This is a genomic window from Marinobacterium mangrovicola (assembly GCF_004339595.1).
Classification (GTDB): Bacteria; Pseudomonadota; Gammaproteobacteria; order Pseudomonadales; family Balneatricaceae; genus Marinobacterium_D; species Marinobacterium_D mangrovicola.
The window spans coordinates 568,066-679,945 of the sequence record NZ_SMFU01000007.1; the positions used below are offsets into that span (position 1 = coordinate 568,066).

A 111,880-nucleotide genomic window follows, 5' to 3' on the forward strand; every position below is an offset into this window, starting at 1 on the left:
TATATAGCTCCGACAAGCCGGAATCGACCGGTGAAGTAGAGTGAGATGAGTAGGAAAAAGGCGCCAGTTCAGCTACCTCTGGGCATCGGTCTGCGTGATGACGCGCGGTTCGAGAACTTCGTGTCGGGTGACAACGGGCTTGCCCGTGCCGAGCTCGAACGTGCCGCTCAGGGGCGAGGCGAGCAGTATATCTACCTGTGGGGGCACGCTGGCGTCGGTTGTTCGCATCTGCTGCAGTCCTGCTGCCATGCCGCTGATCCGGTGCGACGCACCGCCGTCTATATTCCGCTGGCTGAACTGAGCCACGCCGGTCCCGAACTCCTGGAAGATCTCGATCAGCTGCAACTGGTCTGCATCGACAACGTTGAGCGTGTCGCAGGGCAGCCGGAGTGGGAAGAAGCACTGTTCCACCTGTTCAACCGTATGCGCGCCATCGGTCATGTGCTGATTCTCGCGGCCGATCGCTCTCCGCGTTCGCTGGGGCTCAAACTGCCGGACCTGGAGTCCCGTCTGAACTGGGGGCTGGTGTTCCAGGTGCGCCCTCTGGATGACGAAACCAAAGAGTTTGCCCTCAAGGCGCGAGCAGAAGCCCGCGGGCTGAAGTTAAGCGATGAGGTGGTGCGTTATCTCATGCACCACGGCAGCCGCGATATGGCCAACCTGTTGGTCACCCTGGATAAACTCGATCACGAATCCCTCAGCGCCCAGCGCCGTATTACCGTACCCTTCGTTAAACAGGTGATGGGCTGGTAACAGGTCGGCCGGAGCGCGTTGCTCCGGGCCTTGCTGAGCGCCTTCACTCGCTGTCATCAACAAGTCACCCCAGATTCACATTCTGAACCTGCGAAAGTTTTATGCTTGGGTAAACTCCGAACAGCTTTGCATCTCTGCGAGAGCCTGTTCGGCAACACTTTGCCTCATAAGGCATTGGCCCTGAAAACTCTGCCTTAACCTCAGCGTTTTGGGAGGACAGCATGTTTGATACTTCGGTGGTTCAACCTCAGCGCGTTCCCTCCATGGAAAGCTCCGCTCTGGATACACCGGCCATGGACGAGAGTGTCTATTGGCTGGAAGTCCCTGATGTGCGAATGACTCTGGCGCATCGCATATTACCGCTGCGCGGTACGCGTGCCGTGATGGCGCGGCACTGGTTTCATGGTGGCGTGGCCGTGGCTCCGTCACGGCTGATCGCATCCAGTGCCGGACTGATTGTGCTCGACGTGATCCGGCCTCGTCAGCCGAAAGGGCTGCTTGAACTCGAGCTGCCCACGCCGGGCTGCCTTGAGCTGCACGTGGATGCGGAACGTTGCACCGATCATCTGCACGGTTACTGGGAATTGCGTATTTTCAGCGGCAGGGCGGGGGAGATCGCAGACCTTTTATCCGCGTCGGCTTGATCCTTGGCGGGCTTTTCCGGAGAATCGCGTCTCCCTCCCGCGCCCCGGAACAGCCGATGTACAGAATCCATGCCGAGACCGAACACTTTCTGGTGATTGATAAAGCGCCGGGCGTCAGTGTGCATCGCGACCAGGCCGAATCGGGTCTGGTGATGCAGGTGGAGCAGGATTGTGGTGAAAAACTCTGGCTGGTCCACCGCCTGGATCGAATCACCTCCGGTCTGCTTTTGCTGGCACGATCCGCCGATGCCTGTAACCGGCTCGCTGAGCTGTTTCGAGAGCAGCGGGTGGAAAAGTTTTATCTCGCGCTTAGCGATAAAAAACCGACCAAAAAGCAGGGCCAGGTGGTGGGCGATATGGAGCGGGGCCGTCGCGGCAGCTGGAAACTGCTACGTAGCCGCGAGAATCCGGCAATCACCGAGTTTTACAGCTACTCAGCCTCGCCCGGTCTGCGCCTGTTTCTCTGCAAGCCCGGCACTGGTCGAACCCACCAGATTCGTGTGGCGCTGAAAAGTGTTGGCTCACCCATCATCGGCGATCCCATCTACCACGAGGCGGTGACTGAAACGCCGGATCGCGGTTACCTTCACGCCTGGCAGCTAGGCTTCATGCTGGATGGACAGGCATACCGCTTCCGCGCCGATCCGCAGCAGGGCGAATTGTTTCAGCAACCAGAGGTGATCGATGCCATCACCGCGATCGGCGATCCTGGTGTGCTGAAATGGCGCTCCGCTGGAAAGCCAAGGCCCCCGGCGGTATGATGCGCCGGTTTTAGCGGAGGCGAAGCGATGAGCGAAACAGCTATTCCCCGAGACTTCTATGCTCGCGATGCCGAAGAGCAGGCACTGTTCCTGCAGGAAACCTGGTGCGACAACTGCCAGGAACTGAATCTCGGTATGAGTGACCCGAAAGAGTATGAACTCTTCGGCATCATCTTTATCGAAGGGCGCTGCAACAAGTGTGGCGAGCCAGTTCTCACTGAGCTGACCGACGACGATTTCTAACCATCATCTAGACTTTTATCCCTATTCTATCCCTATTAAAGAGCATCGAGGCGGATTGTGGCAGCAGAGCAGGACCAGCGTTTTGGCGGCACCGAAAGGCTTTACGGGCAGGAAGCGGTGGAGCTTTACCGCAACGCCCATATCGCGGTGATCGGCATCGGCGGCGTGGGTTCCTGGGCGGCGGAAGCGCTGGCGCGCTCTGCAATCGGCGAGGTGACACTGATCGATCTGGATGATGTCTGTGTAACCAACACCAACCGCCAGATCCATGCGCTTAGCTCAACCGTGGGACAGTCCAAGGTGGCGGTCATGGCGGATCGTATGCGGGATATCAACCCGGATTGTCTGGTGCATGAAGAGGAATGCTTCGTCAGCCAGGACAACGTGCGTGAGCTGCTCGATGACCGTTTTGACTATGTGATCGATGCCATCGATTCCGTGGGCGTGAAGGCGGCGATTATCGCCCACTGCAAGCGCAACAAGATCCCGGTCATCACCGTGGGCGGCGCCGGCGGTCAGATCGATCCCACCCGAATCACCATCGCGGATCTGAGCCGTACCGAGCACGACCCGCTGGCCGCCAAGCTACGCAACCTGCTGCGTCGTCACTTCGGTTTCAGCAAGAGTGGCCGCCGCTTCGCCGTGGATTGTGTTTACTCGACAGAGCAGCTGCGCTATCCCCAGCCGGATGGCTCTGTATGCCAGCAGAAAACCCTGCACGATGGCCAGACCCGCCTCGACTGCTCCGGCGGCTTTGGCGCCTCCACCTGTGTTACCGCCACTTTCGGTTTTGTGGCTGTATCGCGAGTGTTACAGAAGCTGTACGAGCGTCATCAGCGCGCCAACGCTGGCTGAGCACTCAGAGCTTTCAATTTGGGTGAGTTAAATTCATCTATTAGTGTAAATCTAAGCGTTAGTCATCCCGGGTCTAAGACGTTAGTCTAATGCCTGTCGAGAGCGATAAACCTCTGCAACCACCTATAAAACGGGTTGGAACGAGGACGAAGTCTCTCAAATAGGTATGAATCAGATACTAAGGTGACCCGCATGAAATATCCGTATGCTTACTACAACTCACACATGAGATCTGCATACAACCTGGGCGGGGAGCGCTATCGTCAGGATATCGACGAGAGCTTCAAGGTTGCGCTCGAGCTCAGCCAACTGAGCGAAGATGAGCTGCGAACCCTTGCGATGAAAGAGTTCAAAGACCAGGTTGCAAACCAGATCAAGCACCTTTTCGCATCCCTGTCCTCCATGACCGGACGCGTGTTCAGCCATTAATCCGGCCGAACCCTTAGCGAAGCCAGGGTCCCCGAGTTTTATCGGGGGCTATCTGGTTTAAGCCCTTTCAATCAGTACGTTGCGCCATTCGGCTAACCTGTGCTCTAATCGAAAACTCCTTCGAGCGGGTGTAGTTCAATGGTAGAACGGGAGCTTCCCAAGCTCTTAACGTGGGTTCGATTCCCATCACCCGCTCCACGCTTTCTCCTTCATTTCTGCGACTTCTCAAGCTTCTATCCTTCGCTCACACCTGAATTATTGATTGCGCTTCGTTGCAAAGAGTTAAGTGTCCGATCTCGTCCATAACCCTTTCTTATACCGCTAACCGCAGCTTTTTTACGGTCACCGAAACGTCACGCTCCGACTGTTCGCCTTGGCTTAGAGTGCTAGCCCAGACCAACAGGAACGGGACAACTGCATGCGTGATGATCCAGCCACCGATAAACCGGCCAGACTGCTGACGCCGGGCCCCATAACCACCACCGCCAGCGTGAAGCAGGCGATGCTGAAAGACTGGGGCTCCTGGGATAGCGATTTTAGCGAGCTTACGGCGTCGCTCTGTCGTCAACTCGTCGATCTGGCCCACGCGGGCTCCAGCCATGTCTGTGTGCCGGTACAGGGCAGTGGCACCTTTGCGGTCGAAGCGACGCTGGGCACCTTGGTTGGCCCTGAGGACAAGGTGCTGGTGCTGGCGAACGGTGCATACGGCCAGCGTATCGCCGCTATTCTTTCCCGTTTACGCCGGTCGTTTGTACTGCTCGATAAGGGCGATTACGAGCCGCCCCGCGCCGAGGATGTTCGCCAGGCGCTGGCGGCAGACCCGGAAATTAGCCAGGTTGCGCTGGTTCATTGTGAAACCAGCTCCGGAATATTAAACCCGTTGCAAGAAATTGCGGAGCTGGTCGAGCGTGAGGGACGCTCACTGATTATCGATGCAATGAGCAGTTTTGGCGCTATCCCTGTCGATGCCCAGCGTATCCGCTTCGACGCGATGATCTCATCCATGAACAAGTGCCTGGAAGGTGTGCCCGGCTTTGGGTTTGCACTGATTCGGGAGTCTGTTCTGGCAAAGACCGAGGGGCACGCGCACTCCCTGAGCCTGGATCTTTACGACCAGTGGCACTATCTGCAACGTAGCGGGCAGTGGCGCTACACGCCGCCGACCCATGTGGTGGCGGCCGCGCTGCAGGCGCTGAAAGAGCATGCGCAAGAGGGTGGCGTGGCAGGCAGGCTTGGCCGATACAGCCGCAACCGTGATCTGATGGTGAGCGGAATGCGAGGCCTTGGCTTTGAAACCCTGCTGGATGACAACTGGCTCTCGCCGGTGATCATCACTTTTCTCTCACCGGCCGACGAAAATTTTGTTTTTGCTCGCTTCTATGCGGCGATGAAAAAACGCGGATTTATTATCTACCCCGGTAAGTTGACCCAGGCGGAAACCTTCCGGCTTGGCGTGATCGGCCAGCTCTATCCTGAGGATATTAAGGAGTTGCTGGATGCCGTCAGGGCCGCGCTTTCTGAAATGAATATCACCCTGAGCGACGCGGTAAATGCCGTCGACCCAGCCTGAGGAGCCTTTAATGTACGCTTATACCCGACGCTATACCGGCCCTGTTCAGGCCGTGATTCTGGATTGGGCGGGCACTACCGTGGACTTCGGTTCGCTGGCGCCTATCCATGCATTTACCCGCCTGTTCACTGCAGAAGGGGTTCCTATCACCGAAGCAGAGGCGCGCAAGCCCATGGGTAGTGAGAAGCGCGAACATGTGCGCCTGATCTGCGAGATGCCGCGCGTGGCCGAAAGCTGGAAAGCCCGATTTGGGTCTATTCCGGGTAGCGCCGATGTGGATCGTCTTTACGAGAAGCTGATCCCGCTGCAGGTGGAATCGATCCGCGAGCGCGCAACGCTGATTCCCGGTATGGCGGAGTTCGCCGCCTGGGCCGGCAAACGAGGCATCGGCCTGGGCGGTAATACCGGTTACGCCACGGAAATGGTACCTGAACTGCTGCAACTTGCCGCCAAACAGGGTTATGCGCCCGGTTCCAATGTCTGTGCCACCGAAGTCCCCAAGGCGCGACCCTGGCCGCATATGAGTCTGCGTAACGCCATGGAACTGGGTGTCAGCAATCTGGCCGCCTGCATCAAGGTGGACGATACGCCCACGGGAATAGAGGAAGGGCTTAACGCCGGTATGTGGACCATCGGTGTTGCCATTAGCGGCAACCAGGTAGGGCTGGATCTGCCGCAGTGGCAGGCCCTCAGCATCAATGAACAGGCGGAAAAAAGAGCCGCGGCGACGGATATTATGGCCAGATCCGGTGCCCATTACGTCATCGATTCGGTGGCCGATATCATTCCGGTGATTGAAGAGATCGAGCGCCGTCTGGCTAAGGGAGAGCACCCTGCGGGTTAGCGTTTAATCGCACTAAAGTATTCAGCCCCGTTGTAACTTCCCCAGAAGAGGGCAGTGGCAGCGGGGCTTTGTGCTGGCCAGGAAAAAAGTGATGACGGTTTGAAGTCATTACATAAAAAATCCTTGGGTCTCTAAGCAAATACATAAGCTGGTCATCAATATATCTTTAAGCCGTCACGAATCGGCAATCTCTTGTTTTTAACCTGTTGGGCACACTAACCCGTGATTCAGGTATTTATGAGAGACAAGGTAATACTGGTCGTGCTGGACGGCCTCGCATATGAAACCGCCCGCAGCTGCATGGGCTTTATGCATGCCCTGACGGAGCAGGGGATCGCCCGGCTCTATAAGCTGGAGTGTGAATTACCCTCTCTATCACGGCCGCTCTACGAAACCATTCTCACCGGTGTGACACCCGCGCTCAGCGGCATCAGCCACAACAACATCACCCGAAACTCCAACCAGCGCAGCATATTTCACCGTGCCCGCGATGCCGGCATGGTGACCGCCGCCGCGGCCTATCACTGGATCTCCGAGCTGTATAACCGCACCCCCTACGACGCGGTGCGTGACCGCTTTACCGATGACCCGGAACTGCCGATCCAGCACGGCTGCTTTTACCACCTGGACCACTACCCGGACGATCACCTCATCCTGGATGGCGAGTGGCTGCGCCGCAAGCACGATCCGGATTTCCTGCTGATCCACCCAATGAATATCGACGATGCCGGCCACAAGGCGGGCCTCGACAGCAGCCGCTACCGCAATGCTGCGCGCATGGCCGATGTGGCGCTGTCGCACCATCTTCCGGAATGGATCCGTGCCGGCTACCAGATCCTGATCACCGCCGACCACGGCATGAATAACGACTGCTCCCACGGCGGCACTCTGGCGGAGGAGCGCGAAGTACCGCTGTTCACCATCGGCGGGCGCTTCAGTCAGGTGGAACACACCGCACTGCGTCAGACCGAACTCTGCCCGCTGGCGCTGGAGCTGCTAGGCATCCAGCGCAGCGAGAATCCGGAGATCCGCGCATTGTTGAAGGAGACGCTCTGATGACCCTTGAGACACTGGCGATTTTCGATCTGGATGAAACCCTGGTTCGCGGCGATACCGCCTCGCTGTTCTGCCGCTTTATGGTCGATACCGGGCTGGCGGACGGCACCTTTGTCGATCAGGAACAGGAGCTGATGCAGCGCTACGCCGACGAAACCCTGTCGATGCCGGAATACGTGGCGTTCATGCTCAAGCCGCTGCGCCATATCCCGGCGGCAGAGGTGCAGGCGCTGATGCCGGCGTTTATCGATGGTTATGTGCGTCATCGTATCTACCCGCAGGCTCGTGCGCTGATCCAGCATCAGCGTGAGAAAGGGCGCTTCCCACTGATTATCTCGGCAACCCCGGCGTTTCTGGTGCAGGCGGTGGCCGGGGAACTGGGCGTGGCCGATGTGCTGGCCATCGATCTGGAGCTGTCCGAGCGCGGCCGCTATACCGGCGCGATTGAGGGGATTGCGACCTACCGCGAAGGCAAGGTCTCCCGCCTGCACGCCTGGCTTGAACAGCAGCAGAAGACGCTGGATGGCGCCCGCTTTTATACCGATTCGATCAATGACCTGGCGCTGCTGGAACAGGTCGATTCCCCCTTTGCCACCAACCCGGATGAGCGGCTGACGAAGATCGCCGAGCGCCGGGGCTGGCCGATTCTGCGCTGGGATGACCCGGAAAATATCTGCTTTGTGCAGGGCACGGCACCCCGCGATTCCGTGACACCGCGATCCAACATTCCCGAAACCGCTAATACAGGAAGATAAGCATGACCAAGCAGTTCCTAGCGAAAAGTATCGCAGCCGGTATTGCAACGCTGGTGACAGGCAGCGCGCTGGCCGCCTGCCCGACCGTGGCAGGTCCGGAGCAGGGCGGCAAGTACCCGCATCTGTTCGAAAAGGATGAGTTCGAGGCGAGCCACGATTGTGTGATGAACTTCAGCACCAACCCGGAAATCGCCGAGCTGAACGCACGCATCGCCGGAAACCCGGAACTGCCCGCACTGGCTAACCGCATCCCGCAGGAGCCGCTGGTGGTTGTGCCTTACAGCGAAGTGGGCCGCTATGGCGGCGTGCTGGATGGTATCTCCAAGGCCACCGAGTCCGGTACCTCCGATCTGCTCTCTGTGCGTCATGTAAACCTGCTGCGTTTCAGCGATGATCTGAGCACCGTGGTGCCGAACGTGGCCAAGTCCTGGGATTGGAACGATGACTACACCGAACTGACGCTGAAGCTGCGCGAAGGTCACAAGTGGTCCGATGGCGCTCCGTTCACCGCCGAGGATATCGTGTTCTGGTACAACAACCTGATTCTCGACAAGAACGTAATCGCCGAGCCGAACGCGCGCTTCCTCTCCGATGGCAAGCCGATGAAGGTCGAAGCGGTGGATGACACCACTGTTCGCTTTACGCTGAATGCGCCGAAGCCGGGGATGACCGCCATGTTCGCCTCCGATTACGCTCAGCCGTTCCAGCCCAAGCACCTCATCGGCAAGTTCCACCCGGAGATTAACTCGGATGCCGACAAGCTGGCGCAGTCGCTCGGTTTCGAGAACGGCTATGAAGCGGTCAAGTTTTACTACGGTCAGTCCGACTGGAAAGATGTACCGACACCGCTGCTGAAAGATGCCGAGAAAGCCCAGGCATTGGTCGACGCGGGCTTCACCGCCACCGCACCGACGCTGGAATCCCATATCGTGGTTGAAGATACCCTGGAAGGCCGTCGTCTGGTGGCCAACCCGTACTTCTTCCAGGTCGATACCGCCGGTAACCAGCTGCCGTACATCAACGAGATCAGCGAGGTCTACATTGGCGACGAGGATATCCAGAGCGCCAAGATGATCGCCGGCGAGATCGACTACAAAACCCAGGCGGTCAACCTGACCTCCGCGCCGGTGCTGTTGGAAAACAAGGAGCAGGGCGGCTACCAGGTGGCGCTGCGTCCGACCATCGGCATGACCACCTTCGCGTTTAACCTCACCGACAAGGATGCGGAGAAGCGTGAAGTGTTTAACAACGTTAACTTCCGCCGCGCCATGTCCGTGGCGATCAACCGCGACCAGATCAACGAGGTAGCGTACTTTGGCCTGGGTAAACCGGCTCAGTACACAGCGTTCGATGCCGATACCGCGCCGTTTATCACTGACGAAGTGAAAGAAGCCTGGACCGAGTACGACACCGCCAAGGCTGCCGAACTGCTGGATGAGGCCGGCGTGGTCGACAAGGATGGCGATGGCCTGCGTGATCTGCCCTCCGGCGGTAAATTCGAGCTGGATATCCAGTATTCCACTCAGGGTGTAGCCACCAAGGTGGTAGAGATGGTCGCCGCCAACTGGACCGATGTGGGCGTGAAAACCAGCATCAAGGAAGTGACCAGCGACGAGTACCGTAACTCCCAGACCGCCAACGATCTGGAAGTGACCGTCTGGAACATGGGGCGTCCGCAGTTCACTCTGGCTACCGATCCGGCCTGGCTGCTGCCGCCATATGGCACCTTCTTCGATCTGCGTACCGGCATGGAGTGGTCTCAGTACCTGAGCTCCGACGGTGCCGAAGGCTCCAAGCCGCCGCAGACCGTTTACGAGATGCAGAAGCTGGCCGAGCAGTTCGGCTCACTGATGCTGGGTAGCGAAGAGTCTCAGAAAGTGGGCCTCGAGATAGCCAAGCGCACCGTGGATGACCTGTTCATCATCGGCACCGTGAAAGCGGTGAAGCCGATCTACCACAACAACAAACTGAATAACTACAACGTTCAGAAGACCTCTTCATCTGACTACTACTGGGCCTACCCCTACCAGCCCAAGCAGTGGTTCCTGACCGAGTAAGACCCGCTGACTAAGCGCTTTTTGCGAGGTTAAGTGTCGGTGCCGCAGTCGCGGTGCCGGCCTCTTTCTGGAAGTGCCGTACGCAACCGCGGCGACCTTTCGCAGAAGGACAAACCTTCTTCCGATCTATCCGATAGTTTACTGGAACGCAGCATGATCGACTTTTTGGCCAACACCTGGCTGCTCTGGATTCTGCTCATCACCGGCGCCGTGCTCTGGCTGGCGGCGCGCAACAGCGATTACTTTCATTACGTACTGCACCGCTACCTGATGGCGCTGGGTACGCTGCTGCTGGTCAGTTTTGTCGTCTTTGGCCTGATGGAAGTGCTGCCCGGCGACTGTGCCGAGAAGTACATCGCCTATAAAAACACCCAGGGCGAAATGATCAGCCAGGCCACCATCGATGCCGAGCGCGCCCGCATGGGGCTGGACCAGCCGATGCTGCAGCGCTGGGCCAGCTGGGTCACCGATCTTACCCTGCGCGGTGATCTGGGCTTCAGCTGCGCCAAGCGCCAGTCCGTGAACCTTGCGGTAGGTGATCGTTTCTGGATGAGCCTGGGGTTCTGTCTGGCGGGGCTGCTGCTGGCGTATCTGATCGCGGTGCCGTTTGGCATCCTCTCCGCCTATGTGCTGAACAAGCCCTGGATGGATTGCGATCCGCAGAGCTCTCCGCGTGAGCGCTTCACCAATACGCTGCTGCTTGGCTTTAACAAACTGATCGACCTGCAGCTGCGCATCATCAGCTACCTGGGGTTGGCCCTGCCCAACTTCCTGCTCGCACTCTCGATCATCCTGCTTTACGTCTTTGCCGGCGAACCCACACCCACGGGGTTGTTCTCCGATGAGTGGCGCAACGTGCCCTGGTTTTCCGACAGCGGTTTCCAGTTTGGCAAGCTGAGCGACTTTCTGGGTCATATCTGGCTGCCGATCTTCGTTATCGGCTGGGCCGCCACTGCGCTGCAGCTACAGACTGTACGCGCGCTGGTGGTGGATGAGTCCAACAAACTCTATGTGGAAGCGGCTCGGGCGCGCGGCGTCGAGGGTTTCTCGCTCTGGGCGCGTTACCCGGTGCGCCACTCCATCAGCCCGCTGTTCAACTCCGTCGGTTTCGACTTTCAGCGCGTGTTCAATGACCTGCCGATCGTGGCCGTGGTGATCGGTCTGACCGATGCCGCGGGTCTGCTGATCGAGGCGCTGGCGATGACCAACGATCAGGAGCTGGCTGCAGCCATCCTGTTCCTGGTGGCGCTGGTGGTGATCGGCATGAACCTGCTCACCGATGTGGTTCTGGCCGCCGTGGACCCCCGCGTGCGCCGCAGTGTGATTTCAGGAGGCCAGTGATGTTTGCCATACCCGCCAAGTGGCGCCGCAAGGGAGCCGCCTCCGAGGAGGAGGCCTATTACACCGCCGGACAGTTCGCGCTGATCCGCGCCCGTTTCATGAAAAAAACCAGCGGCCTGATCGCCGGGACTATTCTGCTGGCGCTGGTGTTGATGGGACTGTTTGCGCCGTTCTTCTCGCCGGTGGACCCGACCATCCGCGGTGCCGATGCCGAGTATCGTCGCGGCGCGCCCCAGGCGCTGAACTTCTGCGATGAGAACGGCTGTTCACTGCGCCCATTCAGTTACACCTATTCGAAAGAGAAACCGAAGTTCGATCTCAGCGCGCTGGCCGGTGGCGACCTCAATGCGCTGGACCAGCTCACCTCCAGCGGTGCGTTGAGTGCGTCTTCACAGAACAAATTTATCGAAGACAGGGAGCAGCGCCGCTACCTGCAGTTCTTTGTGCGCGGCTGGGAATACAGCCTGCTGGAGATCGGCTGGCTGGGCATCGATATCCGATCTGACTTGCATCTGTTTGGCGTGGAGCAGGGCAAGCTGCACCTGATGGGCACCGATGAAGATGGCAAGGATGTGTTCAGCCGCACCCTGCACGCGGTCTGGGTCACCATCAGTATCGCCATCGTCGCGCTGATAGTGAAGCTGTTCACCTCGCTGCTGGTGGGCGGTGTCAGCGGCTACTTTGGTGGCCGGGTGGACGCGGTGCTGATGAGCTTTACCGAGGCGGTGCGGGTGATTCCGCCGATCCCGATCTACCTGGCCTGCGCCGTGGCGCTGTCGCAGATCGATCTGACCCCGGTGCAGCGTTATTTTGCCATTGCCCTGGTAATCGGCGCGCTGGACTTCGCCACCCTGGGTCGGCGCCTGCGCACCCATATCCTGGTAGAGCGTAACCAGGACTACGTACTGGCGGCGCAGCTCTCTGGCGCCTCCACCGGGCGTATTATCTGGCGCCACCTGGTGCCGAGTTTTTCCAGCTACATCATTGTCGATACGCTGATCAACTTCCCCTACGTGATCCTGGCCGAGACCAGCCTGAGCTTCCTTGGATTAGGTCTCACCGAGCCGGTGAACAGCCTGGGTGTGCTGCTGCAGAAAGCCCAGGACCCGGATATCCAGCAGAACATGGTGTGGCAGTTCTTCCCGGTGGTGGTGTTCGTTGCCCTGATCATGGCGTTTGTTTTCGTGGGTGATGCCCTGCGAGATGCCGCCGATCCATATTCGGAGCGCAACCAATGAGACTGGAGCAGAAGCCCCGTATGCCATTACTCGAAATCAACGATCTGACCGTGGACTTCAACACACCGGAAGGCCAGATACGCGCCGTCGATCATCTCAACCTGCATATCGAACCGGGCGAGGTGATGGGGCTGGTGGGCGAGAGCGGTTCCGGCAAGTCGATCACCGCGAAAACGATCATGCGGCTAAATCCCGGCAATGCCATGATCCAGCGCCAGAGCCGTATCCAGCTGCATCGCGATCCCAGCGTGGATGTACTGAAGCTGCGCGGAAAGGATCTACGTGTCGTTCGCGGTGGCGAGGTATCGATGATCTTCCAGGAGCCGATGGCCAGTTTCGCCCCGGCGATCCGCATCGGTGACCAGATCGTGGAAACCATCCGTCTGCATCTGGGCCACGACAAGCAGACCGCCCGTAAGATTGGCATCGAACTCTTCGAGCGAGTCGGTATCCGCGAGCCGGAGAAGCGCTTCGATCAGTATGTTTTCGAACTCTCCGGCGGTATGCGCCAGCGCGCCATGATCGCCATGGCGCTGGCCACCAAACCGAAACTGCTGATCGCCGATGAACCCACCACCGCGCTGGATGTGACCATACAGGCCCAGGTGCTGGATCTGATGATGGAGCTGCGCGAACAGCTCGGCATGGCGATCCTGTTTATCACCCATGACCTGGGCGTGATCTCCAAGGTGGCTGATCGGCTCACGGTGATGAAGCGCGGCCGCATGGTGGAGGAGGGCCACGCCCAGGCGGTGCTGCACGCGCCGATGCATGACTACACCCGCAAGCTGCTGGATGCGCTGCCGCACCTGAATAACCTGCCGCAGCCGCCGGCACATAAACCCGAACCTTTGCTGTCGGTGCGTAATCTTTCGATCAGCTACCCGCAATCCGGGCGGCGCAAGGCGGAAGCATTTAACGCGGTGCCGGATGTGAGCCTTGATCTGCCCAAGGGTCAGATTATCGGCCTGGTGGGCGAGAGTGGTTCCGGCAAAACCTCCTTGGGCAAGGCGCTGCTCGGTGCCGCGCCGATCAGCGCTGGCGAGGTGGTTTACCATGTAGATTCGCCGATCCGTCTGGATGGCAAGAGCCGCATCAACCGGCGCAAGTTTGCCCGGGTGGCGCAACTGGTATTCCAGGATCCCTACAGCTCGCTGAACCCGCGTATGACCGTGCGCGATATCATCGCCGAGCCGCTGGAGGCGATGAAGATCTGCTCCTCCCGCGAAGAGGTGGATCAACGTGTAATAGAAGTGGCCAAACGCTGCCATCTGGAGGTCAGTCATCTGCGTCGCTTCCCCCATGCGTTCTCCGGCGGTCAGCGTCAGCGCATCAGTATCGCCCGTGCCCTGGTGTCTGATCCCCAGTTTCTGGTGGCGGATGAGGCGGTGGCCGCACTGGATGTATCGATTCAGGCAGAGATTCTGACCCTGCTGCGTGAATTACGGGATGAGCTGGGCCTGACGATTCTGTTCATCTCCCACGATCTCAGTGTGGTGGCGAACCTCTGCGACCATATCTGTGTTATGCAGCACGGCAAGCTGGTGGAACAGGGCAGTGTGCGACAGATCTTCCTGGACGCGCAGGAGGAGTACACGCGACGGCTGATCTCGGCGATTCCGGTGATTGAAGCGCCCAGGCGTGAGCCGGTTATCGCCTGATGCTGAAGAAAGAGTCGGTATCGGACCTGACCCTGACCGAGATTCGCGCCTTTAACGCCACCATTCAGCAGGGCAACTTTACCCGCGCCGCTGATCTGCTCGGCGTCAGTCAGCCGGCGGTCACGGCGCAGATCCGCAAGATCGAGGGCCGCTTCGATGTGCCGCTGCTGGAGCGTACCAGCAAGGGCGTCCGTGCCACCGACCTGGGCCAGCGCCTGTACAAGATTACCCGACAGTATGTGGACCTGGATGCCTCGGTGCAGTCGCTGATCAACCCTGCCGGTGACGAGCGCTCGCTGGAGATCCATATCGCCACCGCGTCGCCGCTGGTCTTTATGCCGCTGATGGCCGCGTTTCGCCAGCAATACCCTGAGGCGACGCTGAAGATTACCTCGGGCACTACCGACGAGTGTCGAGAGCATGTGCTGGCGCGGGATGTGGATATAGGTCTGTTCCCGCTGCCCAAGCCCGGTGCGGGACTGTCCCATCTGACCTTTCACGCCCATCAGCTGGTGGCGATTCTGCATCCTGAACATCCTCTCGCGGCTGATGAGAATGTCAGCGTTCATGATCTGATCCATGAGTCACTGATCTTCTCGCGCAGAGCATCCTTCACTCAGCAGATGGTGGATGCGGCATTTGCAGGCGAGGGGCTGGCGCCCAGCTCGAATATCCTGATGAACGTGCGCTCCGATATCTGCGAAGCGGTGGCTCAGGGGTTGGGCGTGGGGTTTGCGCTAAGCCACGATATCCGCCTTGACCCGAGCTATAGCGCGGTGCCGATCAAAGAGGCGGGGCAGGAGGTACTGGAACATCTGGTATGGCTGAAGTCTCGCACCCATCTGCCGGAGATCCAGCTGTTTGTGTCGATGGCGCTGGAGATGCGCTCGCGACAGTTTGGTCAATCCTCTGAAAGATGAACCTCGGCCTGGTCAGCCTGATCCGACCAGGTCACATAGCAGACGCTAACATCCATACCCCGCGCCAGACAGAAATCGAGCCAGCGACGCTGGTGATCCTGCAGGCGGTCGCCGGGGCCTTTTACCTCGATCAGGCGATAGCGGCGCTGTGCCGGGAAAAACTGCACCAGATCCGGAAGGCCAGAGCGGTGGGCGGGAATATCCTCCAGCAGTCGGCGGAAGCAGGCTTCGAGATCCGTTGCGGGAATGCACGCCAGGGCAAGTTCAACAACGTCTGCTGTCAGCAGCCCCCAGTGCACAAAGCGGTTGGTGATACCCCATTTGTCGGCCAGGTTCTGGCGGATCACGGCCTTGTATTCTTCGCTGTCCAGGCTTGCCAGCCGCTCTTCAAACAGCGCCCGGCGGCGTTCGACAAAGTCGGGTCGGTTAAGGTCGGCGGGAGCCGCATGGAAGGGGTGAAAGAAAGCGCCGGGCAGCGGTGCGTAGAGCGCATCCCAGCAGAGCAGGGCGAACAGGCCGTTGATCAGGCTGTTCTCCACATGCAGACAGGGGGCTGATTCACCGCCGAGATGTTCGGCCACGGCGCCTTCGACGTAGCCGGATGCGGGCAGGCTGAGATCCATACGGGGCAGGTTATCGGTCTTTCGAGCGGCGGCTTTTTTCTCACCGAGCTTGCGGGCGAGGCGGTGTTCTATTCGCCCCAGCGCTTCCTGAACTTCGGGGCGCAGTTGGCCTGTCATCTGTTCGCGCAGGTCTGCCAGCGTCTTCTCGGTCGGAGTCAGTTTTTCCAGCACGCGAAAGCGCCGGATCAAAGCCTCACGATGCTGGCTTTGCGCATAGAGCTCTGCGGCGAATTCGGTATCACCTGCACGTTCGGCTTCACGGGCGATCTGAAATAACAGGCGGCTGTAACGACTTTTCAGCCAGCTGTTTTCGGGTCGTGCCGGCAGAGCATGGTAGATATCCGCGGGGTTTTCGGCGCACTCCAACAGGTCTCTCAACGCGTGCATCTGCAGGTAATGATCCACCTCGTCGCGACTGGCGAAGGCACGGGATTCCGGTGAGAAAGCCACGTTTTCGTAACGATGATGGCCCAGCTCGGTCAGCACAAAGGTGCTCCAGTCCTGGCTCAGGTTGCCAAAGAACATCAGCCGCAGACGGCTGAGCAGATCATTGTCAGTGAGTCCCGCCAGCAAATCCTGGCTGTCGGGCCACCACTGGCTGAACGGTTTGAGTTCGTCACCGTAAAGATCAGCCAACAGGGCGATCTGATTTGCCTTTTTTGTCGAAGCGGGAAGGGAAGCCAGTTCATCTTTAAAGGCTTCGGCTAGCTCCGGCCGGGTTACCAGGGCGCAGAACTGAACAACATCCAGTTCCGGGTCCAGCTGCACCCAGCCCTGCTGCTCCAGTAACTGAAGGGGCGCAGTGATATCACCGATCTCCGCGTAGTTCAGCTTGCTCTGCCGAAACAGCTCACCGGAGCGCATCACCATCCGCACCAGCAGACAGCGCGCTTCTTCCGGTAGCTCGCGCAGCGCCGCTAACCGCTCCCGCTCACTATCCAGCAGCAGGTCGCCGTGATAAGTCTCCACCCAGTCGATCAGGGTATGGAAATTGCGCAGGTAATAGCGGGGATCTTCGAGGTCAGCGCCTTTGGGCCTGTCTAACTGGAAAGTTTCGGTGTTGCTTGCGGGCATCGGGTCTCAGGCTTTTGCTATGCGAGTGGGCCGGAAAACCCGTGATTATAACCCCGTGGTGCCGAAGCTGCCCGCCAGAAACAGACTGAGCGCTGCCAATCCCGTAAGCCATTCCCGCAGGCGCATAAATTCGCGTGAGTAGGTATCGCCGAGGAAAATACGCTCATACAGCCAGAGCAGTACAAAGGTGATCGATCCGGGCAGATACCAGCTGAACTGCGGCAGTAGCAGCCAGACCCAGGCCCAGATCATCACGCCTACCGAAACAAACAGCACATGGGTGGGCACCTGTCTGTTCAGGCTGCCCGCCCAGAGCAGCCCGCCGAGAAAGCTGAGGATTAACGCGGAATAGCTGAGCAGCCAGTAGGACGCGCCCGGGAAGGACTGGAGTACCAGCGCAGTTAATCCGATAAAAGGGATCAGGCCGGCGTAGCCGAGCCGGGAATGCCAGGGCGTCATTGTGGTATCTCCTTATTGCCAAGCGGATGAATAGTCAGCCTGTTGGCACTCATCAGCGCCTCATCCATGAGAAACCGCAACAGTATGCGGTAGCTGTCCAGATCGAAGGCTGGCCGTTTATCGGCTATCAGCCTTTCGAGGGCCATATCCTGACCGCGGACCTTGCCGTAGTAAACCCACTGATCGACCAGATGAAGATCCTTTGCGTTATCGCAGGCCTCCTCGATCAGTACGGGGCCGTGCCAGGACCAGGTCTGGTTGCGCAGCTTCTCCATTGCGGCCAGCAGCCTTGCGTTGAACTCCTCCGGGCTTTCCTTGCCGCAACAGGCACCCTGACAGCGATGTAGCTGAAAGCCGAAGCAGGGCGTGCCTTTGCTGCCTTTTTCCAACCCTGCGGTTTTGCGGCAAATCCCCTGTTCATCAATGAGGCGGGTGATCCGCTGCTGCGCCTGGGTACGGTTACGGAACAGGCCATAACGCTGGATAATCAGATCCGGCTGATCCAACCCCGCGGAAACAAAACTGACCTCAAGGTAGCCGCGTTCGTTAGGCTTGAGAGTCACCTGCCAGAGTGTCTGCATGCGTCTCAGACGCCGGTTGTAGGCGGGGCTCAGGGTTTTGATCTGTTCACTTTCCAACAACTGGGCGCTGAAATCGGAGAGGCAAAGCTCGTGTTCGATGCGCCTGACCGTCTCTGCCAGTCGCATTTCGCGGTGATCGCTGTGGTCCTGATTAAAGTGGCTGAGAATTCGGCTGCGCAGGGTCACCGATTTTCCGACGTAAAGCAGGCGGTCGTTGTCGCCGTAAAAACGGTACACACCGGGTTGATCGGGTATGGCATCAAGGTCCTGCTTGCTGATCGCGGCGGGGAGTGCCCGGTGGCGCTGCTGAGAAGCGTAGGCGGCAGCCAGCTGCTCTTTGGGGATTTCGCGCTCGATAGCGATGAGCAACTCGGCCAGCCTGTCACGATTATGGGTCGCGCTGCTATTTTGCAAAACAGCAATGCCGAACGCTGAGCAGAGCCGATTCAGGCTATAGTCCTGCTGGTTCGGCAACAGCTGCCGCATCAGTTTAAGCGTGCAGATCGGGCGCGCGTTAAAGCTGATACCAGCGCGGCGAAACTCCTGCTTAAGAAAGGCGTATTGAAGCCGTGCGTGATGCGCGAGCAAAACCCGGCCTGTCAGCATGGTCTCCAGTAACGGGGCGATACTGGCAAAATCGGGAGCGGCGTCGAGATCGCCGTTCGCAATCCCCAGCGGTGCGATGGTCCGGTCAGCTACCCGCTGTTGCGGATTGATCAACGTATGCCACTGGTTTCGCACCTGGCCGTCTTCGATGAGCGTCAGCGCCAGATCGATTATCCGATCTCGGGATGGACGTGCGCCCGTGCTTTGAATATCCAGTACCAGGTACTGGTCGGGGATTGCTCTGGTGGTGAGTGTTCTGGTCATGCTGCTGTTTACGCGGCAGGAAGGAAACTGGATTAAGCGGGCATCCGCGCTCGGTTTTTTTGCGTACTTACGTCAGCAAAGTAGTAATGATTATCAGGGAGTAGAGATGTCCAACGACAAGCCGCAACGCCGCTCAGCCGCAGTACCCCAGGGGCGGTTTTCGCGTATGGCCCGGTTGGGAGGGCTGGCCGGCCGTATTGCCGGCAACGTGCTGGCCGACGGCAGCCGCCACCTGGCACAGGGCAAACGCCCGGCGATGAACGATCTGCTGCTGACGCCGCGAAATCTTACCCAGGTGGCCGACAAACTGGCGACCATGCGCGGCGCGGCGATGAAAGTGGGGCAGTTGATCTCTATGGATGCAGGCACGGTGTTACCGCGGGAGCTCGCGTCCATCCTCGATCGACTACGACAGGATGCGGTGATTATGCCCTCTGCACAGTTGGTGTCGGTGCTTGAAAGCAACTGGGGCGAAGAGTGGGATCGCAAGCTGGCGCGGTTTTCGTTCGAGCCGGTAGCCGCCGCTTCCATTGGCCAGGTGCACGAAGCGCTCAGTCACGAGGGTGAGCGGCTGGCGATCAAGATCCAGTATCCCGGTGTGCGTGAGAGTATCGACAGCGATATCGCCAACGTCTGCTCTCTGCTGCGTATGGCCGGTCTGTTGCCGCGCAGTCAGGATATCGAACCGCTGATCGATGAAGCCCGTCAGCAGCTCAAGCAGGAGGCCGATTACCTGCACGAGGGAGCTCAGCTCCAGCATTACCGCAGTCTACTGACCGACTTTGAGCGCCGGGATGAACTGGCGATCCCGGGCTTTCACCAGGCACTCTCTACCGACCGTATTCTGGCCATGGATTATCTGGAAGGAGAGCCGCTCGAGCAGCTGCTTACGGCTCGCCCAGACCTGGTCAACCGCGTGTTGGCACTGTTGATGGAGCTGTTCTTCGCAGAGCTGTTCCATTTCAATGCAGTACAGACCGATCCCAACCCTGCCAACTATCTCTACAACACTGCCGAAGACCGGCTGGTGTTACTGGACTTCGGCGCCGTGCGTCACTTTTCTGCCGATTTCGTCGGCCGCTACGGTGCTGCGCTCAAGGCTGCGGCTGACGCTGATCGTCAGCAACTGGACCATGCGCTGGAGGTGCTGGGCTTTTTCAGTGGTGGTGCGGATGTGGCCAACCGTGATGTGGTGCTGGATATCTTCCTGATGGCGGCAGAGCCGCTGCGTCAGAGCGGACCCTATGATTTTGGCGCTTCGGATCTGGCTCGCAGGATCCATAGCCGTGGTATGTCGGTGAGTAAGGATCCAGAGGCCTGGCATACACCGCCGCCGGATGTGCTATTCCTGCATCGCAAGATGGCCGGACTCTATCTGATGGCCGCGCGCTTTGGCGCTAATATCGATGTCGCGACGGCTTTTCGGGCGTCACTTTAAGCGAGCCAACCGAAAAATGGCTTAAAGATGATTCTTTTGACTTAGATAGTAGACGAAATGCTGTGATCCCAGTAATGCTGGGGCTACACTCTAAGTGCAGGCCTCTCCATAAGGCCCGTCCTCTCAGGCTTTCTATTCAGGAAAAGAGATGCGGCGTTTCGCTTATCTGCTGGTGCCTGTCGTATTCGCCGTAATGACCTATGGGCATTTACGTGAAGTCAGAGATACGACGGTCAGGCAGTACCTTGCTCAGACCACAGAACTGAGCGAACTGGCATTAACCTATAGCCGTGGGCGTTTCGACACGGCGATGTCGGTATTCCTTAATGAAGCCGCCAACAACGCCAATATCAAATATCTCCTGGATGCCGGTATTAACTCCCAGGGCGCCAAGCGGGATCTGTTGCGCGCCCAGCTGCATGCGGACCTGACCCCCAGTTACGAGCGCCTGCAGGCGGAGGGGTTCACCGACCTGCAGTTTCATACTCCCGATGGTTACAGCTTCCTGCGTTTTCATGCGCCCGACCAGTACGGCGATTTTCTGCTGCCTTACCGCGCGTCTCTCAGGCAGCTCGCTGACGGCCAGCAGCCGATGGACGTGTTTGAGGTGGGGCGCCTGTTTATCGGTTTTCGTCATATCCAGCCGCTGGTGATAGAAGACCGGATGATCGGTTCGGTGGAGATGGCGGTCTCGTTTCAAAAGGTGCGCGAACAGCTCACCGAGATCAACCCAAAGAGCTCCTACCAGTTTCTGCTCAGGTCCAATCCCGTTGAAACGGTGACGCTTAACCGGTATCGGGATAATCACCCGCTGCTTCAGTCCAATCTGTTACCTGGCTATCTGGTCATCGATCAGACCGCCAGCGATGCCAGCAACGGCGGCTCGGTGCCTCGCGCCAGACTGGAAGCGCTGTTTGCCGAGGCTGAAGGGCTGACAGCAGGAGTAGAGAGTGGCAAGGCGTTCAGTCTGTCAGCCGGTTTGGATGGTCAGGTTTACAGGGCCGCTTTTGTGCCGGTGCTGGATGTGGATCGGCAGGTGGCCGCTTACCTGGTGTCCTATGCCGAAGCGCCACTGCTTGAAGGGGTGGAAAATAACTACCGTCACGACCTGACCATAGGCCTGCTGGTGATCTCCGTAATCAGCATTCTGTTGACGGTGCTGGCGGTGCAACACAGTCGTTTGCGCCGCAACAACCGCAGCATGGATGCGATCAGCGCGGCGGTGGGTGAGGGGATCTTCGTGATCGGACGCAGGGGCGAGTCTATCTATGTCAATCGCAGCGCCTGCCAGCTCACCGGTTATCGCGCTGAAGAACTGCTCAGCAGCAATATCCATTCATTGATCCACCGTCATGACACCCAGGAAAAGGGTGCCAGCTGTCCGATACTGAAAACCCTGGAAACCGGTGTGCCCTATGAGGGCGATGAATGGTTTACACGCAGCGACGGTAGCTGCTTTCCCGTTGTCGTCACCAGCCGGCCGATGCTGGAAAATAGCCGTATTGCCGGGGTAGTGACCGTATTCCGTGATATCACCGAACGCAAAAAAATGGAAAAACGCCTCTCTCATCTGGCCACCGTGGATGAATTGACCGGCTTGCTGAACCGACGTGCGCTGCTGTCCGCGATCTCCGCCGAGATTGCACGTCAGCACCGTAGCGGGGTGCAGAGCGCGGTGATGATGATCGACTTCGATCACTTCAAACAGATCAACGATAGCTACGGGCATGATGCCGGTGACCGCGTGCTGCAGCATGTCTCGGATATCGCCCGCCAGAGTCTGCGTGAGACCGACCTGCTGGGCCGGATCGGCGGTGAAGAGTTTGCTGTGCTGCTGCCGGATACCGATCTGGAGGGTGCGCGCATCCTCGCCGAACGTCTGCGTGAACGCGTGGAAAGATCGGCAACCCGCTCAGAAGCTGGCGACGAAATTACCCTGACCCTGTCGGTGGGCGTCTGTGAACTCAAGCAGAACGAGCGCGATGCCAGTGACGTACTGCGTCGCGCCGATGGAGCGCTCTACAAAGCCAAACAGGGCGGGCGTAACCGGGTCGAATGTGCGTAAATAGAGTCCCCCGTGACTATCAGGAGACTCTGCCATGCCTGTCAGAAAGCTAGCCATAAAGCCCACCAAGCGTCCGGGAAGCCCGCATCAGCTGCTGTTGGTGGGTGCCGGTTACGCTCAGCTTTATGCGCTTGCTGCCCTGATCGAGAGTGATAAAGAGTGTCCGGATGCGGCCTGGGTGTCGCCCTCGCGCTGGCTCTATCCGCCGGGGCTGATCGCCGGAGTAATTTCTGGGCAATACAGCAAGGAGCAGTGCCGCATCGACCTGCGCACGTTGGCGCAGCGCGCCGGCATCCGTTTTATCGAACAGACGCCGGTGCTGCTGGACGCTGAAAAGCAGTCTCTGGTACTCGATGACGATACTGAAGTCGGTTACGAGTGCCTCTCCCTGGATCTCGGCGAAGATCTAACCGATATCGATCTGGACGATGGTGACAACCTGTTGCGCTATGAGACCGGCGAACAGTTTCTGCGCGGCTGGAAAAACCTGAGCGAATCGCTCGCTCAAAAGCAAGACGCGGAATTGGCACTGATCGGTGCCGGCCCAAGAGCGGTTGAGCTGGCGCTGGCGATCCGCGAGGCTCAAAACCGTTCTGCTTTGAATATCAGCCTGTACACGGGCCAGTCCCCCCTGCTGGAGCAAGTCCCATCCGGTATCCGCAAGCGTGCAGTGCGTGAACTGGAAAAGGCCGGCGTCAAACTGCAGCAGGGTTCTGTGCAGCGGGAAAACAATCAGCTGCGCGTGGGTGGTGGTCAAACACTCAGTCCTGACGGGCTGATTATCGTAGATAACCAGGCGTTACCGCCCTGGCTGGAAAGTTCGGGCCTTGCGTTGAATGCGTCGGGTGTCATCAACGTGGATGCCAGCCAGCGCAGCCGCTCTCACCCTAACGTGATAGCGCTGGGGGCGATCTCATCCCGACCAGGTACTTCATCCATGCATCCTGACAAGGCCCTGGCCGCCAACGGAAAAATCCTGGCGAATAATCTGCTGGCGGCTATCGCCGGAAGGGGGCTGAAGTCGATGCGTGAGTGCTCCGCCAAGGCGGTGCCGATCGCCAGCAGCGGTGGCAGGGCGGTCGGTCGTTTTGGTCCGTTCACTACGTGCAGCCAAGGTAATCGGCGTAAACAAGAGCTGATCGAACGTCGGTTTATCGAAGGTTTGATACAGGTTTCACAGCCGCTGACCGACTAGGTTTACCGATTCCAGCAGCGATGTAACATCAATCCCTGCCTGAATCGGCTAAGCTAAAGGGCCGGTAACGGAAAAAAATGGTTAAAAACGCCATTTTTACCGCCCGGGGAATAGCCCCCGCAGGGTCGCTTAACTACAATGCACGCTTTTTAAAATTCAGCCCGGATCGAGATGCTTAAGACACCTTACTACCTGATCGACAAGGCCAGCCTCAAAGCCAACATGGAGAAGATCGCCTACGTGCGAGAGCGCTCCGGAGCCAAGGCCCTGCTGGCGCTCAAATGCTTTGCGACCTGGTCAGTGTTCGACCTGATGCAGGAGTACATGGACGGCACCACTTCGTCTTCCCTGTTCGAGGTAAAGCTGGGCCGCGAGAAGTTCGCCGGCGAGACCCACGCCTACAGCGTGGCGTACTCCGATGAAGAGATTGAAGAGGTGGTCGCCAACTGCGACAAGATCATCTTCAACTCCATCGGTCAGCTGGAGCGCTTCAGCGAGCAATCAGAAAACGTGATCCGTGGTCTGCGCGTTAACCCGAAGGTGAGCACCTCCGACTTTATCATCGCTGATCCGGCGCGTCCGTTCAGCCGCCTGGGCGAATGGGACCCGGAGAAGATCGAAGCAGTGATCGATAAGGTCTCCGGCTTTATGTTCCACAACAACTGTGAGAACGACAGCTTTGAGCGTTTTGACGAGATGCTCTGCCAGATCGAAGAGCGCTTCGGTCATCTGATCCACAAAGTGGACTGGGTCAGCCTCGGTGGTGGCATCCACTTTACCGGCGAAGGCTACCCGGTTGATCAGTTCTGCGACCGTCTGCGTAGCTTCTCTGAAACCTACGGCGTGCAGGTTTACCTGGAACCGGGCGAGGCGGCTATCACCAAGACCACCTCCCTGGAAGTCACTGTGCTGGACACCCTGTTCAACGGCAAGAACCTGGCGGTGGTCGATGCATCGATCGAAGCGCATATGCTGGATCTGCTGATCTACCGCGAAACCGCCAAGATGGAACCGAACGAAGGTCAGCATACCTATGAGGTTTGCGGCAAGTCCTGCCTGGCAGGCGATATTTTCGGCGAATTTAACTTCCCGAATGAACTCAAGATCGGGGACAGGCTCTCTTTTAAAGATGCCGCCGGTTACACGATGGTAAAGAAAAACTGGTTTAACGGAGTCAAGATGCCGGCCATCGCCGTGCGTGAGCTCGATGGCAGCGAACGCCTGGTGCGGGATTTTGACTATCAGGATTTTGTAAAAAACCTCTCTTGAGGATTCACCCAGCGATAAAAGAAGTTGAGGAACGCGATGAGCAAAAACGTGTTGATTATCGGGGCAGGGGGCGTCGCACAGGTTGTGGCGCACAAGTGTGCCCAGAACAACGACGTACTGGGTAATATCGCAATCGCATCGCGCACACTTTCCAAGTGCGAAGAGATTGTGGCCAGTGTCAAAGAAAAGGGCGCCATGAAAGTGGATGGTCAGCTGACCGCTCACGAACTGAATGCCCTGGATGTGAACGCCACGGTCGAGTTGATCCGCGAAACCGGTTCCGAGATTGTTATCAACGTGGGAACCGCGTTCCTTAACATGTCCGTGATGAGCGCCTGTCTCGAAGCGGAAGTGACCTACCTGGATACCGCGATCCACGAAGAGCCGGACAAGATCTGCGAGCAGCCGCCCTGGTACGCCAACTACGAGTGGAAGCGTCGCGACGAATTCAAGGCCAAGGGCCTGACCGCCATTCTCGGCGTCGGTTTCGACCCGGGTGTGGTGAACGCCTATGCGCGCCTCGGCTGCGATATGCTGGATACCGTTGAGTCCGTCGATATCGTCGATGTGAACGCCGGTAGCCATGGCAAGTACTTCGCCACCAACTTCGACCCGGAGATCAACTTCCGCGAGTTCACCGGCACTGTGTACTCCTGGCAGAACAACGCCTGGCAGTCCAACAAGATGTTCGAAGTGAGCCGTACCGATGACCTGCCGGTGGTGGGTTCGCAGACCACCTACATGAGCGGTCACGATGAAGTGCACTCCCTGTCCCAGAACCTGGGTGTGGCCAACGTGCGCTTCTGGATGGGCTTCGGCGAGCACTACATCAACGTCTTCACCGTTCTGCAGAGTCTGGGCCTGCTCTCCGAGCAGCCGGTCATGACCGCAGAAGGTCAGGAAGTGGTACCGCTGAAAGTGGTCAAGGCCGTACTGCCGGATCCGTCTTCACTGGCGCCGAACTACACCGGCAAAACCTGCATCGGTGACTTCGTGAAAGGCACCAAAGACGGCAAGGAGAAAGAGGTCTTCATCTACAACGTTGCAGACCATAAGGAAGCCTACAATGAAGTGGGTAGCCAGGGTATCTCCTACACCGCAGGCGTACCGCCGGTCGCAGCCGCCATGCTCGTCGCCACCGGCGAGTGGGATGCCAAGACCATGGTCAACGTTGAAGAACTGGACCCGCGTCCGTTCATCAACATCCTGAACAAAATCGGCCTGCCGACCCGCATCAAGGACGAAGAGGGCGACCGTCCGGTCTCTTTTTAAGCCCTTTCTAGTCAGTCTTAGCTGATGCTGAACGCCGCGCCACGATAGTGGGGCGGCGTTTTACTATCTCCACCCGTATTCACTTCAGTCCACTCAGTGGACTCCGCACACCCTGAGCGCCTTGCTTTAATACATGGGTGTATATTTCTGTAGTCTTTACATCCGCATGCCCTAGCTGCTGTTGGACCGTTCGGATATCTACTCCCGACTGCAGCAGGTGAGTCGCAAACGAATGTCTTAGGGTATGACAGGAGACATTCTTCCTGATGCCGGATTCTCTGGCCGCTTTCTTCACAATTTTATTAAGGTTATGCTCGTCAAAGTGATGTCGCCGTAAACAGCCGCTTTCAGGATCGATACTCAAGCGAGAGGCAGGGAAGAGATAGTGCCAACCAAGCTCAAAAGGTGCGCTTGGATATTTCCGGGCCAGTGCATCTGGCAACCATACGCCGGAATACCCATCGACAGCTTTATCAATCCCCAGGAAGGCTTCAACTTTCTTTACCTGGCTATTGAGAGGTTCAAGGAGTTCATCAGCCAAGGTTACAAGTCGGCGCTTGCCGCCTTTGCCGTAGTTCACTCGAATCTGCCGATAGTCAAAATCGATATCTTTCACTCTAAGGCGAATAAGTTCGATACGCCGCAACCCAGAGCCGTACAGCAAAGCGGCCATAAGGTAGTGGTGTCCGCTAAGCGTCGAGAGCAAGCCACTCACTTCGCTATGTGTCAAAACGACTGGCAGTTTAGGTTGCCGCTGAGACCTGCTGAAGCCAGAGATGTCGCCTACCGCTTGTTTCAGAAATTTGGTTTTCAGGAATACGATCGCATTCAACGCCAATGCTTGGGTGCCCGCCGAGACGTTTCGCTCCGTCGCGAGAAAGGTAAGAAAACCCTCAATCTCAGTATCACCAAGCTCGGACGGATGCCGTTTGTTACAGAACAGAATGAAAAACTTGATCCAGTACAGGTAGGAGTCAATGGTCCGCCGGCTGTAACGGTGTACACGCATAAAATTTTCGACGGATTGAAGAAAAGGAGATCTTGCCATGTGTAACACCTCATCCATGAAATGTTTGAAAACGTTATACCCCCTGGAGCAGGCATCCGTCGAGCATGATGCCCCTTTAATAAGGAAGCATTCTTCAGAATGAGGGAAAAATCCTTTTTTGATCAACGGGTTGCTTTGGGAAGGTTCAACTTCTTTGAGACTTATAAGGCATACCCTCTAATAATTATTATGGGGCCAACGGCCCCATTAACAGGCTGTTACACGCACAAGGAGACATCGTGATTAAAACAGACCATATATCAATTCAATGCCCTCAGTGTGGACATACTGAATTCGAGCAGCCAGAAAATGTGAAGGATGACGATTTTGTAAAATGCAATAGTTGCCACTTTGAAATCATGTTAGCTGATTTGAAAGAGGTAGGGATTGAGCAAGCTAGAGAGGTTGTTATTCCCGAAGCAAAAGCAGAAATTGAGAAAATGCTAAAGAAAGCATTCAAAGGCCGCCTCAAGTGAGTAAGTTTGAGATTCTGAGCCTAATTATTTCTACTTTAGCTGCTGTGATTTCATGTGTTTCGTTGGTGCGTACAAGAAAGCTAGCTAAAGAACAGCTCGAGCTTGAAAGAGTAACCGCTGAGTTATCTAGACTTCAAATTGAAAGCATCGCTGAAGAAAAGTCTGATAAAACCAAGCCAAAGTTTAATGTAAATCTCACGAAGTTTGGTAAGTCCTACAATTTTTATATATCAAATACTGGCCAAGGCAGCGCTTACAATGTTGATTTTGAGCTAATTGATTGTAATGACAGTCCGCTATCAACTCATGAGTTACAGGATATGTTTCCTCATCAAGAGATGAAACCAAACTCAAGAATAAAACTTATGGCCGCAATTCATATGGGTAGTCCCAGGAAATATCAGGTTAAGTTAACTTGGGAGAATGCAGACGGGGAAAAATATGATGAGACATTTTGGCCTACGCTGTAGCACGTGTAACAAGGCGCTGTTGTCGGACTGTTTTTCCGCTGCGCTCCAAAACAGCCGCAAAGCGTGGCGTTAGCACAAAAGAATGAATCAGATCGAAGCAACTAAGATTGTGGTTGAGAAAGTCATGGCTCATAAGCCAGGATTCTCTCTAATGCTTGATTCCACGGAGGAATTTGGAAAGTGTTTTGCTTTCTACTGCCAGAATGACTCTTATGTCGACATCCGGAGATGTTTCTGATATGAGCGTAGGTCAAGGTCCTATAATTGTGTGTAAAACCACAGGTGAATGTTTTGAAACTGGTTCCACATTTTCAACTCATGAATACGTCCATGCGTTTGAGGCATGTGGTGATCCGTATGGGAGGCCCACCGCCAGAGTTCGCATTATGGGCTGGATCGAGGGAGCGAATGCGGTCAAAGCAGTTCAATGCGTAAAAGCAGCATCTAATCTAAATCTTGCACAGGCAAAATCACATATAGATACTGTATTGAGTGGTGGGAATACAGTTGTTTGTCTAGATTCCATAGATGAAGTTGCAGGGGTAATTCAAACTTTAAGTAAGAATGGATTTGAATCAAGACAACTTTGGAGCAACCAGTGCTAACAAAGGGGTGCATGGGAAGCCATTATGTTGCGCAATTTTTTGCATTTGCTTCGCAAATTATCGCAAAAAATGGCTCCACTCCATGTCTCCCATGACCCAGGCGTTAAATTTCAAGGAAGCATCGAGCATTGAAAAGAAAAGACTCAGATGAGGAGCAAGAAAAAGGGCGGTTAGCCTTTTGGCGCGATCCTACGGATATTGAGTTTCTTGCAAGCGAATGGAGAAAAATTCCAGAAGATGTCCCCGAACAGGTAAAAGAAACATGGGCGCGCATTGCTTTTCGAGCATCATCAGCTTTGCATAAGGCAGGAATAAAGATAGAACCCAAGTTCCCCGAAGATCATGAGAAATACAAAATTTAACAAAGCCAAGCACGATCGCACCAGCAAGCTGGTGCTGGACCTCGCTACGCTCGGCCCGTGTTGGCGGCGTTACATGCCTTAGGAGATATTGTGCCAAGCCAAAAGGAAGTATGTAAAAAAATCGACGCAATACCGTTTCCCTCCAAAGAGAGTGAAAAACTAGGTATAGCTGTCGAAACTATTGGCAAATTGCCAATTAATGGCTTGCGGCTCAATCCCGAGGACGGAACATGTGGCTGGTATATTTGGTGCGGCGAAGAAATGTCCGAAGACGCAGATTTTTTCAAGCCATTGCATGTCAGCCATATCTCGGAGTACCTACCTGAAGTAGAGCAATATTTATCATTGCCACCAGGTTATAGATTTTTAGTAGCTGGCGAGTACGAGGATGTGTGGCATGATCCACAGCTCACCAGCATGTAACAAGTTTAGGCAATCGGACGCAGCACAGCTGCGCCGTTGCTAAAGGCGTTAAGTGAATGTTCGGATGTCGCGAAATTTGAAGATTGAGAAAAGAGTTGCGGCCTTCCTTGGTATTGCACTCGGTTTTTTGCTGCCAGTCACCCCAGAGCTGGGCTTAGTTATCTTGGCGGCCTTTACGGACCCGTTATCCATATTCAATTGGAGCCCATGGTTCTACCCTCTAGGTTTAGTGAGCGTGGCTGGTATGCTCTCGCTTGCGATCATGAGCCCCAAGTTTAATGAAGCAACAGCATTTTTTATTTGGGCTGGCCAAGCTGTCTTCTGCGGGGGTTGGATAGTTGGAAAGGTCTTTGTCCTTGGTCAATCATGGCTCTTTTCTGCGTGGTATTTATTATGTAGCGCAGCTTCAATATATGTAGCTTTCAAGATTCAGTACGGCCGCAGAGAAAGTCGTGAGGCAACCACTTAACAAGTTGTTGTAGTTTGTTCCGGCCTAAGGCCTCCACTGGACGCCCCTCTCGGGGCGCCGCTAAACAAAAGCGTTATGAATCCCTCAGATTCGAGAGAGAAAATGTATCCGGATGATGTGAATGGCGATGTGTTCAGAAGATTGGAGGAAGATAATTTCGATTTCTCTATCGAGCATCCAGTCGATTTCTATGCTATCTATGCCACCGAAGAAGAAGCTGACCTCGTTGCAAGGCAATACGCAACCGATTGGAAGAACGGACAAAAATTTAAAAATATAGAAACAAGGCCGAGTGATGATGGTGGTATGGAGTTAGAGTTAGTCCCAATTATGATGGTTACATTTGACAATGTCGTCGCCTTTGAAAATAAACTGGCCGAGCGTACATCAAAGGTGAACGGATATTTGGATGGCTGGGGCGTTTTAAATGGCTAAATTCATAACAAAGCCAAGCACATTCTTGCAATGCAAAAAGCGCATTGCACTGGACCTCGCTACGCTCGGCCTGTGTTGGCGGCGTTATGTTACCGAGTTACCCACGAAGAGTAGACACCTTCTATAGTTAGGTTTACGCCTGACGGGGAGGTGTAAGATGGCCAGGAAAAAGTATCAGCACTATACCGAGGAGTTCCGACGCGAAGCGGTAAAGCGCGCGGGTCAACCTGGGAATACAGCAGCCTCGGTTGCGAAAGAATTGGGGATTCATCCGGGTCAGATCTATAACTGGAAGCGCCAGTTCAACCGCTTGTCGGAGAAGCAATTCAACAGCCTGAATGGTGTCGACTACTCCAAGTCTGAAAGCGAAGAAGTTCGCCAGTTAAAGCGTGAGCGGGATGCGCTGAAGAAGGAGCTCGAGTTTCTAAAAAAAGCTGCTGCGTACTTTGCGAGCCAGCACGAGTAAAGTACGCTCTGATACAGGAGTATCGAGGACAGTTTTCGATACGTCTGATGTGTCGAGTGTTAAAGGTATCGGCATCAGGATATTACCGCTGGTTCAACCGGGATATCAGTTCTCGTGAGCTCAAGCGGCAGATCATGGAAGAGCAGGTCATGGATACCTTCGCCACTTACAAAGCCCGCTATGGGGCACCGAGAATCGCCAAGGAGCTCAATGCTCTAGGCATCCCTTGTTCGGTCAATTACGTGGCTGAGATCCTCCAACGTCACGGTGCCAGGGCTCGTAACGGCAAGGCCTTCAAGTATTCGCCGAACACCGAAGCGATGACCGGCGTGGCCGACAACCTTCTCAAACGTCATTTCAACGCGGATGGTCCAAACCAAAAGTGGACCACCGATATCACCTATATCTGGGTCAAGGATCGCTGGTTGTACCTGGCCACGGTGATGGATCTGTATTCGCGCAGCATCGTCGGTTGGGCGCTTGATACCAGCATGACCGAACAGTTGATCACTGATGCGCTGCAAATGGCATTTAAACGTCGTGATATCGAGCCTGGTTTAATAATCCATTCGGATCGTGGCGTCCAGTATCGTTCGAACCGCTATCAGGCCTTGATGGAGCGTCACGGCTGCCAACCCAGCATGAGTCGAAAAGGGAACTGTTGGGACAATGCAGTGATGGAGTCGTTTTTCAGTCGGCTGAAAGTGGAGCTGATCTATGCTGAACAATATCGAACAGTAGACGAAGCTAAATCAGGGATATTCGAGTACATCGAAGTATTTTATAACCGCATACGTAGACACTCAGCTTTGGACTATGTCAGCCCAGCAGAGTATGAGCGCAAATGCGCATAATCTAGTGTCTACTTTTTGTGGGTAGGACCAGGAGAAGTGAGGCTAGTCAATGGATAGTAAATCAATAGATTCCCTTTTTAGAATTGTAAAACAAATAAATGATAGAGAGCGAGCGAATAGAAAAAACAAATCTAAGACTCCAAATAATAGACAGGTAAACAGACTTTTTATTGAGCTCGTAATTTTCCCCTTTTGCTTGGCAATCACAATTGCGCTAGCTAGGAAACTCTTTGAACTAGGTGACTGGCTTATTAATCCAGCATTAGCAATGCTTGCGCTCTCTTATATCGGGATTGTCCTACATCCGATCATTTCTATAATTATCAACCGTAAAGCTTTTGTTCCGGGGATATTGAACCCGTTTTATTTACTTGTTGATAACGCCAAGTCATGTTCTGAAGTGGATGCAAAGCTTGTTCGCTATTTAGAGTCAAAACCTATAGAACACCTCAAGTTTTTATTGTTGGAAATCAATTCAGAAAAATCTGCATTTCAAAAGCGAATATCATTAACCATAGGCGCAATTGAGAAAATAGGACTTCTTCCTGGATTTCTTGCAATGGCTGTAACATTATCAAAGCTAGGTAGTGGGCAACCTGAATGGGTGTATGCACTAGCTTATGCAACCCCAGCGCTTCACGTATTTGGTGTAGCTATGCACTATCTGAGATCTAGGCTTGAGAGAATGTCAAGCTTGCTAGAGTATGTAATTGAGACTAAAGAAAGCTCCCTAACAAATCAATCAACCACCCGCCTAGCGGCGCCGGACAGCCTACGCGTTGCTTCGGTTGCCGGTTATTGAAGCGTTAAGTTAAAGGATGACCTTATGAGCAAGGAAGATAAACCAATTCAGGTTGTAATTCTTGGGACGATATCATCTCTCGCTCTTATCTGTGTAGCTACATATATTGCAATTGCAGGCTTTAATATAGCCTCAACTGTAATTTTAGTTTCAGCTCTTAGTGGACTAGCTGTTCCAGCTGTCGTTTATGCAGATGGTGCTATTGAGTGTGTAACCGGCGTATTCGAAATGTTTATAGAAGGTCTGGTTGCAATATTTGAAGGAATTGTAGAGATAGTAGGTTCAATATTTGGATGATTTAATAATTATATGTATGAAACAATTCATAAAAAGTTGCTAAAGTTTACTCCGGGACTTGGTCCTCCGTAGGACCGATGCCGCTTAGGCCCTTGAGCAAAATATTATGCTATTAGGTGAACTATGTCAGCGCATTATAATCTATTGTTATCGCTTCCGTTGAATATATCTTCAGCTGTTGAACATTCCTCTGTCCTGGAGTTCGTCCTCAATAAAAATAGTTCTCAGCCAGCGAATTTTCCTAATCATCCGTTCTTTGAAAAATTTAACCCAATATATCGTTTTCATAATTCTTATAAGGGGATCGTTTCAGGCGCATGGAAATCAGAGGCTTGGCTGGAAAAGGCGCCAAACGGTAATGTTTGTAACGCTGGCGTCAATCTTTGCTTACCCGGAAATAAGCTAGAGGGAGTTTGGCAAGATACCCTTCCTCTTATTCATTGGTTGGCTTCAATGTCATCGGCGCAAGGAGCTGTCGGTATTGTCGTTGCGGAAGATCTTAGCGAGGATGAACCAATGGTTTTATTTGTTCGCCGCTCAAAGCTCTTTATTTCTACATCGAAGCATGAAGAACTTTATAATTTTGACGATGCTCTATCTTAACCATGATAAGGCCTAACAAATACACAAAGTTCGCCCACTTCGTGGACTGGGGCCTCCAGGCCCCTTGCGTGGTGCGCTAGGAAGTCTCGAATGAAGCCCACATTCCGGCATGCGAAAGATAAGAATTTTGTTGAGCAACTGACTCTTCGAAACATGAAGCCGTACTACAAAGAACTCGGAATTCGCTGGGACCATGAGTTATTCGAGGCGAACTGGAAGGAATTCGAGAACTACGAGATAGCTATCGATAAGTGTGCGATAGGAGCCTTGCGATTGAGTCATGATAGTTGCGCTTATTAACTTCGCGACCTTCAAATCGACCCGGATTGGCAAGATAAGGGAGTGGGGTCGCAGGCAATCAATTTTGCTATTGCTGTCGCCCAGAAAGAAGGCTTTCAATTGCTTCGACTTCGTGTTTTTTGTGCAAACCCCGCAGTCGCTCTCTATAGGCGCTTAGGGTTCCGGATTTGCAAAACTGAAGTCGGGGTTCACTCTATGGAGCGGGAGCTGTCTTAACAAGTGTATCAAATACGTTCCGGCCCAAAGGGCCTCCCACCGGACGGCCCTTAAGGGTCGCCGTTTATCCAATGCATTAGGGGAAGGAAGGTTCCGTGCAGAATGACTACGAAATAGCTCCAGGAAAAATACTCAAGGTGTTTTCAGCGGAAGAGACATCAGAGATTGAAAAGTCTTGGATGAACATATTCTGCAAAAATAAACAGGGATCTAATACAAAGGCATACAAGTGGCATATTTTCAGTGGTGGTGGGTATCCATCTGTTGATGGAGAAGCCGCAAAAGAAGAATATAAAATCCAATCGGCGGCAAAGTTCGTGGTGTTACCGAACGATGGTGAAAACGCCGTTTTGACGGATTGTTTGCCCCGAGCCTGTTGTTTGAGTGATTACTATGTATTTCCTCTCAATATGGCGTGGGTAATGGCATTTACACACGAAGATGGGTGGCTTGGTCCATATTTTGCGAAACATCAAAACTATAATGCCTTAAATAAAGATAATTTTATGCAAATAAAAAAAGATCAACAAAAGTCTGAGGCAAAGAAGAAAGGGTGGCTTTAATATTGTTTAATTCAGAGCCAAGCAAGGTGCTGCAGGAGAATCGTAGTACGCTACGAAAATTTTATGGTATCGCTACGCTCTTTTTGCCATAGAACTTACTCCACTACATTGCTCTACTGACCACGACGTTAAAAGTCTTAGGTACTGAGAAATGATCGGAATTGAATTTGAAGAACCAAAGCAAGAAGTTTGTGAATGTTGTGGAAATACCACAACACGGTTGACTAGGTTTGTGTATCGAGATGGGGATGCATTTGCCGTCTACTATGTGCTGTTTACAAACGGCCATGAAGATAAGTTTGCATACTCACTGATAGGTCTGGGTGATTGGGGGGAAGGGGCTGAGCCAGAAATGCGCACAGCTTTCGCAGTTAACATCTGGGATGACAATGATAATTGGGCAGTGACCGTCACGGATAAAGCAGAATCGCCCTGGAGTCACGTTGAGTTCATGGGCAAGATCCTAGATCGTGAAGCAGCCTTAGATCACCCTTGGATCAAATATGTATATCAGATCACCGATCACATAGTTGCGGAGGACAAGCCAGTAATGGAGTTCTTCGCGTGATCCAACTTGTAACAAGTCAAAGCAGCAAGGGCCTGCGGTTGGGACAGACTAAAGCACCGAGGCATTACACATTGCAGGAGCAGTTGTGATAGTTATCTATGGAATCAAAGAACACCTTAATCCGATCAAGGCTCAGCTCTCTGAGGTCATTCACGGATGTATGCAGTCTGTACTTGGTATGCCTGAAGACAAGCGGGCTCACCGTTTTATCCCTATGGAATCTGAGGATTTTTATTACCCCGTTGGCAGGACGCCCGCCTACACTGTCATCGAGATCAATATGATGCAGGGTAGAGCTCCCGAGACCCAAAAAGCTCTGATCAAGGAGCTATTCAACAAGATTGAGTCCGAGGTTGGCATCTCACCCGTGGATGTTGAAGTCACGATCAAGGAACAACCACCTCACTGTTGGGGCTTTCGAGGCATTACCGGAGATGAGGCGCGTGACCTCAAGTATTCGGTCAATGTGTAACAATGTGGTCAACGGGCTGGAAACTGTGCTGAGCTCTGTGGGTGGCACCCATTACTGCTGGCGTTATACCGTTAATGGAAAGGAAGCTTTAGATGATTTCTATAGAGTTTTTACTCACCTCGCTAGTGGTGGTTCTAATTCCGGGAACAGGGGTTATATATACCGTCGCAACAGGGATCTTCGTAGGTAAACGTGCGAGCATATTTGCTGCATTCGGATGCACCCTCGGTATAGTCCCTGCACTTTTAGCCAGTGCTTTTGGTCTTGCCGCTATCTTTCATGCCAGTGCGCTCGCATTTCAGGTGGTAAAATATACTGGTGCTTTATACTTGATTTATCTTGCATGGCAAATGTGGCGGTTTTCTTCTCCACTCTGTTTGAAAGATAATAAAGCAGGAGGGAGATACACTGACATTGTTGTCAAAGGATGTTTGATCAATATCCTAAACCCTAAACTTTCTATATTCTTTTTGGCTTTCCTGCCACAGTTTATATCTAGCAAAACCGATAGCGCTCTAGTTGGTATGATGGTCCTTGGGCTTGTTTTTATGGTTATGACCTTTGCTGTGTTTATTGTGTACGGTGTTCTTTCAGGAATTTTTAGCCATTTTATTGTTAAGTCAAAAATAGCCAGCAGTGTCATGCATAGAATTTTCGCTACAAGTTTTGCTGCGCTCGGACTTAAGTTGGCTTTTAGTGATCGGGTATAACAGGATCAGGCGTAGCGACAGCTTTTTCGTTGCGGCCACGCCTCCACTACAACGCTACGCCTGTTGGCAGCGTTATAAGGCTTAGGTGTATGGAAACTAAAAAGGCAAATATGATACTAGGGGTTGTAGTCTCTGTTCCGATAGCAGTATTTATATTGATTTATATCGTCAATCTAAGTGATTCTCGATATACATGGGATGACATGGATCTAAACGGTGATGGTATGGTTACTTTTACTGAAGCAGAGTATGTAGGATCATCTGGTGTTAGAGAAATCGTTGTAGATGGAAAGAAGTGCTTCGAATATTTCGCATACAAAGATGGTTTGCCAATTAAAACAGTATGCGAAGAATGATCCTTATAATAAATTGCTCAAGTTTACTCCAGGCCTTTGGCCCTCCTTGAGACCTACGCAGCTTCGCTGCTCAGGCCCCTTAGCAAAGCGTTATATACTATGAGATATTTACTGATACTTCTCGCGTTGATTTCATCCCAAGCTAATGCAGGTGTTGATCTAGTACGGGTCGATAAGTCCGAGAGGAAAATGTATCTGTTGTCTGGCGGGGAAATAGTAAAGGAGTACCATGTTGCACTTGGCGCTAATCCTAAGGGGCCCAAGCAACAAGAGGGTGATGAGCGGACGCCGGAGGGTGACTACACCTTAGATTACAAGAAGGAAGATTCATCATTCTATAGAGCAATGCATATAAGCTACCCAAATCAAGAAGATATGGCGAATGCTGAGGAATTAGATGTTCCTCCAGGTGGGTTTATCATGGTCCATGGTCAGCGTAACTGGCTAGGATGGCTTTCTCCAGTTTCGCAGCGCTTCAATTGGACAAATGGGTGTATTGCACTGACGAACGATGAAATGGATGAGTTCATGGATCTGGTTAATGTCGGTACAAAAATTGAAATTAAGTGGTAATCCATATAAAAATCGATGAAAATTATTCAGCTACTCTGACAGGGACGTCAAAAGCTATGCAAGAAAAGTTTGTTTACGTATTCTCGGGGGAGTTTGAAGATATTGACGCAGCCTGCCTCTACTCTCAGCCTCAATGGGAGCCAGAGCCAGATGAATCAGTTTCTGATGAAGAGTACGCAGCTTGGGAAGATCGGAATCCATCCCATCAACTACGAAAGAATATCGACTCATATTTGGATGAAGATTTCATTGAAACTGTCGATTTAGATTTTCAATACCTTTCCAGCATAGGAGTTGCGGCCTCCGATATAGCTCATATCAAAGAGAATATTGTTGGGGCGAACGTACTTGTGTTGGTTTATGAGCAGGCTTTAGGTGGCTTTTCTTTAAAAGAAAAACCCGTTTCCAATTCGTCGTTAACTTATTGTGGCCAGTTCAACTTCAAACTTTAACGCATAATAATCAATTGTAGTCACCCGCAAGCAGGCTGGGACCTCTACTGCTATGTAGCTCCAACCCCTTAATTGAGCGTTAATTTCAAACGAGTATCGATCAATATATGAGCGATTTGGGCGATCTTAGTTTTAGAAACTCGGATCAGAGTCCTATTTCCTCTACTCCATTACGATGGATCCTTGGACTTAGCTGCTGAACTAATGGGTTCTAAAGCTGCGCGGGCGTATCAACCTGATGGGGTCGCTAAGAAGATCGCCACTGAATCTGACTGGCTTACTAAGCCAGTGCAACTCCGCCGTAAAACTGAGCCAGTCGCGGCTCGCTGCGGCCAGCGAGCTCATTCCCATCACTCTGTCATCTGTTGCCCCCTGGCGATCTATAATCTGGGAGCGTGATGGAAATCTTGCTCCCGAGAACAGGCGATCTATACGGGCGCCGTTACACGGCTACCTTGCTAGCCTCCGCTGAGCTCGATTGAGCTATAGAACCCTCAACGCAAGGTTATAAGGACAGGATTATCGAAACTCAGCTGATGCCAAACTGCGGTGAATTGCATTCGGGCTAGCGGATAACCACAAGGAAAGTGTCTGAGTAGGGGCCTGGGGTGAATAGCAAAGCAAACCCAATATTTGACAAGGTCTGCGTGATTTTCGTCAGCGTGCTTGTGGGCCTGGCAACCTATTACACCAGCTACACCCTGTTAAAAGGGGACTTCCAGTTGCTGCTTCAACACCAGGCTAGCGCGAGTCTGAATCAGATAGAAGTGGTCGCCGACGATGTATTGTCGACACTCGATACGCTCAATGCGCGCAAAGCCGACAGCAACCAGGATTGCGATGCCGATACCCTGCTTGAGATGCGACAGGCGATGTTTGTGTCTGCCAATATCAAGGGCGTCAGTTTTGTAAAAGATGGCTATTTGATCTGCAGCGCCGCTTTAGGACGGCTGGAGCAAGCCGTACAGATTGAAGAGCCGGATTTTACTACCGAAAGTGGCGCTGCTGTCTGGATCGATGTGCCGATCCGGCTGACTGATCAAGAGCTTCAGGCGATGGTTATCCAGTCCGGTAGTTTCAGCGGGGTTATCCATCGTGATTTTCTGGAGCACCTGGTTGGTCTTAATACAGCCTGGCGCCTTGATGTAGCGGAGGGGTTCACCAGTCGTCTGGAAGACGGCCTCGTTGCCGCAGGGCCTGCGCGCACACCGAGTAAAGCATTCAAAGTACACGACTGCATAGAGACCCTGCCGTTCTGTATCACAATCTCCGCGACTAACCTGTTTTTCCACCAGCAGTATTACCAGGCCCTGGTTGGCTGGGTCGCCGTTTCTTTTTTATTGGCACTGTTCAGTGCGTTGGGCGTTTCCAGCTTTATCCGTCGTTACCGTTCCATAGAGGCGCGGGTAATACGCGGGCTTTCGGCTGGTGCCTTTCGTTGCCTTTATCAACCTATCGTTGAGCTTGCAAGCGGCAAGATTATCGGCTGTGAAGCTCTCGCGCGTTTTGGAGACGCGAGGGGAGATATTGCCCCCGACCTGTTCATTCCGGTGATTCATTCCAGAAAAAAAACCTGGCCTTTTACGCAGTTGATCATCAACCAGATGCGGGATGACCTGGAGTCAATCTCTGCGCTGCCGAAACCGTTTAAGATCAACATCAACTTCTTTGCCCAGGATATCGAGAATGCCCACGTACTGGAGCTGCTATCCAGCGGTGAGCTGCAACGGGAGGGCATTCAGTATGTGCTTGAGGTGACTGAGAATGAGCGCCTTTCCACGCTGGAGAGCTCAGAGGTACTGGTAACCATGGCTGATCATGGTTACCAGATCGCTGTCGATGACTTCGGTACAGGGTATTCCAACCTGAGTCAGATCAGGGATTTTCAATGTAATACCCTGAAGATTGATCGCAGCTTTATCAGCGCAATGGGTGGTGATTCGGTGCGTTCTACGTTAATCCCGCATATTGTCGATATCGCCGCGAAAATCGGTGCCGAAGTGGTAGCAGAGGGGATCGAAAACAGCAGGCAGCACCAGGCGCTGGTCGATGTGGGCGTGCATTATGGTCAGGGCTACCTGTTCGGGAAGCCAATGAGTTTTGAGGAGCTGGTATCGCTTATCGAGGCGCAGAACGAAAGTTGAGGTGCCGATAGGGGCCCGCTCTCGCTGTAGGGCCTTTTATGAGAATCGGGCTCCACACTCGCTGAGCTGCTTGCTTCAATAGATGGGTGTCAATCACCGTTGTATGCATATCGCCAAGGCTCATCTGCCGTCAGGACTACAGGGAGATGGAGCAAGCAGATAGCGTGGCTTCTACCGTCGTGAGGCGCTGTTGCAGAGGCTCGGTCGCGCTGTTCAAAAAGCTCCGCACTCTGGGTGAAACCAGCCGGTTGTGCGGCATCACGAATTGAACCGGCAATGGCGCCGGGCCTAAGTCGGGGAACAGGGGGACCAGGGTGCCCCGTTCAAAATCCCGTTGCGCTTGATACGACAATACCCGGATTATTCCAAGACCATCGCGGCAGGCCTGCAACAGTGTATCGATCTGATTACAGGTGAATACCGGATTAACTGGCACACTGAGATCGCGGCCATGTTCGTTAAATTGCCACTGGTTACCAGCGGCCGCAAAGCCAAGCGTTGGTAGCTGGCTTAACTGATCGGGCTGTTCAATCGGCCCATATTTCAGCTGCAGGGATTCAAGCAGCGTGGGGCTCGCGCACAGAACCCACTTCACGGCCCCGACAGGCTTGGCAACCAGTGATGAGTCGGCCAACCGTCCTATGCGCAAAGCCAGATCAAAGCCTTCCTCAATCAGATCGACGGTACGATCGAGCAAGGTCAGCTCGGCACTCATGGAAGGGTGTTGTTGCAGCCATTGGGTCAGCACCGGGGCAATATGCAAGCGACCGAACATGATCGGTGCGGTGATCGCTAACTTGCCTGCCGGGTTGGCCCGCCGGCTGTCGAGCTGGAATTCGGCCGCGTCGATGTCTGCCAGAATCTGCCTGCAGTGTTGCAGGTAGTCACGTCCCTCATCGGTCAGCGCCAGCCTGCGGGTACTGCGATTTAGCAAGCGCACACCGAGCTGCTTTTCCAGTTCGGCCAGGCTTCGCACCACCGCAGCGGGGGAGCGAGATAGCTGCTCTGCTGCTGCACTCATGCTGCCGTGATCCACAATCGCCACAAAGGTTGTCATGGCCTTGAGCTTATCCATCGCCGTCTGCCCACCGTAAAAATGTATTTGTGCAAAAAACTCAATAAACGTTACAGCTCCGCGACATTTATTGCATTGTCCGAAAGGCGTTTACTGGGGGCGTCTTCTCGTACTTTGGAGCCCGTTGTGAACCCACAAGCTATTCGTGCCTTCGACCATGTCGGAATTCGTGTCAGCGACCGTCAGACTGCGGTGGCGTTTTACCAGCAGTTGGGCTTTGAAGAGGTGCGCTGCTTTGGCGCCTATGAAGCCAATGAAATGGAATCGCCGGACGGCGTGCGCATTAATCTTATTTTCAATGCGAGCAAGGCGCGGTGCGGGCGTAATGCGTTGCTCGACGAGCCGGTCAAATTGCCCGGCGTTACTCACGCCGCGTTTGTAGTGGATGACCTCCACGCCATGAAAGATTGGCTTGATCAGCAGGGCATCGCCATTACCGAAGGCATTCATCCAATTGGCCCGCGACGCATCACTCTGTTTATCCGCGACCCTGACCGTAACGTGCTGGAATTCAATCAGCTGTTGGCTGTGCCTGAGTCGTGACTGTTAATTTCCCGAGCCGGTGCGATTTAACCACCGTTAGATAACAATAAAACCCCAAAGGTATTGAAATGAAACTCTACGATCTTGAACTCTCCGGTAACTGCTACAAGGTGCGCCTGCTGGCGGCGCTGATTGGTGTGGAGCTCGACATCAAGCCGGTCGACTTCCTTGACGGTGCTCACAAACGCTCACCGGTGATCGACCTCAACCCGTTTGGCGAATTGCCGGTGCTAGTGGATGGTGAGGTGGTATTGCGCGATTCGCAAGCCATTCTGGTGTACCTGGCGCGCCAATACGGTGGACACCAGTGGTGGCCGGACGGCGCTGCCCAGCAAGGCGAGGTGATGCAGTGGTTATCGACCGCCGCCAACGAAATATTCAACGGCCCCAATGCCGCGCGACTGGTCGACAAATTCGGCTCTGCCCTGGACAAGGAGCGCGCTCTGGCCGTCAGTGCTCACATTTTGCCGTTGCTTGAGCAGCATCTGCAGCGCAATGAATGGTTGGCTCTGGATCGTCCGACGATTGCCGATCTGGCGGTATTCCCTTATGTGGCGCTGGGTTGGGAAGGCGGCTTAACGCTGGAGAACTATCCGGCCATTCAGGACTGGATTGGGCGTATCAAGCAGCTGCCGGGCTACATTGATATGCCGGGAATTTAGTAAAGGCTGGCCTGTTGCTATATCGGCTGTGCAATGCAGCCGGTATAGCCAATAACAACTCTGGTTATTTCAATCGCTTACTGCTTTTTCGTCCCACGCTCGCTACGATGGTTTTACAAATAGATAGGGTAAAGCCCTCAAATGAACCAAGGATGACCCCTGGTTAACCCTGAACCTGGCGCAGCACCTAGCCCATCAAAACTCGGTATAAGGCCGGCTTCGCACCCATCAGGGCATTGCCAATCTAGCTCTGTAGATCGAGGTTGCCATCAGCTTTCCCGCTGGCACGACAGATTGGGTGGTTATTGGCGTAGAAGTGACAGGCAATCAGGGTGTTAGCAGGAAAAGGAACCCATGAATCAAAGCCTCGCAGATGAACTCATCAGGATGATGAGCAAAGACCAGCAGGTGTTACAGCAGCTTTTCGACTCCGGCGAGTTGCCCTCCGATGCTTATCATCCCCGGATAAAAGCCCTGCACCAGGCCAATACCTCCCGACTAAAAGAGATGATCAGCGCGCACGGCTGGCCCGGTATTTCGTTAGTGGGCGAAGAGGGCGCCAAAGCGGCATGGCTGGTGGTTCAGCATTCTGTTTCAGACCCTGAATTTATGGCGGAGTGTATCGGCCTGCTGGAAGCGGCTGTTGGGCGGTCCGATGTCGCGGGCTGGCAACTGGCGTTCCTCCAGGACCGGGTATGTACGCTAGCTGGCAAGCCGCAGTATTACGGCACCCAGTTTGATATTGATGAGAACGGGTGGCCGACGCCGTTTCCTATCGATGATGCCGCCGGCGTTAATGAGCGCCGTGCACGGCTTGGGCTGAACTCACTTGAGGAGCGCCTGGAAGAGATGACAGAACGGGAGCGGCAACGCCGGGCCAATGCTGGATAAGCCAGTTAGCTAAGCTCTTGAGACATTCTTATATCCGTATCGCTGTAACCAGGTGGCCAGCACCCTACGTCTTTGAAATATTGAGAAACCGTATGTCCAAAGTGATCCTCGAGGGCTATATCGTCGTTCCAGATGATGACCTCGAAGCCGTATCCGCCGAGCTCCAAACCCATATAGCGTTAACCCAGGAAGAAGAAGGCTGCCTTCTGTTTCAGGTGACACAGAAGCCCGGCGCCCCGAACGTTTTCAACGTTTATGAGGAGTTTGTCGACCAGTCTGCATTTGAATTGCATCAGCAGCGTGTAAGGCAATCGGCCTGGGGAGAGATCACCACCAACGTAGAGCGGAATTACACGGTCAGAGAGCAGGATTAGCTCGGATCAGGTCGAAGCCTCTGCCCCCGCATTGCTCTCATACGCATCAAGACGCCTCTGCAGGCGGTCAAATGCACCGGCCATTGCCTCCAGCTCTTCATCGCTCAGGTCGATTAGCAGGGTTTCCTCAAAGCGGCTGAGCTCGGTGCGGATGCAGTCAACGCGGCTTTGCCCGGCCGGTGTCAGAAAGATCTGTTTGGCGCGACCATCGGCGGCATCGCGTTTGCGCTCTATCAGTCCATCACGCTCCAGTGAGTCGATGATACGAACCAGGCTGGAACCGCCCACCCCCACCCGTAACGCCAGCGCTTTCAGCGTGATGCCATCTTCGCATTCGCTTAGGTGTACCAGAGGAACCCAGGTGGTATCGGTCAGGCCGATGGACGCCAGGTGTGTTTGCATCACGCGGCGCCATTGGCGGGCGATCAGCGAGAATTGAAGGCCAAAACGGGCACGGGGAGTCGTCATAGTGGTGATCGCGTAGTCATTCTGTTGTTGCCGTAAGGGACAGGTTGTCGTTCGCTTTTTCATCTGATGAGTTCTTTGAGGCGGAACAAAGCACGCATTGGGTCGGGTCGGCACTGGCGGGCGCTTCGATCACTCGCAGGCCTTCGTCGATCAGATGCTGACTATCTGCGGGCCGATGCTGCGCAGCGCCGATAACCAGGTGGGTCTGACGCCAGTTACCCCAGAGGTAATAGGCCATGGCCATCAGCATGGTGGCGATAAACGCGGCCGGAAAACTCCACCAGATCGCATCGCTGCCCAGCGTGGGTTGCAGCAGGTGAATCGCACCGAGCCGGACCGGATAGAGTGCAACGGCCAGAATCACCATGGGCCAGATCACCTGGCCGGCTGCGCGTACGGTGCCAAACAGCACATGGCTGATGCCAAAGGCGATAAAGCCCCAGGTGGCCACCTGAAATATATGGATGGCGATCTCCATGGCGTCGCCGGAATCGGTCAGGAAGATGCCCAGTGCCCAGCGGTCGAGCCAGGACAGCAGCAGTATCAGGCCGCCAGTGAGGAGAAAGTTATAGCCGATGCCAACGCGGGTAATCCGTTTAACCCGGTCCAGCCGCCCGGCGCCGATATTCTGCGCGGCCATGGCAGATACCGCACCGGCCAGTGCCATGGCGGGCATCTGTACGTAAGTCCAGAGCTGTTGGGTGGCGCCGAAGGCGGCGATGGTATTCACGCCTTCGCCGTTGATGATCCGCAGCACCGTCAGGGCAGCCGTGGTGACGATAATCATCTGCAGGCCGATCGGCACACCCTTGGTCACCATCACTTTCAGCAGTTGTGGATCCGGGCGTAGCCAGCGCAGTTCTTCACCGCGCAGCCTCAGCGGCAGATCCTTGCGATAGATGTAGACCACCATGGCCGCCAGGCTGATGTAGTTTGACGCCGCCAATGCGAGGGCCGATCCACCGATACCGAAAGCCGGTAGCGGGCCGAGGCCGAGAATGAACACCGGGTTGAGCAGGGTGGCCAGAATCACCGCCAGCAACATGAATCTCAGCGGCGTGTTGGCATCGCCGGAGCCACGCAGCGCCATCATCAGGATTGTCTGCAGCAGAACGGCGGGCAGGCCGACAAAGGTGAGCTTGAGGTAATCGCGCGCCAGTTCGATGATCTCTGGCGCGGTGCCAAGCAGCTGCAACAGGTAGGGCGCGGTGAAGTAACCGACGACAGCCAGTGCCAGCACAGCCGGTACAAAGCTGCCGGCGGTGGTGCCCACTACGCGACGTGCCTGGGCGAGATTACCCGCACCAATCGACTGGCCAATGAGGATGGTCGCCGCCATGCCAAAGCCGAAAACAAAGCTGGTCATGATAAACATCACCAGATTGCCGTTGGTGGTGGCCGCCAGTGAAGCTTCGCCCAGCAGATTACCGACCCAGGCGCTGTCGATGGAGCCGCCTGCCGACTGCAGCATGGAGCTGGCCAGTGTCGGGATGGCAAAGAGGATCAGCTGGCGCGGAATCGATCCGGCGGTGAGGCGGTTGGTGTTAGTCTCAGGCATAGTTGCTCCGTTACGCCTGTTTCTCTGCGGCGGACTGGCGCAGTTTGTCGAGATAACGCCGGTCATCCATGGTGGAGAGAACCACTGCCACTAGCATGCCGATACCGGCGCCGATCACCGTATCCAGCACCCGTTCCGGCACCAGGGTTTCGCTCGGGATCCAGGGCGCAGCTAAGTGGGTCACCAGCAGCGCGGTAGGTGCTACGAACATCTGTCCAAGCGCGTAATTTTTGCCGATCACCATCTCGGTAACCGTTTGGAACACGCCGATAACGGCGATCAGTCCCCAGATATTGGGTTCAAACTGCAACACTCCCCAGGCCATCATGGCGCCGATAGTGGTGCCGGCCATACGCTGCATGGCGCGGTTCATGCTGACGTGCAGATAGGCTCCCTGAGTGACCGCCAGTGCGCCCATTCCTGCCCAGGCAGGGTAGTGGGCATCGAAGCCGTAGCGAACAATAAACATGGCGACCGCGGTGCTGATAAAGGTGCGTGTCGATGCGATCAGTCGATGGCTCACCGGTGGGGCTGGCGGTACCTTGGGAAAATTCCGCTCGGCGCTGGGCGGATGGCGCAGAAAGGCTGTGGAGATGCAGATAAACCAGCCCAGCAGAGCAGCGCCACCTGTGACCAGGGTGCGTTCGAGAATGACCTGCTGAGTCACGTCACCACCAATGCAGGAGCCGGCGGCGAACACAAAAATCAGTGGGCCCGGCGCGCCGTAACGGCCGGTGACACAGATAAACAGGTAGATGCCGCACAGCAAAGCCAGAAGTAGCAGCAGGCCAGCTTCGGGAAGTCCGGCGAACTTGGCAGAGGAGACGAGCAGTACGGAAAAAGTCTGGATCGCCGCAGCTTGCAGCAGCATACGGTTACGGCCAGAGCGTGACTCGAAGCGGCCAAACAGCGCGATCAGAGAGCCGATACCGGCAAAACCCACCATATCCGACCAGGGCGACAGGTACACAGCGATCAACGCAAGCACCGCGGTCAGACCGGTTTGAGCCCCAGCCAGACACTCATTGCGGAAAGAGGGCAGCTTGCCAACATGCACACAGCTTTTGACCTGCTGGCCATGCAGCAGATGCATGACAGTGCGCAGGAGTCCTATCTCTGCAGTATCGGGTGTTGTGGTCTGTTTTTGGTTGGGCTGGCTCATTGGTTCTGGCTTGTCTCGACGAAATCTTTGCCCGCATGAGTGCGGTAGGTGACAGGTGTGGCGATCTTTCTCGTCCGGGAGTGGCAAAGCTCTTGTGGAGTGCTTATCCGGATGAGTTAATTATCGATCAAATAGTTTGAGTTTCAAATCAAATTATTGTTCCGTTACTGGAACCTTGTATTTCATAGTTCGGCAGTCAGGTATTTGTAGAACAAAGGTGCTGGCAGTCGGGGGAACGCTAAGTTTTTGTATTAGCGAGTAATTTTGGATGTTGTGCGGTGTTTGGATAACGTCGGCGAGCGTGCGGGGCGTTGCAGAGAGTGGCGTCGGGGTGAATGTATAGATTCAACCAGGTCGAGCAGAAAGGCTTTTCAGGCAGGTCTGGCCTGGCTGCAGGCAGACAGATTAATCGGCTGAGCAGGGGATGCGTTACCACAGCTCAGTGCTGAGCTGCGGTTAGATAAAGCCAAGGCCCGGGTTTACCAGGCCTTGGCGTTCAGAGCGATCACTCTTTGATTTGGCAGGCGAGCATATCCCGTTCGATCTGTTCCCAGTCCAACTCCCGTGGGCTGATGATCTCGATACGGCTGTCGCGGCGGTAGGCGACTTTATCGAAATCGTGTTCGTCCTGAACCCGGTTGTAGAACACCCAGGCGGTGCCGATGCGGATTACGCCCTTGATGCGGTTAACGCCTTCCAACCCGTTCAGAATCTCTTCAAGCGCCCAGTAATCGAAGCAGTCATCGCGGTGGAAGATCCAGCCGCAGCTGAAACGCCCACTGCCGTTACCAATCTTGCGGATCGGCTGGCCAGGCTCGGGCAGGGCTTCCGGTACATGCGGTGAGTCAGCCTCATGCGCGTGATCATGATCGTGGTTGTGTCCATGGTCGTGCTCGTGCTGATGCGCATTGGGGAACTGTGCCTTGAACTGGCCATTACGCACCAGGTCCAGCAGGGCGGGTTCGATCACGCCGCGGGTAATCCGACCGATATGCTGCTTGGGCGGGAACATATTGCCCAGACTCGTTTCAGCGGTCTCGACCTGGGCAGCTGCTGCCAGGTCGCATTTGTTGATCAACACCACGTCCGCCAGGTTCAGCTGGTCATGGAAGGTTTCATCGTTGATCACCTCTTCCTGCTCCAGCAGGCGCGGGTCCAGCAAGCAGATGGTCGCGCGCAGGTCGAGCTTATCGGCGAACGCTCGGCTCATCAGAGTATCGATAATGCCCTCGGGATGACCGATGCCGGTGGGTTCGATAATCAGGCGGTCGGGATTGGCTTGCTCAATCAGATTCTTCACCGTCATATGCAGCGAAGGGCCCAGGGCGCAGCAGATGCAGCCGCCGGCCAGTTCCTGAACGTGCAGCCCTTCCTGGTCGGGCATCATCTCCTGGTCGATACCGACCTGACCGAATTCATTTACCAGTACCGCCCAGGATTCGCCCTCCGGCTTGTTGGCCAGCAGCGAATTGATCGATGTGGTTTTGCCGACACCAAGGAAGCCGGTAATGATGTTGGTCGGGATGGCTCTGGGTTGTTCGTTCATAGTGACTCTTCGGTTCTGGAAACAGCTGTGGTGAAACTGTTCGATAAAGCTGGTGCGTAACAGTTGAGAGGTTACGCGCTCGATTCGGCCGGGATGTTACTTTATAACTATTTTCGTTGCGAGCACTGCGAGGATTGATGTGCGAACTCTGGAGAGGTTCGCACCCTTCACGCGGAATAGAATAAAACACTTCGGATCACTGGGCCTGTGCCTCTGCGTCTCGTTCAGAGTTGGCAGCGGCCTGTGGGTCCCGTATTCGCGAAATCGCTAATGTGGCGAGCTTTTTCGCCCTGAAGTCGCTATCTTTGGATCAGGCTTAGACTAAACGGTTGTTTCAGATACTTGTTTGCCCGCGATCGGTTATCGGGTGTGGGTTTAACAGGTAACGGCTAGATGGATTGTCTCAAGGAGGGTGGAAACATGATTCAGGCTAGAAGTTGGTTGCTGGGTGTTTGTGCTGTGTTTCTGGCAGCGTGCAGCAGTATGGAGGGATCGATGACGGAACAAACTCAGAAAGCTGACAACTCGCTGATGCGGGTGATCACCGGTGAGGTCTGGTATCGCGAGCGCATCGCCTTACCGCCGGGCGCCGAAGTTCACGTAACGCTCGAAGATCAGTCTCGTATGGACGCGCCTGCCAAGGTCATCACTGACTATACCCATATCGTTGATGGTGCAGGGCCTTTGACGTTCAGGCTGGTGTATGACCCTTCAGCCATCGATGAGCGTATGCGCTACGGGCTGAGAGCAAAAATCGAATACAACGGTAAGCTGCTGTTCACCAGCACCGAGCATATCGATCCGTTTGCCGGCGAGCCTGGCGAGCCGGTACGTATTATGGTGGTGAAGCAGTAATCCGCTACAAAGCTCCAGAGGCGATGATGCCGAGCTTGGACGCCGTCCCAACTTCTTAGGGGCGGCGTTTTTGTTTTCATCCAACTTTTACCCCATACCTGTAGTATCTTTCACCTGCCCAGCCGGGCGGGAGCCAGTATCCCGTCCGGTAATTCAAGGATGTCAGACAAGGTAGCCAGAATGAAAACCCTCACAAAGCTTATCCCCGTTGCTTTGCTTGCGCTCAGCAGTTCTATTCACGCTCAGGAACCGGTAGTGGGTGTTGCCAACCCTGAATCGCTGTTTGTCGATGAGGATCCGCTGCTGCACAAGAACAAGCAGGCAACGCTGCATATCATGCGCGAGCTGCTGCAGTGCAATCAGTGGGATCGGGCGCGGGAATGGATGACCGAACAGTATATCCAGCACAACCCTAATGCTGCCTCAGGTGTGGAAGGGGTGGTTTATTACTTCACCCAGGTGTTAAAACGCGAGCCCACGGAAAACTGCGGCGAGCTGAAGACTCCGGTTGTAGCAGTGATGGCGGAGGACGATCTGGTCACTGTGATGATGCCGCGTACTTACCCGCACCCGAACAAGGAAGGTGAGACCTACACCACCACCTGGTATGACACCTTCCGCTTTGTGGATGGCAAGGCCGACGAGCACTGGGATCCGGCGACGATTCCTGCGCCCTGATTTTTGCTCTCACATCCATTCGGTGAAAGCCTGATCCAGTCATCGGGGCAACCTTGAGTAGAGCAGTCTTTGCAAATGTTCTGCTCTGCCAAGGTCGCCTGCATTCTTACTTTAGCGGAACAGGTAAAATAGAGTCGCTGAGATAATCAGCGCTACAACTACACCCGTACTCAACAGCGCTATACCCGACACCAGGGGTCTTGCAGGCTCAGTGGGGGCGTCACTTTTTTCCGTCGTCTCGTCGGCAGGCAAAGATTCCGTGAGGCCAATGGCGCGTACATAGGCTTTGATGAACGCATCCATCTCATGCTTTACCTGCTGATCGAATAGCTCGATGTTCTCCAGCGTGAATGCGCCCAATTCCATCTTCCGTCGCGGATAGCCTTCGTATCGGATATCGAGACCAAAAGTGCCTTTGTAGAGGTAGAGTCCCAGTTTGCAATCGGGCAGATTGATCCAGACCCACTCAAGCGCGACGGAGTCGTGATCGGTGATATCACCGTACAGCTTTTTGAATTTATCGCCGATGCCGTAGAGGCGCTCGATGAATCGTACCAGCCCAGGGCCTTTTGAAATGGTCTTATGGGCGTTGGAGAGCGAGAGTGTGTAGCCATCATCACTGATCGAAAACTTAAAAAAACCATCGTCCAGCGAGCAACATATCTCAACATAGTCACTACCGATTTTGACCTGGCCCTTCGTTCGCAACGCGAAGCCTGTCTCGAGACGCTGACCGCTGTGGCTGGAATGACGATAGTGTTTTTTAAATAGATCCAGATGATTGATATCCATGCCGCTATTCGATGCTTTTTCCTGTAATGGGTAATCAGTTTTTGACAGGCCCAATGATCTGCTTCTTCTGGAGGATCTGCAATCTAAGCTTCCAGTGAATTCGGTTCAGGACCGGCTCAGAGTGATCCCGCAGAGGTGATTAGCTTTTATCTTTGAGCCTTGAGCTTCTGCTTGCAACAGAGAGGCAGAGAACCTGTGTCGATGCTGATACGAGGACGACCGCCTCTTGTTGATCATTGTGCTGCGGCTACCTCTGCTATTTTTAAGGCTCAACCGGATTTTAAGGCTCAACCGGAGAGTAGGCTGGTTTCTGAATATGATCTACGGGGTTGATTAAGCGTAGAAGTGGATAGTGAAGAAGTATCGCAATCCGGATGTGGAATTCGGGCTGCCGTTAAGTTCAACATCCGCGCTGGAGGCGAAAGGGCCTCAGGATCTGTTAGGGTGAAGGATAAGGCCGGTGCTCAGTCATGTCGGTGCAGTGGAAAGCTTTCCGGTGGCGCAAACAAGTCGTTTGGCGCCTGTGTAGGGAACAGGGATCAGGAATAGCGGCGTATGGAACCAGAAGATAAGGATAGGCCAGCGGAGATAAGGCGTGACGCCTCAGGTGAGCGGCTCTTTTTGCAGCTGATCGATACGCTGCCAAAGGTCTCTGTCCAGGGCTACGACAAGGATCGCCGGGTGATCTATTGGAACAAGTCGAGCGTCGATATCTATGGTTACCAAAAAGAGGAAGCGATCGGCCGCAAGCTGGAGGATTTGATTATTCCGGCTGAGATGGCCCCCGACGTCATCAGGTTGCATAAAGACTGGATCGAAAAGGGGATCTCCATCCCGTCATCTGAGCTGCTGCTGAAACATAAGGACGGGCGCCCGGTGCCTGTGTTCTCGTCCCACGTGATGCTTAAAGAAAACACCTCTTCGCCTGAAATGTTCTGTATTGATGTGGACCTGAGCGAGCAGTACGCGGCACGCGAAGAGCTGAAATTTCTGGCGACGACCGACTCGCTCACCGGTTTGCCAAACCGCCGTTATCTGGTGGCCGAGCTGGCTAGGGTTATCTACCGCCAGCGGGAAAACAACGGCCAGTTCGCCGTGTTATTTATTGATCTTGATATGTTCAAGGAGGTCAACGACACACTAGGCCATACCTGGGGGGATAAGCTGCTCATCGCCGTTTCCGAGCGGCTTAGATCGGGTCTCCATAGCTCCAATATTATCGCCCGTTTTGGTGGCGATGAGTTTGTGCTGGTGATGCCAGAGATAACATCGGCCGATGAAGCCACAGCGCTGGCCGATCAGCTGCTTGAACTGTTCAGAGAGCGTTTTTCGTTCGATAGTGAAAACGTCTATATCACTTCAAGTATCGGTATCAGTCTCTACCCACGGGATGGCGAGGAAGCCGAGACGCTGCTCAAACATGCTGATGCCGCCATGTATTTCGCGAAAGAGAGCGGTCGCAACCGGCGCCATCTGTTTACCGATGAAATCAGCAGAAAGTTAAAGGCACAGCGGGAGATATCGACCCGATTGCATCAGTCGCTCGGTAACGGCGAGTTCGAACTGGTTTATCAGCCCCAGTTCGATATGACGAGCCAGAGCGTGACCGCCTGTGAAGCGTTACTGAGATGGAGGCCCCAGGATCCCAGTCTTGCGGTGTCCCCGGATATCTTTATTCCGATCGCGGAGCGTTCCGATCTGATCATATTGCTCGGTGACTGGGTGTTGGAACAGGCCTGTGCTCAGGTGAGCGCCTGGAAGCAGGCAGGCTTTAATATCCGGGTGGATATCAACGTTTCTGGTAAGCAGCTGGAACAGGCTGACTTCTTTGAGATACTGGAGAGTTATCGCGCTCGCTATGGCCTTTCACCTCAGGATCTGGGGATCGAGCTCACCGAGCATGTGCTTATTAAGTCCAACGACCGCATGCTGAATGGGCTGAGAGGGCAGAGAGACAAGGGGGTTGAGATCTCCATTGATGATTTCGGCACCGGTTATTCCTCGCTCAATTACCTGAAAATATTTCCGATCACGAACCTGAAGATCGATCGCTCCTTTGTGGTGGAAGCACCCGAAAATGAGCTTGATGGCGCACTGCTGGAAGCGATAGTTACCGTTGGGCACCGGCTCAAGTTCAATATCGTAGTGGAAGGGATAGAAACAGATCGCCAGGCACAGTTCTGCAAGGCGTTGGCGATCGATTACGCTCAGGGGTATTGGTATAGCAAACCCTTATCGGCCACAGAGGTTGTCCGCTTCTTCGAACAGGCTTCAGATCACCCTGCTCCTGATCACCGTTGATACCACGCGCCTCTGTAGTGAAATCTCAGATAAGCTCATTTCAGTATCTCTCATGAAAATACTCTTGGTCTTGATAGGTGTCGCACTGATGCCGATATTCGCTGAGGCTTCTGAGCCGGCGTCAGATTGTCTGATCGGTAAATACCGCCAGTATTCAGACGCAAGGTCGGTTTGGCAGCAGGATCTCACCGCACTGATCGTTTCCTCTGCACCCGAGTATAAGTTTGTTGCCGAGCGCTATTTGACAGACCAGTTGCGTAGCATTGAGCGATCACAGCTTGAGGTTGAGTATCTGCTTGGTCATTCACCTGGGCAGCTAAGGACTCAGCGGCCGGTGAATAGCTGGCTTGATTTGAACAGAGCTGACCGTGAGATAATAGCTGCCGATGATCAACGCTACGCGGAACTTCTTAAGCTGAGTGATGCCGCACGTGAGCGTGCTCCACACCCTGACGCTGAGGGGGCTGCGTGAAGTCATGCGATCCAGGGTTATGGTATCGCCGGAGTACAGCGTGCTTTTGGATGGGTTCTCTCGCGCCGTTGAGGCCGTCAATGGTATTCAATGCTGAATGCGGATCGCGCTTTCACGAGCCATGTAAGCGTCGTTTCCCGCCTGTATATGATCAAGGTTATGAGGATCTTAAGTGTCAAACATCGCTAAAACACCTGCACCTCCCTATTACGCGGTCATCTTTACCTCTTACCGTACTGAGGGTGACAACGGCTACGATGAGATGGCATCCAGAATGGTCCAGCTGGCTTCGGCGCAGCCCGGTTTTCTCGGTGTCGAATCGGCTCGGGAGGGTATGGGCATTACCGTGTCTTACTGGACCGATCTTGACTCGATCAAAGCCTGGAAACGGAATGCGGAACATCAAGAAGCACAGCGCAACGGCCGGGCGGAGTGGTATTCATCGTTTCGCGTGAGAATCAGCAAGGTTGAGCGTGAATACGGTTTCTAGCCCACGGAAGTCTATTAACATATTGATTTTTAAGCCGCCGCACGCTTGTCGGTGGGTTTGTCAAAAGGCAGGCTGCGGCGCCAACTTTGCGTGTAACTGCCGCCAGGTTGATCAAGCTTTAACCCCGGGTCTTATTTCAAGGCCCTTTTAATGTACCGACAAATGGAGACTATCAAGGTTATGGAAAACACGTCAGGGCAGGGACCGTCAGCCACCGTTCCCGCTGAGGTTGATCGCTGGAACTGGGGCGCGTTCCTGCTGAACTGGATCTGGGGTATAGGCAATAACACCTTTATCGCTCTGCTGATGTTTGTGCCCTTTGTGAACATGGTGATGCCGTTTGTATTGGGTGCGAAGGGCAGTGCCTGGGCCTGGCGCAACAATCGCTGGGAAAGCGTTGAACACTTCAAGCGGGTGCAGCGCAAGTGGACGCTGGCGGCGCTGATCGCTTTCGGCGTCATCATCGCGCTATTCGTTATATTGTTCTTCTCGATCATCGCCGGGATGAAGAGTTCTGAAGCCTATAAGCTGGCAGTGCAGCAGCTGGAAACCAGTCAGGAAGCCGTATCCGTCCTGGGTGAGCCTATCTCAACCGGTGCCCCCATGGGCAGCATCGAGGTCTCTGGACCTTCGGGCTATGCGAGCATGTCGTTCAGTGCTGAAGGTTCGAAAGAGTCCGGAACCGTCTATTTTGAGGCGGTCAAGGAGATGGGGCGCTGGGAGATGAATGCCGCCATACTGGAGCTCGATGACTCTGGTCTGCGGATCGATCTGAACCGTCCCTGATCCCCTGTGTTTTGGCTGCCGGGGCTTTCTGTCCCGGCGGTTCGGCTTTGCCTCCCGGTTTCTCGCCTCCTATTGTTAATACACGGGCTTGTTGAATGACTCCGATAGCCCAGGGCTTTAGCTCGGCTGCGTATCAGTCAGGTGAGGCACTTAGCCAATTCCGGACGCGGCGACATGGAGCCAGCAAGGTGGGAGGGTTCGCTAATGAGCATTGAGCTTGATCATTTGATCGTTTCCGTTCGCGATAAACGAGCATCCGCCGAGTTGCTGGCGTTCCTGCTGGACGTGCCCTGGAGAGATTCGGCAGTAGGTCACTTTGTGCCGGTTTACGTCAACGATGGCTTGACGCTGGAGTTTGACGAAACGAAGACTGTTCCAACGCTGCAGCACTGCTGTTTTCGAGTGAGCGAAGATGAGTTCGATGCGATCTTCAGCAGGCTTCTGGGCAGAGGAATTGCTTACCGAAGCACCCCGATGGGATCGGTGGATATGACGGTCAATACCTGGAGTGGCGGGAAAAATATCTACTGGGAAGCACCGGAAGGTGTTTTATGGGAAATTCTGACGGTCAGTTACGCCAGGCAACCACAGAGAAGTACTCAGCTTAAGGACGTTGGGCGAAGTTAAGCCTAAATCTTAGATAACGTCATCGCAGGGGCGTAGTTTTTACCCTCAACCCTCGCGCTAATAACTGCGCCTGGTTTAGAGATTGCTTGGACGACGTATGGATGACGTGCTTATCCGCACGGCCACTGAGACCCTCAGCAGCCGTACGATAAGGACTGAATCATCAATAGAGGCAGCTACTGCCTCCCGAGCCCCAAACTTCGACGATACTCCTGAGGTAGTCGGCACAGGCGTCGAATTGACCCTCTGACGTCAAATTACGTGTAGGCCCGTCAATATACTGCGCGCACATACCGGTAGAACTGGCAGAATCCCAGGATGTCCAGGAAACCCAGTAATTACCGACGGACGTGTCATAAAACTGAACGGTGACAAAATCGGTACTATCTTGGCTGCAATAGGGTGTTAATTCGGCGTATCCGTATGGCGAATCCGCGTTACTGAAATAATCCCACTCACCCTGACACGGGCACGGATCGCCGCTGGGTGGGTTATACACCAGCCCGAAGGGGATGAAGGCAGACGTGGTGAAGCTGCCGTCGGCGGTCGTGATCACCACGATATAGTTACCCGAGCTATTCACAACTTCTGCCACGCCCGTGGAGTAATCGAAGAGCAGGTCGGAGTCAGTGGAAGCAGGGTTCAGGTTCAACGCGACCCCGGCCAAGGTGGCGGAAGCAGACGTTGGATCGAGACCTGCGCCTTCAACCAGAATCTGGCTGTTGCCATAATCTACTTTGATGGAATATACCTCGAGAGGCGCAACGCTCTGAGTCTGGGAGGGGCGTTTTGCTACCGCCGATACACTGATGAATAAGAGTAATGCGAAGATCCATACGCTTAGTGTGAGTCTCATGATGTCCTCTCCTTTAAAGCGTTATGTACTCGATTAACACTAGTCTATTTGTGGCCATAGCTAGGTGAATTAGCGTCAAGTTCATTAACCGCTAAACGCCACTGAGTGCGCGCCCAATACTCAGTCTCGCGCTGCACCAATACCGATAACCCGAGCTGCACCGTTGTTCACGTCTTGAATCCGGGTCTTGTGAGCTTCGTAAATTGACCAGGGGTTTAAATTTGCTCGATTTATGTAGGAAGTTTCATTTCCACTGAATGAACTGAAGAGTGATAGTCATGATCGCAGCACAGGCAAAGGATATGGCGTCATACAACCGTTGGATGAATGAGCGGGTGTATGAGGTCTGCGCAAAACTCTCTGATGAAGCGCGTAAGCAGGATCGGGGCGCCTTTTTCAGTTCAATACACGGCACGCTGAATCATCTGTTGGTGGGCGATAAGCTATGGCTCGGGCGCTTTATTGACGATCCCTTCCCGCTGGAAAGCCTCGACCAGGAGCTACACTCTGACTTCGATGAGCTTCGCCGTGACCGGGTAGCGACCGATGAGCAGATCTTGCAGTGGGCTGAGTCGCTGACAGATACCGCGCTGAAAGGCGATCTGGAATACATGAGTATCGTCAACCCGGCACCCAGGCGTTACGAGATGTGGCTCGCTGTGGCCCATTTTTTTAACCACCAGGCCCATCACCGTGGGCAGCTCACTACGCTACTGAGTCAGGCGGGGCTCGATGTAGGCCTGACCGATCTGATCTGGCTGCCGGAAGTCGTCGAGCGTAACGCCTTTTAAGGCGAGCGATTACAGCTGGTAAATAGAGCCCGGCTGCCTGGATGCTTCGATCAGGCTGTCGATCACCACGCGCTGGCGCGGCTGCAGATAGCGAGAGCGCGGCCAGACCGCATGGATCGGCATCTCGGCACCGGCGTGGTTATCCAGCACCGTTATCAGTTCACCGCGCTGGATATGATCCTGCACCAGCCAGGTCGGTAACTGCGAAAGGCCCAGGCCATCCAGAGTGCCCAACACCATGGCGTCGCCATCGCTGTAGTCATAGCGGGCCCGAATCACCTGGGAAAACAGTTGCCCTCTGGCATCCTTTAACAGCCAGGCGGGTTGGTTATTGCGCCGGCTACCGATAATGCAGTCGTGTTGGGTCAGCTCCGCCGGTGACTGTGGTGTGCCATAACGTTCCAGGTATTCCGGGCTGGCGCAGATCACCAGCCGCTGCTGGCCGAGGCGACGCGCAACCAGATCCGCGTCATCCTCCAGCGTGCCGATACGCACCACCAGGTCCACGCCTTCATCAATCAAATTGATACGCCGCTCGGTAAAGCTCACCGACAACTCCAGTTGTGGGTACTGCTTTGCCAGCCGTGACAGTAGCGGCATCACATGACGACGCCCGAAAGCGGCCGGCAGGTGGATGTTCATCCGGCCCGAGACAGATCCGCTGCCGGCCACGACACCCTGTTCCAGTGCTGCTATCTCATCCAGGATCGCCACCCAGCCTTCGAACAGGTGCTGTCCCTCTTGAGTGGGCGTCAGGCTGCGTGTCGTGCGATGGAGCATCTTGGTGCCCAGGCGCTGTTCCAGCCGGGTCACGCTTTTTCCCACTGCAGAACCGGTCAGGCCGAGTTTTGCACCTGCGGCGGTAAAGGATCCGGTACGCAGGGTTTCAACAAACTCCAGTACTCCCGCGAAGCGGGCATCGTCACTCTTCATTGTGGAATTCAGTGCCTAAATGTTCGGAATATTAACTAGATTATCTATTTTATCTAAAAGAATAGAATGCTCTCCACTTATCCGCGACCTGTATTGGCCGGGGATTAAACCAGATATCGGGAGTATTCCATGACAGACCAGGTCGATTTTCAGCGCGTTAATGCATTGTTGGATAAAGACGCGATTCGTGAACTGCGCCAGCACTACAGTTTTCTGCTGGATACCAACAATGCCCAGCGTATGGGCGAGGTGTTCACCGAGGACGCCGAAGTTAAAGTAACTGTCGGTTCGATGCTTGGACTGGATGCGATCAAGCAGAGCCTGGCCGATGCCTACACCGCCTTCGATACCCAGGAGCGCAAGCACTTTCCCTTCGTGCATGCGGTGACCAACCACAGCATCACACTGACTGGGCCTGATACCGCTGAGGGCAGCTGCTACCTGCTAGATTTCGTGACCGATCGTGAACAGGCGCAGCATCCGTTTCTGCTAGTGGGTCGTTACATGGATGAGTACGTGCGGGTGAACGGCGAATGGCGCATTCAACGCACTGAGCTGGATGTTCTCTGGCCGAGCGAAGGCGTCTGAGGTCGGCCCTTATGTATGAGTCTTATACTCAAGCGCCGGCGAGCTTTAGCCGCGTGTTTACGCCAGGCCGATTGAGCGTTGGTTTGCTGACACCGCTGGAGGCCTACCCGGAATCGCCGTTTCCGACCCTGGTGGAACATCAGCGGATGGCGCAGCTCACCGAGCAGGCGGGCTTTGCCAGCATCTGGCTGCGCGATGTGCCGTTTTACGACCCGAACTTCGGCGATGCCGCGCAGATGCTGGATCCGTTCGTTTATGCCGGGTATCTGGCGGCTGTTACAAGTGAGATCACGCTGGGCACCGCCGGTATCGTGCTGCCGCTGCGGGAACCGATTTCGGTGGCCAAGCAGGCGGTCTCTGTCGATCAGCTGACACAGGGGCGTTTTCTGCTCGGGCTCTCCACCGGCGATCGCCCGGTGGAGTATCCCGCGTTTAACGTGGATTTCGACTCGCGTGCAGAGCTCTATCGCGAGGGGATTGAATATATCCGCTACATGCATGAAACCCGTTTTCCGCGGGTTCAAACCACCCATTACGGCAAGCTGCTCGGCAATCTCGACCTTCACCCCAAGCCGGTCAACCAGCGCCTGCCGATCATAGCGGTGGGGCGTTCACGTCAGCCCATCGACTGGCTGGCGAAAAACGTGGATGCCTGGATCTGGTCGGTGGACGATGACAACGCCATCGCCAGCATTCTTGCCGATCTGAAGCGGGCGGCGGGGGATGCGCTTGCACCGGCCTACGGCTATTCCACCTTCTTCGATCTGGACCCGGATCCGGATGCGCCGTACCAGCGTTTCTACAACGTGGTGCGGATAGGCCGTAAGGCACTGACCGAACGGTTACTACAGCACCAGGCGCTGGGTGTCTCTCATGTGGCACTGAATCTGAAACCCTCGTCCCGCCCCGCCCAGGCGGTCATCGAAGAGATGGGCGAGTACGTCTTACCCGCACTGCAACAGGAGAATTTATGATGAGTATCAGCGCAGATCGCCAGGCTATTGGTGAGCGAGTCGAACAGCTGGGACAGGCCTGGCTGGATGGCACCACCGACCGGCTCGGCGAGCTGTTCACCAGCGATGCACGCCTGATCAGCAGCCAGCACGGTGAGTACCAGGGCGCGCAAGCGATTATCGCGGCGCTGGCCGAGGACACCGCGGAAGCCCCGTTTCAGGGCGCAATGACCAACCGCTATCTGGCCGTAGAGCCGGGCAGCGACCAAGCGGCCGCCAGCGTCTATCTGTTTGGCCTGACGCAGCGCATGGGGCGGGCGGCATTTATCTTTGGTGCGGCCCTGGTGATGCGTTTTGAACGGGTTGAGGGCCGCTGGCTGTTCAGCGAGGTTCGACTGCAGATCAACTGGACCAACGGTGACAACCGACTGGTGCCGCACTGGAGCAAACCGCCGGGTACCAACGGCTGGCAGATGGGCGATGAGGCGCCGGTACTGGTCAGCGAACTGCACTCCCCCTGGGCGATCATGCCCAAGGCGGCGGTACCCGACTCTCTCGATGAAGCGCTGCACGAGCTCTATGCCCGTTACTCCTTCGGCGTGGACCAGAACGATATGGGGCTGCTGATCAGTGCTTATGACGAGGATATCTCCGGCGGCTTTGCTCCGGTGGGTAATCTCTCGGGGCGCGATACCGTGATCGGTGTACTGAAGAGCTTCCGCCATCTGGCCACCCTTTGGCAGCACTTCGCTGAGGTGGTGCGGATAGAAGATGAGGGCGATGGCCAGCACGTGAAACTGATCGTCGCGCGGATCATCCCTGAAAGACCGGTGGATGAGCAGGGCAACCGGATTTACGGCGCCCACTATCAGCTGCGGGCACGACGCCAGCCTGACGGCCAGTGGAAGTTCTGCTGGACCGATTACCGTCCCGGCTGGTTCAGCGAACATCAGATCCCGGCCTTTGACGTGGGTAATGCCACCGCCTGAGCTGGCCAGGTAGAGGCGCTCGCCGATATCGGGGCCACGCGCATCTGACCTGCAAAACCCTCAGCTTGCTGAAAGTAAAAAACACCTCGCCGGTCGAGGTGTTTTTTATGGGCGAAGCGCCGTCATCCTTTGTCACGGGATTTGCGTCATGCAATTTGCGTTAAGCAGGGCGTAAACTTAATCCGACTATATAGGTATAGGTATAGGTTTTACCTGCTTCGAATAGGACAAGGAATCAGCAATGGATAATGTGGTAATTGTGACTGGAGGTACTCGGGGAATCGGTCTGGAAACGGCCAGGAAGTTTCTTGAGAAAGGCGACAAGGTGGTTGTTGCCAGTGTGGATAGTGAAGAGGTTATCCGTCAGTCGATGGACAGCTTGAGCAAATTGGGTGGGGTGCATTTTGTCGAGTGCAACCTCACCAGCCAGGCTGATTGCGAAAAAGCGGTGCAGACCGCTGTCGATCAATATGGCCGCATCGATCTGCTGATAAACGTGGCAGGAGTGGTCGGCAAGCGTGAGCCGCTTGTGGCGGGTTATCTGGACGATATCTATAACACCATCAATATCAACCTGATGGGTACAATCAACATCGGCCACTTTGTCAGCAAGGTGATGGTGGAGCAGAAGTCCGGCGTCATTATCAATGTGGGTTCTATCTGCGGTTCCATGGCCAACACCGAGAGCATCGGTTACCACGCCAGCAAAGGGGGTGTGAAAATGGTGACTCAGGCGATGGCGCGAGAACTTTCCCCCTTTGGCGTGCGCGTGCTCTCTGTGGCGCCGGGCTGGGTCAACACCGCTATGATCGATGCGCCGATCGCCGAGATCGGCGGCAAACTGCATATGAAAGGGCGCATCATTGAGCCCCGCGAAATAGCCGATGCGATTTACCTGCTGTCCCTGCCGGAGGCCAGTGCCATCAACGGCTCCACCGTGATGGTGGATGATGGTTATGCTTCGTTCAAAGGGGTTGAGGGTTACCAGGCCTAAAACACCCTTGGTTTCAGGGCGGTGACGTTTGCCGCAACGAAAGCGATGCTATTCGTAGCGTGTTAGGCGTCCCAAAGCCCTGTTACGTGCGGCCAGGATAGCTGGCCGCGCAATGACCAGGGAATCTCTTTTCTCTTCTTTAAGTCTGTAATGGCTTGCTGAGTACTCGGCGAAAAGGCGCCCTTTTTTGTGCTGTGCCAGGCATGGCGTCGGGATCGGTTGCCGCTCATCTATTCAGACGCAAAACTTGCCCTAGCGGTAAAAACAGGGGAGCCTTGGCGCTCACCCGCGTGAGAACGAGCCCGTGCAACGAGTTGTCCTTTTGGTGGATGTACAAAACGTCTACTACACCAGCCGTAAAATCTACCAGCGTAATTTCGACTATAACCGCTTCTGGCGACGTGCGACTGCCGACAGGGACGTGGTGAAAGCGTTCGCCTATGCCACGGATCGTGGTGATACAAAGCAACGGGAGTTTCAGAATATCCTTCGCGCGATCGGCTTTGAGGTAAAACTTAAACCCTTTATCCAGCGTGCGGATGGTTCCGCCAAGGGCGATTGGGATGTGGGCATCACCATCGACGCGCTGGAGTATGCCGAGCAGGCCGATGTGGTGGTGCTGGTCTCTGGCGATGGCGACTTTGATCTGCTGGCCAACAGACTCAGGGATAAGGGCAAGCGTGTTGAAGTCTACGGTGTGCCCGATCTGACGGCGTCTTCGTTAATTCGGGCTGCGAGCGAGTTTATCCCGATCGATGGCGGTCTGTTACTCCGCTAAATGCCGGGTCTGAATCCTCAACGTAGCTTTATGCTTTCGGCCTGACCGATTCATGAATACTTTCTTCTGAGACGCTGGGCACGTTGCTTAATGCATGAATCTGGCTTTGAGCCTCATCGACAATCTATTCATAGATGTTGATTACCTCGGGATCGAACCCCGGGGTGTCTTCAGCCTTCATCTTCACGAACAGCATCTGGTTAAGCAGGTTGTTCAGCACATGGTGGGTCGATTGCACCATCGCCTGATAGATCTTCATTTTTTCCTGGTTGATCCGGTTCGCCTTATTACGGCGGCGAGAGTCGGCCACCACAAAGCCCACAAAGATCACCAGTGGAATGATCAGCTCGTCTACTTCAAGGTGCTCCAGCTCATCGAGGAACTCGATCAGCAATTCAAAGAGTTCAAGCTGGAATGCAGCAGAGCCCAGGTAAATGAGCAGCGCAACGGCGGCTCCGACAATTGTCAGTTTGTAATTCTTCATCTAGGCCCCGCAAATAAACAGATGAAACGATGACTTAATCGGCCACCATTTTGCAGTAACTCCGGTCTTAGACAAAGATCTGCCTGCAATAACTAAAACGCGTAAAGAGCGAAGTGCTGAGAGCGGTGGGTAATTAGCCCTTAATTGTTAGGTGCAGCCGCCGTTGTTCTACAGTATTGCTTTAGACTGCTGGTTCGACACGCCGAGCCAAGGAATGACCCACAGATGCATAAAGATAATCTCGATCGTTGGCAGCATGATCATATCTTTGATCAGGACCTGCGCAGGCCCGGTGAGTCACGGACCCTGATCGTTATAGCGGTGACGGCGCTGATGATGGTGGTGGAGATTTTCGCCGGCATCAGTTTCGGCTCCATGGCACTGTTGGCGGATGGCCTGCATATGGCATCTCACGCCGTGGCGCTGGGGATTACCGCATTTGCTTATGCGTATGCACGCCAGCATGCGCGGGATCGGCGTTTCAGTTTTGGCACCGGGAAGGTTAATGCCCTCGGAGGATTTACCGGCGCAGTGCTGCTGGCCGTGTTTGCGCTGTATATGGGAGCAGAAAGTGTCTTCCGCTTGTTCAATCCGGTGGATATCGCCTTTAACCAGGCGATCGGCGTTGCGGTGCTGGGGCTGGTGGTAAACGGTGCCAGCGTGCTTATCCTGGGCGGACATCATCACGACCATCATCACGGTCATGACCATCATGACGCCCGTGGGCACACTCATGGTTCGCATGCTAAAGATGCGGATGCGCACCATCGGGCTGACCACGACCACGACCACGACCACGACCACGACCACGACCACGACCATAATCTGAAGTCCGCCTACCTGCATGTGATGGCCGACGCTCTGACCTCGCTGCTGGCGATCCTGGCGCTATTCTGTGCCAAGTACTTCGGCTGGGTCTGGATGGATCCTGTAATGGGCATCGTCGGTGCCGCACTGGTGGCCCGCTGGTCCTACGGCCTGCTAGGTTCAACCGCGGCGGTTTTGTTGGACAGCCAGGGGCCAGAGTCTCTACAAAAGCGTGTGCGGATGTCGATAGAGCAGGATGGCGACAGCCGTGTGACCGATCTGCATCTCTGGTCCATTGGCCCTGGCATCTACTCGGCTCAGATCGCACTGGTGGCCCATGCGCCGGTTTCTCCGGCGGAATACAAGGCGCGTATTCCAGCATCGCTGGGGCTGGTGCATATGAGTGTCGAGGTGCATCGCTGCCTTGCTCACGAGACTGCCCAAGCCATCAGTGACAGGGCGGTTTGATCCTGGTTAATCGCTTTCTAAAGTAGTCTTGCCTGAACCGGGGATAGCCTTTAGCTTTATCGTTAATTTTCATCTACCTGAGAGTCCAGATGAGCAAGTTGCTACGTTATTCGCTGGCTTTGGCTGCGTTGCTGATCTCAGCCCCGACCTGGGCCCAGCAGGAATGTACTCTGAAACTGGGTGTGGTGCCCCAGTTTGAACAGCGAAAATTATTGCAGATCTGGCAGCCGATCACTGATCGGCTGGAAGCATCGTTCAGTTGCAGGGTTGAGCTGGTCGGTGCGGAAAACATTCCCGATTTTGAGTCCAAGTTTGCCGAAGGTGTCTATGACCTGGCGTATATGAACCCCTATCACGCGGTTGTTGCTCACAAAACACAAGGCTACCTGCCGGTGCTCAGGTCCGGCTCCAAGGCCTTGCAGGGCGTATTGGTTGTCATGAAGGATTCCGGTATTCAGAGTGTTGCCGAACTTGATGGCAAAAGCCTGGCGTTTCCATCGCCCAATGCCCTTGGCGCCTCACTGCTGATGCGAGCAGAGCTGCAACAGCTGCATCAGGTTTCGGTGCAGCCCCAGTACGTCAAAACCCACCCCTCGGTGTATCTGTATGTGGCGAAAGGCCTGGTCAGCGCCGGTGGTGGCGTTCAACGTACACTTGATGAACAGCCGGACGAGCTGAAGTCGGTTTTGAAAGTGATCTACACCACGCAGAAAGTCCCTGCGCATCCTTTGGTCATTCACCCCCGCGTTGATCAGGCCCTGGCCGACCGGGTGGTGCAACAGCTGCTTGAGATCGCCGCAGAGAGCCCGGAGCTGTTTGAGGCGATACCGATGAAAGACCCGGTGCGGACATCGCTGCAAGACTACGATCCAGTGGCTGAACTTCACCTTGAGCGCTTTGCAGACTGATATGAATTTTCGCTTCGGCAGCCTGTTTTTTCGTTTTCTTATTCCGGTGCTTGGGGTGCTGATATGTGCCTTGCTCTATGCGCGGTTTATCTGGGCGCCGGGTCTGACTCAGCAAGCGCTGGATAATGCGGAAATAGAGGTGCAAAGCTCTCTGCATATTGTCAGTGAAGGGCTGGTACCGATGCTTATTCAGCGGGATCTGTCCAACATCTATGACACTCTGGACGAGATACTCGAAGACAATCCACGCTGGCTCGAGATCGGCTTGTATAACGAGCGCGGGATATCGCTTTATCCACTGTTGGTGCCTTCGCCTCCGGAAGAGGGTAGCGGCGTCACCCTATACTCCCAGGAGATTCGCGTTGACGAGTTTCCCATCGGCTACCTGGAGCTTTATTACGATACCCGCTCTATCGAGGCCAGCGTTCAGACCAAGACCGATTCGATCTTTTACACCCTGGTTACGGTGATCGTGCTGGTTGCTCTGATGACGGCGCTGGCGTTTTACCTGCTGGTGCACAAGCGGCTGCATCGCCTGACGGTGGCCGTGGATGCGCTATCTGATGGGGATTTTGAATATCCGATTCTCTCCCGTGGCAATGATGAGATCGGTCATCTCTCCGAACGTTTCGGCTATATGCGCACCCAGTTGCAGGAGGAGAAGCAAAACCTCGAAGAAGCGCTGTCTCTTGCGCATCAGGCCAGTCGGGCCAAAGGCGAATTTCTGGCCAATATGAGCCATGAGATCCGTACGCCCATGAACGGTGTATTGGGGATGCTGCAACTGCTGCATCAAAACCCCTTGCCCGATGAGCAGCAAGAGCGCGTCAAACTGGCGCTTTCTTCCGCGAACTCCCTGATTACGGTGATCAACGACATTCTCGACTTCTCCAAGGTCGAGGCGGGGAAACTCCAGATCGAGGCGGTGGATTTCGATTTGGTCGCGCAGCTGGAAGAGATGTGCAGTCAGCAGAAGCCGGCGATTCAGGCAAAGGGCTTGAGTTATTCAGTTGATCTGGATGGCATTCAACATCGCTTTGTGAATGGTGACCCCTACCGTATGCGCCAGGTGATCTCCAACCTCGTTGGCAACTCGCTGAAATTTACCCACCAGGGTGGGATCTTCGCCACCTTTGCCACCAGGCTCAACGAAAACGGTTCGGTAGAGCTTCAAGGCAGCATTGAGGATACCGGTATCGGTATAGCACCTGAGCGCCAGGCAGAGATCTTTGACAGCTTCTCCCAGGCCGATGCTTCTACCACCCGCGAATATGGCGGCACCGGTTTGGGGCTGGCGATCTGCAAGCAGCTCTGCGACCTGATGGGTGGCCGTATCGAGCTGCACAGCCAGCCGGGACAGGGAACGCGGGTGGATATCAACTTTACGCTGAACCCGGGTGAACAACCTCAGGAGGTGACTGCAGCAAAGCCCGAGGAGCCTGAGATCGGTGTTTGCCAGGTGCTGCTGGTTGAGGACAACAAAGTTAACCAGGTGCTCGCGGTGGCTCTGTTGAAGCGTCTTGGCTGCGTGGTAACAACGGCGGAGAACGGGCAAAAGGCACTGGAGATATTGCGCGCTCAGCCCTCTGAACAGCTGTTCCATCTGGTCTTGATGGATTGTCAGATGCCCGTGATGGATGGTTATGAGACCACGAAGAACATCCGTGCCGGACAGGGTGGGTCGGAGTACCAGAGCGTACCGATTATCGCTATGACGGCGAATTCCATGAAGGGCGATGCGGAAAAATGCCTGGCGGCGGGGATGGATGACTATCTGAGCAAACCGCTGGATTTCGTTCTGTTCAAAGAGACGATCCAGCGCTGGTCGGGCGCGATTCAGCCCTAGAGCGTGCGCAGATAAGCGGCGAGGCTGGCCTTGCGGGATATCATCTTTGCCGCCAGACCTTCGTGGCCGGCGTGACCGATTATCGTATCGTAAATCTGTTTATCCGGAATCTGTGTGATCCGCTCGATAGACCGTGCAATGGCGCTTGGGGTCATGGAGCCAAACAGTTCCATGGCGAGTGGGTTGTTGGGGTTGTTTCTTAGCCGCTCGATCTCCTCTACCTGGTGACCAAAAGCGTTCCCCTTGGGATCGCCCTGGGCACGAAAAGCCAGTGCGCCGCCCAGATCCAGTGTCAGCGCGCGGCCATTAAACACGCCCTGATTATCTCCCTGCAGACCCAGAGCATCCCAATTTGCTGTCCAGGCGTGCACGCCGAGCCAGCTTTGTGCCTGCTGTTTTTCGCTGTCGCTAAAGTGGCCGAGATACCGCTTATCCAGAGGGAGCCAGCGAGTCGCTACCTGATTGCTGGCCCGGGTCGGCAGGTAGGTGAGGGTTGGCGCTCCTGCGAGTCGGTAAAGCTGCGCTGCGAGAAATTCGTTGCGGGCGAGCGCCACCGATTCCAGGGTTTTAATGTAATAGCGCCGCCCGTCGGAGTCTTCGAAAATTCCGGCCGGGTTGCTGCCGATCTGACTGCCGACGCGGGTCAGTTGATCGGTATCCAGCGGCAGATCGGTCGGGTTCATCACCGGGCTCCTTAGCGTATCGCCTGAGTGCGTCGAACCAGTGCCAATTGTGAGGGGGTTTCGATGGCGCCTTTACGGGCGTTGCGTACCTGGTGAATCGCGTCTTCAGCGTCCAGGCCCAACTCAACTAGCAGTCTGGCGGCGATCATTCCGGCCCGGCCCAGGCCTCCTTTACAGTGAACCAGTACGTTGTTGCCGCTACGCAGCAGTTCGCGAATCTCTATACCCTCTATGGCCCACTGCTGCTCAAACGCCTCGGTGGGAATGGAGTAATCGGCGATAGGCAGGTGACGCCAGTGCATTCCGCGCTGCTGTATTGCCTCGCCCAGGTGGGGTACGTTCAGTGACTTGAGTTCGTCCTGTTCCACCAGCGTCACAACCATTTTTGCATCCCAGGCGGAGATCACATCCAGATCCTGCGTCAGATCTCTTGCCCAGCTGCCAGTGGCTGCGAAAACATCATGCTTGCCGGGGCAGAAGGTGATGCCGATCAGGCCATGATCCGGTGCTGCTTTTACCGCTGCGATTCTGATGGGGTGGGTCTGGCTGGTACGTATGGCCATGGCTGCTTCCCGTTGAATAGCTAAATCTCATACTGAGCCTAACACTGCCGAACGGTATGAAAGTGTTGCGGTGACAATGTTTGGTTTTCATCGTCCGTGGATTCGCCCTTATATTGACTCAGGTTAAGTGAATCCTGGGAGGTCAGGCGTCAGTCTAAGACTAAGCCGGTGAACAGGACGTCAGTGGGTTAGCAATCAGGGAGCTGAAGGATGAAAACGATCGGCCTGATCGGTGGAATGAGCTGGGAATCGACACAGACCTACTATCGCCTCATCAATGAGCATGTGCGCGAGCAGCTTGGCGGTCTTCATTCAGCCAAACTTGTGCTGTTCAGCGTCGACTTCGCTGAGATCGAAAGGTTACAACATCAGGGAAACTGGGAGGCGACCGCCGACATTCTGGCCCAGGCGGCACGCTCATTGGAAGCGGCCGGTGCCGACTTTATCCTTATCTGTACTAACACCATGCACAAGGTGGCCGGGGAGGTGGCCCAGGCGGTGTCTATTCCTCTTCTGCATCTTGCCGATGCCACGGCAAACACGCTTTTAGCTGATGGCGTAAAGAGCGTTGGGCTGCTCGGCACCCGTTTCACCATGGAGGAGAGCTTTTACCGGGAGCGCCTGGAGGCGCAGGGCATTGAAGTGATCGTGCCTGATGAGGCGCAGCGCGATCTTGTGCACACCGTCATCTATGATGAACTTTGCCAGGGAGTGACCAAGCCTGATTCCAAATCGGCCTATCTCGATATTGTCTCATCGCTGTCCGCTCGCGGCGCCCAGGGCGTGATTCTGGGCTGCACCGAGATTGGACTGCTGATCCAGAGCACAGATACGCAGGTGAGCCTGTATGACACCACCGAGATTCATGCCGAGCGGGCTGTATGCCTGGCCCTGGATGACTGATGTCTGAAAAGCAGTCGCAAGACTAATGACTTGGGCGTATCTGAGCGCTGATTGCTGAACGTAGCTCGTAATAAGGAGATGAGCATGACGGATATTCTGATAGGAAAAGGTGAGCAGCCGGTGAAGTTGCTGGCCCAATACGGAAACCGCCATGGCCTCATTGCGGGGGCTACGGGCACCGGTAAAACCGTGTCGTTGATGGTGTTGGCCGAGGGGTTTTCCCGCATGGGAGTCCCGGTTTTCATGGCCGACGTGAAAGGCGATGTATCGGGCCTGGCCAAGGCTGGCGCCAACAACCCGAAGGTCCAGGAGCGAGCCGCGAAGATCGGTATCGAGGGCTTCGTGAATGAAGCCAACCCCGTTCTGTTCTGGGATCTTTATGGTCAGCAAGGACATCCGGTCAGAACGACGGTAAGCGAGATTGGCCCCACGCTGCTCAGTCGTATTCTCGACCTCAGCGATACACAGACCTGTATCATCGAAATTCTGTTCAGAATGGCCGACGATCAGGGGCTGTTACTCCTGGATCTTGATGACTTGCGAGCGCTGCTCGGCTTTATCGCTGACAATCGCAAAGAGATCTCGTCCGAGTATGGCCTGGTCAGCTCTCAATCAGTGGCGGCGATCCAGCGGGCACTGCTGGCCTTCGAGCGCGAGGGCGGCGACGTCTTCCTTGGCGAGCCGGCACTGGAAATCACCGACCTGATGCGCACCGATTTCAATGGTCGAGGCGTAATCAGCGTGCTTGCCGCAAACCAGCTTATTCTGAAGCCGCGTTTGTACTCGACCTTCCTGTTGTGGCTGTTGTCCGAACTGTTTGAAAATCTGCCGGAGGTGGGGGACCTGGATAAACCGAAGCTGGTTTTCTTCTTCGATGAGGCCCATCTGCTGTTTGATGACGCACCTCCTGCATTGCGGCAAAAGGTGGAGCAGGTGGTGCGGATGATTCGCTCCAAAGGGGTTGGTATCTATTTTTGCTCCCAGTCCCCGGATGATCTGCCTGATGAGGTGTTGGGTCAGCTTGGTAACCGTGTCCAGCACGCCTTACGTGCCTATACCCCGCGGGATCAGAAGGCGGTTAAAGCCGCCGCAGAAACCTTTGTCGCCAATCCCGGGCTGGATGTGGCGGACGTCATTTCCCAGCTGGCGGTCGGTGAAGCCCTGGTCTCCACGTTACAGACCGGTGGTGTGCCGATGCCGGTGGAGCGAACGCTGGTATCGCCGCCTCGCTGTTTTATGGGAGCGATCTCTGATGAGGAGCGGACAGCGGTTAGGTCGCGCAGCCCGGTTGGCAGTAAATACGATACCCCGGTTAACCGCGAGTCAGCCTATGAGATCCTGAACCAGCGTGCTTCTCAGCGCGAGACGGAAGAACTGGCTGAAGGGCGCAAGCAGCCACTGGCTAAGGTTGAGGAAAATCCCGAAGAGCGCAGTGCACTGAGTGAAATTCTTTGGGGAACAAAACGCCGTCAGGGGATGGTTGAAACGATGGCCAAACAGACGGCGCGGACTGTTGGCAGCCAACTTGGCCGCAAGATCCTGCGTGGCCTGCTCGGGAGTATTTGGGGTGGGTCGAGCCGCCGGTGATTGGCTGGCGTCGGCAGACCTCTTACCCATCTGCGTCCGAGCCGATATGTCGATTGATTTGTTGCGGCCACTGCTTTTCAGGTTGGCTGATGGTAGATCTCTTTCTGTCTATTCTGAATCGCATTGTGACCGGAGATATCGAAAGCGATAGCGTACGCAGGCTCAACAGGACACTTTGATCTGGGCTAGGGCCAGGGATTTCTGTTTGGTAAGCCGATGAGTTTTGAAGAACTGGTCGCGCTTACAAATAACCAATGCACGGCATAATCGTCGGCACTGGCAGCGATATTTGGTGTAGTATACGCGTCCGAAATAGGGTTATAGCCTATTTCGCCCGTTTAATACCCTGAATTTGGAGTTTTTGATGGCCGATTATCCCGCTTGCCCCAGTTGCGCAGCTGACTATACCTACGAAGATCAGGGGCTGTTTGTCTGCCCGTCCTGCGGTCATGAATGGTCTGCTAATGAGCCGGCGGAAGATGCGGAGGATAAGCTGGTCGTTCGTGATGCCAACGGCAACGAACTGGCCGACGGGGATAACGTTACCCTGATTAAGGATCTGAAGGTGAAGGGCTCATCCTCCACCATCAAGGTGGGTACCAAGGTGAAGATCAACCGCCTGGTCGACGGCGATCACAATATCGATTGCAAGGTCGACGGTATCGGTCCGATGATGCTGAAATCCGAGTTCGTCAAAAAAGCCTGATCAGCTTTTAGTATTGCCGGGGCGTTTTCCGTGCCCCGGCGATCGTGGTGTATTTGTTCCCTTCGCTTTTCCGGTTTTTACCGTAATTTGTTCTTACTCCGGGCCTATTCAGGCAGCCAGGCTGTTAGTTTTGCAGTCAGGCATTATCGGGTCGTGCTGTAGCCCTGTTTGCCGGCTGTTCGTTGTTTCGTTGGCTTTGATCATCGTCGCCTGTTGAGCGTTTCATTCGCGCTCTCACATAGAGGTTATTGGCGATCAGAGCGGACATCACCAGTATTGCACCGATCACTTCTTCCGCACTGAAGCTGCGTCCCTGTACCACACCGATGGTAAATGCGCTTACAGGTACAAAGTTGATAAACAGTACGCCGTTAATCGGCCCCAGCTTTTTGATACCGATATTCCAGAACAGGACCCCCATGATGCCCGCCGGAATCACCAGATAGGCGAGAGACCAGCGTAGCTCGACCAGCGTGTTCCAGTCCGGTATCGACAGCATGCCAGCGGCGGTAAGTCCGAAGCTGATCAGGGCGATGCTGAAGCAGCCAAGACCTGCGGTGATAGCTGTGTAGCGCAGCGGTGACCAGGTATGGAATGACTGGGCACCCAGCGTGTAGGCCACCCAGAACATGGCGCCGACAAAAAAGAGCAGGTCCCAGATGATTTTGCCGCCACCGAAAGCGCGCTCGATATCGCCACCGGTGATGACCAGGAATACACCGGCGAACGCGACGAGGATAGTTCCCAGGGTAAAGGCTCCCGGCTTTAATCCACGCATGACCCAGGTTAGCAGCACGGCGATCATTGGCTGGGTCGCCATGATAACGGCACCGTGTTCCGGCTTGCTGTGCACCAGTCCATTGAAGGCGAGCAGGTTGAAACAAGCGAAGCCCAGGGTGCCAAGAAACAGCAGCTTAAGCAGACGTCCTTCAAAGCTGAAGGCTTTGCGGCCCTCGACACAGAACAGAATCAGCAGAAGCCCCAGGGCCGTGAGTGAAAAGCGGATCAGTGTCATGAAAAAGGGGTCGAGGATATCGAGCATCGGTTTAGCGACGGGAAACATGCCGCCCCAGGACCAAGTGGTGATCAGTAGCAGTAAAACGGCGGGCCAGAGCCTGCTGGAGGTCATCGGTTTTCTCCTAAGGTTACAGGCGTCTAGGTTAACAATTTCTATTTGATTTATAATCTGTCTAAATGAAAAATTATTGTTTCTATATGTTTGTTAATGGTGGGTAATGATCTCTCTTGACGATATGTCAGTTTTTGCCGCGGTGGTCGATCATGCGGGGTTTACTGCGGCGGCCCGGGTGCTGGAGATCTCTACGCCGGTGGTCAGTAAGCGGGTCAGCGCGCTTGAGGCCGAGCTGGGCGCACGTCTGCTCAATCGAACCACCAGGCGTCTCAGCCTGACCGAAGCGGGGCGGGTGTTTTATCAGCACTGCCGGCGAGTGGTGAACGAGGCGAGGGCGGCCGAGGCTTCCGTCGCGCATCTACAGGATGAGCCACGCGGCCTGCTGCGGGTTACCGCTCCAGTTAGTGTAGGATCTACGGAGCTGACGCGGGCGCTGGTTGGGTTTATGCGCAACTATCCCGAAGTCGAGGTGGAGCTGGATCTGTCGGATCGTCGCGTGGATCTTGCGGACGAGGGCTTTGACCTTTCGATCCGTTTGACGCGTGAGCCGCCAGAGCAACTGTCGGCGCGTTTGTTGACCAATACTCAGCGGGTTGTCTGTGCGGCCCCCGAGTATTGGGACAAGTATGGCCGTCCGCGGGAACCCGGGGAGTTGAAAGACCACAGCTGTATTGTCTATTTTCCCAACAACGACTTTAACCTCTGGTATTTCGATGATGGCGCAGGGCTTCAGAGCGTTTCTGTGCAGGGGAGCTTCAAGGCAAATAATGCGACGGCGATGGTTGAGGCGGCGCAGGGCGGTCTCGGTGTTGTCATGCTCTCTTCGGTGCTGGTAGGCCCGGCGATCGCGGCTGGGCGGCTTGAACCGGTGCTCGAAAGTTATAGTTCTCCCTCGGCTGGAATCTACGCGCTCTATCTGCCCAACCGATATTTACCCACCAAGGCACGGGTATTTATCGATTATCTGGTGGATTGGTATCAGGAAGATATGGTGTCGTCCATTTAGGTCGGTCGGGCCCGTCGAGTCAGCGTTTTTCTCGGCAGCATTGCATGGTCAGCCAAGACGCTTCAATGCAGGACGCTTTCAGGCACGCGGCCGAGCGCTAAAGTTTCTAGAATTTAGCCTCAGTTGTATCAGGCCTCTGGCGAAGCTGGAGTCGCGGGAGGATACTCATTAATTGGCGCATGTTTTAGTGCACTCGCCAGGAAAATAGCAGGAGGTCTCATGGCCGGAGGTTGGTCCCGTGATGGCGGGGTTCAGGATCAGATAGACGCCAGTGTCGATGATGCCGTTAGCCTGGCGCGAAGCCGGTTGCCCCAGGGTGAGAGTGCGACGCATTGCGAAGAGTGCGATGCTCCGATTCCGGAAGCGCGCCGGCTGGCGATTCCCGGGGTACAGATCTGCATTAAGTGTCAGAGTGAGCTGGAAGCGAATCAGAAACAGAGCGCCGGTTATAACCGCCGGGGCAGTAAAGACAGCCAGCTGCGCTAAACTCGTTGTCAGACGGTGTTTCGTTCTGAAATCATCCTGTCGCATTAAATTAGTGTTATCTTATGCATGCGATGCTATCTTAGCTGCTCAGTTTCGACTCGCCTTTAACTTCGCTGATATGGGCTTAACCCCCGGTTTTAGCGGCAACAGAGTGAGTCCCTGACCGAGTTGTTCTATCGTACATCTGGTCGGGTTTAATCGATTAATTGAGTAGCGACAATGATTGATCAGGACGAAGCCGTTAACTACAAGACTCTGCTTGAGTCCACCAAAGCCATTCCCTGGAAGATCAACTGGGCCACCAAAGAGTTTGAATATATTGGCCCGCAGATCGAAGCACTGCTGGGCTGGACCCAGGATAGCTGGAAAACCGCCCAGGACTGGATTGATCGCATCCACATTGATGAGCGCGAGCGTACCGCGAACTACTGTATCGACCTGTGTCAGAAAGGGGTGGATCACGAGGCGGACTACCGCGCGCTGACGGCTGATGGCAGCTATGTCTGGGTACGTGACGTGGTGCACGCGATCAGGGAGGAGGGCGAAACCGTTTATCTGGTCGGCTTCATGTTTGACATCTCCGAGCGCAAAAAACTGGAAGACGAACTGCACGCAGCCAACCGTAAACTGGAAGCGCTCTCCTATCAGGACGGGCTCACCGGTGTGGCCAACCGCAGGCTTTATGACCAGACCCTGGACAAGGAGTGGAACCGTGCTCTGCGTCACGGCACCTCGCTTTCGCTAATCGTGATCGATATCGACCATTTCAAGGACTATAACGACCAGTGTGGCCACCTTCAGGGAGACCAGTGCCTGATTCAGGTGGCGAATGTGCTGCGTGAAATCGCCTGCCGCTCCAGCGATTTCTTTGCCCGTTATGGCGGGGAAGAGTTTGTTCTGCTGTTGCCGGAGACCGGTCGCGACGCGGCCCGGGATATTGCTGAGCGATGCCGTCGCGCTGTGATCGATGAAGCAATATCGCACCCGGCCTCTTCGGCGGGTAACCAGGTAACTATCAGTCTGGGCGTGGCCAGCGTGACACCCACGGAGGGGATGGAATCTAGCCAGATGTTCTCCATCGCTGACCGCATGCTGTACCAGGCCAAGCGCAACGGACGTAACCGAATCGCCTGTAGCTGGCCGCAATCCGTTTCCTCCTCGATTGCGTAACTTGTCTGACAGGCTATAAATAAGTCGATAGCGTTTCAGTGTGGAACCTGAAACGCGTTGAGTTGTTCATAGTTAGACAGGCCGGGAAGGATTTCCCGGAGAATCGTTGCTACTGGAGGAACAAGCATGAAGAAGCGGATGATCAGCCCGGTAATAGTACTGATGATGATGTTTGTCGGTGGCGTGGTACTGAGCGGCTGCAACACCATTGAGGGTGCAGGGAAGGACATCGAAAAGGCGGGTCAGAAGATCGAAGACGCGGCTGAAAGACACGACTGACACTCCTGCCTTTATACCGCCACAGCTAACCTTTTATGCCGCCACAGGTACATAGTCACACCGCGCTGGCGGCGGTATCATCTCCTCGGTAATTTATATTAGCAGTTACTTCATTTTCGAATTTTCACGAGAATAGAAGTTCCAGGAATTAGGCGTTGCATGAGGAGTGACCATGCGTAAACGGTTTTCGGGTTCGTTACTGAGAAGTTCTTTGCTGAGTTGTTTGCTGGTGATTGCGGGTAGTGCCTGGCTTTCGGGTTGTTCTACCGTTGAAGGTGCCGGTAAGGATCTGCAGAAGGCCGGTGAGGCCATCAGCGGCGCGGCACGTAACGCCAGTAGTTGACGTCCGGCAGTTGGCTGATAGCGGCCCGCCAGCAACAATGATCAGGGGGTTCTCCCCTGATCCCGTTTATTAACCGATTCCATCGAGCAAATTCTTGTGTCCCATCCGTCTGTTTGCTTATATGGTTTGAATTAAAACTAGTTGAATTAAAACCAATTGGATTCAAATTAATTTATGCAGGATAAACACGCCGGCTTAGCCTCGATGGAAGAGGCTACCCATATTTTTGGTTACCGGCTGGTTTCGCTTGCCCGTCGCTGGCGCCGTTTTGTTGATATGCGTCTGGCCGAGGCGGGTCTCACCGATGCGACCTGGGTGCCGCTGATGCATCTCTATCGCAATGGCGATGGCATCAGCCAGAAAGAGCTGGCTAGCCGCGCAGGACTGGATAAGTCGACGTTGGTGCGGTTACTCGACCTGCTGGTTGAAAAATCTCTACTGGAGAGAAGAGTCGATACGGAGGATCGCAGGGCGCGGCTGATCTATCTGACCGATGCCGGCCGTCGTCAGGTGGACGAGATCAATACGCTGGTGGTAGCGACGGAATGCGAGGCACTGGGCGGCCTGGATGAAAGCACAGTACTGCAGATGCTTAACTATTTTGAATCTATTGAAACGCGCCTTGACCTGGCCCTGGAGAACCCGCAGCAGTGATGACTCTGACTGAATCCCTTTCCCGTCTCGGATTCGATACCGGACGGCTGGCGTTTGTGTTGCGCACGGCCATTGCGGTGGCGCTGTCGGTGCTGATCGCTTGGGCCGTGGGGTTGGATCATCCGCACTGGGCGGGAATGGCGGTATGGGCCGCATCACTGCCGGTAAGAGGTCAGCTGGTGGCTAAGAGCCTGGCACGGCTTGGCGGGACTATTCTGGGTGCCATTGTGGGGGTGGCCATCGTCTGGTTTTGTAAAGAGAGCATCATTCTGCTGGCGCTCGCTTTGTCGTTGTGGGTGTCCGCCTGCGTGCTGGTCGGGCATGTCGTGCGCTCTTTCCTGACCTATGGCGCCATTCTGGCCGGTTACTCTGCATCCTTGGTGGCGCTGGTCGACATCCCGCACCACGATCAGATTATTGCCCTTGGTTTTGATCGCATGGCAACAGCACTGATCGGGGTGGTATTGGCCATAGGCGTGAGCTGGTTCTTTGCCGCCCGTTCGGCAGCACAGGACGATATGGCGCAGATTGTAGATTTCTCAGCCGGCGTGATGCGTCATGTACGCGCCGTGCTGCGTGGTGATTCGGAAGCATTGCTGGAGAAACGCCACTCGCTGATTTCGCGTATGGCGGCACTTGATGCCGCACTGGAGATGCGCGGAGTCGATACCGGCTTGTCCCGAGAGAAATTACGCCAATGTCGACGGGTGTTGCCGGAGCTGCTCTCGGTGCTGCTCTGGCGCCGTCAGGGCATGGAAAAAGTGCTGGGTGAGCCGATTCAGCAGGCGCTGGATGAGTTGATCTCTACGCTGGAGAAACGCCAGCCGAGTGCTGATATTCCGCGCCAGTTCGATGAGCTTCTGGCAGCGATAAAGCCCGTGCCGGAACTCGCCCGTCTACATACGTTTATGTTGGCTCTGCATAAGGAGCTGACGCCGCTGATGCGGGACGAGGGAGACGACACCCTGTCACCGCAATTGGTGTTGCACCGTGACTGGATCGGCGCGCGCCAGGCCAGTATCCGTGCCTTTACCCTGATGATGTCTGTGGGCTTTATCTGGGCCTGGAGTGGTGAGTCTTACGGTGCTTATATGCTGCTGGGCGTATCGGTGATGTCGACGGTTTTCTCAACCTTCGATAGCCCGGCGCGCGTTATGCGATGGGTCTTTGTCGGGCAGTTGATGGGCGCCATCGCAGCGCTGGTGTGCCACTGGGTGGTCTGGCCCTATGCGACCTCAGAGCTTCAGCAGGTCTTGATGATGTGGCCATTTATCGGCCTGGGTGTTCTGGTGATGTCTCACCGTCGCCTTGGTGGCGCCGGCTTCGATTACAACATGGTGTTCCTGTTGCTGTCGGCACCGGGGCTCCCGCTGCAGGGCAGCCTGGAAAACTCCGTCATTCTCAGCCTGGCGGTAGTGGTAGCACCACTCATTGCCTGGGCGGGTTATCTGCTGATCTATCCGGTCAATGCGGGCCGGCGTATCGAAGATCTCAAGCGACAGATGCTCGGCGAACTGCAAAACCTGGCCGCATCGCAGGAGTCTCCGTCCACTCGGAAACTGTGGCGGGCGCGAACCTTTCATCGTCTTTTCCATCTGGTGCGCTGGTCGGACATGCTGGGTAACCAGCGTTTTCGTGCGGCAGAGTGGGGTACGCTGCTGCTGAGGCTGGAGATGGCTACCCTGGCTCTTCATACGCTGCGCAACGAAGCTCAGCTAGCAGCTACGGATGAGCGCGCGGTGGATTATGCGCTGAGCTGCTTTGACCAGTTACAGGAGTCTCCTGGCGAGCTGAAACTGGCGCTGGAGGATGTGTTACTGCGCATTGGTAGCAGCATTCAAGCCCCGATGCGGGAGCCGCTGCAGCTGGCCGCCGAAGCGCTTTCCGAGCAACCGGCATTTTTCAAAGGCGCCGTTAAGAACGGCTAAAGCCCGGATCCACAAAGCGTCCCTGATAAGTCGCGTGTTGCTGTTGGCAGACGCGAGGGATCAGCTCGCCGAGATATTGCGGGAATAGCTGGATGTCACTCAGCTGATCGATCGGCATCCAGACCACATCGACCTGGTGCTTGTCCGGCGCCGGGCCGTTGTGTGGTCGATAACCTATCGGCAGTTCACAGCAAAACAGGAATTCAACCACGTGACGCCAGCGAACCGGTTCGGTATCGCGTCGTTTGATAAAGTCGTTCACGGACACCAGGTTGCCCGTCGTCACGCGGCAGCCGATCTCTTCTTCACATTCCCGCAGTAGCGTATCCAGCAGCGATTCGCCAGCGTCCTGGCCGCCACCGGGGAGTGCGTATCGAACGCCGCCGGTTTCATAACCATCTTTCTTCAGTAGCAGTACCTGGTTGTCTCGCACGATCAGGCCCCGCACCGCGTTACGTATCTGAGGCTCTATTTCGCTCATGCTGAACCGCCGTTCTCTTGCCGCTATACCGTTAACAATGTCACAGGGCGGAGCAGTGTTCAAAGTCGGGCTAAGAGGTATGGATGGTCTTGCGGAGTAGAACCCGCTGAATTAACGCTGCCAGAACGGCTTGGCCGCCTCGCTGAGCGCATCGCTGCGGCTGACGCCAATGTCCTTGAGCATCTCTGGAGGCAGCTGTGCCAACTGGCGTCTCTGTCTTGAGCGGGCATGCCAGCTTTTTATTGTCCGCAGCAAATAGTTAAGGTGACTCGCACGACCAGTGTGCGGCTTTTGAACTGCCTGTAACCGAAACGCCTGTACCTGAGTATTCATCTTGAATCTCCTCTGTTGACTTGGCGTCAGATTAGAAAGCGGGTTCATTGCGATCCAATCGTTTAATCGGAAGGGGGGCTTCAGGAATTGTGATGAGCCTAGAGGGTGGGCTTGTGTTTTAATTCAGTTAAAGCAGGGGAGCCAGGTCATGGAGCTTTATCATCTAAAAACCTTCGTCAAAGTAGCCCAGGCGGGGAATCTGACACGCGCATCTGAGGCGCTGTTTACCAGTCAGCCTGCGATCAGCGCGCAGATCAAGGCGCTGGAGGAGGAGACCGGTGTTCAGCTGTTTTCGCGGACACCCAAGGGAATGTTGCTGACTCCGGCCGGAGAGCGTCTTTATCAGCAGGCAGAACGCACGCTGCGTGAAGCTGAGCAGTTTATGCAGCAGGCGATTCAACTCAGTGATGAGCTGGTTGGCGAGCTGCGTATCGGCATCCATACCGATTTCGAGTTTATGCGTGTCGGAGAGCTGTTCCGGCTGCTTTCATCGCGGCACCCGCAGCTGGTTGCCCATTTTCTGCAGACCAGTAGCGCCAAAGCCTTGAAGGAGCTACGCCAGCGTGAGTTGGATGCGAGTTTTATATTCGGCCCCTGCGATTCTGCCGATATACAGGTGACCGAACTCTGCCAGGTACCGATGAGCATCCTCGCGCCCTATGCCTGGGCGGATCGCATTAGGGGTAAAAGTCTGGATGACCTGGCTAGCTTGCCCTGGGTATACACGACTCCAAATTGTCCATTTTACAAATTGTTTGATGGTCTTTTTTCAGGCAGGAAACGACCGCCCACAGAGATTATCTGGTGCGATACCGAGGATGCTATTCGCGCCCTGATCCGCTCTGGGGTCGGCATGTCGGTGGTCAGGGAGGACGATGCAGCGGAGGCCGAAGAGCAGGGCTACGGAATATGTTGGCCTGGTGAGGTGCCGGAGATCGCCCTGAACCTGGTGATGCTGAAACAGCGAAGTGAAGAGGTGGCTTTGCAGGCGCTGGCCACAGGGGTGCATTCACTTTGGTTGCATGAAGCAGATCATGAGGTACGCAGCAACCCGGGAGAGTTGCCTGCGTAGGAAACGGAAGCGGTTGCTAGATAAAGAAAGCTAGGAGCAGGACTGCTCTTTTTAAGTGTCTAGCCGGTTACCTTCTGTGGTGATCCGGCTATATCAAGCACCGGCGCATCAATGACAACACGCACAGTATCCTCGGATGCCAGACCCTGGTTGCCGGGCAGCTCAAAGATAAAACCGCATTTGTCATCTGGGTGATTTAAAGCCTTTTGCACGTCGGATCGCGGTAAATCTGCAGTGGTACGCGCTATTTCTTCATTGTTCACAAGCAGCACAACCTGCAAAGGTTCGGGGCTTTTTTGGTTTATCGCCCAGCCTGATATGTGATGCATACTGACGTGGTCCAAGTGACCTTGATACAGGTTGGTTTTATGGTGAAGACCATTTATGCGCGCATTACGTTTGTTCATGCTGAATAGCTCATAGTCACTGTTGCCTTTGTCGATAAAGCTCAGTGCAGAAGCGCGGCGACTTTCATCCAGCGTGATACCACCAAATTCACCTAAGGCGTCGATAAACTTGTCTGGGTTAGACATAATTTTTTCATAGGACGCGGTCATGGTCGGAAGCTTGGAGCTTCGAATGAAGTCAAGGATCTGCTCATATGTATCAAATGTATTGTACATATGTTGGATAGGGTCATTGCCCAGAACGTATGCTTTGCGCATAGCGATCGACGCAGTATCTTTGACAACGAAAATCAGCCGAGGATTACGGAAGCGTTTATAGTTACGGGTAATAAAAGAGAGTGCTTCCGGGTGTTTGAATCCCCAAATATCAAACCGATCAGAGTAATCGTCGATTGTTTTCTGTACGGTCTTGGGTTTGGATTCCAGTATTTCCTTTATTAGTTTTTGGTCTTCGTAGCTTGGTGTGCTCATGAGATCGCCCATGAAAATATCCATTTCGTGAAGCAGCCCCGCGACCAAAGACGTGCCACCGCGCCCAACGCCCATCACCAAAAGCGTTGAAGTTGAATCAGGCGCCTGATAGTTGCTGTAAAAAATTCCACTGTTTTTAGTAGTGAAAGTGCCAGAAGGGGATTCGTTTAACGACGTGTAGTCGGGCCCTGGTATCAGCCTTTGCATCAGGGTAGAACGGCGAAAAGTGCGGTTAAGCTTATTGAATACACTAATCATAAACGTGAATACCCTAACTGAATTTTTTGTTGGCAGGTTAAATTTAAGCAAGAGCGCTAAAGCCCGGAAGGTATGCTAAGGCGTCTGCTGGGCTCATGAGGTGGAGCGTAACATATTAGATTTGAAAAGGTTATCTGGACCTGTCTGATCATGCGTCCATGCCCAGCGGTGGTTTGTCAGTAGGGTGCCGGAAATAGTGTGGTCAATTTTCGCCATTTTCTGCTAAAACTGGTGGAGCCTATCGAAAAACTTCGTTTCATGTATGTGCTTTGTTTGAACTGGTTTGCAGTACCAAGAATCAAATTCGGCTACTAAACTCGCCTTCAGTCAGTGGATGCTACACGGATGTCAACTAAACGCCCTGTTTACCCGCCTTTCTCTCCCCTGAATGAACTGAACGTTATCACTGACTTCTTCAGCCCTGAAGAGAGCCAGAAACTTTATACCCAGTTGCTCGAAGAAAACGCCTGGCCGGATAACCATTATCAGGTAGATGGGCGAATATTCGAATTGCCCCGGCAGCAGACCTGGCACGCCGATCCCGGTATCCGTTACAGCTACAGCAACAACCTGCTGCAGACCCGCCCCTGGACGCCGCTACTGCAGTCGCTCCGTCAGCGGGTTGAGCGTGCGGCCGGCGCCCGCTTTAACTCTGTGCTGGTCAATCTTTATCGTACAGGCGATGACTGCGTGGGCTGGCATGCTGATGACGAACCGGAGCTTGGTCAGGCGCCGTTGATCGCATCGCTCACTCTGGGCGCCAGTCGCACCTTTGCCTGGCAGCATCGCGACAGTCGCGAAGAGGGATGCATGATGTTGCATAGCGGCACGCTGCTGTTGATGCGGCCCGGCTTTCAGCATCACTGGTTTCACTGCATTCCGCGTGACCCGGATATCCGCGAGGGGCGTATCAACCTGACCTTCCGTAAAGTGATCCCGCAGGAATAAAACCTCTTATGTATCCGCTGGAGGCTCGGCGTCGGCGGCGTTAAGCAGCAGTAACCCGATCTCTTTGGTGATTCCCCTAACTCCTTGTTTCACTGTCTATTCGCACGATTTGCAGTATCATGGGGGCTCTTTTCGCTGTTCTTTTGCCCTGAGGCTGCTGAGCCGGACCTGGATCCCTCGCGCCATGAGCGGGCGTCGATGCGTTCGTTTGAGCGCTGCACTTTAGTCAGCCCCTTTTTAGCAACGCCTTATATTCAGTAAAGCTGTTGTTTGGGCGAACGCCAGTCTCTTTCATGGGATGTTTGATCTCTGTTGCGTTCTGCAGTGCGCCGCATCTGTGCTCTGCAAGGCTGGCGATTCACAACTAACGGATTTTTTCAGGCATGCAGCATCAGCCTGCTGCTCTGTAAGGAGACAACGCGTGACCCTCTCCAACCATGTGAAGGCGGATATTCTTCTGCTGATCACTACTTTTCTGGCGGGTGCTGGCTGGATCATGTCCAAGGAGGCGCTGGCCGGATTTGCGCCGCTGCTGTTCATCTCCATGCGGTTTGCCCTGGCGGGGCTGATCCTTTTGCCGATCAACGCCAGGGCACTGGCGCGGCTGAGCTCGCAGCAATGGAAGGGGTGCTTGCTGGTAGGGCTGTTCTTCGGTTGTGGCATGGTGTTCTGGGTGCTGGGCCTGAAGATCGCCACCCATATCGGTGTGGGCGCATTCCTGGCCAGTCTTGGCGTAGTGCTGGTGCCACTGCTGGGGGTTCTGTTTGGTGATCGACCCGGCCGCTACGTCTATTACTCGCTACCCTGCGTGGTGGCGGGGCTGGCCTGCCTGTCCCTGGACAGCACGTTCAGCATTGGTCTTGGCGAGCTGTGTTTCCTCGGCGCTGCGTTTTTTCTTGCGCTGATGTTCATCATGAACAGCAAGGCCTCCAGCAAAACTCCGGTAGGGCCGCTGACCACCGTTCAGTTGCTGGTGACAGGCGCCATCACACTGCTGGTATCGGCGATTTTCGAAACCTGGTACCTGCCGCAAACCGGCGCTGTCTGGGGGTGGTTTGTCGCCAGCGTATTGATCGGAACGATCCTGCGTTTTTCGATCCAGACCCGGGGCCAAAGTATGGCTCCTATCAGTCATGCAGCGATTATCATGACGCTGGAACCTGTTTGGGCGGCGTTGATGGCGGCGTTCTGGTTGGGCGATAGCATGAGTGCCATGCAGATAGCGGGCTGCGGACTGATCTTTCTGGCGATGCTGGTAAACCGCTGGCCGGCGATTAGAGCCTGGTTTGGGATCAAAGGTGCAGCCTGAGCGGTCCTGCGCGGACAAGGTCAGAAAGGGGCAATCAATGGGATTCTGCCCGGGCCTGAAGGGGAGGAAGGGCCCGGGCAGAAGATGAGGAGACTATCGGCGGATCGCCAGTATTGCAGTGGCAGATCGCCGGGGTAGTGATAGCCTCCTCAGGCAGCGGCTGCCAACTCTTCGTTAGCAGCACTCACTACCGCGACATCCGTGTTATCAGCCACCAGGTGTAGCGCATGTTTGCGGTTCTGACGGCGTTTGGTCAGGGTCAGACCCAGTACCGAAACGGCCAGTGCCAGGGTAATGCTGTTGGAAATGATGATCGGTGAGCTCTGCAGCACAACGCCATATCCAAGCCAAAGGGCAACACCCAGGGTAAAAATCGAATACATCTGCAGAGAGATGCCATCAACATTACCTGTACGCAGGATCTGTACAACCTGCGGAATAAAAGCACTGGTAGTGCAGAAAGCGGCAATCATGCCTACGACGGTGATCGGTTCCATCGGCCAACCTCGGACGGCTTAAGCGGTTAAATTAAAAAATAGAGTGCCCGGTAGCGCCGTAGAAGCGTTACTGGGAATAATCGTTTTTAGCCAAGGGCTTAGATGCAAAAGTGGGCTTTAAGGCAGGAAACCGGGCCCGGCAGACCGGAAGGTTGCTGCCTGATGTGTTGTTTTGTTGGCGGCGATTCTATGGATGGAGTTTTCTCTGATCAATAGAGAAAATGTAAAAAATATAAATAAATTAATTCACCTGAGCCGGATGCTTGTTTGAGGTTTTATATTCAAATAGCGTTTCTATCTATTTAACTATTAGGGGTGCGATCCTTTATTATCTGTATGCACTCTATTTAATGGATAGAATGGTTGGTAGCTGTATAAATAACAATCAGTTAGCGCTCGGTCGGTTGTTGTTTCCCAGGCTGTTTACTTTAGCAACCCTAAGTAAATGCCAAACACTTTGTTAGCCTTTCTGGCCACTCTGGGTGCGAATCAGTGGATGAAAAGCTGAGGGTCGATTTTTGCAAAACTGGCTAAAATTTATGCAACGATGCGGCTGGTAGCTGTCGGTATAGAAAGCTCAGAGCGAGTCTAGGCTAAAAGGTTGGTAAAAAATCCCCTCTCCAGGAGGAGAGGGGTAGGCAAAGTGCAAACAACTCCAACGGCCGGAGCTGCAAGATGGGATGCGATAGGTGAAGAGAGACACCTGTCGCGTCCTGATCCCTCAGGACAACTTAAATATAGCGCTTATGCTGCAATGCACAATACTGCTAGTGCTTTTTTTAAAACAATTTAGTTATAAAAAAACCCCATCTTGCTGCATCGCAGCAAGATGGGGTTTTATTAGAAAGCGTGCAAGTTAGTCTTCGATATTGATCTGCTGGCTATAACGGAAGTGGTGTGCCGGATAAGTACCGATGATCCGTACCGACTTGGCAAAGAAGTGCAGCTCCTGCAGCGCGTATTGCATCGATTTGTCATGTGGGTGGGCTTCCACATCCAGGTGGAAGCTGGATACCTGCATGGTGTCAGACGCCATGTAGCTCTCCAGCTTAACCATGTTGATACCGTTGGTGGCGAAGCCGCCCAGTGCCTTATAGAGCGCCGCCGGCAGGTTGCGAACGGTGAACATGATGGTGGTCAGGAAGTGTTCGCTGCTGTCCAGCTCCGGTACGTGGCCATCCTTGGTCAGAATCATGAAACGGGTGGTGTTGCCGTTTTTGTCCTGGAAGTTCTCCTGCAGTATCTCAAGCCCGTATAGCTCCGCCGCGAGACTGGAAGCGATTACCGCATGCCCCGGCTGACGTGTTTCGGCCAGTTCCGCCGCTGAGCCCGCCGTATCCAGCGCGGCGATCGGCGTCAGGCCTAGCGCTTTCAGGTTGCCATCGCACTGCGCCAGCGCCTGGGGATGGGAGGATACGGTCTTCAGATCCTCGATTCGGCTACCCGGCAGGCCCAGCAGGCAGTGGTTCACCGGTTCGAAATGCTCGCCGATAATATGCAGCTGGGTTTTCGGCATCAGCCGGTAGATCTCTTCTACTCGGCCTGCGGTAGAGTTTTCCAGCGGAATCATGGCGAGCTTGGCTTCACCGTTATCGACCATAAACATCGCATCGACAAAGCTCTCACAGGCATGCGCCTGCATCTGCGGAAAGACGCGAGTGCAGGAGAGGTGAGAGTACGCGCCGGGGTATCCCTGATAGGCGATGATGTCGTTCGAGTCGCTCATGGTCTGTGTTTATTCCTGTAAACGTAACGGGTGGGCGGCGATTATCGCACGTCCCGGCGGGTCGCAAAACACGAAGTGGCCTCGCACGGCGGATTGGCGGTAACATCTGCGCAGAATTAGAGGAATACAGATGACACCGGAAAGAGAGCAGCGATTACTTCAGGTGCTGAGACGGCGCCAGCCGGACCTGACTTTGATCGCCGATAAAGTACATAAGCCTCGCAACATGGCTGCCTTGGTACGTAATTGCGATGCCGTCGGGATCCCGAAAATGCATGTGGTTAAACCGGACCACGAATATCGCCGCTATCGGGGAACCTCTCGTGGCAGTGACCGTTGGGTTGAATCCGTGGTTCACTCCACCCTTAGTGAAGCGGTCGATGCGGTGCGTGACCAGGGGATGAAAATCTACGCCGCACACCTTTCCGACAGCGCCGTGGATTTTCATGAGGTGGATTACACCGTCCCCTGCGCCATCCTGATGGGGGCGGAAAAGGCTGGGATCAGCGAAGAGGCGGCACAGGCGGCGGATCTGCATATCACCGTACCGATGATGGGTATGGTGGAGTCGCTGAACGTCTCCACCGCTGCTGGAATTATCCTGATAGAGGCCCAGCGGCAGCGCAAGCTGGCAGGACTCTACGAACTGGACCGCATGCCGGCGGAGGTGATTGCCCGGCATATGTTTGAGTCCCGCTACCAGAAGATCGCCACTTACTGCCTGACCGCCGGTCTGCCGTACCCGGAGTACGACGAGATGGGCGAGCTGCTAGACCCCGAGGCCTGTAAGGCGTTACTGGCGCAGAGAGCCTGATTCGCCGAGCTAAACGCAAACTTTTCGGAGGCTGTGCCTTGCTGTCGTTTCGCCCGTTGCTAGTGATGGCGGTGTATTTGCTCTGCGTGATGGCGCTGACGCTGGTTGCCGGCTCGTACAGCCGTAACTGGGCGCTGGAAAGCCTGCACGAAGAGGCCGCCGACCGTTTGCTGGGCAACGTGACCCAGTTGCGTACCGCCCTGGATCAGTATCGTTACCTGCCTTTTGTCCTGACCCAAAGCCGCGAAGTGCGTACCTTGTTACGTCACCCCGATGCGGATGTGGGCGGTCCTGTCGATCGATATCTGGAGCAGATCAACCTGGTGGCCGGCTCCAGTGCTCTGCTGGTGCTGGATCTCAACGGCAGGCCACAGGCGTCGAGTAACTGGCGCGACCAGCAGGAGCTCCTGGCCACTTCACAATTCGACAAACAATACTTTCAGCAGGCCTCTTCGGGGCATGAAGGGCGAGAGTTTGTGCAGGAGGGGACCCCGCCGCGAGCGGCGCTGTACCTGTCCGCGCCGATCTACGACCAGCAGGATCTGATCGGGGTGGCGGCCATGCGGCTTGAGCTGGATAAACTCCATGAGCAGCTGCCGATCGATTACCCCTTCCTGATCGCCGGTGAAGATGGCGAGCAACTGTTCAGCATGAATATGCCGGCCAGGCTACCCGAGACCAATTCTGAGGTGCTCAGGGATGGCACCCAGGTCAGGTTGTTGACCCTGGATCACACCCCGTATCTGGTGCATAGCGTGCTGCTGGATGATCTGAACTGGAAGGTCAGCGTGCTGGTGGATGCCCGCAACGTCGGCCAGCAGCAGAGTATTTTTGCAGGCAGTATCGCTGGTACGGGCTTCGCTCTGGGTCTACTGATCCTTTATATCCGCGAGAAACGCCAGAAGCGCGCGCTGCAACGTGAACAGGCCGAAGAAAGAGCGCTCAACCAGGAGCGTCAGCGAGATATGATCAGCACCGCACAGGTTGGACTGATCAATATCGATAGCCAGGGGATCATCCATTTTATCAACCCAATGGCGACCCAGCTGTTTGGGGTGACCGCCGACTCCATGCGTCATCGCGCATTCAGTACGCTGATTCTTGATGATGACACCGGCAGGCTGCTCAGGGAAACGCTTGGCAGCCTGGGGCGCGATCACTTCGAACCGCTCACCAACGCCGAAACCCTGGGGCGGCGTGGCGACGGCAGCCTGTTTCCGATGATGGTCTCTGTGCGTGGCATGGCACATCACCCCGAGCTGGGCTATCTGGTGACGGTGATCGATATCAGCCGGCGCAAACGCCTTGAGCAGGCGTTACGTGAAGCCAACGAGTCGTTGGAGCATAAGGTGGTGGAACGCACCCGGGCGTTGGAGGAAACCCAGGCGGAGCTGGTGCAGGCGGGCAAGTTGGCGGCGCTCGGACGGATGTCGGCGCAGGTGGTGCATGAACTTAACCAGCCATTGACCGCGATCCGCACCTATCTGGCGATTGGCCGACGTCAGCTGGAAAATCCGCAGCTGCAGGCGGATAACTACCGCCAGCTTGAAAGCCTGATTGACCGTATGGCCCTGATCACCGGGCAGCTGAAAACCTTCGCCTACAAAAAGCCGGAAACGCTGGCGCCGGTGCCGGTAGAACAGTCGATCGATCAGGTGCTGGGCCTGTTTCGGGGGCGTTTTACAGAGATGAATCTGCAGCTCTGTTACGATCCTCCGGGCCCGGAGGTGCAGCTTGCCGGTGATCAGGCACGCTTTGAGCAGGTGCTGATCAACCTGGTAAAAAACGCCTGTGATGCGATGCAGAATGAACAGGCGCCCCACCGGCTCACGTTGTTGGTCAGCGCAGAAGGGGAGGAGGTCTCCCTGCGGGTTGAAGATAATGGCCCCGGTATTGCTGCGGAACATCGCGAGCAGCTGTTTGAGCCGTTCTTTACCACCAAGGAGGTGGGTACAGGACTCGGGCTGGGCCTGGCGATCGTGCATTCCATCGTCAGGGATCTGGGTGGCAGTATCAAAGTGAGTCAGGGCGCTGAAGGCGGGGCCTGCTTCGAAGTGATCTTTAAGCGCTACGCCTGAAAATTATTAACTAAGCCTAACTAATCAAGCCAAAGGGGCTATATGAAAGCGGAATTACCAGCCGATGCGGTTATTCAGTGTCGTTGTGTCATGCTCGTGGATGACGAGGCGATGGTGCGCGAATCCACGGCGCAGTGGCTTACAATGTGCGGCTTTCATGTGGTTTCCTTCGCCTCGGCCAAAGAGGCACTTAAGGCGCTGACGCCGGCCTGGCCTGGAGTCTTGCTGACTGACGTACGGATGCCGGAGATGGACGGCATGGCGCTTATGCAGGAGGCGCGAAAGAAGGCGGAAGGTTTGCCGGTGATTCTGCTCACCGCTCACGGTGATGTGGATATGGCGATCGGCGCCATGCATGACGGCGCCTACGACTTTATCGAAAAACCCTATGTGCCGGACCGTCTGGCGGAAACCATCCAGCGCGCCTGCGAGAAACGCCGCCTGACGGTGGAAAACCTGCGTCTGCAGCAGGATCTTGCCACCCGCTCCGGCCTGGATGCCAAGCTGATCGGTATCTCACCGGCGATTACCCGGGTGCGTGACGAGATTATGACCCTGGGTCAGCTTGATACCAATGTGATCATCTATGGCGAAACCGGCACCGGCAAAGAGTTGGTGGCCCAGTGTCTGCACAGTTTCAGTAATCGGGCCGACAAGCCCTTTGTGCCGCTCAACTGTGGCGCCATTCCGGAAAATCTGATCGAAAGTGAGCTGTTCGGTCACGAGGCCGGTGCCTTTACAGGCGCCAATAAACGCCGCATCGGCAAGTTCGAATACGCCAGCGGCGGCACCCTGTTTCTCGATGAGATCGAAAGCATGCCGCACAGCCTGCAGGTGAAAGTGCTGCGTGCGTTGCAGGAGGGGGTGGTGGAGCGACTCGGCTCAAATCAGCCGATCCCGGTGGACCTGCGCGTTGTTGCAGCTTCCAAGGTGGATCTGCGCGATGAAGATGGCTTTCGTGAGGATCTGTTTTACCGGCTCTGCGTCTCTGAGCTGCACCTGACCCCGTTGCGGGATCGGCTCGACGATGTGCCGCTGCTCTTCGCCCACTATGTGGCGCTGGCGGCCACTGATCATCAGCGTGAAGCGCGACCGCTCAGCGATCACGATATCGATGCGCTCCAGTCCTACGCCTGGCCCGGCAACGTGCGTGAACTGAAGAACGTGGCGATCCGCTTTGCCCTGGATCGTCGCGCTACTGTGGCTGAACTCCTGTCTCGTGGGCAGCCGCCGTTGGCGACGGTGCGAATCAACCAGCGCGGTCTGCCGCTGGCGGTCCAGGTGGCTGAATTTGAAGCTCAGGCGATCCGCAAGAGCCTCACGACCCATGGCGGCAATATCAAGGCCGTAATGGAGGAGCTCGACCTTCCGCGGCGTACGCTGAACCAGAAAATGCAGCGTTACGGTATCAGCCGTAGCGAGTTCGTCACCGAAGCGGAATAAGCGGAAAATTGCCTAGAGGTGCGAAAATCATAGGCGAAATTTTGCTTATGTGTTTGTTGGTCTGAAAGTGTCTTTGATAAATATCTTTATAAAACATGCAGATATGTTTTATTTGAAAGTCTGGCGCGGTCCTTGCTTTATCTAGTGGGATTGAGATCAGACGGCGGGCTTACCCCAAACAAGTTCCTGTCCGTCGTTTGCCAATAACCAAAACAAAAGGATGCAGGCATGAAGATCAACAAGCGCAATTTCATCAAAGGCATGGGACTGGCTCTGGCAGTAGGCGTTGCCACCGGCACCAGTGGACTGGCTCAGGCTGCTGAAGAAAATCGCTCTTACATTCTCGCCACCGCTTCAACCGGCGGTACCTTCTACCCCGTAGGTGTTGCCCTGGCTACCCTGGCCAAGGTCAAGCTGGAGCCGACCACCGGTCTGGCACTGTCCGCGATCAACTCCGCAGGTTCTGGCGAGAACGTCAAAATGATGCGCGAAAACGAAGCACAGTTCGCCATCCTGCAGGGCCTCTATGGCGCCTGGGCATGGGAAGGCGAAGGCCAGCTGAAAGATGCCGGCAAGCAGGAATACCTGCGCTCTGTTTCCATGCTGTGGCAGAACGTTGAGCAGTTCGTGGTTCGTTCCGACTACGCGGAAACCGGCACCATTTCCGACCTGGCCGGTTTCACCGACCGCAAATTCTCCATCGGTAAGAAAAACTCCGGTACCGAAGGTTCTGGTCGTGAAATCCTGGGCAACCTGGGCATCGATCCGGATAGCTTCAACCTGGCCTACATGGGCTACGGTCCTTCTGCCGACGCCATGCAGAACGGCACCATTGACGGTATGAATATTCCGTCAGGCGTTCCGACCTCTGCGATCACCCGTGCTTATGCTGCCATGGGTTCCGACATCCAGGTGCTGAACTTCACCGACGAGCAGATGAAGGAAGCCAACGGCAAATACGACCTCTGGACTCGCTTTACCATCCCAGAGAACACCTACCCGGGTCAGACCCAGGAGATCAACACCATCGCCCAGCCTAACTTCCTCGCTGTGCGTGATGATGTCTCCGAAGAAGATGTTTATCAGCTGACCAAAACCATCTACGAAAACCTCACCTTCCTGAATGGTATCCACGCCGCCACTAAGGCGATGGCACTGGAAAAAGCGATTGCCGGCCTGCCGACACCGCTGCACCCGGGCGCTGCGCGTTACTATCGTGAAGTGGGCGTAGAGATCCCTGATCGTCTGATCGCTGACTGAACCCCGGCAGCATCCTGAAGTACGCTCCCGTCCCGCCCTCTGCGCGGGGCGGGAGTCGTGGTCGTTCTTATAAAAAGTTACTAGAGGTCGTCTCATGACAGCTACCGATGATCAGCAGACGGAGGAGCGCCTGAAGAGCCTGGAATTGGCTCAGCGTGACGAGAATTCGCTGGTCGGCCGCTTCATTTACTGGGCGGGCGTTGTGTTTGCGCTGGCGCACATCTACTTCAACACCCTGGGTACCATGTCCGAGCTGTGGGTTTCTGCGATCCACTTTGCCGGCTTTGCCCTGATCACCGCGCTGATGGTGCCAATGTGCACGCCGAAGAGTGCAGCGTCCGGTAAGCTGGTGCTGGCGATCGATCTGGCCATAGGTTTTGTCGCCGTCGCCACTACGATCTACCTGATGCTTTTCGAGGACGCCCTCTATGACAGGGGAGTTCACTTCATCACCTCCGACTGGGTGGTGGCGATTATCGCCATCGCGATCGGTCTGGAGATGACCCGACGTACTACTGGCTGGTTTATCCCGTCGATGATCCTGGTGGCACTGACCTACGTGTTCTGGTGGGGCCAGTATGTGCCCGGCATGTTCCAGTTCCCGGGTCTGTCGCTGGAAACGGTGCTGTTCCGCAGCTACTTCTCTTCTGAGGGTATGTTCGGCGCAATCGCTCAGATTTCATGGACTTACGTGTTCATGTTCATTCTGTTTGGCGCCTTCCTGGTTAAATCCGGTGCTGGTGACTTCATCATCGAGCTGTCTCGCTGTGTGGCGGGTCGCATGATCGGCGGTCCGGGCCTGGTAGCTGTTTTCGGTTCTGGCCTGATGGGCTCGGTGTCCGGCTCCTCTGTTGCCAACACCGTATCCACCGGTGTGATCACCATCCCGATGATGCGCAAGGCCGGGTTCCCGGCACGCTTTTCCGCGGGTGTTGAGGCTGCGGCTTCTACCGGTGGGCAGCTGATGCCGCCGGTAATGGGGGCGGGTGCCTTTATCATGGCGTCTTACACTCAGATCCCTTACGTCACTATTATTGCCATCGCTGCACTGCCGGCGCTGCTGTACTTCCTCTCTGTAGCGTTTTACGTGCGGGTCGAGGCCAAGCGCAGCCATACCGAAGCGGTGGAGCTTGAAGCTCGTCCGCTGGGTGAGGTGTTTAAAGAGGGATGGCACTGCCTGCTGCCGCTGGTGGTTCTGGTGGCTCTGTTGATCTACGGCTTTACCCCGACCTACGCCGCCGGTATCTCCATTATCTCGGTAGTAGTCGCTTCCTGGCTGTCGCCGCGCAAGATGGGCGTTCGCGATGTACTGGACGCGCTGGCGCAGGGCTCCAAGAACATGGCGACCACCGCCATGCTGCTGATCGCCGTGGGTATCGTGGTGAACGTGGTCGCCATGACCGGTATCGGTAACACCTTCTCACTGATGGTGACCGACTGGGCGGGTGGCAGCTTGCTGATCACCATCGTACTGGTGGCGCTGGCATCCCTGGTGCTGGGTATGGGCCTGCCGGTAACCGCGGCTTACATCGTACTGGCAACCCTGTCAGCACCTGCGCTGTACAACCTGATGGCTGAGCGTGAGCTGATCGACATGATCGCCTCCGGTCAGTTGCCGGAAGCGGCGCGCACCATCTTTATGCTGATTGACCCGAACGCCATGGCGGCGCTGGCGCAGCCGATGTCGACGGCGGATGCTGCGGCCCTGGTGGCCCAGGTACCGGCTGACTTCAAGAGCCAGCTGATGCAGCAGGCGCTGGATCCGACCATGCTGTCGATGCTGCTGCTGTCTGCGCATATGATCATCTTCTGGCTGTCGCAGGACTCCAACGTGACCCCGCCGGTCTGTCTGACTGCCTTCGCTGCCGCGGCTATTGCCCGCACACCGCCGATGGCGACAGGCTTCACCGCCTGGAAGATCTCCAAGGGTCTTTACGTGGTGCCGCTGCTGTTTGCCTACACGCCGTTTATTGGCGGCAGTTGGGAAGAGGTGCTGACTATCTTCCTGTTTGGCATCCTTGGCATGTATGCGTTCGTTGGCTTTATGGAAGGCTACCTGGAAGGCAAGCTGAACATTCTGCTGCGCCTGATCAGCGGTGCTTGCGCCCTGGGACTGCTCTGGCCCCACGGCAACCTGGTCTATGACCTGATTGCTGCGGCTGTCTTTATCGGTCTGTTTATCTACAGCCGTCGTTTCCATACACCGATGCCGAAAGCCGCTACGGCCTGAGGCTCACTGAGGTGTTGATGCTGGGTCGGGGATTACCCCGATCCAGCAGTATCTTTTTCTGGGACAGTGTTTTCTTAAGCTCAACAGAAAAATTTCTGGTTTAGGTGTCCTTTAACCGATACTCTTCCTGTCGCGTTCGTGATGACACGAACGGCGTCGCTCGGACGGTTCCGGGCGCTTACGTTTACAAGCGAGAGTAATCATGACCGATGACAACGGTGTGCAGCAGGTACGCCATTTTTCCCGTATTGATCGTCTTCCCCCATACGTATTTAACATCACCTCTGAGCTGAAGATGGCCGCGCGTCGTCGCGGTGAAGACATCATCGACTTCAGCATGGGCAATCCAGACGGCGCGACGCCACCCCATATTGTCGAAAAGCTCTGCTCCGTCGCCCAGCGTGATAACACTCACGGCTATTCCACGTCACGCGGTATCCCGCGTCTGCGGCGGGCGATCTCCAACTGGTACCGCGATCGTTACGAGGTCGATATCGACCCCGAAGATGAAGCGATCGTTACCATAGGCTCCAAAGAGGGTCTGGCGCACCTGATGCTGGCCACCGTCGATCACGGTGATACGGTGCTGGTGCCCAACCCGAGCTATCCGATCCATATCTACGGTGCCGTTATCGCCGGCGCCCAGGTGCGCTCAATACCTTTGATACCCGGCGTGGATTTCTTCGTTGAGCTGGAGAGGGCGATCCGGGAGACCATTCCCAAGCCGAAGATGGTGATTTTGGGCTTCCCCTCCAACCCTACGGCCCAGTGTGTGGAACTGGAGTTCTTCGAGCGTGTTGTCGCCCTGGCCAAGCAGTACGGCATTATCGTGGTCCACGATCTGGCCTATGCCGATATCGTTTACGATGGCTGGAAAGCGCCGTCGATCATGCAGGTGCCGGGTGCCAAGGATGTGGCGGTGGAGTTCTTCACCCTCTCCAAGAGCTACAACATGGCGGGCTGGCGTATCGGCTTTATGGTCGGTAACAAGGAACTCGTACACGCCCTGGCGCGGATCAAGAGTTACCACGATTACGGCACCTTCACGCCGCTGCAGGTAGCCGCCATTGCGGCCCTGGAAGGGGATCAGCAGTGCGTACGCGATATCGCCGAGCAGTATCGCCGGCGCCGCAACACCCTGGCCAAGGGGCTGCATGAAGCGGGATGGATGGTCGATATTCCCAAGGCCTCCATGTATATCTGGGCAAAAATCCCTGAGCCCTATCGTGCTATGGGTTCGCTGGAGTTCTCCAAAAAGCTGCTGGCGGATGCCAAGGTGTGCGTATCGCCGGGGATTGGCTTTGGTGATTACGGTGACGATTACGTGCGTTTCGCGCTGATCGAAAACCGTGACCGTATTCGTCAGGCGGTGCGCGGCATCAAGTCGATGTTCCGCAAGGATGGATTAATCGACGTACCTTCCGACAAGCGTTAAACCGCAGATCGCGGCGGAGGCGTTTTTCGCAGCAGCGATGCCTCGCCGCGGTTTTATGCAGCGCCATACCTAAAGCCGCGTGGGTGCGCCTTCTACAGATCTATATTCCCGCCGCCGTAAAAATCTGCCATCAGGCGTGCCACCTGCGGATAAGCCTGGGCAAGAATATCCGGCCGTTCAAAATGGTATTCGCTGGTAACCGCGAAGAATTCGGTGGGGGCGGTTGCGGCGTAGGGATCGATGAGGGTGGCGTCACCTCGATCCAGTTGGCGGTTAAGGGATTCGTAGGCCGCGGTAAACTCGCGGGTCCACTCGGCAATATCCATCGACCGGTGTAGCGGCGGAAAGCCGTTGAAGGCGCCGTTGCCGTTATCCAGCACATGGGCGATTTCGTGGATCACCACGTTATGCCCCTCATCCATCCCTCCGGATTCAAGCACATCGGGCCAGGCCAAGACCAGGGTGCCGTGGTCCCAGGCCTCACCGCTCAGGGTTTCATAGCCTTCATGTACGATACCGAACTCGTCGGGGTGGTCATGCCGAACCAGAAACGGGGCAGGGTAGATAACGATCTCGCGGATAGGAGCGAGCCAGGCAAGGCCCAGTTCCAGCACCGGCAGGCAGGCGAGGGTGGCGATTCGGGTGATCATTGCTCTATCGGGTTCCAGGCCATCGCCGCCGCAAAACTGTTTATCCTGAATAAAACGTTCGCTCAGTACGCGCAGTCGGTGCTGTTTGTCCGCTGCGAGTGCCGTGAGGAGTGGGACGGATTGCAGTGTGCTGAGCCAAAGCTCATCGTCGATCAATTCGGCCGGCTCGTCGTCTTCCCCGGAGAGGATGGCAAAGATTTTCTCGAACACACCGTCGCTCCATTGACGTAAATAATCCCAGTTTAACCGATTATTCACCGGCGCAAGTTAAGAACCCACAGGAGATGCTGTTGATTGGCTCATGGTTTTCGTTAACTTTGCTAATCTTTTCAGGTCATCGACAGGGAAGAATTTTGTACTGAGAAGGTCTATCATACGCGCCCTGTTTTTCCCCATCCAAAAGACGGAGTTGAGGTTTTGTCCAACGAGCAGTTTGTTCCCGGTCAGCGCTGGATCAGTAATACTGAAGCGGATTTGGGACTTGGCATAGTTATAGAGTGTGTCAACCGTCGGGTGGAGATCGGTTTTCCCGCAGTGCTTGAACAGCGCACCTACGCCATGGACAACGCGCCGTTGAGCCGTGTTATCTACGAGCCCGGCGAAACCGTCAATAATCACCACGGCGATGCGCTTGAGATCCAGGAACGGATGGAGAACCGCGGTTGCTTCATCTACCGCTGTATCGACCAGGAAGGCACCGAAGTGATTCTGCCAGAGCCGGATCTGGATAGCGCCGTGCACTTTGCGCGCCCGGAACAGCGCATGCTGGCCGGCCAGATCGACCGTCATGGTCTGTTCAAGCTGCGTGTCAGAACGCTGGAACACCATCACCGCCTGATGAGCTCGCCGGTACACGGCCTGCTTGGCGCCCGCGTTCAGTTGTTGCCGCACCAGTTCCATATCGCGGTTGAGCTCTCTTCCCGCGAACATCCCCGCGCGCTGCTGGCCGATGAGGTGGGTCTGGGTAAAACCATCGAGGCGGGCCTGGTGCTGCATCAGCGCCTGATCAGTGGCCGTGCCAGCCGTGTACTGGTGGTGGTGCCGGATAATCTGGTGCATCAGTGGCTGGTTGAGCTGCTGCGCCGCTTTAACCTGATGTTTACGCTGCTGGATGAAGCGCGCTGTGAGGCGCTGCTGGAAGATCTCTATGCCGGCAACCCGTTTGAATCCGCGCAGCTGATCCTCTGCCCGCTGTCACTGCTGACTCATCGCGATGCACGCCTGAACCAGGCGCTGCGGGCGGACTGGGACCTGATGGTGGTTGACGAAGCCCATCATCTGGGCTGGTCGCCGGAGGCCTCAAGCCACGGCTACCAGTGCATCGAAGCGCTGTCCAAGCAGGTTCCGGGCGTGCTGCTGTTGACCGCGACGCCGGAGCAGCTGGGGCCGGAAGGGCACTTTGCGCGTCTGCGTCTGCTCGACCCCGAACGCTATCACGACCTTGAAGCGTTCAAACAGGAGAGCGACCGTTTCCATCATCTCAGCCACACCATCGCGCCGCTGCTGGAAGAGCAGGGGGCCGAGCTGCTGGCTGCAGACAGCCGCATCCAGAAAGAGATTGCAGGCTGGCTGGGTGAAGAGGCGCTGGGCAACTGGCTGGCGCTGCCGACCGATAAGCGTGAGCAGGGTCTGGCGCAGCTGATCGCTCAACTGGTGGACCGTCACGGCACCGGTCGGGTGCTGTTCCGTAACACCCGCGAGAGTGTCAAAGGTTTCCCGCAGCGCATCCTGGATGCGGTGCCGCTGGAAACGCCGGCGCTTTATGACGACGAGGCGCCCACCGCTTCCCTGGATAAAACACTGCACCCGGAAAAGCTGCTCGGCAGCGACTGGGTTGATGTGGACCCCCGTGTTGAATGGCTGGTGAACTGGCTGCGCGAAAACAAGCGCGAGAAAGCGTTGGTGATCTGTGCGGAGTCCAGCACCGCCACTGCGCTTGAAGAGTATCTGAACCTGCGTGAAGGGATTCGCACTGCGGCCTTCCACGAGGGCATGTCACTGATCAACCGTGACCGCGCCGCGGCATACTTCGCTGATCTGGAGCTGGGTGCCCAGGTGCTGATCTGCTCCGAGATCGGCTCTGAAGGGCGTAACTTCCAGTTTGCCAGTCACCTGGTATTGTTCGATCTGCCATTGAGCCCGGATCTGCTGGAGCAGCGTATCGGCCGCCTCGACCGTATCGGTCAGCGTAACGATATACAGATCCACGTGCCGTACTACCAGGACAGCGCCGTTGCCGTGCTGCTCGACTGGTATGACAGCGGTCTTGAAGCGTTCACCCGCGTCTGTGCCAGTGGTGAAGCGATCTATCATCAGTTCGCTGAAGATCTGAACACCTGCCTCAGTGATCCGCTCAACGCGGATGCTCTGAACCAGCTGATTGATGAAACCCGCGATGCCCGCATTGAGCTGGAGAGCAAGGTGGCTGCAGGGCGCGACCGGCTGCTGGAGCTGGGAAGCTGCGACAGCGAGCGTGCCGCCGAGCTGACCCAGGCGGTCACCGACGCCGAGGTTAGCGACGAGCTGCAGTCATACGCGGAAAAACTGTTTGACCGCTTCGGCGTGGATACTCAGCCCCATGGTGAAGATGGCCTGGTACTTCATATGGGCGAGCACATGCTCTGCCAGTTGCCAGGACTGGGGGATGAAGGTCTTACCCTGACCTTTGATCGAGAGCGTGCGCTGTCACGCGAGGATATCGAGTACATGAGCTGGGAGCATCCGCTGCTGGCCGGCACCATGGAGCTGGTTCTGCGTGGCGAGTATGGCAACAACTCCCTTTGTACCCTGAAACTGCCGCCGCTGCCGGCGGGTACGCTGCTGCTGGAGGCGATCTACCAGCCACGCACCACGGCGCCGCGCAGCTATCAGCTGGAGCGTTACCTGCCGAAAGGTCTGGTCCGTGTGCTGGTGGGTCCGAATGGGCAGAACCTGGCTGCGGCCCTGGGGCATGCGCCGCTGAACAAGCTCGCGGAAACCGTATCGCGCAATGCGTCGCAGAATATGGTCCGCCTGGCGCGGGATCAGATCGTCGATCAGCTTAAGCAAGCCGACGGCCATGCCGGTAAAGAGCTGCAGCCGCTGATTGATGAAGCGCTGGCAAAAGTGAACGCAGAGCAGGGCGCGGAGGTCGAACGTCTTAAGGCTCTGGCTGAGGTGAACCCTGGCATCCATCCGCAGGAGGTCGAAGCGCTGCAGGCTCGCTGGGATACCATGGTCGCGGCGCTGTCGAAAGCGGAGCTGAAACTGGATGCCCTGCGGGTATTCCTGGTCAGGGAATAAACGTCTGGCAGCAGAATGCCCGCGGGTTTAGACTCGCGGTTAGATAGTCGATTTGGGAGCAGGAGAGTTGGAGCTATTCGTCATGAATAAGCGCATGCGACAGTCAGGTAACTGGTTGCTGCTCTCTTTGCTGCTCGCATTAATGTTGCTGCTTCAGCCGGCTGTGAATAGCCTGGTTCAGTCTGACCATGCGGGTGTCGCCGGACAGGGTGGTTCGATGCAGATGAGCTGCTCGGTCGATGATCATGGCTGCCATAAGCAGCTGCTGGATCAGCAGATGTCAGACTGCTGCGACCAGGCCAGTATCAGCGACTGCTCGGATCACTGCTCCGCATCCAGTCTGGCGATGCTGGCGCCGCATCACCCCAATATTGATCTGCCGGTGCTGCAGCCGCTGCAGGCGCGTGGCTCACCGGCATCACCCTTTGTGACTCCTCCTGAACAGCCTCCGCGGCTTGTTTGAACAAACTTTTTTCGGGCGCGTCTGCGTCTCTGTTGATTATTCGTTTGTTTGGAGAAGTAACATGAAACTGGGTAAAAAATTGGTTTTCGCCGGTATTGTTGCCGGTAGCAGTCTGGTTCTTGCAGCGTGCAGCGACAGCGAAGCTCAGGATGGCGCGAGCGCTTCGGTAAACGCCGGAGCGCCGGTAACGCTGGATGTTTATAAAAGCCCCACTTGCGGTTGCTGTGAAAGCTGGATCGAACACGCAGACAAGCACGGCTTTGAGTCGGCCATTCATCATCCGCAGAATCTCAACGGTGTGAAGGATGATCTGGGCATCGCACCCCGGTTCCGTTCCTGTCATACCGCCGTGACCGAGGACGGTTACGCCTTTGAAGGTCATGTACCGGCCAAGCTGGTACAGCGCTTCCTCGACAATCCGCCGGAAGGCGCACTGGGATTGGCGGTGCCGGGGATGCCGGCGGGTAGCCCCGGTATGGAGATGGGAGACCGTTTCGATCCCTATCCGGTGGTTCTGCTCTATAAAGATGGCCGCTTTGAGCTTTATGAAGAGATCAACGAACAGGAGATGCAGTATTGAGTTCCACGTTTAAGTCACTGTTGTCAGCCACCTGCCTGATGCTGGCCGCAATACTGGCGATGCCGGTTTCGGCTCATACCCATCTGGTTAAGTCAGAACCCGCTGACGGGGCGATTATCCAGGAGCCGTTACAGGAGCTGAAACTGGAGTTCGCAGAGCCGGTGCGGCTGATGCGGGTGGATCTGACCAAGGCCGAGGGAGCGCCGATCGAGATCGACTTCATCCCGTCAATCGGCCCGGGCACTACCTACGACGTGGCGATACCGGAACTGGCTCCTGGTGACTACCGGGTGCACTGGATGTTGATGGGCGCTGACGGCCACAAGGTGACCGGCAGCTTTCGCTTCAGCCAGCGCTGATGATGCCCGTGCCCGTAGGCTGGAAACCGCCATATGGGCGCGGATCTTGCGAGGTTGATAGTGGGAGGTGGGCAGTTGGAGGTAGACGGTGACTGAGTGGGACGGGCTTACACTGCTGGCCCGCTGGTTAATCTATATCTCCCTGTCCACTGCCGTTGGCGGTGCCATCAGCCTGCGTTTTCTGCGCAAGCAGGAAACCATCCTGGCACGTTTACGACTTTACACCCTGGTATCTCTGATACTGGGTTTTTTTGCCTCTCTGTTTTACTTCTTTGTCAGGGTCGGTGCGTTTTCCGAGACCGGCCTGGGCGGCATGTTCGATCCGGTGATGCGGGAAGTGCTCTGGCAATCCCCCGTTGGCGATGAGCTGCTGCTGCGCATGCTCGGGCTGATCATTCTGTTCGGGGCGCTGCTGCTGACGCTGCCGACGAACCGTTCCGGACGCATGGGCGCGCTGGAGGTGCTCTGTCTGGCCTTGGGTTGTCTTACTCTGGGCGCCTCGTTTGCCCGTACCGGGCATACCGCGCAGCTCGATTTTTTCGCAGCGATACTACTGACCCTGCACGTGATTATTGCGGCCTGGTGGATCGGTTCGATCTATCCGCTCTGGCTGGTGACTCATCGCCTCTCAAGAGAACGGGCACGCCATGTGCTGGAAAACTTTGGCAGTCTGGCGATCAAGGCGGTTGTGTTGCTCGTGCTGGCCGGTGCCGTACTACTCTGGCGTTTGACCGGGGGGGAGGGATTGCTGAGTACACCCTACGGTTTCTGGCTGGTGTGCAAGGGTGCCATGGTGGCGCTGATTCTCGTAATCGCGTCCTATCATCGCTATCAGCTGGTGCCCGTGCTGGCGGATGATGGTAGCCGGCGACGGCTAAAAAAGTCTCTGACGCTGGAAAAAATGGTGGGCTGGGGCATCTTTGGCGCCACCACCGTGCTCTCGACGCTGGTGGGCCCCACTCACTGAGGTGAGAAGGGCGCGCTATCGGAAAACTTGCTGCGGTTCTGTTCGATCACCAGATTGCGAAACCAACGGTGCATCGGGTCCTGGTGGTAGCGAGCGTGCCAGTACAGATAAAAATGGATCAGGGGCTGCGGGATCTCCTTGGGCAGAGGTCGCGATACCAGCCTGCGGTTTCTGCACAGCCAGTCCACCTGACGCTTTGGCAGCGCGAACACCAGGTCGGTGTTTTCACAGAAGTCCGGCACGTTGAAGAAGCTGGCCAGACGCGCAGCTACCTTGCGCTGGTACCCCATCTGCTTCAAATGCATATCGATGATTGCGGGTCCACGACCGCTGATCGAGACAAAGCCGTGGGTCGCCTCAAGGTAGCGTTCCAGTGTCAGTTCCCCTTCTGCCAACGGATTATCTGCGCCCATCACACACTGTGAATAGGTGTAGTCGATCTCGACGCGGTGAAACTGATCCTGGGAAAAATCCGGCTCCTGGCCACTGAGTGCCAGGTGAATCTCGCCGCGGGCCAGACTGGTGAAGTAGTCGCCAGGCTTGGACTGGATCTCCAATGACATGCCCGGTGCTTCCTGGCGCAGGGTTTCCATGATGCCAGCGAGGTAAAGCGTCGCCTCCAGATCCAGACAGGCGAAGCTCAGGTTGCCAGACGCCCCGGCGGGATCGAACGAGAGCGGTGTGATCATCTGCTTTACACCGTGAAGCATATCCTTGAGCAGAGGCTGCAGATGCCGGGCACGGGCGCTCAGATCATAGCCATCCTCGCCCCTGACCAGCAAAGGGTCTGAGAAGAGTTCACGCAGCCGCTGCAGTGCACGGCTGACCGCTGGCTGGCTCATATCCAGGCGCTGAGCAGCGCCGGTCACCTGTCTTTCTTCCAGTAAGGCATCCAGAACGACCAGTAGATTAAGGTCGATGGAGCGCATATTCATTTCGCGCATACTTACCATCACAAATATTCATTTGATGCATTCATTCTCGGTGTTTACCCTCTGCGCTTCAAGTTATTCAAACTGAGTGTTCCCGTTTTCATGACAGCCAAGGTTTCTCTTCGCAACAGTGCTAACCGTTATGGTCTGGTGACCATTCTGATCCACTGGGTGATGGCGTTGGCCATCATCGGCATGTATCCCCTGGGTCTCTATATCGACTCGCTGAGTTACTACGATCCGGCCTATCGCACGGTCCCGCACTGGCATAAGAGCATCGGCATGCTGATCTTTGCTGCGCTGTTTATCCGTCTCATCTGGAAAATGCTTAACCCCCAGCCGAAGCCGCTGCCGAGTCACGGCACCCTGGTGCGTCTGTTGACCAAGCTCGGTCATCTGGGGCTGTATCTGCTGATGTTTGTTGCACTGGCGTCCGGCTACATGATCTCTACCGCCGACGGTGCCCCGATCGAGGTGTTTAACTGGTTCGGCGTGCCTGCGCTCCCCGAAGTGGTTGAGCGGCAGGAGGATGTGGCGGGTGCTGTGCACTACTGGGTGGCGACTGCACTGATCGTGCTGGCCGGCCTGCACGCGCTGGCGGCTCTCAAGCATCACTTTATCGATAAAGACGAAACCCTTTCTCGCATTTTTAACGCTAAACAGGAGAAGTAACAGAATGAAAATGACCGCTCTTAAAGGGGCCGCTCTGGCCGGTTTCCTGGCCTTTGCACCCAGCGCTTTCGCAGCTGACTACGCCGTCGATACTCAGGGTATGCACGCTTCCGTAAACTTCCGTATCAGCCACCTGGGCTTCAGCTGGTTGAAAGGACGCTTCAACGATTTCGACGGTAGCTTCAGCTACGACGCTGAAAACCCGGCAGACTCCAGCGTCAGCATGGAAATCGATACCGCCAGCCTGACTACCAACCACGCTGAGCGTGATAAGCACATCCGCAGCGATGACTTCCTCAACGTGGATGAGTACCCGACTGCTACGTTCCAGAGCACCTCATTCGCGCCTAACGATGATGGCACCGCCGTTCTGACCGGTGACCTGACACTGCACGGCGTCACCAACGAAGTGACTGTGGACGTGACCAAGATCGGTGAAGGCGAAGATCCCTGGGGTGGCTACCGTGCAGGTTTCTCCGGCACTCTGGAGTTCCAGCCGGCAGACTTCGGCATTGAGTACAATCTGGGCCCGGCGTCTGAGACCGTGTACCTGGATATCGAACTGGAAGGCGTTCGTCAGTAACAGCGCCTTTCGCCCGTATTCGGGCACTACTCATAAAAGCCAGGGTTGTCCCTGGCTTTCTTGTTTTTAATTTTGCTGCAAAACGGATACATTGCTCTTCGTTTGGTTTTAACGATGGGTTGACCGGCGTCGTTGCGTCTTCTAATCGTTAAACCCGTAAGAAAAGTTCAACAACTGAACATGCAAAGTGGGGCAATAATGCTGGAACAGGCCAACTTCCGAAAACTGGGGTGCGCAGAATGCGCGAATGCCACATGCCTCAGTTTTGATTTCACCATGGCGTTTCAGCCGATCGTCAATATTCGTACCCGCTCTATCTACTCCCAGGAAGCGCTGGTCCGAGGACTGGATAATCAGCCGGCCGGCGTAGTGTTTGAAAGTGTTAATGAAAGCAATCGTTACGCCTTTGATCAGGCATGCAGGGTCAAAGCGATTCAGCTGGCAGCCGAGTTGGGCGTCGATTCTTTCCTGAATATCAATTTCCTTCCCACTGCGGTCTACCGTCCGGAGCTGTGTATCCGTACCACGTTGGCCGCGGCTGAACAGTACGGTTTTCCAGCCGAGAAGATTATCTTTGAGTTCACCGAGGTGGATCAGGTGGACAGCCCCGAGCACCTGCTGGATATCGTTGAGCATTACCGCCACCTTGGCTTTAAGACCGCAATCGACGATTTCGGCGCCGGTTATTCTGGTCTCAACATGCTGGCCGATACGCCTACCGATCTGATCAAGCTGGATATGGCGCTGATCCGTAATATCGACCGGGATAAAACCCGCCAGGTGATCGTTCGCGGCATCGTTGGCATCTGCAATGAGCTGGGCATACAGGTGATCGCCGAAGGCGTGGAAACGGCGCAAGAGGTCAAGGCGCTGGCGGAAGAGGGGATTGAGCTGATGCAGGGCTATTATTTCGCCCGGCCTTCTTTCCGCTCACTGGCGACCATCGACGAGAATAAATACACTGTCTGATTCTTCCATCGCTGCGTTTTGTACGGCCGTTTTTCGGATCGTTGTGCCGGAGCGCTTTAGTCAATCAGAGTGTCATGAATCTCGAAGTCTTACTGCTGTTTATACCCGCCTGTTTTGCGCTTAACCTGACGCCGGGCCCAAACAACCTGTTGGCCATGAACAATGCCCAGCGTTTCAGCCTGACCAGTGCGTTGCTGGCCGGCATCGGGCGCCTGGTGGCTTTTGCGGTGATGATCGCCCTGGCTGCGGGCGGTCTGGCCATGGTGCTTTACACCTCGGAACTGGTCTTTACCGCGATCAAGGTGCTCGGTGCCCTCTACCTGTTTCATACCGCCTGGAGGCTTTGGTTTGTTGGTACAGGCAAACAGGAGGACGTAAAGCCTGAGTCCACGCCGGGTTTGAAATCGCTAATGAAGCAGGAGTTTCTGCTGGCCGCCGGTAATCCCAAGGCGATCCTGATCTTTACCGCGTTTCTGCCGCAGTTTGTCGATCCGGCCGGCAACGTACCGCTGCAGTTTGCCATCGTCGGCGGTCTGTTTCTGCTGATGGAGTGGGTGGCGATCGGACTTTATGGCGCCGCCGGCGTTTACCTGCGTCAGTGGTTCGCGCGCCCGGCAGGGCAACGCCTTTTTAACCGCGTCTGCTCGGTTCTGCTCGCCGGTGCCGGTGGCGGTCTGCTGGTTTCCCAGCGCTGATACTCGGCTGAAACGCAGAGTCCGGTTTGAAATTTCCTTCTGTTGCAGCCAAGGTTAGGTAGCCCTCAGCAACAGAAGGAGACAACGTGAGTGAGTTCCTACAACACTGGCAGGATGCGGCGCTAACCAGTACCGGTTTTTTCTGGAGCGCCTTCTGGGCTTTTGTTCTCGGTTATCTGATCAGCAGCCTTATCCAGGTGCTTGTCACTGAGTATCGAATGCAGCAAGCGATGGGAAGCGATGGTCCGCGCAGTGTTGCTCTCGGTACGCTGTTTGGCTTTATTTCCAGTTCCTGCAGTTTTGCCGCGCTATCCACCACCCGGGCCCTGTTCCAGAAAGGGGCCGGTCTGGTACCTTCTATCGCTTTCCTGCTGGCCTCTACCAACCTGGTGATCGAACTGGGGTTTGTGATCGCAATTTTCCTCAGCTGGCAGTTCGTGGTTGGCGAATATCTTGGCGGTGCCTTGCTGATTCTTTTTGCCTGGCTGTTTATCCGTCTCACCAATCCAAAAGAGTTAATCCGCAAAGCCCGCGAAAAGGTGGGTAGCGATGGGTCAGATGAAGAGCAGGGTGGCCCAGACTGGAAAACCAAGATCACCACCTCTGCGGGTTGGCAGCGGATCGGGCAGACCTACGTCATGGAGTGGCAGATGGTCTGGCGGGATGTCTTGATCGGCTTTACGGTGGCCGGGGCCATCTCCGCCTTTGTGCCTGATGCGTTCTTCCAGACACTGTTTATCGGCTCGGGGCGCGAAGTCGCAACGGATGCCAGTTTCCTGGAAGTTGTTGCTCAGACCCTGGTGGGTCCGGTAGCGGCGTTTTTCACCTTTATTGGCTCCATGGGGAATATTCCCCTGGCAGCGCTATTGTTCGATCATGGGGTAAGCTTCGCTGGCGTGATGGCGTTTATCTTCTCCGATCTGGTGGTCTTACCAGTGCTGCGTATCAATGCCGGTTACTATGGCTGGCCCATGGCGCTATATATCCTGCTTACTCTGCTTGCGGGCCTCGTCTGCGTTTCCCTGCTGATGCACTACGGTTTCTCCCTGGCGGGGCTGCTGCCCGATGCGAAGCAGAGCCAGGCTATTCTTGAGCGCGATTTCTTCGTTATCAATTACGGCTTTTGGCTTAACCTGGTGGCGATACTGCTGACGTTGATGCTAGTGGCGTTTGCACGAAAGTCGATGGCTTCGTCTAACCAGGAGCATCATCACCATCACTCTGAGCATGAGCATGGGGGTGGAGAAAGCCATGAACACCATCACCATGATCATGGCAGCAAAGGGGTCGGTGACCGTCTGCTCAATCTGATGGTGTGCATCGCGCTGGTGTGGCTCGCCGGTGGCGTACTGCTGGGTCTGGTGCAGTGAACGCTTAAACCTTGCGGAAAAAGGCTTTTCTAGTACTACGTTTTGCCTGCGTCCAACGGCTCTGGCACTCTTTACGGCTTGTATCGCTTTACAGGAATGTTTTCGTGATCAGCGCAGAAGCTAAGGCAAGGCTCAAAACCTATCTCGATGGGCGCGAGTCAGGGCCGGGCCGGATCGTGGACTGGATACTGATCGGGCTGATTGTTTATTCGATCATCACCCTTACCATCGATACCATTCCCGGTATTCCACCAGAGGCGACTCGCTTTCTGCGCATTTCGGAAATCGTCGTCACGCTGATATTCACGCTTGAGTACGGTCTGCGGGTGTATGTGGCGCCTCAGCGTTTGCGCTACATCTTCAGTTTCTGGGGCCTTATCGATCTGATCGCTATCGCGCCGTTCTACATCACGCTTGGGTTGGGGCTTGCGGGAATCGATATGCGCGGCGTCCGCGCTTTCCGCCTGCTGCGTATTCTACGCCTGCTCAAGCTGGCGCGTTATAGTCGCACCCTGGCGCGATTCCATCGCGCGTTCCAGCTGGCACGAGAGGAGCTGGCAATCTATCTGCTGCTGACGCTGATCCTTCTGTTCGTGGCGGCTACCGGTATCTACTACTTCGAAAATCCTGCCCAGCCGGAAGCATTTGCATCCATCCCGCATAGTCTCTGGTGGGCGATGGTGACGCTGACAACGGTGGGTTATGGCGATGTTTATCCCATCACAGCGGGAGGGCGCATATTCACTTTCTTCGTATTGATGGTGGGATTGGGGATCGTAGCCGTACCCACGGGGTTGATCTCCAGTGCGCTCTCGCAGGTACGGCGTGAAGAGAGTGACGCGCGGCTGGCGCAGCTGGTTGCTGAGGAAAACGCGGAAGGAAAGGGCGATGGCTGATCTGCTTGAACAAATAAAACAGGTCAGTGCCCGTGCTCTGGCCAGCGGTGCCTTGCAGTCGATCCCGACCCATACGGAGCGGGTCGATGAACAGGGCGTCAGCTTTCTGCTGAGGGTGCTGGACAGTCTCAAGCGTAAACAGGCACAAAGCCGGCTGGATCAGGCGGGGCGGCGCAAGGTAGATCCGTTTCTGCCCTATGAGGAAGCGCTCTATGTGGGAGAAGTCGCACCGCGCCACCGCTGCCTGCTGAACAAGTTCAATGTGGTAGATAACCATCTGCTGCTGGTGACGCGGGAGTTCGAGTCCCAGACCGACCTTCTGAATGCGGGTGATTTCGAGGCGTTGGCTTATTGCATGTCACAGATGCAGGCACTGGCGTTTTTTAATGGTGGAGAGACGGCCGGCGCCAGCCAACCGCACAAGCATCTACAGCTGATCCCTCTGCCGATGGAACCGTTTAATCCACTGCCATTTTCGCAGCTGCTCAGTGCTATTCCAGCCGACGCACCTCAGCGTTGCACTGCCTTGTCGTTTCGACACGGGTTGATCCGTTTTTCATCATCCCCACCTAAAGAAACCAAGAAAAAATGTAAGGTACTGGAAGGTGCGTATCTGGCGCTTCGAACCTATCTGGATCTTGGAGAGGATGAGCCCTACAACCTTCTCGGGACCGATGAATGGATGATGCTCGTGCCTCGCTCTAACGAGAAGTGCCAGGGGATCTCCTTTAATGCACTGGCGTTTTGCGGTGCGATTCTCGTCAGAGATACCAAGCAGGCCGCGCTCTTGAAAAAAGAGGGGCTGATGCAGGCGCTGATCGCGGTTACATGAGTGGCTTCTAACACGAAGAATTTCGCCATCTTTTTGTTGTCAGATCAGTGGAGTCGCTACACAGATATGTTCGATTTATGGCCGCAGGTAATCACTGTCAGGCAAAGTTGTGGCCGAACCCATCGCCGAATGCTTAGAGTGTTATGGACGCATCCGGCAAAATCTAAAGGTGAAACATGAAAGCAGCCAGGCTGACCACCCCCGGTGGCTTGCAGAATATTTTTATTGATGAGGTTGCGGATCCGGGCCAGCCGGCCCGTGGTGAGATCCGTGTGGCCCTGCATGCCTCCTCGCTTAATTTTCACGACTATCTTGTTGCGACCGGCGCAAGCCCGGCCGCCGACGGTCGCGTGCTGATGTCGGATGGCGCCGGCATTGTCGAAGCCGTGGGTGAAGACGTGACCGAATTCAAGGTGGGCGACTCCGTGGTTTCCTGCTTCTTCCCTCAGTGGGCTGCGGGACCGGCGTTTACTGATGTGGGTAATTTCGGTGGTACACCCGGCGATGGTATCGACGGTATGGCGGCCGAGTACGTAGTACGTCCGGTGTCCGCGTTCACTCATGCACCCAAGGGCTGGAGCCATGCCGAGGCAGCTACCATCACTACCGCAGGCCTCACTGCCTGGCGCGCCCTTGTCGGTGATGGTCAGATTAAAGCCGGCGATACCATCCTGACGCTGGGTACTGGCGGTGTCTCCATCGCCGCGATTCAAATTGCACGTATGCATGGTGCCAAGGTGATCGTCACCTCATCCTCTGATGAGAAAATCGCAAGAGCCAAGGAACTGGGCGCCACTGCTGGTGTTAACTATCGCACTAACCCGGAATGGGCCGAAAAAGTGCTGGAGTTGACCAACGGTAAGGGTGTCGATCATGTGATCGAACTGGGTGGGCCGGGGACCCTGGCGCAGTCGATCCAGGCGGTGCGTGTGGGCGGTCAGATCTCGTTGATCGGCGTGCTTACCGGTTTGCAGGGTGATGTGCCCACGGCGCTGATGATGGCCAAGCAGGTGCGTCTGCAGGGGCTGATTGTTGGCAGTAAGCTGCAGCAGCAGGAATATGTGGTGGCTCTTGAGGCCAGCGGCGTTAAGCCGGTGATAGACAAAGTGTTCCCGCTGGACGGGCTCGCCGACGCATTCGAATACCAGATTAGCGGTGCTCACCTGGGCAAAATCTGCCTGGAGTGGTAAAAGACTATTCAAGCCTGTATCCCGGAGGATGCAGGTTTTTTATGATCATTCCTTTGCCTGACTGAGCCAGGCCGGTATTTCTTTGTGCCTCATCACTTCTCTGCTAACAACTGTCCTCGGTAAGATTCAAATATTTTTATATACTGGGTGTACCTTACCCCGCTGGGATCCGCAGCAGGACGCAGAGTTATTGAGTATTCAAGTCAGCACAGCCCAAGGAGTGAACTGCTGAATGTCTGAACAAGTTGATTGGCGCGCCCGCTATCGCGCGCTGGCACAGGAAGCAGAACAGCACGAACAGAAACTCGCGACGGCTCTTGAACAGATGAGAAGCCTGGCGGCCCAGCTGGACCTGATCACGCATGGCGAATCCCCGGTACTTGATGCGCTGTTAAAGAAAGTGACCGCCGAGCTCCAAAGCGGTGGTCTGGAGTCGGTTCAGGATCTACTGCGCAAAACGCAAACCCAGGTGCGCAGAATAGAGGAGAGCAAAGGTAAGCTGGCCGGACGCCTGACGCAACCCTGCGATGATTGGATTGCGTTCCTGTTGCAACAGGATATTCGCGATACATACGGCACTAGGCTCAGCCAGGCCAAGCAGAGCCTTGCCGAAGAAAATATCAACCAGCTCCCCGGCCTGCTCGACACGCTGCTGGATATTCAGAAACAGTTGATACCGGTCCATATCAACAGCAGTGACAGCAACGACCTGGCAGCCTGCGGTGACGTGCTCAGCGCGCGACTGGCATCGCGCTTACTGGATCTGATTCAGCTGCTCAGTGTGCCGTCGAGCCATGCCGCACGCGTGCATTCGTTGATCAAGCGGCTGGAATCATCTCCCGATGCCAGCGCCCTGGAAGAGTGCTTGAACGAAGTGTCTGAGCTGGTGAAAATCGGTGGCGGTAATCTAGAAACCGATATCCAGGAGTACCTGGAGAGTCTAAACAGTCAGCTTACCTACCTGCGCAGCTTTATGGATGGCGCCGACGACTCCGACCAGAAGCAGCGTCGGCGCAATAACCTGCTTGATCAGAGCGTGCGTCAGAATGTTAAACATATTCACACCACCGTTCAGAAAGCCCAGGATATCAACGGGCTGAAGCAGGCGGTCAGCACCCAGCTCGCCGGTATTATCAAGGCGATGAATCGGCATAAGGTAGCGGAAGAGCAGCATCTGATAGATCTCAAAGAGGAGCGTAAAGCGCTTCTGACCCGTATCGATGAGATGGAGATGAAGACCGAGTACTTCCGCAAAAGTGCTGAAGATGCTCATATGAAATCGATGACCGACCCGCTTACAGGGCTACCCAATCGGCTGGCATATGAGCGGGAGCTGGAGAAAGAGATGGAGCGTTTCAAGCGCTATGACACACCTTTTTCTCTCTGTGTTGCCGACCTCGATTACTTCAAAACGATCAATGATAAATACGGCCACCTGGCCGGTGACAAGGTGCTGCGTCTGATCGCCCGGGTTCTGCGCAGTAATTTACGCGGTGTCGATTTTGTTGCCCGTATCGGTGGTGAAGAGTTCGTGATTATCCTGCCCTCCACTGATGGTGAAAGTGCCCGTCAGGCGGCGGAAAATATTCGTCAGGCGGTTGAACAGAGCCCCTTTAACTTCCAGGGCAGCCCAGTACAGGTTTCCATCTCACTGGGTATTGCTCAGGTTCAGCCGGATGATGACATCGAGACACTTTTTGGTCGTGCGGACAGCAACGTCTACATGGCCAAAAGAGAGGGCCGCAATCAGGTAAGGTTCGGCTGAACTCCACTCATTTACGCTGTAACGTGGCGATAAGCGTGGACAGCAAAATACAGCCGGCTCCTAGCAGCTGAACCGGCGTCAGTGACTCCCCCAGCCAGATAAACGCAAACAGTGCTCCGAAGGCCGGTTCTGAGCCGGTCAGCAGGGCGACTCGCGAAGGCGAGGTGTGCTTCAAGCCATAGTTTTGAGCAAACAACGCATAGAGCGTACAGCACAGAGTCAGATAAACGGCTGCCCACCAGAAGGATAGGTCCAGCGGCAAAAGCTGCGATGCAGGCTGATCGCTCGAAATAAAGAGACTCAGAGCGCCCAGCGTGACTACCCAGGACTGAGAGCTGGTGATCGCCAATGGTGAGAGGGATCTATCGCGTATCAACAGATTCGTCACTACCACCAGAATCGCGCGCAGCAGCGCGGCAAGCAGCATCAGATAGTCTCCCGAATTCATATTCCAGGAGCCCTCCTCAACCGGCAGTCCGGTTTGCGTTAACAGCCCTACGCCCAGCAACGAAATGCCCACCAACGCGATAAGCCTAGGTTTAGGCCAACGCCGTTCCACCAGACCCTGAATCAGCGGGGTCATCAACACACATAGACTAATCAAAAAGGCGGCCCGGGTGGCTGTTGTGTGAAATACTCCCCAAGTCTCCGCGAGAAAGATACATAACAGTAATAGACCGGTAGGCAATGCCCGCAGGCTGTCCTTGGCTTTGCCGGTTCTAATCTGCTGCAGATGCAGCGGCAGGAGAATTAGCGCAGTGAGGCCAAAGCGGATCGCGATAAATGCCAGCACGCCGGTGTAGACCAGCGCCTCTTTAGTCACACCGTAGCTGGTGCCCCAGAACGCCGCGACGAGTAGCAAAGATAGCTCTGGGAGCGGGACTCTGTAACTGCTGCGGATAAGAGGAGTAGATAGAAATGAGCGCATGGCCGCCTCGTAAAACTGTTAACGCAGGGTAGGGCCGGTATGCTAACTTCGGTGATTGAAATCAATAATAGGGTGTTAAAGCAAAATACTAATGCTTCAGGCGCATAAATAGATGGACCTCAATACACTGATGCCACTGCTGCCGGATATGGCCGCTTTCGTTGCCGTGGTCGAAACCGGTAGCTTTACCGGTGCGGCAGAGAAAATGGGCATTACACCCTCCGGAGTCAGTC

The 111,880-nt window shown here is 55.3% G+C and carries 120 protein-coding genes and 1 tRNA gene (2 of these 121 running past the window's edge); 97 read left to right on the forward strand and 24 right to left on the reverse strand.

Annotated features, from left to right (window positions below; genetic code table 11):
• From CLV83_RS03485 to CLV83_RS03565, 17 genes are all read left to right on the forward strand, one after another.
• Positions 1-44 carry the 3' portion of an AI-2E family transporter gene (locus CLV83_RS03485; protein ID WP_424399119.1) on the forward strand. 1,039 nt of this gene lie to the left of the window's left edge, so 44 of the gene's 1,083 nt are visible here — the last part of the coding sequence; its start codon lies off the left edge, out of view; it ends in the stop codon at positions 42-44.
• A 1-nt stretch (position 45) separates the two neighbouring features.
• Positions 46-753 (forward strand): DnaA regulatory inactivator Hda, encoded by a 708-nt coding sequence (gene hda / locus CLV83_RS03490; RefSeq protein WP_132287550.1) that lies wholly within the window; start codon positions 46-48, stop codon positions 751-753.
• 221 nt (positions 754-974) lie between these two features.
• The gene (locus tag CLV83_RS03495; protein ID WP_132287553.1) at positions 975-1,397 is read left to right on the forward strand and encodes a hypothetical protein; all 423 of its coding nucleotides are present in this window, start codon (positions 975-977) and stop codon (positions 1,395-1,397) included.
• A gap of 56 nt (positions 1,398-1,453) precedes the next feature.
• The gene (locus CLV83_RS03500) at positions 1,454-2,158 is read left to right on the forward strand and encodes a TIGR01621 family pseudouridine synthase (RefSeq protein ID WP_132287556.1); all 705 of its coding nucleotides are present in this window, start codon (positions 1,454-1,456) and stop codon (positions 2,156-2,158) included.
• Between the two features lie 27 nt (positions 2,159-2,185).
• Positions 2,186-2,401, forward strand: a complete 216-nt coding sequence (locus CLV83_RS03505; protein WP_132287559.1) for a hypothetical protein — start codon at positions 2,186-2,188, stop codon at positions 2,399-2,401.
• 57 nt (positions 2,402-2,458) lie between these two features.
• Positions 2,459-3,256, forward strand: coding sequence for a tRNA cyclic N6-threonylcarbamoyladenosine(37) synthase TcdA (gene tcdA / locus CLV83_RS03510; protein WP_132287562.1), 798 nt, complete (start codon positions 2,459-2,461; stop codon positions 3,254-3,256).
• Between the two features lie 192 nt (positions 3,257-3,448).
• Positions 3,449-3,685, forward strand: a complete 237-nt coding sequence (locus CLV83_RS03515) for a hypothetical protein (RefSeq protein ID WP_132287565.1) — start codon at positions 3,449-3,451, stop codon at positions 3,683-3,685.
• A 124-nt stretch (positions 3,686-3,809) separates the two neighbouring features.
• Positions 3,810-3,883: transfer RNA gene (locus CLV83_RS03520), tRNA-Gly, on the forward strand.
• Positions 3,884-4,103: 220 nt separating this feature from the next.
• Entirely contained in the window at positions 4,104-5,255 is a 1,152-nt protein-coding gene (locus CLV83_RS03525) for a 2-aminoethylphosphonate--pyruvate transaminase (RefSeq protein ID WP_132287568.1), read from the forward strand.
• Positions 5,256-5,265: 10 nt separating this feature from the next.
• On the forward strand, positions 5,266-6,099 hold the full coding sequence (gene phnX / locus CLV83_RS03530; RefSeq protein WP_132287571.1) for a phosphonoacetaldehyde hydrolase: 834 nt from the start codon (positions 5,266-5,268) through the stop codon (positions 6,097-6,099).
• Positions 6,100-6,336: 237 nt separating this feature from the next.
• Complete coding sequence (locus CLV83_RS03535; RefSeq protein WP_132287574.1) at positions 6,337-7,155, forward strand: alkaline phosphatase family protein; 819 nt, start codon at positions 6,337-6,339, stop codon at positions 7,153-7,155.
• Positions 7,155-7,910 carry an HAD family hydrolase gene (locus CLV83_RS03540; RefSeq protein WP_132287577.1) on the forward strand — a complete coding sequence of 252 codons (756 nt, stop codon included), beginning with the start codon at positions 7,155-7,157 and terminating at the stop codon, positions 7,908-7,910. The genes CLV83_RS03535 and CLV83_RS03540 overlap by 1 nt, the downstream gene beginning before the upstream one ends.
• Positions 7,911-7,912: 2 nt before the next feature.
• The gene (locus CLV83_RS03545; protein ID WP_132287580.1) at positions 7,913-9,967 is read left to right on the forward strand and encodes an ABC transporter substrate-binding protein; all 2,055 of its coding nucleotides are present in this window, start codon (positions 7,913-7,915) and stop codon (positions 9,965-9,967) included.
• Between the two features lie 153 nt (positions 9,968-10,120).
• Entirely contained in the window at positions 10,121-11,308 is a 1,188-nt protein-coding gene (locus CLV83_RS03550; protein ID WP_132287583.1) for an ABC transporter permease, read from the forward strand.
• Entirely contained in the window at positions 11,308-12,546 is a 1,239-nt protein-coding gene (locus tag CLV83_RS03555) for an ABC transporter permease (protein ID WP_132287586.1), read from the forward strand. Before CLV83_RS03550 ends, CLV83_RS03555 begins: the two co-directional genes overlap by 1 nt.
• A gap of 20 nt (positions 12,547-12,566) precedes the next feature.
• A complete protein-coding gene (locus CLV83_RS03560; protein ID WP_243642266.1) occupies positions 12,567-14,207 on the forward strand; it encodes a dipeptide ABC transporter ATP-binding protein in 1,641 nt (546 codons plus the stop codon).
• Positions 14,207-15,127 (forward strand): LysR family transcriptional regulator, encoded by a 921-nt coding sequence (locus tag CLV83_RS03565; protein ID WP_132287593.1) that lies wholly within the window; start codon positions 14,207-14,209, stop codon positions 15,125-15,127. The genes CLV83_RS03560 and CLV83_RS03565 overlap by 1 nt, the downstream gene beginning before the upstream one ends.
• Here CLV83_RS03565 and CLV83_RS03570 read toward each other — a convergent pair.
• Genes CLV83_RS03570 through CLV83_RS03580 form a run of 3 tightly spaced genes read right to left on the reverse strand, consistent with a single transcriptional unit; the run spans position 15,109 to position 18,734 of the window.
• Positions 15,109-16,824: a VRR-NUC domain-containing protein gene (locus tag CLV83_RS03570; protein WP_132287596.1), complete on the reverse strand. Its 1,716-nt coding sequence runs from the start codon at positions 16,822-16,824 to the stop codon at positions 15,109-15,111. The two genes, CLV83_RS03565 and CLV83_RS03570, sit on opposite strands and share 19 nt — an antisense overlap.
• A 45-nt stretch (positions 16,825-16,869) precedes the next feature.
• A complete protein-coding gene (locus CLV83_RS03575; protein WP_132287599.1) occupies positions 16,870-17,283 on the reverse strand; it encodes a DUF3429 domain-containing protein in 414 nt (137 codons plus the stop codon).
• Positions 17,280-18,734 (reverse strand): 3'-5' exonuclease family protein, encoded by a 1,455-nt coding sequence (locus CLV83_RS03580; RefSeq protein WP_132287602.1) that lies wholly within the window; start codon positions 18,732-18,734, stop codon positions 17,280-17,282. The genes CLV83_RS03575 and CLV83_RS03580 overlap by 4 nt, the downstream gene beginning before the upstream one ends.
• Positions 18,735-18,840: 106 nt before the next feature.
• Between CLV83_RS03580 and CLV83_RS03585 the strand changes: the two genes are divergently transcribed.
• From CLV83_RS03585 to CLV83_RS03605, 5 genes are all read left to right on the forward strand, one after another.
• Positions 18,841-20,172, forward strand: coding sequence for an ABC1 kinase family protein (locus CLV83_RS03585; RefSeq protein WP_132287605.1), 1,332 nt, complete (start codon positions 18,841-18,843; stop codon positions 20,170-20,172).
• 148 nt (positions 20,173-20,320) lie between these two features.
• Positions 20,321-22,237, forward strand: coding sequence for a sensor domain-containing diguanylate cyclase (locus tag CLV83_RS03590; protein WP_132287608.1), 1,917 nt, complete (start codon positions 20,321-20,323; stop codon positions 22,235-22,237).
• A 34-nt stretch (positions 22,238-22,271) separates the two neighbouring features.
• Positions 22,272-23,432: an NAD(P)/FAD-dependent oxidoreductase gene (locus CLV83_RS03595; RefSeq protein WP_132287611.1), complete on the forward strand. Its 1,161-nt coding sequence runs from the start codon at positions 22,272-22,274 to the stop codon at positions 23,430-23,432.
• Positions 23,433-23,603: 171 nt separating this feature from the next.
• Positions 23,604-24,701, forward strand: coding sequence for a carboxynorspermidine decarboxylase (nspC, locus tag CLV83_RS03600; protein WP_132287614.1), 1,098 nt, complete (start codon positions 23,604-23,606; stop codon positions 24,699-24,701).
• 36 nt (positions 24,702-24,737) lie between these two features.
• Positions 24,738-25,973 (forward strand): saccharopine dehydrogenase family protein, encoded by a 1,236-nt coding sequence (locus CLV83_RS03605; protein WP_132287617.1) that lies wholly within the window; start codon positions 24,738-24,740, stop codon positions 25,971-25,973.
• A 79-nt stretch (positions 25,974-26,052) separates the two neighbouring features.
• Here the strand turns inward: CLV83_RS03605 and CLV83_RS03610 are convergent, their stop codons facing one another.
• Positions 26,053-27,021 carry an integron integrase gene (locus tag CLV83_RS03610; protein WP_132287620.1) on the reverse strand — a complete coding sequence of 323 codons (969 nt, stop codon included), beginning with the start codon at positions 27,019-27,021 and terminating at the stop codon, positions 26,053-26,055.
• 239 nt (positions 27,022-27,260) lie between these two features.
• Between CLV83_RS03610 and CLV83_RS03615 the strand changes: the two genes are divergently transcribed.
• The 21 genes from CLV83_RS03615 to CLV83_RS03715 all read left to right on the forward strand — a co-directional run bounded on the left by CLV83_RS03615 (position 27,261) and on the right by CLV83_RS03715 (position 39,637).
• Positions 27,261-27,497, forward strand: a complete 237-nt coding sequence (locus tag CLV83_RS03615; RefSeq protein ID WP_132287623.1) for a hypothetical protein — start codon at positions 27,261-27,263, stop codon at positions 27,495-27,497.
• Complete coding sequence (locus tag CLV83_RS03620; RefSeq protein ID WP_132287626.1) at positions 27,494-27,967, forward strand: hypothetical protein; 474 nt, start codon at positions 27,494-27,496, stop codon at positions 27,965-27,967. The genes CLV83_RS03615 and CLV83_RS03620 overlap by 4 nt, the downstream gene beginning before the upstream one ends.
• Positions 27,968-28,206: 239 nt before the next feature.
• Positions 28,207-28,572 carry a hypothetical protein gene (locus tag CLV83_RS03625; RefSeq protein WP_132287629.1) on the forward strand — a complete coding sequence of 122 codons (366 nt, stop codon included), beginning with the start codon at positions 28,207-28,209 and terminating at the stop codon, positions 28,570-28,572.
• Between the two features lie 128 nt (positions 28,573-28,700).
• Positions 28,701-28,934 carry a hypothetical protein gene (locus tag CLV83_RS03630; protein ID WP_132287632.1) on the forward strand — a complete coding sequence of 78 codons (234 nt, stop codon included), beginning with the start codon at positions 28,701-28,703 and terminating at the stop codon, positions 28,932-28,934.
• A gap of 90 nt (positions 28,935-29,024) precedes the next feature.
• Positions 29,025-29,357: an immunity protein Imm33 domain-containing protein gene (locus CLV83_RS03635; protein WP_132287635.1), complete on the forward strand. Its 333-nt coding sequence runs from the start codon at positions 29,025-29,027 to the stop codon at positions 29,355-29,357.
• A 76-nt stretch (positions 29,358-29,433) separates the two neighbouring features.
• Positions 29,434-29,826, forward strand: a complete 393-nt coding sequence (locus tag CLV83_RS03640) for a hypothetical protein (protein WP_132287638.1) — start codon at positions 29,434-29,436, stop codon at positions 29,824-29,826.
• Between the two features lie 102 nt (positions 29,827-29,928).
• Positions 29,929-30,261 carry a ribonuclease E inhibitor RraB gene (locus CLV83_RS03645; RefSeq protein ID WP_132287641.1) on the forward strand — a complete coding sequence of 111 codons (333 nt, stop codon included), beginning with the start codon at positions 29,929-29,931 and terminating at the stop codon, positions 30,259-30,261.
• 157 nt (positions 30,262-30,418) lie between these two features.
• Positions 30,419-30,727, forward strand: a complete 309-nt coding sequence (locus CLV83_RS03650; protein ID WP_200826635.1) for a transposase — start codon at positions 30,419-30,421, stop codon at positions 30,725-30,727.
• Between the two features lie 11 nt (positions 30,728-30,738).
• Positions 30,739-31,581 carry an IS3 family transposase gene (locus tag CLV83_RS03655; protein WP_243642327.1) on the forward strand — a complete coding sequence of 281 codons (843 nt, stop codon included), beginning with the start codon at positions 30,739-30,741 and terminating at the stop codon, positions 31,579-31,581.
• Positions 31,582-31,630: 49 nt separating this feature from the next.
• Positions 31,631-32,383, forward strand: coding sequence for a hypothetical protein (locus CLV83_RS03660; RefSeq protein ID WP_132287647.1), 753 nt, complete (start codon positions 31,631-31,633; stop codon positions 32,381-32,383).
• A gap of 24 nt (positions 32,384-32,407) precedes the next feature.
• The gene (locus tag CLV83_RS03665; protein WP_132287650.1) at positions 32,408-32,680 is read left to right on the forward strand and encodes a hypothetical protein; all 273 of its coding nucleotides are present in this window, start codon (positions 32,408-32,410) and stop codon (positions 32,678-32,680) included.
• Positions 32,681-32,803: 123 nt separating this feature from the next.
• Complete coding sequence (locus CLV83_RS03670; RefSeq protein ID WP_132287653.1) at positions 32,804-33,283, forward strand: hypothetical protein; 480 nt, start codon at positions 32,804-32,806, stop codon at positions 33,281-33,283.
• A gap of 315 nt (positions 33,284-33,598) precedes the next feature.
• Positions 33,599-33,799, forward strand: coding sequence for a GNAT family N-acetyltransferase (locus CLV83_RS22745; protein ID WP_279387521.1), 201 nt, complete (start codon positions 33,599-33,601; stop codon positions 33,797-33,799).
• Between the two features lie 95 nt (positions 33,800-33,894).
• Complete coding sequence (locus CLV83_RS03680) at positions 33,895-34,362, forward strand: DUF4275 family protein (protein WP_207894718.1); 468 nt, start codon at positions 33,895-33,897, stop codon at positions 34,360-34,362.
• A 151-nt stretch (positions 34,363-34,513) separates the two neighbouring features.
• The gene (locus CLV83_RS03685; protein WP_132287655.1) at positions 34,514-34,930 is read left to right on the forward strand and encodes a hypothetical protein; all 417 of its coding nucleotides are present in this window, start codon (positions 34,514-34,516) and stop codon (positions 34,928-34,930) included.
• Positions 34,931-35,015: 85 nt separating this feature from the next.
• Positions 35,016-35,402, forward strand: coding sequence for a tautomerase family protein (locus tag CLV83_RS03690; protein WP_132287658.1), 387 nt, complete (start codon positions 35,016-35,018; stop codon positions 35,400-35,402).
• A 92-nt stretch (positions 35,403-35,494) separates the two neighbouring features.
• Entirely contained in the window at positions 35,495-36,112 is a 618-nt protein-coding gene (locus tag CLV83_RS03695) for a LysE family translocator (protein WP_132287661.1), read from the forward strand.
• A gap of 89 nt (positions 36,113-36,201) precedes the next feature.
• Positions 36,202-36,468, forward strand: a complete 267-nt coding sequence (locus CLV83_RS03700) for a hypothetical protein (RefSeq protein WP_132287664.1) — start codon at positions 36,202-36,204, stop codon at positions 36,466-36,468.
• A gap of 99 nt (positions 36,469-36,567) precedes the next feature.
• Positions 36,568-37,041 carry a L,D-transpeptidase family protein gene (locus tag CLV83_RS03705; protein WP_132287667.1) on the forward strand — a complete coding sequence of 158 codons (474 nt, stop codon included), beginning with the start codon at positions 36,568-36,570 and terminating at the stop codon, positions 37,039-37,041.
• A 56-nt stretch (positions 37,042-37,097) separates the two neighbouring features.
• Positions 37,098-37,493: a hypothetical protein gene (locus CLV83_RS03710; protein WP_132287670.1), complete on the forward strand. Its 396-nt coding sequence runs from the start codon at positions 37,098-37,100 to the stop codon at positions 37,491-37,493.
• Positions 37,494-38,101: 608 nt separating this feature from the next.
• Entirely contained in the window at positions 38,102-39,637 is a 1,536-nt protein-coding gene (locus CLV83_RS03715) for an EAL domain-containing protein (protein ID WP_132287673.1), read from the forward strand.
• 136 nt (positions 39,638-39,773) lie between these two features.
• Here CLV83_RS03715 and CLV83_RS03720 read toward each other — a convergent pair whose 3' ends face one another.
• Positions 39,774-40,712 (reverse strand): LysR family transcriptional regulator, encoded by a 939-nt coding sequence (locus tag CLV83_RS03720; protein ID WP_132287676.1) that lies wholly within the window; start codon positions 40,710-40,712, stop codon positions 39,774-39,776.
• 126 nt (positions 40,713-40,838) lie between these two features.
• Between CLV83_RS03720 and CLV83_RS03725 the strand changes: the two genes are divergently transcribed.
• The 4 genes from CLV83_RS03725 to CLV83_RS03740 all read left to right on the forward strand — a co-directional run bounded on the left by CLV83_RS03725 (position 40,839) and on the right by CLV83_RS03740 (position 43,182).
• Positions 40,839-41,255: a VOC family protein gene (locus tag CLV83_RS03725; RefSeq protein ID WP_235009064.1), complete on the forward strand. Its 417-nt coding sequence runs from the start codon at positions 40,839-40,841 to the stop codon at positions 41,253-41,255.
• A 68-nt stretch (positions 41,256-41,323) separates the two neighbouring features.
• A complete protein-coding gene (locus CLV83_RS03730; protein ID WP_132287679.1) occupies positions 41,324-41,917 on the forward strand; it encodes a glutathione S-transferase family protein in 594 nt (197 codons plus the stop codon).
• A gap of 354 nt (positions 41,918-42,271) precedes the next feature.
• Positions 42,272-42,808, forward strand: coding sequence for a DUF6624 domain-containing protein (locus CLV83_RS03735; protein WP_132287682.1), 537 nt, complete (start codon positions 42,272-42,274; stop codon positions 42,806-42,808).
• Positions 42,809-42,900: 92 nt separating this feature from the next.
• Positions 42,901-43,182, forward strand: coding sequence for a putative quinol monooxygenase (locus CLV83_RS03740; protein WP_132287685.1), 282 nt, complete (start codon positions 42,901-42,903; stop codon positions 43,180-43,182).
• Positions 43,183-43,188: 6 nt separating this feature from the next.
• Here the strand turns inward: CLV83_RS03740 and CLV83_RS03745 are convergent, their stop codons facing one another.
• The 4 genes from CLV83_RS03745 to CLV83_RS03760 form a co-directional block, all read right to left on the reverse strand.
• Positions 43,189-43,650 carry a MarR family winged helix-turn-helix transcriptional regulator gene (locus tag CLV83_RS03745; RefSeq protein ID WP_132287688.1) on the reverse strand — a complete coding sequence of 154 codons (462 nt, stop codon included), beginning with the start codon at positions 43,648-43,650 and terminating at the stop codon, positions 43,189-43,191.
• Between the two features lie 16 nt (positions 43,651-43,666).
• Positions 43,667-45,208, reverse strand: coding sequence for an MATE family efflux transporter (locus tag CLV83_RS03750; RefSeq protein ID WP_132287690.1), 1,542 nt, complete (start codon positions 45,206-45,208; stop codon positions 43,667-43,669).
• Positions 45,209-45,218: 10 nt separating this feature from the next.
• Positions 45,219-46,370, reverse strand: coding sequence for an FUSC family protein (locus CLV83_RS03755; protein WP_132287693.1), 1,152 nt, complete (start codon positions 46,368-46,370; stop codon positions 45,219-45,221).
• A gap of 505 nt (positions 46,371-46,875) precedes the next feature.
• Positions 46,876-47,916, reverse strand: a complete 1,041-nt coding sequence (locus tag CLV83_RS03760; protein WP_132287696.1) for a CobW family GTP-binding protein — start codon at positions 47,914-47,916, stop codon at positions 46,876-46,878.
• A gap of 495 nt (positions 47,917-48,411) precedes the next feature.
• On the opposite strand from CLV83_RS03760, the gene CLV83_RS03765 reads away from it, so the two are divergent.
• Positions 48,412-48,771 (forward strand): YbaY family lipoprotein, encoded by a 360-nt coding sequence (locus CLV83_RS03765; protein WP_160115457.1) that lies wholly within the window; start codon positions 48,412-48,414, stop codon positions 48,769-48,771.
• A 180-nt stretch (positions 48,772-48,951) separates the two neighbouring features.
• Positions 48,952-49,449 (forward strand): nuclear transport factor 2 family protein, encoded by a 498-nt coding sequence (locus CLV83_RS03770; RefSeq protein WP_132287699.1) that lies wholly within the window; start codon positions 48,952-48,954, stop codon positions 49,447-49,449.
• 111 nt (positions 49,450-49,560) lie between these two features.
• Here the strand turns inward: CLV83_RS03770 and CLV83_RS03775 are convergent, their stop codons facing one another.
• A complete protein-coding gene (locus CLV83_RS03775; protein ID WP_165900227.1) occupies positions 49,561-50,241 on the reverse strand; it encodes a hypothetical protein in 681 nt (226 codons plus the stop codon).
• Positions 50,242-50,796: 555 nt separating this feature from the next.
• Here CLV83_RS03775 and CLV83_RS03780 point away from each other — a divergent pair.
• The 5 genes from CLV83_RS03780 to CLV83_RS03800 all read left to right on the forward strand — a co-directional run bounded on the left by CLV83_RS03780 (position 50,797) and on the right by CLV83_RS03800 (position 54,917).
• A complete protein-coding gene (locus CLV83_RS03780; protein WP_132287705.1) occupies positions 50,797-52,542 on the forward strand; it encodes a putative bifunctional diguanylate cyclase/phosphodiesterase in 1,746 nt (581 codons plus the stop codon).
• A 52-nt stretch (positions 52,543-52,594) separates the two neighbouring features.
• A complete protein-coding gene (locus CLV83_RS03785) occupies positions 52,595-53,014 on the forward strand; it encodes a hypothetical protein (RefSeq protein WP_132287708.1) in 420 nt (139 codons plus the stop codon).
• Between the two features lie 172 nt (positions 53,015-53,186).
• Positions 53,187-53,504 (forward strand): antibiotic biosynthesis monooxygenase family protein, encoded by a 318-nt coding sequence (locus CLV83_RS03790; RefSeq protein WP_132287711.1) that lies wholly within the window; start codon positions 53,187-53,189, stop codon positions 53,502-53,504.
• A 180-nt stretch (positions 53,505-53,684) separates the two neighbouring features.
• Complete coding sequence (locus CLV83_RS03795) at positions 53,685-54,290, forward strand: cytochrome c oxidase assembly factor Coa1 family protein (RefSeq protein WP_132287714.1); 606 nt, start codon at positions 53,685-53,687, stop codon at positions 54,288-54,290.
• A gap of 204 nt (positions 54,291-54,494) precedes the next feature.
• A complete protein-coding gene (locus CLV83_RS03800) occupies positions 54,495-54,917 on the forward strand; it encodes a VOC family protein (protein WP_132287717.1) in 423 nt (140 codons plus the stop codon).
• Positions 54,918-55,080: 163 nt separating this feature from the next.
• On the opposite strand, the gene CLV83_RS03805 is transcribed toward CLV83_RS03800, so the two are convergent.
• The gene (locus CLV83_RS03805; protein ID WP_132287720.1) at positions 55,081-55,773 is read right to left on the reverse strand and encodes a hypothetical protein; all 693 of its coding nucleotides are present in this window, start codon (positions 55,771-55,773) and stop codon (positions 55,081-55,083) included.
• 278 nt (positions 55,774-56,051) lie between these two features.
• Here CLV83_RS03805 and CLV83_RS03810 point away from each other — a divergent pair, with 278 nt between their 5' ends.
• Positions 56,052-56,564: a DinB family protein gene (locus tag CLV83_RS03810; protein ID WP_132287723.1), complete on the forward strand. Its 513-nt coding sequence runs from the start codon at positions 56,052-56,054 to the stop codon at positions 56,562-56,564.
• Positions 56,565-56,573: 9 nt separating this feature from the next.
• Here CLV83_RS03810 and CLV83_RS03815 read toward each other — a convergent pair whose 3' ends face one another.
• A complete protein-coding gene (locus tag CLV83_RS03815) occupies positions 56,574-57,497 on the reverse strand; it encodes a LysR family transcriptional regulator (protein ID WP_132287726.1) in 924 nt (307 codons plus the stop codon).
• A gap of 129 nt (positions 57,498-57,626) precedes the next feature.
• On the opposite strand from CLV83_RS03815, the gene CLV83_RS03820 reads away from it, so the two are divergent.
• From CLV83_RS03820 to CLV83_RS03840, 5 genes are all read left to right on the forward strand, one after another.
• Positions 57,627-58,085, forward strand: coding sequence for a nuclear transport factor 2 family protein (locus tag CLV83_RS03820; RefSeq protein ID WP_132287729.1), 459 nt, complete (start codon positions 57,627-57,629; stop codon positions 58,083-58,085).
• Between the two features lie 11 nt (positions 58,086-58,096).
• Positions 58,097-59,059 carry a TIGR03571 family LLM class oxidoreductase gene (locus CLV83_RS03825; protein ID WP_132287732.1) on the forward strand — a complete coding sequence of 321 codons (963 nt, stop codon included), beginning with the start codon at positions 58,097-58,099 and terminating at the stop codon, positions 59,057-59,059.
• A complete protein-coding gene (locus CLV83_RS03830; protein WP_165900228.1) occupies positions 59,059-60,027 on the forward strand; it encodes a nuclear transport factor 2 family protein in 969 nt (322 codons plus the stop codon). Before CLV83_RS03825 ends, CLV83_RS03830 begins: the two co-directional genes overlap by 1 nt.
• A 241-nt stretch (positions 60,028-60,268) precedes the next feature.
• Entirely contained in the window at positions 60,269-61,021 is a 753-nt protein-coding gene (locus CLV83_RS03835; RefSeq protein WP_132287738.1) for an SDR family NAD(P)-dependent oxidoreductase, read from the forward strand.
• A gap of 304 nt (positions 61,022-61,325) precedes the next feature.
• On the forward strand, positions 61,326-61,799 hold the full coding sequence (locus CLV83_RS03840; protein WP_132287741.1) for a LabA-like NYN domain-containing protein: 474 nt from the start codon (positions 61,326-61,328) through the stop codon (positions 61,797-61,799).
• Positions 61,800-61,923: 124 nt separating this feature from the next.
• Here the strand turns inward: CLV83_RS03840 and CLV83_RS03845 are convergent, their stop codons facing one another.
• Positions 61,924-62,283: a hypothetical protein gene (locus CLV83_RS03845; RefSeq protein ID WP_132287744.1), complete on the reverse strand. Its 360-nt coding sequence runs from the start codon at positions 62,281-62,283 to the stop codon at positions 61,924-61,926.
• Between the two features lie 225 nt (positions 62,284-62,508).
• Here CLV83_RS03845 and dmeF point away from each other — a divergent pair, with 225 nt between their 5' ends.
• The 3 genes from dmeF to CLV83_RS03860 all read left to right on the forward strand — a co-directional run bounded on the left by dmeF (position 62,509) and on the right by CLV83_RS03860 (position 66,312).
• Positions 62,509-63,558, forward strand: a complete 1,050-nt coding sequence (gene dmeF / locus CLV83_RS03850) for a CDF family Co(II)/Ni(II) efflux transporter DmeF (protein ID WP_132287747.1) — start codon at positions 62,509-62,511, stop codon at positions 63,556-63,558.
• Between the two features lie 89 nt (positions 63,559-63,647).
• The gene (locus CLV83_RS03855) at positions 63,648-64,466 is read left to right on the forward strand and encodes a phosphate/phosphite/phosphonate ABC transporter substrate-binding protein (protein WP_132287750.1); all 819 of its coding nucleotides are present in this window, start codon (positions 63,648-63,650) and stop codon (positions 64,464-64,466) included.
• A 1-nt stretch (position 64,467) separates the two neighbouring features.
• Positions 64,468-66,312 carry an ATP-binding protein gene (locus tag CLV83_RS03860; protein ID WP_132287753.1) on the forward strand — a complete coding sequence of 615 codons (1,845 nt, stop codon included), beginning with the start codon at positions 64,468-64,470 and terminating at the stop codon, positions 66,310-66,312.
• Here CLV83_RS03860 and CLV83_RS03865 read toward each other — a convergent pair.
• Together CLV83_RS03865 and CLV83_RS03870 are read right to left on the reverse strand one after the other, a co-directional pair.
• Complete coding sequence (locus CLV83_RS03865) at positions 66,309-66,995, reverse strand: hypothetical protein (RefSeq protein WP_132287756.1); 687 nt, start codon at positions 66,993-66,995, stop codon at positions 66,309-66,311. The two genes, CLV83_RS03860 and CLV83_RS03865, sit on opposite strands and share 4 nt — an antisense overlap.
• Before the next feature lie 11 nt (positions 66,996-67,006).
• Positions 67,007-67,558, reverse strand: a complete 552-nt coding sequence (locus CLV83_RS03870; RefSeq protein WP_132287759.1) for a cyclin-dependent kinase inhibitor 3 family protein — start codon at positions 67,556-67,558, stop codon at positions 67,007-67,009.
• Positions 67,559-67,768: 210 nt separating this feature from the next.
• On the opposite strand from CLV83_RS03870, the gene CLV83_RS03875 reads away from it, so the two are divergent.
• The 3 genes from CLV83_RS03875 (at position 67,769) to CLV83_RS03885 (ending at position 70,754) form a co-directional block, all read left to right on the forward strand.
• Positions 67,769-68,461, forward strand: a complete 693-nt coding sequence (locus tag CLV83_RS03875; RefSeq protein ID WP_132287762.1) for an aspartate/glutamate racemase family protein — start codon at positions 67,769-67,771, stop codon at positions 68,459-68,461.
• A gap of 84 nt (positions 68,462-68,545) precedes the next feature.
• Positions 68,546-70,048, forward strand: a complete 1,503-nt coding sequence (locus CLV83_RS03880) for a helicase HerA-like domain-containing protein (RefSeq protein ID WP_132287765.1) — start codon at positions 68,546-68,548, stop codon at positions 70,046-70,048.
• Positions 70,049-70,412: 364 nt separating this feature from the next.
• Complete coding sequence (locus CLV83_RS03885; protein WP_132287768.1) at positions 70,413-70,754, forward strand: zinc ribbon domain-containing protein YjdM; 342 nt, start codon at positions 70,413-70,415, stop codon at positions 70,752-70,754.
• A 136-nt stretch (positions 70,755-70,890) separates the two neighbouring features.
• Here CLV83_RS03885 and CLV83_RS03890 read toward each other — a convergent pair whose 3' ends face one another.
• Complete coding sequence (locus tag CLV83_RS03890; protein WP_132287771.1) at positions 70,891-71,883, reverse strand: DMT family transporter; 993 nt, start codon at positions 71,881-71,883, stop codon at positions 70,891-70,893.
• A gap of 106 nt (positions 71,884-71,989) precedes the next feature.
• On the opposite strand from CLV83_RS03890, the gene CLV83_RS03895 reads away from it, so the two are divergent.
• The 7 genes from CLV83_RS03895 to CLV83_RS03925 all read left to right on the forward strand — a co-directional run bounded on the left by CLV83_RS03895 (position 71,990) and on the right by CLV83_RS03925 (position 77,752).
• Positions 71,990-72,892 carry a LysR family transcriptional regulator gene (locus CLV83_RS03895; RefSeq protein WP_132287774.1) on the forward strand — a complete coding sequence of 301 codons (903 nt, stop codon included), beginning with the start codon at positions 71,990-71,992 and terminating at the stop codon, positions 72,890-72,892.
• Between the two features lie 219 nt (positions 72,893-73,111).
• Positions 73,112-73,378 (forward strand): DksA/TraR family C4-type zinc finger protein, encoded by a 267-nt coding sequence (locus CLV83_RS03900; protein WP_132287777.1) that lies wholly within the window; start codon positions 73,112-73,114, stop codon positions 73,376-73,378.
• Positions 73,379-73,597: 219 nt separating this feature from the next.
• Complete coding sequence (locus CLV83_RS03905; protein WP_132287780.1) at positions 73,598-74,548, forward strand: sensor domain-containing diguanylate cyclase; 951 nt, start codon at positions 73,598-73,600, stop codon at positions 74,546-74,548.
• A gap of 126 nt (positions 74,549-74,674) precedes the next feature.
• The gene (locus CLV83_RS03910) at positions 74,675-74,827 is read left to right on the forward strand and encodes an entericidin A/B family lipoprotein (RefSeq protein WP_132287783.1); all 153 of its coding nucleotides are present in this window, start codon (positions 74,675-74,677) and stop codon (positions 74,825-74,827) included.
• 172 nt (positions 74,828-74,999) lie between these two features.
• Positions 75,000-75,170 carry an entericidin A/B family lipoprotein gene (locus CLV83_RS03915; protein ID WP_132287786.1) on the forward strand — a complete coding sequence of 57 codons (171 nt, stop codon included), beginning with the start codon at positions 75,000-75,002 and terminating at the stop codon, positions 75,168-75,170.
• Positions 75,171-75,344: 174 nt separating this feature from the next.
• Positions 75,345-75,824, forward strand: coding sequence for a MarR family winged helix-turn-helix transcriptional regulator (locus tag CLV83_RS03920; protein WP_207894720.1), 480 nt, complete (start codon positions 75,345-75,347; stop codon positions 75,822-75,824).
• Positions 75,824-77,752, forward strand: a complete 1,929-nt coding sequence (locus CLV83_RS03925; protein ID WP_243642328.1) for an FUSC family protein — start codon at positions 75,824-75,826, stop codon at positions 77,750-77,752. Before CLV83_RS03920 ends, CLV83_RS03925 begins: the two co-directional genes overlap by 1 nt.
• On the opposite strand, the gene CLV83_RS03930 is transcribed toward CLV83_RS03925, so the two are convergent.
• The gene (locus tag CLV83_RS03930) at positions 77,739-78,233 is read right to left on the reverse strand and encodes an NUDIX domain-containing protein (RefSeq protein ID WP_132287792.1); all 495 of its coding nucleotides are present in this window, start codon (positions 78,231-78,233) and stop codon (positions 77,739-77,741) included. The two genes, CLV83_RS03925 and CLV83_RS03930, sit on opposite strands and share 14 nt — an antisense overlap.
• A gap of 111 nt (positions 78,234-78,344) precedes the next feature.
• Positions 78,345-78,566 (reverse strand): DUF1127 domain-containing protein, encoded by a 222-nt coding sequence (locus CLV83_RS03935; protein WP_132287795.1) that lies wholly within the window; start codon positions 78,564-78,566, stop codon positions 78,345-78,347.
• A 148-nt stretch (positions 78,567-78,714) separates the two neighbouring features.
• On the opposite strand from CLV83_RS03935, the gene CLV83_RS03940 reads away from it, so the two are divergent.
• The gene (locus CLV83_RS03940) at positions 78,715-79,638 is read left to right on the forward strand and encodes a LysR family transcriptional regulator (protein ID WP_132287798.1); all 924 of its coding nucleotides are present in this window, start codon (positions 78,715-78,717) and stop codon (positions 79,636-79,638) included.
• A gap of 59 nt (positions 79,639-79,697) precedes the next feature.
• Here CLV83_RS03940 and CLV83_RS03945 read toward each other — a convergent pair whose 3' ends face one another.
• Positions 79,698-80,774 carry a hypothetical protein gene (locus CLV83_RS03945; RefSeq protein ID WP_132287801.1) on the reverse strand — a complete coding sequence of 359 codons (1,077 nt, stop codon included), beginning with the start codon at positions 80,772-80,774 and terminating at the stop codon, positions 79,698-79,700.
• Between the two features lie 345 nt (positions 80,775-81,119).
• Between CLV83_RS03945 and CLV83_RS03950 the strand changes: the two genes are divergently transcribed.
• Both CLV83_RS03950 and CLV83_RS03955 read left to right on the forward strand, forming a co-directional pair.
• Positions 81,120-81,722, forward strand: coding sequence for an alpha-ketoglutarate-dependent dioxygenase AlkB family protein (locus CLV83_RS03950; protein WP_132287804.1), 603 nt, complete (start codon positions 81,120-81,122; stop codon positions 81,720-81,722).
• 421 nt (positions 81,723-82,143) lie between these two features.
• The gene (locus CLV83_RS03955; RefSeq protein ID WP_235009063.1) at positions 82,144-83,031 is read left to right on the forward strand and encodes a DMT family transporter; all 888 of its coding nucleotides are present in this window, start codon (positions 82,144-82,146) and stop codon (positions 83,029-83,031) included.
• 149 nt (positions 83,032-83,180) lie between these two features.
• Here the strand turns inward: CLV83_RS03955 and CLV83_RS03960 are convergent, their stop codons facing one another.
• Positions 83,181-83,528: a SemiSWEET family sugar transporter gene (locus CLV83_RS03960; RefSeq protein WP_132287810.1), complete on the reverse strand. Its 348-nt coding sequence runs from the start codon at positions 83,526-83,528 to the stop codon at positions 83,181-83,183.
• 856 nt (positions 83,529-84,384) lie between these two features.
• A complete protein-coding gene (locus CLV83_RS03965; protein WP_132287813.1) occupies positions 84,385-85,254 on the reverse strand; it encodes a prephenate dehydratase in 870 nt (289 codons plus the stop codon).
• A 130-nt stretch (positions 85,255-85,384) separates the two neighbouring features.
• Here CLV83_RS03965 and trmH point away from each other — a divergent pair, with 130 nt between their 5' ends.
• The 6 genes from trmH (at position 85,385) to alaC (ending at position 94,514) form a co-directional block, all read left to right on the forward strand.
• On the forward strand, positions 85,385-86,068 hold the full coding sequence (trmH, locus tag CLV83_RS03970) for a tRNA (guanosine(18)-2'-O)-methyltransferase TrmH (RefSeq protein ID WP_132287816.1): 684 nt from the start codon (positions 85,385-85,387) through the stop codon (positions 86,066-86,068).
• A gap of 38 nt (positions 86,069-86,106) precedes the next feature.
• Positions 86,107-88,146, forward strand: a complete 2,040-nt coding sequence (locus CLV83_RS03975; RefSeq protein ID WP_132287819.1) for an ATP-binding protein — start codon at positions 86,107-86,109, stop codon at positions 88,144-88,146.
• 42 nt (positions 88,147-88,188) lie between these two features.
• Complete coding sequence (locus tag CLV83_RS03980) at positions 88,189-89,589, forward strand: sigma-54-dependent transcriptional regulator (protein ID WP_132287822.1); 1,401 nt, start codon at positions 88,189-88,191, stop codon at positions 89,587-89,589.
• A gap of 228 nt (positions 89,590-89,817) precedes the next feature.
• A complete protein-coding gene (locus CLV83_RS03985) occupies positions 89,818-90,849 on the forward strand; it encodes a TAXI family TRAP transporter solute-binding subunit (protein ID WP_132287825.1) in 1,032 nt (343 codons plus the stop codon).
• A 94-nt stretch (positions 90,850-90,943) separates the two neighbouring features.
• Positions 90,944-93,079, forward strand: coding sequence for a TRAP transporter permease (locus CLV83_RS03990; protein WP_132287828.1), 2,136 nt, complete (start codon positions 90,944-90,946; stop codon positions 93,077-93,079).
• 202 nt (positions 93,080-93,281) lie between these two features.
• The gene (gene alaC / locus CLV83_RS03995) at positions 93,282-94,514 is read left to right on the forward strand and encodes an alanine transaminase (RefSeq protein ID WP_132287831.1); all 1,233 of its coding nucleotides are present in this window, start codon (positions 93,282-93,284) and stop codon (positions 94,512-94,514) included.
• A 92-nt stretch (positions 94,515-94,606) separates the two neighbouring features.
• Here alaC and CLV83_RS04000 read toward each other — a convergent pair whose 3' ends face one another.
• Positions 94,607-95,374 carry a M90 family metallopeptidase gene (locus CLV83_RS04000; protein ID WP_165900229.1) on the reverse strand — a complete coding sequence of 256 codons (768 nt, stop codon included), beginning with the start codon at positions 95,372-95,374 and terminating at the stop codon, positions 94,607-94,609.
• 207 nt (positions 95,375-95,581) lie between these two features.
• Between CLV83_RS04000 and rapA the strand changes: the two genes are divergently transcribed.
• The 5 genes from rapA to CLV83_RS04025 all read left to right on the forward strand — a co-directional run bounded on the left by rapA (position 95,582) and on the right by CLV83_RS04025 (position 100,815).
• Entirely contained in the window at positions 95,582-98,446 is a 2,865-nt protein-coding gene (rapA, locus tag CLV83_RS04005) for an RNA polymerase-associated protein RapA (RefSeq protein WP_132287837.1), read from the forward strand.
• Between the two features lie 82 nt (positions 98,447-98,528).
• Entirely contained in the window at positions 98,529-98,909 is a 381-nt protein-coding gene (locus tag CLV83_RS04010; protein WP_132287839.1) for a hypothetical protein, read from the forward strand.
• A gap of 61 nt (positions 98,910-98,970) precedes the next feature.
• Positions 98,971-99,489: a DUF411 domain-containing protein gene (locus CLV83_RS04015; protein ID WP_132287842.1), complete on the forward strand. Its 519-nt coding sequence runs from the start codon at positions 98,971-98,973 to the stop codon at positions 99,487-99,489.
• Positions 99,486-99,848, forward strand: coding sequence for a copper resistance CopC family protein (locus tag CLV83_RS04020; protein WP_132287845.1), 363 nt, complete (start codon positions 99,486-99,488; stop codon positions 99,846-99,848). Before CLV83_RS04015 ends, CLV83_RS04020 begins: the two co-directional genes overlap by 4 nt.
• A gap of 88 nt (positions 99,849-99,936) precedes the next feature.
• The gene (locus CLV83_RS04025; protein WP_132287848.1) at positions 99,937-100,815 is read left to right on the forward strand and encodes a copper resistance D family protein; all 879 of its coding nucleotides are present in this window, start codon (positions 99,937-99,939) and stop codon (positions 100,813-100,815) included.
• Here the strand turns inward: CLV83_RS04025 and CLV83_RS04030 are convergent.
• Positions 100,809-101,759 (reverse strand): LysR family transcriptional regulator, encoded by a 951-nt coding sequence (locus CLV83_RS04030; protein ID WP_243642268.1) that lies wholly within the window; start codon positions 101,757-101,759, stop codon positions 100,809-100,811. The genes CLV83_RS04025 and CLV83_RS04030 overlap by 7 nt on opposite strands.
• A gap of 90 nt (positions 101,760-101,849) precedes the next feature.
• On the opposite strand from CLV83_RS04030, the gene CLV83_RS04035 reads away from it, so the two are divergent.
• The 9 genes from CLV83_RS04035 (at position 101,850) to CLV83_RS04075 (ending at position 110,719) form a co-directional block, all read left to right on the forward strand.
• Positions 101,850-102,419, forward strand: a complete 570-nt coding sequence (locus tag CLV83_RS04035; RefSeq protein WP_132287851.1) for a cytochrome b — start codon at positions 101,850-101,852, stop codon at positions 102,417-102,419.
• A gap of 4 nt (positions 102,420-102,423) precedes the next feature.
• Positions 102,424-103,002 (forward strand): YceI family protein, encoded by a 579-nt coding sequence (locus CLV83_RS04040; RefSeq protein WP_132287854.1) that lies wholly within the window; start codon positions 102,424-102,426, stop codon positions 103,000-103,002.
• Between the two features lie 276 nt (positions 103,003-103,278).
• Complete coding sequence (locus tag CLV83_RS04045; RefSeq protein ID WP_243642269.1) at positions 103,279-103,971, forward strand: EAL domain-containing protein; 693 nt, start codon at positions 103,279-103,281, stop codon at positions 103,969-103,971.
• Positions 103,972-104,045: 74 nt separating this feature from the next.
• Positions 104,046-104,666 carry a LysE family translocator gene (locus CLV83_RS04050; RefSeq protein WP_132287860.1) on the forward strand — a complete coding sequence of 207 codons (621 nt, stop codon included), beginning with the start codon at positions 104,046-104,048 and terminating at the stop codon, positions 104,664-104,666.
• 86 nt (positions 104,667-104,752) lie between these two features.
• Positions 104,753-106,036, forward strand: coding sequence for a permease (locus tag CLV83_RS04055; RefSeq protein ID WP_132287863.1), 1,284 nt, complete (start codon positions 104,753-104,755; stop codon positions 106,034-106,036).
• Positions 106,037-106,140: 104 nt separating this feature from the next.
• Positions 106,141-106,932, forward strand: coding sequence for an ion transporter (locus CLV83_RS04060; RefSeq protein WP_243642270.1), 792 nt, complete (start codon positions 106,141-106,143; stop codon positions 106,930-106,932).
• Positions 106,925-107,764, forward strand: a complete 840-nt coding sequence (locus CLV83_RS04065) for an ATP adenylyltransferase family protein (protein WP_132287866.1) — start codon at positions 106,925-106,927, stop codon at positions 107,762-107,764. Before CLV83_RS04060 ends, CLV83_RS04065 begins: the two co-directional genes overlap by 8 nt.
• Before the next feature lie 176 nt (positions 107,765-107,940).
• On the forward strand, positions 107,941-108,954 hold the full coding sequence (locus CLV83_RS04070; RefSeq protein WP_132287869.1) for a zinc-dependent alcohol dehydrogenase family protein: 1,014 nt from the start codon (positions 107,941-107,943) through the stop codon (positions 108,952-108,954).
• Positions 108,955-109,186: 232 nt separating this feature from the next.
• A complete protein-coding gene (locus tag CLV83_RS04075; RefSeq protein ID WP_132287872.1) occupies positions 109,187-110,719 on the forward strand; it encodes a GGDEF domain-containing protein in 1,533 nt (510 codons plus the stop codon).
• Positions 110,720-110,726: 7 nt separating this feature from the next.
• Here the strand turns inward: CLV83_RS04075 and CLV83_RS04080 are convergent, their stop codons facing one another.
• Complete coding sequence (locus CLV83_RS04080) at positions 110,727-111,581, reverse strand: DMT family transporter (RefSeq protein WP_243642271.1); 855 nt, start codon at positions 111,579-111,581, stop codon at positions 110,727-110,729.
• A gap of 178 nt (positions 111,582-111,759) precedes the next feature.
• Between CLV83_RS04080 and CLV83_RS04085 the strand changes: the two genes are divergently transcribed.
• Positions 111,760-111,880, forward strand: the beginning of a protein-coding gene (locus CLV83_RS04085; protein WP_132287878.1) for a LysR family transcriptional regulator. 803 nt of this gene lie beyond the right edge of the window; only the first 121 of its 924 coding nucleotides appear in the window; the start codon lies at positions 111,760-111,762; its stop codon lies off the right edge, out of view.

Bases quoted from the DNA above. Each gene is read 5' to 3' on its own strand.
- CLV83_RS03705 (WP_132287667.1), top strand. From the start codon at position 36,568: ATGAGATATTTACTGATACTTCTCGCGTTGATTTCATCCCAAGCTAAT.
- CLV83_RS03645 (WP_132287641.1), top strand. From the start codon at position 29,929: ATGTATCCGGATGATGTGAATGGCGATGTGTTCAGAAGATTGGAGGAA.
- CLV83_RS03825 (WP_132287732.1), top strand. From the start codon at position 58,097: ATGTATGAGTCTTATACTCAAGCGCCGGCGAGCTTTAGCCGCGTGTTT.
- CLV83_RS03740 (WP_132287685.1), top strand. From the start codon at position 42,901: ATGTCCAAAGTGATCCTCGAGGGCTATATCGTCGTTCCAGATGATGAC.
- nspC (WP_132287614.1), top strand. From the start codon at position 23,604: ATGCTTAAGACACCTTACTACCTGATCGACAAGGCCAGCCTCAAAGCC.
- CLV83_RS03885 (WP_132287768.1), top strand. From the start codon at position 70,413: ATGGCCGATTATCCCGCTTGCCCCAGTTGCGCAGCTGACTATACCTAC.
- CLV83_RS04050 (WP_132287860.1), top strand. From the start codon at position 104,046: ATGAATCTCGAAGTCTTACTGCTGTTTATACCCGCCTGTTTTGCGCTT.
- CLV83_RS03910 (WP_132287783.1), top strand. From the start codon at position 74,675: ATGAAGAAGCGGATGATCAGCCCGGTAATAGTACTGATGATGATGTTT.
- CLV83_RS03935 (WP_132287795.1), bottom strand. From the start codon at position 78,566: ATGAATACTCAGGTACAGGCGTTTCGGTTACAGGCAGTTCAAAAGCCG.
- CLV83_RS04015 (WP_132287842.1), top strand. From the start codon at position 98,971: ATGAAACTGGGTAAAAAATTGGTTTTCGCCGGTATTGTTGCCGGTAGC.
- CLV83_RS03575 (WP_132287599.1), bottom strand. From the start codon at position 17,283: ATGACGCCCTGGCATTCCCGGCTCGGCTACGCCGGCCTGATCCCTTTT.
- CLV83_RS03535 (WP_132287574.1), top strand. From the start codon at position 6,337: ATGAGAGACAAGGTAATACTGGTCGTGCTGGACGGCCTCGCATATGAA.
- CLV83_RS03960 (WP_132287810.1), bottom strand. From the start codon at position 83,528: ATGGAACCGATCACCGTCGTAGGCATGATTGCCGCTTTCTGCACTACC.
- CLV83_RS03785 (WP_132287708.1), top strand. From the start codon at position 52,595: ATGAAAATACTCTTGGTCTTGATAGGTGTCGCACTGATGCCGATATTC.
- CLV83_RS03560 (WP_243642266.1), top strand. From the start codon at position 12,567: ATGCCATTACTCGAAATCAACGATCTGACCGTGGACTTCAACACACCG.
- trmH (WP_132287816.1), top strand. From the start codon at position 85,385: ATGACACCGGAAAGAGAGCAGCGATTACTTCAGGTGCTGAGACGGCGC.
- CLV83_RS03880 (WP_132287765.1), top strand. From the start codon at position 68,546: ATGACGGATATTCTGATAGGAAAAGGTGAGCAGCCGGTGAAGTTGCTG.
- CLV83_RS03555 (WP_132287586.1), top strand. From the start codon at position 11,308: ATGTTTGCCATACCCGCCAAGTGGCGCCGCAAGGGAGCCGCCTCCGAG.
- CLV83_RS03610 (WP_132287620.1), bottom strand. From the start codon at position 27,021: ATGGCAAGATCTCCTTTTCTTCAATCCGTCGAAAATTTTATGCGTGTA.
- CLV83_RS03540 (WP_132287577.1), top strand. From the start codon at position 7,155: ATGACCCTTGAGACACTGGCGATTTTCGATCTGGATGAAACCCTGGTT.
- CLV83_RS03815 (WP_132287726.1), bottom strand. From the start codon at position 57,497: ATGAAGAGTGACGATGCCCGCTTCGCGGGAGTACTGGAGTTTGTTGAA.
- CLV83_RS03985 (WP_132287825.1), top strand. From the start codon at position 89,818: ATGAAGATCAACAAGCGCAATTTCATCAAAGGCATGGGACTGGCTCTG.
- CLV83_RS03775 (WP_165900227.1), bottom strand. From the start codon at position 50,241: ATGGATATCAATCATCTGGATCTATTTAAAAAACACTATCGTCATTCC.
- CLV83_RS03900 (WP_132287777.1), top strand. From the start codon at position 73,112: ATGGCCGGAGGTTGGTCCCGTGATGGCGGGGTTCAGGATCAGATAGAC.
- CLV83_RS03515 (WP_132287565.1), top strand. From the start codon at position 3,449: ATGAAATATCCGTATGCTTACTACAACTCACACATGAGATCTGCATAC.
- CLV83_RS03760 (WP_132287696.1), bottom strand. From the start codon at position 47,916: ATGAACGAACAACCCAGAGCCATCCCGACCAACATCATTACCGGCTTC.
- CLV83_RS03950 (WP_132287804.1), top strand. From the start codon at position 81,120: ATGTCAACTAAACGCCCTGTTTACCCGCCTTTCTCTCCCCTGAATGAA.
- CLV83_RS04040 (WP_132287854.1), top strand. From the start codon at position 102,424: ATGAAAATGACCGCTCTTAAAGGGGCCGCTCTGGCCGGTTTCCTGGCC.
- dmeF (WP_132287747.1), top strand. From the start codon at position 62,509: ATGCATAAAGATAATCTCGATCGTTGGCAGCATGATCATATCTTTGAT.
- CLV83_RS03495 (WP_132287553.1), top strand. From the start codon at position 975: ATGTTTGATACTTCGGTGGTTCAACCTCAGCGCGTTCCCTCCATGGAA.
- CLV83_RS04030 (WP_243642268.1), bottom strand. From the start codon at position 101,759: ATGCGCGAAATGAATATGCGCTCCATCGACCTTAATCTACTGGTCGTT.
- CLV83_RS03890 (WP_132287771.1), bottom strand. From the start codon at position 71,883: ATGACCTCCAGCAGGCTCTGGCCCGCCGTTTTACTGCTACTGATCACC.
- CLV83_RS03755 (WP_132287693.1), bottom strand. From the start codon at position 46,370: ATGAGCCAGCCCAACCAAAAACAGACCACAACACCCGATACTGCAGAG.
- CLV83_RS03550 (WP_132287583.1), top strand. From the start codon at position 10,121: ATGATCGACTTTTTGGCCAACACCTGGCTGCTCTGGATTCTGCTCATC.
- CLV83_RS03780 (WP_132287705.1), top strand. From the start codon at position 50,797: ATGGAACCAGAAGATAAGGATAGGCCAGCGGAGATAAGGCGTGACGCC.
- CLV83_RS03875 (WP_132287762.1), top strand. From the start codon at position 67,769: ATGAAAACGATCGGCCTGATCGGTGGAATGAGCTGGGAATCGACACAG.
- CLV83_RS04065 (WP_132287866.1), top strand. From the start codon at position 106,925: ATGGCTGATCTGCTTGAACAAATAAAACAGGTCAGTGCCCGTGCTCTG.
- CLV83_RS03685 (WP_132287655.1), top strand. From the start codon at position 34,514: ATGATCGGAATTGAATTTGAAGAACCAAAGCAAGAAGTTTGTGAATGT.
- CLV83_RS03870 (WP_132287759.1), bottom strand. From the start codon at position 67,558: ATGGCCATACGTACCAGCCAGACCCACCCCATCAGAATCGCAGCGGTA.
- CLV83_RS03765 (WP_160115457.1), top strand. From the start codon at position 48,412: ATGACGGAACAAACTCAGAAAGCTGACAACTCGCTGATGCGGGTGATC.
- CLV83_RS03835 (WP_132287738.1), top strand. From the start codon at position 60,269: ATGGATAATGTGGTAATTGTGACTGGAGGTACTCGGGGAATCGGTCTG.
- CLV83_RS03565 (WP_132287593.1), top strand. From the start codon at position 14,207: ATGCTGAAGAAAGAGTCGGTATCGGACCTGACCCTGACCGAGATTCGC.
- CLV83_RS03980 (WP_132287822.1), top strand. From the start codon at position 88,189: ATGAAAGCGGAATTACCAGCCGATGCGGTTATTCAGTGTCGTTGTGTC.
- hda (WP_132287550.1), top strand. From the start codon at position 46: ATGAGTAGGAAAAAGGCGCCAGTTCAGCTACCTCTGGGCATCGGTCTG.
- CLV83_RS03855 (WP_132287750.1), top strand. From the start codon at position 63,648: ATGAGCAAGTTGCTACGTTATTCGCTGGCTTTGGCTGCGTTGCTGATC.
- CLV83_RS03920 (WP_207894720.1), top strand. From the start codon at position 75,345: ATGCAGGATAAACACGCCGGCTTAGCCTCGATGGAAGAGGCTACCCAT.
- CLV83_RS03605 (WP_132287617.1), top strand. From the start codon at position 24,738: ATGAGCAAAAACGTGTTGATTATCGGGGCAGGGGGCGTCGCACAGGTT.
- CLV83_RS03795 (WP_132287714.1), top strand. From the start codon at position 53,685: ATGGAAAACACGTCAGGGCAGGGACCGTCAGCCACCGTTCCCGCTGAG.
- CLV83_RS03570 (WP_132287596.1), bottom strand. From the start codon at position 16,824: ATGCCCGCAAGCAACACCGAAACTTTCCAGTTAGACAGGCCCAAAGGC.
- alaC (WP_132287831.1), top strand. From the start codon at position 93,282: ATGACCGATGACAACGGTGTGCAGCAGGTACGCCATTTTTCCCGTATT.
- CLV83_RS04075 (WP_132287872.1), top strand. From the start codon at position 109,187: ATGTCTGAACAAGTTGATTGGCGCGCCCGCTATCGCGCGCTGGCACAG.
- CLV83_RS03710 (WP_132287670.1), top strand. From the start codon at position 37,098: ATGCAAGAAAAGTTTGTTTACGTATTCTCGGGGGAGTTTGAAGATATT.
- CLV83_RS03925 (WP_243642328.1), top strand. From the start codon at position 75,824: ATGACTCTGACTGAATCCCTTTCCCGTCTCGGATTCGATACCGGACGG.
- CLV83_RS03720 (WP_132287676.1), bottom strand. From the start codon at position 40,712: ATGGATAAGCTCAAGGCCATGACAACCTTTGTGGCGATTGTGGATCAC.
- CLV83_RS03580 (WP_132287602.1), bottom strand. From the start codon at position 18,734: ATGACCAGAACACTCACCACCAGAGCAATCCCCGACCAGTACCTGGTA.
- CLV83_RS03505 (WP_132287559.1), top strand. From the start codon at position 2,186: ATGAGCGAAACAGCTATTCCCCGAGACTTCTATGCTCGCGATGCCGAA.
- CLV83_RS03895 (WP_132287774.1), top strand. From the start codon at position 71,990: ATGATCTCTCTTGACGATATGTCAGTTTTTGCCGCGGTGGTCGATCAT.
- CLV83_RS03820 (WP_132287729.1), top strand. From the start codon at position 57,627: ATGACAGACCAGGTCGATTTTCAGCGCGTTAATGCATTGTTGGATAAA.
- CLV83_RS03590 (WP_132287608.1), top strand. From the start codon at position 20,321: ATGCGGCGTTTCGCTTATCTGCTGGTGCCTGTCGTATTCGCCGTAATG.
- CLV83_RS03750 (WP_132287690.1), bottom strand. From the start codon at position 45,208: ATGCCTGAGACTAACACCAACCGCCTCACCGCCGGATCGATTCCGCGC.
- CLV83_RS03945 (WP_132287801.1), bottom strand. From the start codon at position 80,774: ATGATTAGTGTATTCAATAAGCTTAACCGCACTTTTCGCCGTTCTACC.
- CLV83_RS03500 (WP_132287556.1), top strand. From the start codon at position 1,454: ATGTACAGAATCCATGCCGAGACCGAACACTTTCTGGTGATTGATAAA.
- CLV83_RS03695 (WP_132287661.1), top strand. From the start codon at position 35,495: ATGATTTCTATAGAGTTTTTACTCACCTCGCTAGTGGTGGTTCTAATT.
- CLV83_RS04010 (WP_132287839.1), top strand. From the start codon at position 98,529: ATGAATAAGCGCATGCGACAGTCAGGTAACTGGTTGCTGCTCTCTTTG.
- CLV83_RS03845 (WP_132287744.1), bottom strand. From the start codon at position 62,283: ATGAAGAATTACAAACTGACAATTGTCGGAGCCGCCGTTGCGCTGCTC.
- CLV83_RS03660 (WP_132287647.1), top strand. From the start codon at position 31,631: ATGGATAGTAAATCAATAGATTCCCTTTTTAGAATTGTAAAACAAATA.
- CLV83_RS03700 (WP_132287664.1), top strand. From the start codon at position 36,202: ATGGAAACTAAAAAGGCAAATATGATACTAGGGGTTGTAGTCTCTGTT.
- CLV83_RS03805 (WP_132287720.1), bottom strand. From the start codon at position 55,773: ATGAGACTCACACTAAGCGTATGGATCTTCGCATTACTCTTATTCATC.
- CLV83_RS03915 (WP_132287786.1), top strand. From the start codon at position 75,000: ATGCGTAAACGGTTTTCGGGTTCGTTACTGAGAAGTTCTTTGCTGAGT.
- CLV83_RS03770 (WP_132287699.1), top strand. From the start codon at position 48,952: ATGAAAACCCTCACAAAGCTTATCCCCGTTGCTTTGCTTGCGCTCAGC.
- CLV83_RS03940 (WP_132287798.1), top strand. From the start codon at position 78,715: ATGGAGCTTTATCATCTAAAAACCTTCGTCAAAGTAGCCCAGGCGGGG.
- CLV83_RS03865 (WP_132287756.1), bottom strand. From the start codon at position 66,995: ATGAACCCGACCGATCTGCCGCTGGATACCGATCAACTGACCCGCGTC.
- CLV83_RS03810 (WP_132287723.1), top strand. From the start codon at position 56,052: ATGATCGCAGCACAGGCAAAGGATATGGCGTCATACAACCGTTGGATG.
- CLV83_RS03990 (WP_132287828.1), top strand. From the start codon at position 90,944: ATGACAGCTACCGATGATCAGCAGACGGAGGAGCGCCTGAAGAGCCTG.
- CLV83_RS03745 (WP_132287688.1), bottom strand. From the start codon at position 43,650: ATGACGACTCCCCGTGCCCGTTTTGGCCTTCAATTCTCGCTGATCGCC.
- CLV83_RS04035 (WP_132287851.1), top strand. From the start codon at position 101,850: ATGACAGCCAAGGTTTCTCTTCGCAACAGTGCTAACCGTTATGGTCTG.
- CLV83_RS03595 (WP_132287611.1), top strand. From the start codon at position 22,272: ATGCCTGTCAGAAAGCTAGCCATAAAGCCCACCAAGCGTCCGGGAAGC.
- CLV83_RS03585 (WP_132287605.1), top strand. From the start codon at position 18,841: ATGTCCAACGACAAGCCGCAACGCCGCTCAGCCGCAGTACCCCAGGGG.
- CLV83_RS03650 (WP_200826635.1), top strand. From the start codon at position 30,419: ATGGCCAGGAAAAAGTATCAGCACTATACCGAGGAGTTCCGACGCGAA.
- CLV83_RS03730 (WP_132287679.1), top strand. From the start codon at position 41,324: ATGAAACTCTACGATCTTGAACTCTCCGGTAACTGCTACAAGGTGCGC.
- CLV83_RS03800 (WP_132287717.1), top strand. From the start codon at position 54,495: ATGAGCATTGAGCTTGATCATTTGATCGTTTCCGTTCGCGATAAACGA.
- CLV83_RS03735 (WP_132287682.1), top strand. From the start codon at position 42,272: ATGAATCAAAGCCTCGCAGATGAACTCATCAGGATGATGAGCAAAGAC.
- CLV83_RS03670 (WP_132287653.1), top strand. From the start codon at position 32,804: ATGTCAGCGCATTATAATCTATTGTTATCGCTTCCGTTGAATATATCT.
- CLV83_RS04045 (WP_243642269.1), top strand. From the start codon at position 103,279: ATGGCGTTTCAGCCGATCGTCAATATTCGTACCCGCTCTATCTACTCC.
- CLV83_RS03525 (WP_132287568.1), top strand. From the start codon at position 4,104: ATGCGTGATGATCCAGCCACCGATAAACCGGCCAGACTGCTGACGCCG.
- CLV83_RS03965 (WP_132287813.1), bottom strand. From the start codon at position 85,254: ATGAGCGACTCGAACGACATCATCGCCTATCAGGGATACCCCGGCGCG.
- CLV83_RS03860 (WP_132287753.1), top strand. From the start codon at position 64,468: ATGAATTTTCGCTTCGGCAGCCTGTTTTTTCGTTTTCTTATTCCGGTG.
- CLV83_RS03930 (WP_132287792.1), bottom strand. From the start codon at position 78,233: ATGAGCGAAATAGAGCCTCAGATACGTAACGCGGTGCGGGGCCTGATC.
- CLV83_RS04070 (WP_132287869.1), top strand. From the start codon at position 107,941: ATGAAAGCAGCCAGGCTGACCACCCCCGGTGGCTTGCAGAATATTTTT.
- CLV83_RS03625 (WP_132287629.1), top strand. From the start codon at position 28,207: ATGAGCGTAGGTCAAGGTCCTATAATTGTGTGTAAAACCACAGGTGAA.
- phnX (WP_132287571.1), top strand. From the start codon at position 5,266: ATGTACGCTTATACCCGACGCTATACCGGCCCTGTTCAGGCCGTGATT.
- CLV83_RS03830 (WP_165900228.1), top strand. From the start codon at position 59,059: ATGAGTATCAGCGCAGATCGCCAGGCTATTGGTGAGCGAGTCGAACAG.
- CLV83_RS03665 (WP_132287650.1), top strand. From the start codon at position 32,408: ATGAGCAAGGAAGATAAACCAATTCAGGTTGTAATTCTTGGGACGATA.
- CLV83_RS03545 (WP_132287580.1), top strand. From the start codon at position 7,913: ATGACCAAGCAGTTCCTAGCGAAAAGTATCGCAGCCGGTATTGCAACG.
- CLV83_RS03905 (WP_132287780.1), top strand. From the start codon at position 73,598: ATGATTGATCAGGACGAAGCCGTTAACTACAAGACTCTGCTTGAGTCC.